The 84,721-nt window shown below is 56.8% G+C and carries 83 protein-coding genes (1 of these 83 only partly in view); 46 read left to right on the top strand and 37 right to left on the bottom strand.

Annotated elements, in window-relative coordinates; all coding sequences use genetic code 11:
* Positions 1-57 carry the 3' end of a DUF3482 domain-containing protein gene (locus ACU6HM_RS15060; protein ID WP_250756461.1) on the top strand. The gene continues 1,392 nt to the left of window position 1, outside the view, so 57 of the gene's 1,449 nt are visible here — the last part of the coding sequence; the start codon falls outside the window, past its left edge; it ends in the stop codon at positions 55-57.
* Positions 58-68: 11 nt separating this feature from the next.
* Here ACU6HM_RS15060 and ACU6HM_RS15065 read toward each other — a convergent pair whose 3' ends face one another.
* The 3 genes from ACU6HM_RS15065 to ACU6HM_RS15075 all read right to left on the bottom strand — a co-directional run bounded on the left by ACU6HM_RS15065 (position 69) and on the right by ACU6HM_RS15075 (position 2,706).
* A complete protein-coding gene (locus ACU6HM_RS15065) occupies positions 69-512 on the bottom strand; it encodes a DUF488 domain-containing protein (RefSeq protein WP_250756462.1) in 444 nt (147 codons plus the stop codon).
* A 226-nt stretch (positions 513-738) separates the two neighbouring features.
* A complete protein-coding gene (locus ACU6HM_RS15070) occupies positions 739-987 on the bottom strand; it encodes a GlsB/YeaQ/YmgE family stress response membrane protein (RefSeq protein WP_009460226.1) in 249 nt (82 codons plus the stop codon).
* A gap of 150 nt (positions 988-1,137) precedes the next feature.
* The gene (locus ACU6HM_RS15075; RefSeq protein WP_369326083.1) at positions 1,138-2,706 is read right to left on the bottom strand and encodes an amidase; all 1,569 of its coding nucleotides are present in this window, start codon (positions 2,704-2,706) and stop codon (positions 1,138-1,140) included.
* A gap of 142 nt (positions 2,707-2,848) precedes the next feature.
* Between ACU6HM_RS15075 and ACU6HM_RS15080 the strand changes: the two genes are divergently transcribed.
* The 13 genes from ACU6HM_RS15080 to ACU6HM_RS15140 all read left to right on the top strand — a co-directional run bounded on the left by ACU6HM_RS15080 (position 2,849) and on the right by ACU6HM_RS15140 (position 13,722).
* Positions 2,849-3,745, top strand: a complete 897-nt coding sequence (locus tag ACU6HM_RS15080; protein ID WP_446764006.1) for a LysR family transcriptional regulator — start codon at positions 2,849-2,851, stop codon at positions 3,743-3,745.
* Positions 3,746-3,790: 45 nt separating this feature from the next.
* Positions 3,791-4,390, top strand: a complete 600-nt coding sequence (gene thpR, locus ACU6HM_RS15085; protein ID WP_250756465.1) for an RNA 2',3'-cyclic phosphodiesterase — start codon at positions 3,791-3,793, stop codon at positions 4,388-4,390.
* Complete coding sequence (locus ACU6HM_RS15090; protein ID WP_009460222.1) at positions 4,387-5,325, top strand: LysR family transcriptional regulator; 939 nt, start codon at positions 4,387-4,389, stop codon at positions 5,323-5,325. Before thpR ends, ACU6HM_RS15090 begins: the two co-directional genes overlap by 4 nt.
* Positions 5,326-5,522: 197 nt before the next feature.
* Complete coding sequence (locus ACU6HM_RS15095; protein ID WP_446764007.1) at positions 5,523-6,197, top strand: hypothetical protein; 675 nt, start codon at positions 5,523-5,525, stop codon at positions 6,195-6,197.
* 37 nt (positions 6,198-6,234) lie between these two features.
* Positions 6,235-7,203: a TRAP transporter substrate-binding protein gene (locus ACU6HM_RS15100; protein ID WP_446764008.1), complete on the top strand. Its 969-nt coding sequence runs from the start codon at positions 6,235-6,237 to the stop codon at positions 7,201-7,203.
* 15 nt (positions 7,204-7,218) lie between these two features.
* Entirely contained in the window at positions 7,219-7,710 is a 492-nt protein-coding gene (locus ACU6HM_RS15105; RefSeq protein ID WP_035268627.1) for a TRAP transporter small permease, read from the top strand.
* Entirely contained in the window at positions 7,703-8,998 is a 1,296-nt protein-coding gene (locus ACU6HM_RS15110) for a TRAP transporter large permease (RefSeq protein WP_250756467.1), read from the top strand. The genes ACU6HM_RS15105 and ACU6HM_RS15110 overlap by 8 nt, the downstream gene beginning before the upstream one ends.
* Before the next feature lie 18 nt (positions 8,999-9,016).
* Positions 9,017-9,835, top strand: coding sequence for a peptidylglycine monooxygenase (locus tag ACU6HM_RS15115; RefSeq protein ID WP_446764009.1), 819 nt, complete (start codon positions 9,017-9,019; stop codon positions 9,833-9,835).
* 64 nt (positions 9,836-9,899) lie between these two features.
* Complete coding sequence (locus tag ACU6HM_RS15120) at positions 9,900-11,036, top strand: ABC transporter permease (protein ID WP_009460199.1); 1,137 nt, start codon at positions 9,900-9,902, stop codon at positions 11,034-11,036.
* Entirely contained in the window at positions 11,030-11,827 is a 798-nt protein-coding gene (locus tag ACU6HM_RS15125) for an ABC transporter ATP-binding protein (protein WP_009460197.1), read from the top strand. Before ACU6HM_RS15120 ends, ACU6HM_RS15125 begins: the two co-directional genes overlap by 7 nt.
* Entirely contained in the window at positions 11,827-12,744 is a 918-nt protein-coding gene (locus tag ACU6HM_RS15130; protein ID WP_035268619.1) for an MlaD family protein, read from the top strand. Before ACU6HM_RS15125 ends, ACU6HM_RS15130 begins: the two co-directional genes overlap by 1 nt.
* A complete protein-coding gene (locus tag ACU6HM_RS15135) occupies positions 12,741-13,376 on the top strand; it encodes an ABC-type transport auxiliary lipoprotein family protein (RefSeq protein ID WP_321216823.1) in 636 nt (211 codons plus the stop codon). Before ACU6HM_RS15130 ends, ACU6HM_RS15135 begins: the two co-directional genes overlap by 4 nt.
* A gap of 4 nt (positions 13,377-13,380) precedes the next feature.
* On the top strand, positions 13,381-13,722 hold the full coding sequence (locus ACU6HM_RS15140) for a hypothetical protein (RefSeq protein ID WP_042484679.1): 342 nt from the start codon (positions 13,381-13,383) through the stop codon (positions 13,720-13,722).
* A gap of 196 nt (positions 13,723-13,918) precedes the next feature.
* On the opposite strand, the gene ACU6HM_RS15145 is transcribed toward ACU6HM_RS15140, so the two are convergent.
* Positions 13,919-14,599 (bottom strand): HAD family hydrolase, encoded by a 681-nt coding sequence (locus ACU6HM_RS15145; RefSeq protein ID WP_446764010.1) that lies wholly within the window; start codon positions 14,597-14,599, stop codon positions 13,919-13,921.
* Positions 14,600-14,805: 206 nt separating this feature from the next.
* Here ACU6HM_RS15145 and dctP point away from each other — a divergent pair, with 206 nt between their 5' ends.
* The 3 genes from dctP to ACU6HM_RS15160 all read left to right on the top strand — a co-directional run bounded on the left by dctP (position 14,806) and on the right by ACU6HM_RS15160 (position 17,762).
* Complete coding sequence (gene dctP, locus ACU6HM_RS15150; RefSeq protein WP_009460179.1) at positions 14,806-15,780, top strand: TRAP transporter substrate-binding protein DctP; 975 nt, start codon at positions 14,806-14,808, stop codon at positions 15,778-15,780.
* Positions 15,781-15,912: 132 nt separating this feature from the next.
* On the top strand, positions 15,913-16,437 hold the full coding sequence (locus ACU6HM_RS15155; RefSeq protein WP_009460178.1) for a TRAP transporter small permease: 525 nt from the start codon (positions 15,913-15,915) through the stop codon (positions 16,435-16,437).
* Positions 16,438-16,439: 2 nt separating this feature from the next.
* Positions 16,440-17,762: a TRAP transporter large permease gene (locus tag ACU6HM_RS15160; protein ID WP_369326087.1), complete on the top strand. Its 1,323-nt coding sequence runs from the start codon at positions 16,440-16,442 to the stop codon at positions 17,760-17,762.
* Positions 17,763-18,655: 893 nt separating this feature from the next.
* Here the strand turns inward: ACU6HM_RS15160 and ACU6HM_RS15165 are convergent.
* From ACU6HM_RS15165 to ACU6HM_RS15175, 3 genes are all read right to left on the bottom strand, one after another.
* Positions 18,656-18,790, bottom strand: a complete 135-nt coding sequence (locus tag ACU6HM_RS15165; RefSeq protein WP_274984788.1) for a hypothetical protein — start codon at positions 18,788-18,790, stop codon at positions 18,656-18,658.
* A 167-nt stretch (positions 18,791-18,957) separates the two neighbouring features.
* On the bottom strand, positions 18,958-20,118 hold the full coding sequence (locus ACU6HM_RS15170; RefSeq protein ID WP_446764011.1) for a thiolase family protein: 1,161 nt from the start codon (positions 20,116-20,118) through the stop codon (positions 18,958-18,960).
* Between the two features lie 21 nt (positions 20,119-20,139).
* Entirely contained in the window at positions 20,140-21,756 is a 1,617-nt protein-coding gene (locus tag ACU6HM_RS15175; protein ID WP_250756469.1) for an ATP-dependent acyl-CoA ligase, read from the bottom strand.
* Between the two features lie 356 nt (positions 21,757-22,112).
* Here ACU6HM_RS15175 and ACU6HM_RS15180 point away from each other — a divergent pair, with 356 nt between their 5' ends.
* A complete protein-coding gene (locus ACU6HM_RS15180) occupies positions 22,113-23,069 on the top strand; it encodes a Bug family tripartite tricarboxylate transporter substrate binding protein (RefSeq protein ID WP_031232798.1) in 957 nt (318 codons plus the stop codon).
* A 234-nt stretch (positions 23,070-23,303) separates the two neighbouring features.
* Here the strand turns inward: ACU6HM_RS15180 and ACU6HM_RS15185 are convergent, their stop codons facing one another.
* The gene (locus ACU6HM_RS15185) at positions 23,304-23,972 is read right to left on the bottom strand and encodes a GntR family transcriptional regulator (protein WP_009460173.1); all 669 of its coding nucleotides are present in this window, start codon (positions 23,970-23,972) and stop codon (positions 23,304-23,306) included.
* Between the two features lie 147 nt (positions 23,973-24,119).
* Here ACU6HM_RS15185 and ACU6HM_RS15190 point away from each other — a divergent pair, with 147 nt between their 5' ends.
* On the top strand, positions 24,120-25,004 hold the full coding sequence (locus ACU6HM_RS15190; protein WP_026483813.1) for a LysR family transcriptional regulator: 885 nt from the start codon (positions 24,120-24,122) through the stop codon (positions 25,002-25,004).
* A gap of 106 nt (positions 25,005-25,110) precedes the next feature.
* Entirely contained in the window at positions 25,111-26,358 is a 1,248-nt protein-coding gene (locus ACU6HM_RS15195) for a D-amino acid dehydrogenase (RefSeq protein ID WP_009460169.1), read from the top strand.
* 197 nt (positions 26,359-26,555) lie between these two features.
* Here ACU6HM_RS15195 and ACU6HM_RS15200 read toward each other — a convergent pair whose 3' ends face one another.
* Entirely contained in the window at positions 26,556-27,566 is a 1,011-nt protein-coding gene (locus ACU6HM_RS15200; RefSeq protein WP_446764012.1) for an acyltransferase, read from the bottom strand.
* 278 nt (positions 27,567-27,844) lie between these two features.
* Here ACU6HM_RS15200 and rmuC point away from each other — a divergent pair, with 278 nt between their 5' ends.
* The gene (gene rmuC / locus ACU6HM_RS15205) at positions 27,845-29,212 is read left to right on the top strand and encodes a DNA recombination protein RmuC (protein WP_446764013.1); all 1,368 of its coding nucleotides are present in this window, start codon (positions 27,845-27,847) and stop codon (positions 29,210-29,212) included.
* A gap of 110 nt (positions 29,213-29,322) precedes the next feature.
* On the opposite strand, the gene ACU6HM_RS15210 is transcribed toward rmuC, so the two are convergent.
* The 3 genes from ACU6HM_RS15210 to ACU6HM_RS15220 all read right to left on the bottom strand — a co-directional run bounded on the left by ACU6HM_RS15210 (position 29,323) and on the right by ACU6HM_RS15220 (position 32,597).
* A complete protein-coding gene (locus ACU6HM_RS15210) occupies positions 29,323-29,607 on the bottom strand; it encodes a HigA family addiction module antitoxin (protein ID WP_026483809.1) in 285 nt (94 codons plus the stop codon).
* Positions 29,608-29,616: 9 nt separating this feature from the next.
* Complete coding sequence (locus ACU6HM_RS15215) at positions 29,617-29,913, bottom strand: type II toxin-antitoxin system RelE/ParE family toxin (RefSeq protein WP_446764014.1); 297 nt, start codon at positions 29,911-29,913, stop codon at positions 29,617-29,619.
* A gap of 134 nt (positions 29,914-30,047) precedes the next feature.
* A complete protein-coding gene (locus ACU6HM_RS15220; RefSeq protein WP_250756475.1) occupies positions 30,048-32,597 on the bottom strand; it encodes an EAL domain-containing protein in 2,550 nt (849 codons plus the stop codon).
* A gap of 192 nt (positions 32,598-32,789) precedes the next feature.
* Between ACU6HM_RS15220 and ACU6HM_RS15225 the strand changes: the two genes are divergently transcribed.
* The 5 genes from ACU6HM_RS15225 to ACU6HM_RS15245 all read left to right on the top strand — a co-directional run bounded on the left by ACU6HM_RS15225 (position 32,790) and on the right by ACU6HM_RS15245 (position 39,054).
* Positions 32,790-33,068, top strand: coding sequence for an acylphosphatase (locus tag ACU6HM_RS15225; RefSeq protein WP_009460160.1), 279 nt, complete (start codon positions 32,790-32,792; stop codon positions 33,066-33,068).
* A 164-nt stretch (positions 33,069-33,232) separates the two neighbouring features.
* On the top strand, positions 33,233-34,126 hold the full coding sequence (locus ACU6HM_RS15230; protein WP_009460159.1) for a MurR/RpiR family transcriptional regulator: 894 nt from the start codon (positions 33,233-33,235) through the stop codon (positions 34,124-34,126).
* 69 nt (positions 34,127-34,195) lie between these two features.
* The gene (locus ACU6HM_RS15235; RefSeq protein ID WP_009460158.1) at positions 34,196-35,194 is read left to right on the top strand and encodes a TAXI family TRAP transporter solute-binding subunit; all 999 of its coding nucleotides are present in this window, start codon (positions 34,196-34,198) and stop codon (positions 35,192-35,194) included.
* A 202-nt stretch (positions 35,195-35,396) separates the two neighbouring features.
* Positions 35,397-38,027: a TRAP transporter permease gene (locus ACU6HM_RS15240; RefSeq protein WP_442893035.1), complete on the top strand. Its 2,631-nt coding sequence runs from the start codon at positions 35,397-35,399 to the stop codon at positions 38,025-38,027.
* A 100-nt stretch (positions 38,028-38,127) separates the two neighbouring features.
* On the top strand, positions 38,128-39,054 hold the full coding sequence (locus ACU6HM_RS15245; protein WP_254500077.1) for a pseudouridine synthase: 927 nt from the start codon (positions 38,128-38,130) through the stop codon (positions 39,052-39,054).
* 143 nt (positions 39,055-39,197) lie between these two features.
* Here ACU6HM_RS15245 and ACU6HM_RS15250 read toward each other — a convergent pair whose 3' ends face one another.
* The 6 genes from ACU6HM_RS15250 to ACU6HM_RS15275 all read right to left on the bottom strand — a co-directional run bounded on the left by ACU6HM_RS15250 (position 39,198) and on the right by ACU6HM_RS15275 (position 44,790).
* Positions 39,198-40,187 (bottom strand): asparaginase, encoded by a 990-nt coding sequence (locus tag ACU6HM_RS15250; protein WP_009460155.1) that lies wholly within the window; start codon positions 40,185-40,187, stop codon positions 39,198-39,200.
* 63 nt (positions 40,188-40,250) lie between these two features.
* Positions 40,251-40,934, bottom strand: a complete 684-nt coding sequence (locus ACU6HM_RS15255; RefSeq protein WP_021447100.1) for an ABC transporter permease — start codon at positions 40,932-40,934, stop codon at positions 40,251-40,253.
* Positions 40,931-41,644 (bottom strand): ABC transporter permease, encoded by a 714-nt coding sequence (locus tag ACU6HM_RS15260; RefSeq protein WP_009460152.1) that lies wholly within the window; start codon positions 41,642-41,644, stop codon positions 40,931-40,933. The genes ACU6HM_RS15255 and ACU6HM_RS15260 overlap by 4 nt, the downstream gene beginning before the upstream one ends.
* 18 nt (positions 41,645-41,662) lie before the next feature.
* Positions 41,663-42,472 (bottom strand): transporter substrate-binding domain-containing protein, encoded by an 810-nt coding sequence (locus tag ACU6HM_RS15265; protein WP_009460151.1) that lies wholly within the window; start codon positions 42,470-42,472, stop codon positions 41,663-41,665.
* A gap of 89 nt (positions 42,473-42,561) precedes the next feature.
* Positions 42,562-43,341 (bottom strand): ABC transporter ATP-binding protein, encoded by a 780-nt coding sequence (locus tag ACU6HM_RS15270; protein WP_009460150.1) that lies wholly within the window; start codon positions 43,339-43,341, stop codon positions 42,562-42,564.
* Between the two features lie 159 nt (positions 43,342-43,500).
* Positions 43,501-44,790: a Glu/Leu/Phe/Val family dehydrogenase gene (locus ACU6HM_RS15275; RefSeq protein ID WP_035268560.1), complete on the bottom strand. Its 1,290-nt coding sequence runs from the start codon at positions 44,788-44,790 to the stop codon at positions 43,501-43,503.
* Positions 44,791-44,983: 193 nt separating this feature from the next.
* Between ACU6HM_RS15275 and ACU6HM_RS15280 the strand changes: the two genes are divergently transcribed.
* Positions 44,984-45,688, top strand: coding sequence for a YggS family pyridoxal phosphate-dependent enzyme (locus ACU6HM_RS15280; RefSeq protein ID WP_031232795.1), 705 nt, complete (start codon positions 44,984-44,986; stop codon positions 45,686-45,688).
* A 133-nt stretch (positions 45,689-45,821) separates the two neighbouring features.
* Positions 45,822-46,790: a Bug family tripartite tricarboxylate transporter substrate binding protein gene (locus ACU6HM_RS15285; protein WP_250756478.1), complete on the top strand. Its 969-nt coding sequence runs from the start codon at positions 45,822-45,824 to the stop codon at positions 46,788-46,790.
* A gap of 29 nt (positions 46,791-46,819) precedes the next feature.
* Here ACU6HM_RS15285 and ACU6HM_RS15290 read toward each other — a convergent pair whose 3' ends face one another.
* Positions 46,820-47,506 (bottom strand): Crp/Fnr family transcriptional regulator, encoded by a 687-nt coding sequence (locus ACU6HM_RS15290; RefSeq protein ID WP_009460136.1) that lies wholly within the window; start codon positions 47,504-47,506, stop codon positions 46,820-46,822.
* 175 nt (positions 47,507-47,681) lie between these two features.
* Between ACU6HM_RS15290 and ACU6HM_RS15295 the strand changes: the two genes are divergently transcribed.
* From ACU6HM_RS15295 to ACU6HM_RS15330, 8 genes are all read left to right on the top strand, one after another.
* On the top strand, positions 47,682-49,649 hold the full coding sequence (locus ACU6HM_RS15295) for an AMP-dependent synthetase/ligase (RefSeq protein ID WP_052159208.1): 1,968 nt from the start codon (positions 47,682-47,684) through the stop codon (positions 49,647-49,649).
* A 14-nt stretch (positions 49,650-49,663) separates the two neighbouring features.
* The gene (locus ACU6HM_RS15300) at positions 49,664-50,449 is read left to right on the top strand and encodes an ABC transporter ATP-binding protein (RefSeq protein ID WP_009460135.1); all 786 of its coding nucleotides are present in this window, start codon (positions 49,664-49,666) and stop codon (positions 50,447-50,449) included.
* Positions 50,450-50,460: 11 nt separating this feature from the next.
* The gene (locus ACU6HM_RS15305) at positions 50,461-51,390 is read left to right on the top strand and encodes a branched-chain amino acid ABC transporter permease (protein WP_009460134.1); all 930 of its coding nucleotides are present in this window, start codon (positions 50,461-50,463) and stop codon (positions 51,388-51,390) included.
* 12 nt (positions 51,391-51,402) lie between these two features.
* Positions 51,403-52,467 (top strand): branched-chain amino acid ABC transporter permease, encoded by a 1,065-nt coding sequence (locus ACU6HM_RS15310; RefSeq protein ID WP_009460133.1) that lies wholly within the window; start codon positions 51,403-51,405, stop codon positions 52,465-52,467.
* 137 nt (positions 52,468-52,604) lie between these two features.
* The gene (locus tag ACU6HM_RS15315; protein ID WP_009460132.1) at positions 52,605-53,873 is read left to right on the top strand and encodes an ABC transporter substrate-binding protein; all 1,269 of its coding nucleotides are present in this window, start codon (positions 52,605-52,607) and stop codon (positions 53,871-53,873) included.
* Positions 53,874-53,923: 50 nt separating this feature from the next.
* Positions 53,924-54,757 carry an ABC transporter ATP-binding protein gene (locus tag ACU6HM_RS15320; RefSeq protein WP_021447096.1) on the top strand — a complete coding sequence of 278 codons (834 nt, stop codon included), beginning with the start codon at positions 53,924-53,926 and terminating at the stop codon, positions 54,755-54,757.
* Positions 54,758-55,010: 253 nt separating this feature from the next.
* Positions 55,011-56,291, top strand: a complete 1,281-nt coding sequence (locus tag ACU6HM_RS15325; RefSeq protein ID WP_035268552.1) for a phenylacetate--CoA ligase family protein — start codon at positions 55,011-55,013, stop codon at positions 56,289-56,291.
* An 89-nt stretch (positions 56,292-56,380) separates the two neighbouring features.
* Positions 56,381-57,397, top strand: coding sequence for an amino acid ABC transporter substrate-binding protein (locus ACU6HM_RS15330; protein ID WP_021447094.1), 1,017 nt, complete (start codon positions 56,381-56,383; stop codon positions 57,395-57,397).
* 245 nt (positions 57,398-57,642) lie between these two features.
* Here the strand turns inward: ACU6HM_RS15330 and ACU6HM_RS15335 are convergent, their stop codons facing one another.
* The 3 genes from ACU6HM_RS15335 to dprA all read right to left on the bottom strand — a co-directional run bounded on the left by ACU6HM_RS15335 (position 57,643) and on the right by dprA (position 60,291).
* A complete protein-coding gene (locus ACU6HM_RS15335; protein WP_446764015.1) occupies positions 57,643-58,110 on the bottom strand; it encodes a hypothetical protein in 468 nt (155 codons plus the stop codon).
* A complete protein-coding gene (locus ACU6HM_RS15340) occupies positions 58,110-59,030 on the bottom strand; it encodes a hydroxymethylglutaryl-CoA lyase (RefSeq protein ID WP_009460129.1) in 921 nt (306 codons plus the stop codon). The genes ACU6HM_RS15335 and ACU6HM_RS15340 overlap by 1 nt, the downstream gene beginning before the upstream one ends.
* A 106-nt stretch (positions 59,031-59,136) precedes the next feature.
* A complete protein-coding gene (gene dprA / locus ACU6HM_RS15345) occupies positions 59,137-60,291 on the bottom strand; it encodes a DNA-processing protein DprA (protein WP_446764016.1) in 1,155 nt (384 codons plus the stop codon).
* A gap of 168 nt (positions 60,292-60,459) precedes the next feature.
* Between dprA and def the strand changes: the two genes are divergently transcribed.
* Both def and fmt read left to right on the top strand, forming a co-directional pair.
* Positions 60,460-60,978 (top strand): peptide deformylase, encoded by a 519-nt coding sequence (def, locus tag ACU6HM_RS15350; protein WP_009460127.1) that lies wholly within the window; start codon positions 60,460-60,462, stop codon positions 60,976-60,978.
* 5 nt (positions 60,979-60,983) lie between these two features.
* Complete coding sequence (gene fmt, locus ACU6HM_RS15355) at positions 60,984-61,925, top strand: methionyl-tRNA formyltransferase (RefSeq protein ID WP_035268544.1); 942 nt, start codon at positions 60,984-60,986, stop codon at positions 61,923-61,925.
* Positions 61,926-61,941: 16 nt separating this feature from the next.
* Here the strand turns inward: fmt and ACU6HM_RS15360 are convergent, their stop codons facing one another.
* The 8 genes from ACU6HM_RS15360 to ACU6HM_RS15395 all read right to left on the bottom strand — a co-directional run bounded on the left by ACU6HM_RS15360 (position 61,942) and on the right by ACU6HM_RS15395 (position 70,016).
* Positions 61,942-62,877: a DMT family transporter gene (locus ACU6HM_RS15360; protein ID WP_446764017.1), complete on the bottom strand. Its 936-nt coding sequence runs from the start codon at positions 62,875-62,877 to the stop codon at positions 61,942-61,944.
* 70 nt (positions 62,878-62,947) lie between these two features.
* Positions 62,948-64,303: an amidase gene (locus tag ACU6HM_RS15365; protein WP_254500074.1), complete on the bottom strand. Its 1,356-nt coding sequence runs from the start codon at positions 64,301-64,303 to the stop codon at positions 62,948-62,950.
* A gap of 42 nt (positions 64,304-64,345) precedes the next feature.
* Positions 64,346-65,029 carry a DUF2848 domain-containing protein gene (locus ACU6HM_RS15370; RefSeq protein ID WP_446764018.1) on the bottom strand — a complete coding sequence of 228 codons (684 nt, stop codon included), beginning with the start codon at positions 65,027-65,029 and terminating at the stop codon, positions 64,346-64,348.
* A 33-nt stretch (positions 65,030-65,062) separates the two neighbouring features.
* Complete coding sequence (locus ACU6HM_RS15375; protein WP_009460122.1) at positions 65,063-66,346, bottom strand: TRAP transporter large permease; 1,284 nt, start codon at positions 66,344-66,346, stop codon at positions 65,063-65,065.
* A complete protein-coding gene (locus tag ACU6HM_RS15380; protein WP_009460121.1) occupies positions 66,343-66,963 on the bottom strand; it encodes a TRAP transporter small permease subunit in 621 nt (206 codons plus the stop codon). Before ACU6HM_RS15380 ends, ACU6HM_RS15375 begins: the two co-directional genes overlap by 4 nt.
* 91 nt (positions 66,964-67,054) lie before the next feature.
* Entirely contained in the window at positions 67,055-68,101 is a 1,047-nt protein-coding gene (locus tag ACU6HM_RS15385; protein ID WP_009460120.1) for a TRAP transporter substrate-binding protein, read from the bottom strand.
* 113 nt (positions 68,102-68,214) lie between these two features.
* Entirely contained in the window at positions 68,215-69,018 is an 804-nt protein-coding gene (locus tag ACU6HM_RS15390; RefSeq protein ID WP_250756480.1) for a putative hydro-lyase, read from the bottom strand.
* Positions 69,019-69,116: 98 nt separating this feature from the next.
* Positions 69,117-70,016: a LysR family transcriptional regulator gene (locus ACU6HM_RS15395; protein ID WP_009460118.1), complete on the bottom strand. Its 900-nt coding sequence runs from the start codon at positions 70,014-70,016 to the stop codon at positions 69,117-69,119.
* A gap of 124 nt (positions 70,017-70,140) precedes the next feature.
* Between ACU6HM_RS15395 and waaC the strand changes: the two genes are divergently transcribed.
* On the top strand, positions 70,141-71,142 hold the full coding sequence (gene waaC, locus ACU6HM_RS15400) for a lipopolysaccharide heptosyltransferase I (protein ID WP_336974022.1): 1,002 nt from the start codon (positions 70,141-70,143) through the stop codon (positions 71,140-71,142).
* Between the two features lie 185 nt (positions 71,143-71,327).
* A complete protein-coding gene (locus ACU6HM_RS15405) occupies positions 71,328-72,653 on the top strand; it encodes a 3-deoxy-D-manno-octulosonic acid transferase (RefSeq protein WP_446764019.1) in 1,326 nt (441 codons plus the stop codon).
* Between the two features lie 155 nt (positions 72,654-72,808).
* On the opposite strand, the gene ACU6HM_RS15410 is transcribed toward ACU6HM_RS15405, so the two are convergent.
* From ACU6HM_RS15410 to ACU6HM_RS15425, 4 genes are all read right to left on the bottom strand, one after another.
* Positions 72,809-73,018 carry a cold-shock protein gene (locus tag ACU6HM_RS15410; RefSeq protein WP_026483779.1) on the bottom strand — a complete coding sequence of 70 codons (210 nt, stop codon included), beginning with the start codon at positions 73,016-73,018 and terminating at the stop codon, positions 72,809-72,811.
* 254 nt (positions 73,019-73,272) lie between these two features.
* Complete coding sequence (gene galU / locus ACU6HM_RS15415) at positions 73,273-74,103, bottom strand: UTP--glucose-1-phosphate uridylyltransferase GalU (RefSeq protein WP_026483778.1); 831 nt, start codon at positions 74,101-74,103, stop codon at positions 73,273-73,275.
* 343 nt (positions 74,104-74,446) lie between these two features.
* Positions 74,447-75,283 carry a type III pantothenate kinase gene (locus ACU6HM_RS15420; RefSeq protein ID WP_446764020.1) on the bottom strand — a complete coding sequence of 279 codons (837 nt, stop codon included), beginning with the start codon at positions 75,281-75,283 and terminating at the stop codon, positions 74,447-74,449.
* A 38-nt stretch (positions 75,284-75,321) separates the two neighbouring features.
* Positions 75,322-76,191: a biotin--[acetyl-CoA-carboxylase] ligase gene (locus tag ACU6HM_RS15425; RefSeq protein WP_446764021.1), complete on the bottom strand. Its 870-nt coding sequence runs from the start codon at positions 76,189-76,191 to the stop codon at positions 75,322-75,324.
* Between the two features lie 57 nt (positions 76,192-76,248).
* Between ACU6HM_RS15425 and ACU6HM_RS15430 the strand changes: the two genes are divergently transcribed.
* From ACU6HM_RS15430 to lipB, 5 genes are all read left to right on the top strand, one after another.
* Complete coding sequence (locus ACU6HM_RS15430; protein ID WP_021447090.1) at positions 76,249-76,899, top strand: alpha/beta hydrolase; 651 nt, start codon at positions 76,249-76,251, stop codon at positions 76,897-76,899.
* Positions 76,900-77,024: 125 nt separating this feature from the next.
* Positions 77,025-78,254, top strand: a complete 1,230-nt coding sequence (locus ACU6HM_RS15435; RefSeq protein ID WP_035268521.1) for a D-alanyl-D-alanine carboxypeptidase family protein — start codon at positions 77,025-77,027, stop codon at positions 78,252-78,254.
* 24 nt (positions 78,255-78,278) lie between these two features.
* The gene (locus ACU6HM_RS15440) at positions 78,279-79,151 is read left to right on the top strand and encodes a D-amino acid aminotransferase (protein ID WP_009460109.1); all 873 of its coding nucleotides are present in this window, start codon (positions 78,279-78,281) and stop codon (positions 79,149-79,151) included.
* Positions 79,148-79,420 (top strand): DUF493 family protein, encoded by a 273-nt coding sequence (locus ACU6HM_RS15445; protein ID WP_009460108.1) that lies wholly within the window; start codon positions 79,148-79,150, stop codon positions 79,418-79,420. The genes ACU6HM_RS15440 and ACU6HM_RS15445 overlap by 4 nt, the downstream gene beginning before the upstream one ends.
* A gap of 18 nt (positions 79,421-79,438) precedes the next feature.
* Complete coding sequence (lipB, locus tag ACU6HM_RS15450; RefSeq protein ID WP_446764022.1) at positions 79,439-80,101, top strand: lipoyl(octanoyl) transferase LipB; 663 nt, start codon at positions 79,439-79,441, stop codon at positions 80,099-80,101.
* A 72-nt stretch (positions 80,102-80,173) separates the two neighbouring features.
* Here lipB and ACU6HM_RS15455 read toward each other — a convergent pair whose 3' ends face one another.
* The gene (locus ACU6HM_RS15455; protein ID WP_446764023.1) at positions 80,174-80,965 is read right to left on the bottom strand and encodes an enoyl-CoA hydratase; all 792 of its coding nucleotides are present in this window, start codon (positions 80,963-80,965) and stop codon (positions 80,174-80,176) included.
* Positions 80,966-81,164: 199 nt separating this feature from the next.
* On the opposite strand from ACU6HM_RS15455, the gene lipA reads away from it, so the two are divergent.
* On the top strand, positions 81,165-82,169 hold the full coding sequence (gene lipA / locus ACU6HM_RS15460; protein WP_021447088.1) for a lipoyl synthase: 1,005 nt from the start codon (positions 81,165-81,167) through the stop codon (positions 82,167-82,169).
* Between the two features lie 215 nt (positions 82,170-82,384).
* Here the strand turns inward: lipA and ACU6HM_RS15465 are convergent, their stop codons facing one another.
* Together ACU6HM_RS15465 and ACU6HM_RS15470 are read right to left on the bottom strand one after the other, a co-directional pair.
* Positions 82,385-82,744: a hypothetical protein gene (locus ACU6HM_RS15465; RefSeq protein WP_336974039.1), complete on the bottom strand. Its 360-nt coding sequence runs from the start codon at positions 82,742-82,744 to the stop codon at positions 82,385-82,387.
* A 30-nt stretch (positions 82,745-82,774) separates the two neighbouring features.
* The gene (locus tag ACU6HM_RS15470; protein WP_250756487.1) at positions 82,775-83,569 is read right to left on the bottom strand and encodes a uracil-DNA glycosylase; all 795 of its coding nucleotides are present in this window, start codon (positions 83,567-83,569) and stop codon (positions 82,775-82,777) included.
* Positions 83,570-84,721: the final 1,152 nt, after the last annotated feature.

Consider the following 84,721-nt stretch of genomic DNA (forward strand, 5'->3'; position numbering starts at 1 on the left):
TTGCTGGGGGCGCGTAATGGGCCGAATGCTAACGCTGTCAGGCAGGCGCAGGAATAATAAACCCCGGCTTATTTCTTTTCATCTTTCATTAAGTGCGCATAGCAAACCGGCGAGCTGGGTTCATTGCCGTCGTGTATGCGATCTTCTTCAAGCAAAGCCTGAATCACAGCCTGTTTGAGCACCGTCAGGTACGAGGTTTGCGGGTCGTGGGTGGCGGTTAGCAATTGCAGTTCGCCTTTGCGGGCCAGCTTCATCAAGGAGAGCAAGGAATCAGGATCATGCTCTAGCTGTTCCTGATAGCGACGCTGGAATTGCTCGGGCGAAAGATCGCCGCTATGAAAGCTTTTGCGTAATTCACTTGTGGGGCTGGCCTCGTGCAGCCACTGGATGTCGCCCAATTCGCCTTTGCTCAGGCCGCGTGGCCAGAGGCGGTCTGTGAGTACCCGGGCCGATTTGCCGGCAGGCTCATGGACGGCGTCGTAAATGCGACTCAAGGTGATGGTGTAGGGCATGACTGGCTCCGGGAGCGTCAGGCTTTTTGTGTTTACGCGCTGGCGGTCAATGACTTATTGTCTATTTTTTCTGTGAGTCAGAGTCGCGTATCGACAGGTATCGGCGAATCGAGCCTCATGCAGACTAGCAAATGGTTGTGTAGCAGCCTTGCAGCCGTGTGTGGTGATGTTTCGGATCGCCAATCACATTAGCTGCAAGGCTGCCGTTTTGTATTTATACGGCGTTTTACGCTTTCTTGCTGACCAGTCCGTAGATAAACAGGACGATGATGGCACCCACAATGGAACCGATCCAGCCTGCGCCTTCACCAGGCACGTACCAGCCCATGGTTTGTCCCAGGTAGCCTGCGACAAAGGAGCCGACAATACCCAGGATGGTGGTCATTATCCATCCCATTTTTTGATCGCCAGGCATGATGGCTCGTGCCAGCAAGCCTACGATAAAGCCCACAATAATCATGGAGATAATACCCATCGTGCTACTCCTGTTCTGTGTTTGCCGGTCTGGGATTCGGACCGCTCTGCTTATCTTAGGTATGGAGTTTTTAGGCGTCTATCGTTTTGCGTTTTTGAAACAGTTAAAAACGTCAGGTTTTGTAAATGGAGGGTGTGTAATCAGATTTGCTTAAGTCAGCAAGGCAGGTTTACGTTTTTGCACCCACTGTGTGGCCTGCTCATAGGCGTAGGACAGTTGCAGCACCGCCATGTCGGCCTGTGCAGGGCCCATGATCTGTAAGCCCATGGGCAATCCGGCTTCGTTAAAGCCCGCAGGCACGTTCATGACGGGCAGCCCTGCCAGAGAGCCGCCGATCACGATTTCCATCCAGCGGTGGTAGGTGTCCATTCTGCGCCCGGCGATTTCGCCAGGCCAGTGGGTGGTGCCAGCAAAGGGGAAGACCTGGGCGGTAGGCAGCACCAGATAGTCGTAGGTCTGGAACAGCTTGCGCAGGCTTTCGTACCATTTGCTGCGGTTGATGGAGGCTTGATAGACCTGCGCCCCGCTCAGGTTCAGGCCCCCCGCTACTTCCCAGATCGCCTCAGGCTTCATTTGGGCGCGCAGTTCCGGTTTGGCGTACAGGCCCTGTGCGCTTCCGGCTACGGTGAAGTGGCGCAGCGTCAGCCAGGTTTGCCATAGCTGCTCCATGGAGTAGTCGGGCTGGGCCGCTTCAACGGTGCAGCCTATGGCTTCAAAGCTCTTCAATGCGTTTTGGCACAGGTCCAGGATGCCGGCTTCCATAGGCAGGTAACCGTTGTAGTCGCCCAGCCAGCCAATGCGGGTGCCTTTGAAGTCGCGTTGCAGTTTCCCGGCGAATTGTTGTGGGTCTTGACCGATGCTAAGCGGGGCGCGAGCATCGAAACCGGCCTGGGTGGACAGCAGCATGGCCAGGTCGGACACGGTACGGCCCATGGGGCCTTCGTAGCCCATTTGCTGGAAGAACACTTCGGAGGACGGGCCATAGGGCACGCGGCCTTGGGAGGGGCGAAAGCCGTAGACGTTGTTGAAAGCACCGGGGTTGCGCAGGGAGCCCATCATGTCGCTGCCATCAGCGACGGGCAACATGCGGGTGGCCAGGGCCACGGCGGCCCCGCCACTGCTGCCGCCAGCACACAGATCGGGCTGGTAGGCATTGCCGGTGGTACCGAACACGGAGTTGTAGGTATGCGACCCCAGGCCAAATTCCGGGGTATTGGTTTTACCGATCAGAATGGCACCGGATTGCCGCACGCGCTCCACGACAATGGCATCTTGTTTGGGCAGATAGTCCTTGAAAATCGGTGAACCGCTGGTGGTGACAATATCGACCGTGGCCGCCAGATCTTTGGGTGCCTGGGGCATGCCGTGCATCCAGCCCATGTACTGACCAGCTTTCAGTTGCTGATCGCGCTTGTCGGCCTGGGCCAGCAGGCCGCTGCGTTCTTGCAGGGACACAATGGCATTGACCTTGGGGTTCACACGGGCGATGTGGTCCAGATAGGCCACCATCACTTCGTGGCAGGAGACTTGGCGTTGTGCGATCCAGCCCGACAGAGTCAACGCGTCGGCCATGATGATGTCTTGAGCCGTGCCCGGACCGGGAGCGGTTTTTGCGAAGGCCTGACGTCCCAGGGAAGGGGCCATACCCGCCAGCGACAGCAGTCCGGTGGTTTTCAAAAAGCGGCGGCGTGTACCCAGCGGCGTTGGGGAATCAGTCATGTTTGTCTCCGGTGTTTTTGTAGGGCCATCCAAGTGGCCAAGCCATTCTATGCAGGTACAATGCGCGGCTCAAACGCCAAAAAATCATCAAGTTGATGCGGTCTGTGCATAAGCCGACTCAAGCGTCAGCAAGGGGACAAGCATGGACTTTCGCAAGCTGCGGCACTTTGTGGCCGTTTGCGAACACGGTACGTTTCACCGGGCCGCGCAAGCTGTCCACTTAAGCCAGTCTGCCTTGAGCCGTAGCATTCAGGCTCTGGAGCAGGAGCTGGGTGTGCCGCTGTTTGATCGCAGCAGTCAGCGCATTTTCTTGACGCCTTATGGTCGGGTACTGCTGGAGCGAGCCCCCCGGGTTTTGCAGGAAGGCCGTGCCTTGCAGCGCGAGCTGGCCTTGCTGCAGGGCGAGGACGCGGGCAGTCTGCGTTTGGGCTTAAGTTCGACCCCCGCCGCGGTCTTGCTGCATCCGTGCATGGTGGCGCTGCTCGACGAGTACCCGCGTTTGCGTGTGGACGCGGTGATTGGCCGCACGCTGGAACTGATCGAAGGTTTGCGCCGGGAACACTACGATATGGTGGTGCTGGACGTCAGCGCGGTGACTGATGTGCGTGGCCTGGATATTGAGTATTTGCCTGCCATGGAAGGCGATATGCTGGTACGCGAAGGCCACCCGCTGTTGCAGCTGGAGTCGCTGGACTTTGCTGCGATCAGCCAGTATCCCGTGGCCTGCTCCGTGATCAGTGATGATTTGACCGACCGTCTGATTGCCGAGTTTGGCGCCCAAGGCCATCCCGACAGCTTTGTACGCTTTTGTTGTGATAGCTTCAGCATTCAGCGCGATGTGGTACTGGATAGCGATATGGTCTTGATGAGTGTGCTGGCGGCGGTACGGCGCGATATTGATGCCGGTGATCTGGTGCCGCTGGGCCTGTTTTCTTCTTCCTTGTCCGGGCACTATGCCTTGGTGCGTTTGTCGGGTCGCACGCAACTGCCGGCTCTGGATATTGTGTACGATCTGGCGCGTCGCCTGTGCAGGGCCTAGGCTAGACGCCCCGCTTTCTGATCTGCCTTGTTTGAGGGTTTGCTGATGACGATTCCCTTGCCCATTCTGGACCTGAAGCAGTCAGGTGCCGAACACGTTTTTCGCGCTTTCATTGGCTGGTGGCCAGACGCGCAAACCCGCGCCTGGCTGGCGGAGCAGGCGCTGCACGCACATGCGATTTATGGCGGGCGGATGATGCAGCCTGATCACTTTCACTTGACCCTGGCGTTTCTGGACGGCAGCCGTGTGTCGGATCTGCAGACTTTGGCGACACAGATGGCGCAATGGACGGTGCCGCAGATCAAGTTGGATCTGACCATACGGGATGTATTCGAGAAACCAAGGGTAGTGTGGGCCGGGCCGGACGAGTCGCAAACTCAGGCACTGGCGGCCTTGCAGCAGTGGCATGATGAGATCTGGGCCAAGCTGAGTGCTTTAGGCTGGACGCAGCCGCCGCGTCGTTTTCGCCCGCATGTGTCCTTGCTGCGCCATGCGCGGATTGCCGCCGGTCAGTCCCATTGCCATGCTTTGCCCACGCAGGCCTTTGTGGGTGATGGTGCCGGTCTGATCGTGTCCGTTCCCGGTGAGCTGCGTAGCCAATATCATCTGGCCGCCCTGATGAAGCCTGAAAGGACAGGTGCATGAATATCCGCTTTTTAGAAACCTTTATCTGGATTGCCCGTTTGGGTAGTTTCCGTGCGGCAGCGAACAAGCAGCATCTGACACAAGCCGCCGTGTCGGGGCGGATTGCAGCCCTGGAAGCCGAGTTCCAGAAAACCCTGTTCGAGCGGGGCCACCGCGATCTACGCCTGACTCCCGCAGGTCGAAAATTGATGCAGTACGCCGAGCAGATGCTGGGCATGGAACATGATTTGCGTGAAGCTCTGGCAGGCTCCAGCCGCTTGAGTGGACGGGTGCGCCTGGGCGTGGTCGAGTCCATTGTGCATACCTGGTTCAAGGATTTGATTCGTCAGCTGCATGCGCTCTACCCCGAACTGGAAATTGAGCTGACCGCCGAGTCCACCTTGCGCCTTCACGACTTGCTCAAGCGCGGCACCATTGATGTGGCCTTGCAGACCGACCCCATCATGGGGGACGGCATACGCAACTTGCCCATGGGCTCCATGCGCATGGGCTGGGTATGCATGGCCGATGAGTCCATGCCGGTACGCAGCGGTTTGCAGGAGCTGGTGCAACGCTGGCCTTTGGTGACCTTCCCTCGTGGTTCCCAGCCGCATCTGGCCTTGGTGCAGCTGCTTGAGCCCTTGCCTGTGGATCAGGCCCGGATTCACTACGTTTCTTCAATTGCCGCCAGCACGCAATTGATCGAAGCCCAGCCTTGCATTGCCACCTTGCCCCTGGCGGCAGTCAGCCGTCAGCTGGATAGCGGTCTGTACCAGGAAATTGTTTGCGAACATGCCTTGCCTGATTTGCGCCTGGTTGCCAGTTGGCGGCCCGACCCTTTAACGCAGACCGCTCAAGCGGTGATTGGCGTGGCGCTGGAGCGCATGCACCATTTTGCTGCCCAGCATCCTGGCCTGGCTTTACCCCCGCCAGACACGCGTGTCTTCGCGATTTAGCCTTTGAGGGTTTTCCCCTTGCCTGCGCATGTGTACTGAGCGTGGGCTTGCTTGATAATCTATATACCGCGCCATTCGCTTGATCTGATCGCTTTTTCTTATTGCCCCAGGCTGAAATAAACCGTTTGGAATCTGCTTGGCAGCCGTTGGACACTCCCACAAAGAGTGTGCAATGACCTTGATTCGGGAGGGCTGTCGTGTCTGCTACTTTTCGCACTGATCGTGATGCGCCGGGGGAACTGTTCATCTGGACAGACATCGCCCCAGAGCATGAGCAGGATTTCAATCAATGGTATGAGCGCGAGCACATGGCTGAACGCGCTGCCATACCGGGTTTTCAATGGTCGCGCCGTTATGTGCGTCAAGGCGCCGGGCGCAAGTATCTGGCCTTGTATCGCACCGAGTCCCTGCGGGTTTTTGGGACGGCGGAATACAAGAAGGCCTTTGAGCAGCAAACGGATTGGTCCAATACCAACTTTGCCCGCATGAGCAATACCCAGCGGCGCGTGATGGTGGTGTCCTTGCTGGGAGGGGTTGGCACCGGGGCCGTGGTCTTGCTGGTGCGTGTGCCGGAGGTGGCTCAACGGGAAGCCCTGGCACGTCAATGTGCCGCCTATCTGGAACAGACCGATGGCCTGCTGGCCTTGCGTGTGCTGACGCCAGACCCAGAGCTTTCGACCCCTTTGCCGTCCGAGGATACGCAGCAGCGCAGCCTGGACCCCTACCTGGTGGCGGATCTGACCACCTTGAATGCCGCTCGTACCCTGGCTGCCCGTTTGCAGCAGGATCTGGGGGTGGCGACCAACGATGTATCCGAGTTTTCTTTGTTGTGGGATCTGCAGTCACGGGATCTGAATGCAAGCCGCTCATAAGGCGGCCATCACCTCAATTCTTGGGAGAAGCGACATCATGATCAAAAAACTACTTTCCATGGCTTGCGTTCTGGCGCTGGCTGGCACCGCGCAGGCGGCGACCAACTGGAACATGAGTACCGAGCAGCCTGATAACAACTTCCTGACGCAAAACGCGCGTGAGTTTGCGGCAGACATCAAGGCGGCCACCAACGGGGAACTGAATATCAACGTGCAGTCGAACTCGGTGCTGCTCAAGCGCCCCGAGGTCAAGCGCGGTGTACAGCAAGGTGTGGTCCAGGCTGGTGAAATGCTGGTGGCGGCCATTGGCAACGAAGATCCTTTGTTCGAGGTCGATAGTGTGCCGTTCCTGGCCTCGTCCTTCGATCAGTCGGAAAAACTGTGGAAAGCCACTCGTCCCTTCCTGGCCGAGCGTCTGGACAAGCAAGGCATTGTGCTGGTCTATGGCTCGCCCTGGCCACCACAAGGCATCTACACCAAAAAGCCGGTGGAGCAGCTCTCTGATCTGGCTGGTGTCCGTTTCCGTGCCTACAGCCCCGCTACCAGCCGCCTGGTTTCCTTGATGGGAGCAGTGCCCACCACGGTGCAAACACCCGAAGTGCCTCAGGCGTTTTCTACCGGCATTATTGATGCCATGCTGACTTCGCCCGCAACCGGGGTGGATTCGCAGGCTTGGGACTACGTGAAGTATTACTACGACGCCCAGGTCTTCATTCCACAAAGCTTTGTGATCATCAATAAGCGCGCCTTCCAGCGCCTGCCTGAAACTGTGCAAAAAGCCGTGCTGGATGCGGGTGCACGTGCCGAGGAGCGAGGTTGGGCCATATCGCGCGAGCAAACGTCCAAGTTGACGCAAACCATGGCGGATAAAGGCATGGTAGTGGGTAATCTCAGCGAAAAACTGTCCAGCGAAATGCACGCGATTGGTCAAACCATGACCGAAGAGTGGCTGAAGAAAGCCGGTGCAGATGGTCAGAAGTTGCTTGACGCTTACCGTCAACCATAAGCAAGGGGTGCGTCCATGATCGTTCTGGAGCGTATGGCCAGAGTCTGCGGCGCACTGGCCGCATTCTTCCTGTGTTTGATCGGGGTTGTGGTGACTGCGCAGATTGTGGCGCGCCTGTTTTCCATGCAAATACCCGCCTCGGATGACTTTGCGGGCTGGTTTATGGCGGCGTCTATTTTCCTGGCGCTGCCTTATGCCATGTTGCGCGGGGATCATATCCGCGTCACGCTTTTGCTGCAGGTGATTCCTGAGCGTTTGCATCGCCCGTACGAGCTGCTGGCCACCACGATTGGTCTGGTGCTGGCCGCCTGGTGCACTTGGGAGACGGCTCATTTTGTTTATGAGTCCTTTATCTACAAGGAAGTGGCCCAGGGCATGGTGGCGGTACCTCTGTGGATTCCGCAACTGGGTATGCCGATTGGTCTGGGATTGTTGACCCTGATGTTGTTGCGGCGCTTGCTGCACGCGGCGCAAGGTCAAACACTGGAGGCAACTGAACATGGCTGATTTATCTCAGGCAATAGTGCTGTTTGTTGTTCTGCTTGCCTTGCTGGCCAGTGGCGTGTGGGTGGCGCTGGTTCTGATCGCTTGCGGTATTTTGTCTATCTTTCTGTATGCCGACGCGCCTGCGGGCATTATCTTTGCCACCAAGGCCTGGGACTCTTCGGCCAGTTGGGCCTTGACGGCCTTGCCCCTGTTTATCTGGATGGGGGAAATTCTGTATCGAACGCGGTTGGCTGAAGATATGTTCAGCGGCCTGGGGCCGTGGGTACAGCGTTTGCCTGGGCGACTGGTGCACGTGAACACGTTTGGTTGCGGTATCTTTGCCGCGGTCAGTGGTTCCTCGGCGGCAACGGCGGCGACCATCGGGCGCATCTCCTTGCCCGAGTTGAAAGCGCGCGGCTACGACGACAGCATCAGCATTGGCTCCCTGGCCGGAGCAGGGACCTTGGGCCTGTTGATTCCACCGTCCATTGTGATGATTGTGTATGCCGTTGCTGCTCAGGTTTCCATCATCCGCCTGTTTGTGGCGGGTGTGCTGCCCGGCATCATGCTGATGTGCCTGTTCTCGCTGTACATCGCGATCTGGTCCTTGCGCCACCCGGACCGTGTGCCTGCTGATGTCGAAACCTTGACCTGGGGCGAGAAAGTTCGCCGTCTGCGCTTGCTCTTGCCCGTGGTGCTGCTGATCATGGCGGTGATCGGCTCGATCTACGGCGGTATCGCCACCGCCACCGAAGCCGCGGTGCTGGGTGTGATCGGCTCTTTGGTCATCGCTGCGTTTGGACGATCGCTTAACTGGAAGAATTTTGTGGAGAGTTTGCTGGGGGCGGCACGGACCTCCTGCATGATTTCCTTCATCCTGATCGGTGCTGCTTACCTGACCAGTGCCATGAGCTTTACCGGACTGCCTGCGAATCTGGCCGCCTGGATCGGCTCCCTGGGTCTGAGCCAATACGCCTTGATTGCCGTATTGACTGTGTTTTTTGTGATTCTGGGTGCGTTCCTGGATGGCATCTCGATTGTGGTCCTGACCACATCGGTCTTGCTGCCTGCCGTGATTGCGGCGGGTATTGATCCAATCTGGTTCGGTGTCTACCTGATCCTGACAGTGGAAATGGCGCAGATCACCCCGCCTATTGGCTTTAACCTGTTTGTGATTCAGGGCATTACCGGACGCAATCTGTTTGAGCTGGTGCGCATGGCGTTTCCGTTTTTCCTGTTGCTGGTTCTGGCGACAGCCCTGGTGACGATATTCCCGCAAATCGTCATGGTCTTGCCCAACGCCATGTAAGGGGGAAGGGAGATGGCAATGGCTTACGTAACTCTGGGTTCTCAGCGCTACAAGGTAGAGCGCGCCTGGACTCAGGCGGACATCAGCAGTATCACCAGTGTGGCGGTGCTGGCTGATGGGCGCATCGCCGCCTTGCTGCGTCGCCCGGCCTGCGTGCTGGTGCTGGCACCGGATGGGCAGGTGTCGGCGCGCTGGCCTCTGGAGGAAATCCTGTGTCCGCACCATATCAGCGCCCGGCCGCAAGGTGGGGTGCTGGTCACGGATCTGGACGGGCATCAGGTTCTGGCGCTGGACGCCCAAGGCAATGAGCAATGGCGTTTGGGCAAACCCGAGCAGCCTCGCTGGCAAGAGCCCTTCAACCATCCCACGCATGCTGTCGAGTGCGCCGATGGGGGCTTATGGGTCACCGATGGCTACGGCAATACGGTGGTCCATCGCTTTGACCCGCAACGCCAATGGCTGGCGGCATTAGGCGCGCCGGGCTCTGGTCCCTTGCAGTTCAGCACCCCCCATATGCTGGCCTGTGCCGCCGACGGCTCGGTCTGGGTGGCTGACCGGGAGAACAACCGTGTCCAGCATCTGGATGGGCAAGGCCGTTATCTGGGCGAGCTGCGTCCCATGCACAAGCCCATGGCGGTAGCTGTGCAAACAGACGGTGCGGTGTTAGTTAGTGACCAAACGGCCAGTCTGTCCTTGTTCGACTCGGATTCGGGCACCTTGGTGGGACGTTGCCGGGTACAAGGCGTGTACGGGCACGGCCTGTCCGCCGGTTTGGATGGGCGTATTTATATAGCGGAAATGTTGCCGGATTGTTTGACCTGCTTACAGCCTGCTTAATTGTCCACAAAGCATGAAAAAGTAGCCGGCGCTATGGAAGCTCTCAGAGCAAATCCATTAGACTATGCGCATGAATACGTCCGTGCCTCTGTATGTTCGTACAGATTCCTCCGGCCAGCTGCAATTGCTAGGCGATTGGTCCTTGCGTCACTACGAAGCGCTGCAAAGCAGTTTGCGCTCGCTCAGTGACAAGCAGGGCCGTTGGTCTTTGGATTTCAGCGAACTGAAGTCCTTGGACACCACGGGAGCTCAAGTTCTGTGCGAATGGCTGGGTGCCGAGCGCGTGCAGGCGGCCTTGGACAGTGCTCAAGGCTTGTCCAAGGAGCGCCATCAATTATTGCAAACCGTTGCCAAGGCGATGAGCCGCATGGACCATGAGCAGTTGGTTCCGGCGCGTTGGGGCATTACAGATTTGTTCGAGCGCGTGGGCTTGTCCATGGTCCATATTTCGCGCAATGTGCGCGAGCTGTTGGGTTTTATCGGCCTGACGCTGGAAACCCTGATTCTGAACATGCTGCGGCCCAGCCAGTGGCGCGTTACGTCGATCGTGGCGCAGCTGGAAGAGACGGCCTTTAACGCCGTCCCTATTGTGGCCTTGCTGACTTTTCTGGTGGGCGCGGTGATTGCGTTTCTGGGGGCGACGGTGTTGGCGGACTTTGGTGCCACCATTTACACCGTAAACCTGGTCGGCTTTTCCTTTTTGCGTGAATTTGCAGTGCTCTTGACCGCAATCCTGATGGCAGGCCGCACCGCCAGTGCCTTTACCGCGCAGATCGGCTCCATGAAAGCGAACGAGGAAATCGACGCTTTGCGCGCCCAGGGCTTGAATCCCATGCTGATTCTGGTCATTCCGCGTGTACTGGCCATGTTGCTGGCCATGCCTATTTTGACCTTTGTGGGTATGGTGGCCGGGATCTTTGGCGGTGGGCTGGTCTGCGCCCTGATTCTGGATATTTCACCCACCATGTTCATCAATATCTTCAATCAGGATATTGATTTGCGGCACTTTGTGCTGGGTATGGCCAAGGCCCCGATCTTTGCCTTTTTGATTGCCGTCATCGGTTGCCAGGAAGGGTTTAAAGTCACCGGTAGCGCCCAGTCCGTGGGTGAACACACGACCTCGGCGGTGGTGCAGTCCATCTTTATCGTGATCCTGATTGATGCGCTGGCAGCGCTGTTCTTCATGGAGATGGGATGGTAGAGGCCACCGCTCGTCCCATTATTCAAGTACGTGACCTGGACAATCGCTTTGGCGATCACGTTGTGCACGAGCATCTGGATATGGATGTGTATCCTGGTGAAATCGTGGGCGTGGTGGGCGGCTCCGGCACGGGCAAGTCCGTGCTGCTGCGCTCCATTCTGGGATTGCGCCCGCCTACTGGCGGCACAGTACGCATTTTTGATCAGGAAATAGGCACGTTGTCGCCCGAAGCCCGTTCGAGGCTGGAGCGTCGTTTAGGCGTGCTGTTCCAGCAAGGGGCTTTATTCTCCTCGCTGACGGTGGTGGAAAACATTGCCATGCCCCTGATCGAGCATATTGGCTTGTCCCGGTCTTCTGCAGAACATATCGCCGCCATGAAAATGTCTCTGGCGGGTTTGCCGGCCAACGCGGCCACCAAATATCCGGCAGAGCTGTCCGGTGGCATGATCAAGCGTGCCGCTCTGGCACGTGCTCTGGCACTGGACCCGGAAATTCTGTTTCTGGACGAACCCACTGCCGGGCTGGACCCGGTCGGTGCGGGGGATTTTGACCAGCTTATTTTGACCTTGCGCGATGCGCTGGGATTGACCGTGTTTCTGGTTACACACGATCTGGATACGCTCTACACCATTTGTGATCGAGTGGCCGTGCTGGCGCAAAAGCGTGTGCTGGTTAACGACACATTGGCGCGCGTAGAGCAAGTTGATAACGACTGGATCCGGGAATATTTCCACGGTCCACGGGGACGGGCCGCCGAACAGGCCCAAAACCGTCGTCAGGAGCATAGTTAATGGAACCGCGTGCCCATCATGTATTGATCGGGGTCTTTACCTTGGTAGTGGCTGTGGCTGCTGTCCTGTTCTCGCTTTGGCTGGCCAAGGCGGGGCAAGATGCCGAGACCCGCGATTACGATATTGTCTTTCTGGAAGGTGTGCGTGGTCTGTCTCGTGGCAGCGCCGTGCAGTACAACGGCCTGCGGGTTGGTGAGGTGCGCTCGCTGCGCCTGGACCCGAACGACTTGCAGCGTGTGCGTGCGCAAGTGTCAATTCAGGCCGCCATCCCTATTCACGAAGATACCCAGGCTCGCCTGGCACTGGCTGGCATTACCGGCCAATCCGTGATTGAACTTAGCGGGGGGACACCGAACAGCCCCTTGCTGGAAGCCACCGGCGATAACCTGCCCATGATCGTGGCTTCGCCTTCCCCTCTGGCTCAGTTGATGGCCGGTGGTGAAGAGTTGATGACGCAAATTTCCAAGCTGCTGGAGAACGCCAATACCTTCTTGTCGTCCGAGAACTCCAAGTCCCTGTCCGCCAGTTTGCAAAAGCTGGAAGCCTTGATGGGCCAGCTCTCGACCGCTAGCGAAGGCGTGCCATCCTTGGTCAAGGAGTTGTCCCAGGCCAGCCAGCAAGCCACCACCTTGCTGTCGTCTACACAAGGTCTGGTAGACCGTCAGGGTACGCAAGCCATGAATGCCATCCAGAAATCCATGGAGGATTTCAGCCGTGCCACACAAAGCTTGAACAAGCTGTTGGAGCAGAATTCGGCCGCTATTGGCCGGGGTGCTCAGGGTCTGACCGAGATCGAACCCGCCTTGCGTGAATTGCGTCAGGTGCTGGCCGGTTTCCGTGCCGTCACCTCCCGTCTGGAAGATAATCCAGCCGGGTACCTCTTGGGTCGCGACAAATTACAGGAGTTCACACCATGATGCCCACTGTTGTGCGTCGTTTCTTGCAGGTATCGCTAGTCGGTCTGGCCGTTTTGTCCACCGCCTGCTCGGTCCTGCCTCAGGCCGAATCCCTGACGTATTATCAGCTTCCCGCTACCAGTTTGAAGGCCCAGCAAGCGCCCGCTTCGCATAAGAGTCTGATTATTCAGGTGAACCGGCCCCACGCCGAGCGCCTGCTGGCCAGCTCGCGCATTACGGTTCTGCCTCAAGGTAACGAGCTAAGTGCCTACAAAGGCGTACGCTGGGGTGACGATGTGCCCGCCTTGTTGCGTAATCGACTGGCCGATGCCTTGCGTGACTCGGCTCAGTTCCGGGCGGTTGTGCTGGATACCGAATCTGTCATCGCTGATGTGGAAGTGGGCGGGACGCTGGGAGCATTCCAGGTCGAGTATATTCAGGGCGCCCCACGGGTACGGATTCAGTTTGATGCGCTAGTACGCGATCAGCGCTCGGGCCAGTTGATTCAGACCCGTCGCTTTGTCGCTCAACAGGATGTTGTCGGCACGGCCGTGCCACAGGTGGTTGAAGCATTTGGGCAGGCCACAGATGCCTTGTCCTTGCAGGTCAGCCAATGGTTAGCTTCTTTAACGGTCCAGGCTAATACTTTTTAATGATATGTACGAGTCGCGCGATCAGCCCTTGATTTCGGGGTGGCAATTTACCAAGCGCCTGTTGGCGCATGCCCTTATCGGTATTGTTTTTGTGGCCTTTTCTCTGATGCTGGGTGCATTGGGCCATATGTGGTTTGAAGAGAATGTGCACTGGCACGATGCGGCCTTGAATGCCGCCATGATGGTCGGTGGGCTGGGGCCGATGGCCTTGCCTGAAACGTGGGCTGGCAAGGTATTCTTTGCCATTTATGGCGCGTATATCAGTCTGGTACTGGCCGCGACTTTCGGTCTGATTATTGCCCCTGTGCTGCATAGAATTTTGCACACCTTCCATCTGGAAGACTAGGCAACAGAAAAAAGGCCCCACACTACGCTTTTCGGTTTGCTGCCGCCCGAGGGGGCTTTTTATTGGCGGCACCGAGTCTTAAGACGGTCTGGCGGCAAAAAAGGCACTGTGTTTTGAGCAGTTCCAACAGGTGGGATCTCCCTCTTTTGAAGAAACTGCCTAAAACACAGCGCCTTTTCTATTGCTTCGCTGTGAATCAGCTTTGTACCCGTTCCTGCTCCAACTTGGCGATCAAAGCGGGTAGCTCGTCCATGCGGCGGAAGGTGTCACGCACACCCAGGCGGCGCAAATCCTCCTCCTTATCAGGAACCGGGCAGTAGCCCAGCACCGTGGCGCCTGCGGCCAGGCCTGCACTTGCGCCAGTCACGCTGTCTTCCACGACCAGGCATTGTTGCGGGTCAACGCCCAGCCCTTGAGCGGCGGCCAGATAGACATCCGGGTATGGCTTGTTGCGTGGCGTTTCAGCGCCGCTATAGATATGGGTGCCGAAGTAATCCAGCAGACCAGTCTGGCCCAGTTGCAACACCAGCTTGGCGCGGTCAGCGCCGGACGCGCAGGCAATCATGCCGGGCTTGTCGCGCAGGATCGCATCCAGCGTGTCCTGAATACCGGGAATGGCCATGACTTCATTGGTCAGTGCGTGGTTGCGGCGCATGCGAAAGGCCATCACCCATTCCATATCCAGATCTTTACCTGTCATCTTGCGCACGGTGGGCAGCTCGTCGGGTAGCGCCTTGCCAATGAACCAGTCATAGCACTGCTCATAAGTCATCACCCAGCCTTCTTCTTGCAACATATCCCGCAGTACACGAACCGTGATTGGCTCGCTGTCTACCAGCACACCGTCACAATCAAACAGCACAGCGGAAAATGTCATGGGTAATACCTTTTAAGCCAATAAAACTAGAAGTCTGTGATGATACAGCAGGCCGTCCGCATACAGAATTCAGGTGCAATATCGGCGCCAGACCTTATGGGTCCGTAGCGTGCTTAGTGAAAACCCCGACTTATAAATAATTGATTATTGATATATTTATATCTAAACTAAAATTTCATAACAAACCTTTCTGCGGAAGTTCCGTCATGGTGAATAAAACAACTCGGGTGGTGGCAGCGGCCTTGCTGGCTTTGGGAATGGCTGGCGCGCAGGCAGCGGAAGTAACGCTGAAAGCGGTATCTGTCTTTACGATGGACACCTTCTTTACCAAGCGCTTCAAACAGTTTGTGGACAAGGTCAACGCAGAAGGCAAGGGCCTGGTGCAGATCAACGTGATTGGTGGTCCAGAGGCCATTCCTCCTTTCGAGGTAGGTAACGCGCTACGTTCCGGCGTGATTGATTTTGCCAATACCACAGCCGTATTCCACGCCAATCTGGTGCCTGAAGCATTGGCTTTGACGCTGACGGAAAAACCCATGAGCGAGCTGCGTCAGAACGGCGGCTACGAGCTGATGGACAAGATTCACCGCGAGAAAGCCAACATCACCTGGCTGGCTCGTACGACAGATGGTTTGCAATACCACATCTATACCAACAAGCCTGTGACCTCGGCAGACCTGTCGGGCTTCAAGCTGCGTGGCGTGCCTGTGTACCTGTCCTTCTTCCGCGAAATTGGCGCAACGCCGCTGCAGATTCCACCGGGCGAGGTCTACACCGCGCTGGAGCGCGGCGTGGTGGACGGCTATGGCTGGCCTTCCGTAGGCGTGATGGAAATGGGCTGGCATGAAAAGACCAAATACCGTGTCGAGCCAGGCTTCTACAACGTGGAAGTGGGTTTCTTCATGAACCAGAAGAGTTGGGAAAAACTGGACGAAGACCAGAAAGCCTTCATGCGCAAGCAAATCGAGTGGATGGAGTCGCAGAACGTGACAGAACACCAGATGGCAATTGATGAAAAAGCGGCTACCGAACAAGCCGGTGTGCAAGCCTTGGTTCTGGAACCTGACGTAGCTCGTGCCTTGCGTACCAAGGCTTACGAAGCAGGCTGGGCCGGTATCGATAAATCCAGCCCCAAATACGCCGCGCAACTGCGCGAACTGTTTGGTGGTTATCAGCCTTAAACAAGATTGCTGATTACGTAGTTTTTGACAGTGGACATTGCGCCCTTGGGGACAGTGTCCACTTTTTGATGGTGCCATACGGGCGGCAAGATGCCCGCTCTTTCAGTGACTTTGATCTGCGGAGAAGACGCGATGTCTGCTGCAACTGCCCCGGAAGGCCAGCCTTCCAACACGACCTGGGGGCGTCCTTACGCTCTGTTAATGAACGCTTGCGGAGCCGTTGCGGCGCTGACTTTCGGGCTGATGAGCCTGCTGGTTTGTGCCGACGTGGTGCTGCGCAACCTGGGTTACGACGCGCTGTCCACCAGCGTGGAAGTAACCGAATACATGCTGATCATTGCCACCTTCGTGGCAGCGCCGTGGGTGCTGTACCTGGGCGGCCATATCCGTATCGACGTGCTGTTCAACAATCTGCCCACGTTTGTCCAGCGCTTGCTGGACCTGATCTCCAACCTGCTAGGTCTGGTGGTTTGTGGTGTGTTGGCCTGGCAATGTGCCGTCGTCGCTCTGGATGCTCACGAGCAAGGAGCCATGGTATTTAAAGCCCTGGTGTTCCCGGAGTGGTGGCTGAATCTGCCTTTGCTGTTTGGTGCATCCATGCTGGCGCTGGAATTCCTGCGCCGCCTGATTTCCCGTCCTGTTGAGCAAGGAGTCTGAGCATGGAATGGCACATGGCCTTGATCCTGCTGCTGGGATCACTTTTTCTCTTGATGGCCATCGGCACACCGGTGGTCTTTGCCTTCCTGTCCGTGAACTTGCTGGGCGCGTGGCTGTTTCTGGGTGAAGCGGCTGGTTTGGCCCAATGGGCGCGTAACACCACCGCCTCTATTGGCAGCTTTTCCTTAACGCCCATCCCATTATTCGTCCTGATGGGCGAGGTGTTGTTCCACACCGGATTGGCCTTCAAAGCCATCGACTCCATCGAACGCATGATCTCGCGCGTGCCGGGCAAACTGTCCATCGTCAGTATTTTGGGCGGTACGACCTTCGCTACATTGTCGGGTTCGTCCATTGCCAACACCGCCATGATGGGCGGCGTGATGCTGCCAGAAATGCTGCGTCGCGGTTATCACCCCACCATGGCCATGGGACCCATCATGGCGGTAGGCGGTATCGCCATGCTGATCCCACCTTCGGCTCTGGCCGTCATGCTAGGTAGCCTGGCGGGCATCTCCATTGAACGACTACTGATTGGCGGCATCCTGCCCGGCATGTTGATGGCAGCAGGCTTCCTGGCCTACGTGGTCGTGCGCAGCCGCCTGCGTCCGCAAGACGCGCCCATGAGCGACGAAGATCCAGCCACTCGCCTGAAAGGCTGGGCCTTGTGGAAACCCTTCGTGTTCAACGTCGTGCCATTGCTGGGTATCTTTATTGCGGTGGTTGGCTCGATGCTGGCCGGTTGGGCATCGCCCACTGAGTCGGCCGCGATCGGCGTCGTGGCTTCGGTGATCGCCACCATCGCCTACCGTGCCCTGACCCTGAAAGCACTGTGGAAGAGCCTGATCGAAACTGCCAAAGTGTCGGTTGTGATCCTGTTCATCCTAGCCGCCTCCACCACCTTCGCCCAGCTGCTGAGCTTTTCTGGAGCTAGCGCAGGCTTCCTGGGCATGATCAAAGACTACGACCTGTCGCCCTTCGTGCTGGTTATCTGCATGCTCCTGGTGCTGCTGGTCATGGGCATGGTGCTGGACCAAATCTCCATGATGATGATCGCTTTGCCCTTCTTCATGCCTTTGGCTCTGGCCGCAGGTGTGGATACCGTCTGGCTGGGTGTAATGATCCTGATCGCACTGGAGATCGGCTTGCTGACGCCACCGTTTGGCCTGTTGCTGATCGTGATGCAAAGCGTGGCACCCCCGTCCATCCGTTTGCCCCACATCTACCGAGCCGCTGTGCCCTTCCTGGTCATAGAAGTCGGCATCCTGGCCCTGGTCTTGTTCGTTCCCTGGATTGCCGTGGGCTTGCCAGGACTGATCGGCTAAGACAGAGCAGGCAGTCTGAAAGCGGGACAATAAGGATGTTGTCCCGCGAAGAAAGCTGGAGTCTGGAAAAGCTTTCCAAACTAAAAAACCTCAGTTCGGCAGATGCCAAACTGAGGTTTTTTTATGCTCGATAGTGCTGACCATTTTTTGCCGCCTATTTATGTGCAGCAAAGTGATTGATGTGGAAGCGGCGCATAAAAACTTAAATGATTTTTCTGCCTGTTGCTGAGGTCGATTCTGGAGCCGAGCAGGACGCAGGCAGTGTGTGTATCGACAGCGTTCAAGTCAGTTTTTAAGGCTTAAGCGCATAAGCCGCTACGTTTTTAACCTGTGTAGTAAAGCGCACTCAGACATTGGCAAGTACGGGCTTAGGACAGTGACTGTTTACTCCCATCTTTCCAAGCAATTCCTTTCATCCAGCAGCTCCACGATCAACCTTTACTACGATCAGCGATCCCGTTAAGAACACTAAGTCGGAGCATTCAAACCCCGATCAGCAATCGTCCGATAAAAGATGCTGTGAGCTGATTGAGGGGCTGTCCCGGTGTTGGGGCGGATCAGGTGACTTGCCGCCGGCAGATAATTGCGCAGGGGTGCAAGCACCTTGCTGTTTGAGTCCGACGTTTGTGGTTTGTCCGGGGGACAAACCACCGGACGAGTTCAAGGTGCGCCCGTAGCGATTATCTGACCAGGGCACCGGCGCATAGCGCCGGCAAGTTGCCAGCCCCAACACCGGGACAGCCCCTTAATCAGCGTCTTATAGCCACCTTCTTCATCGCGTCGAACAGTGGTTGACTCCAAACCTTGAGTCACCCTGATCTCTACACTCTGGGCATCTAAACCCAACCCCATCCAATCGAGCCATTCCAAAGAAAGCAGTTGAGAAACTGCCTTTACTCTCGCACAGGATCAGCATAGATCCCGCCATCCCGCAAAGCCAAAGCGACCTTATCCCCTCGCTGGACAGCCTCATCCAGCACACGAGCAATCAACACCGGCCCCGCATCGCTGGCAACCGTAGCCAGCATATACACCCCAGTCTCCTCGCCAGAGATGGCACTACGCGTCAATTCTGTGACCACACCAGACGCACACCCCTCAGCCAGAAACTCATCCCCATGACACCTCGGACACAAGAACCGCGCCGGAAACATCCGATGATCACACTGCACACAACGAAATACAGAAGGGCTCATCACAAGGCCTCCAAAACAAGCGCGGTCGAACACATGCCATAGCGATACTCCACCATGCCGTATCCCGTGACCAAACCGTAACGAGCCTGCGCCACCTGACGCTCCCCCGCCTGACCGCTCAACTGACGCATCACCTCCACCAGTCCATGCAGACTGCAAGCAGCCCCGGCCTGCCCAGCCGACAATTGCCCGCCAGAGGTATTCAAAGGCACACGTCCCGTCGCAATCGACTCGTGAATAAACTGCTTGGCGTTATCAGCCCGAAAGAAGCCCAAATCCTGCAATTGAGCCAGAACCATGACGGGGTAGTCATCATAAATACTGAGGACATCCATATCAGCCGGACTCAGCCCCGAGTCCGCCCACAAAGCCGGAGCCAAAGCCGCCAAACCCGTGCTCAAACCATCGCCTTGCTGATCATCAATATTATGAAAGCTGCGTAAAGCCTTTACCGTAGTCGCAGGCTGATTCTGCGCCGCCGGATGATCCGCGCGCATCACAATCAAGGCATTGGCTCCATCCACCACCGGCACACAATCCAGTCGCGTCAAAGGATCTGCCACTTGAGGCGCATTCAAGTACTTATCCAGACTCATGGGACTGCGATACGCAGCACCCGGATTCATGCTGGCCCATAGCCGCTGGCGCATGACCAGAGCTGCGTAGTCCTCTCGCTCCAAACCCAGCTTGCGCATTTGATTCGCCGTCAGCATGGCAAAGCGATGATTCGGGCTGCCCGCGCCCAAAGGCCGCAAATGATCGTAAGTTGTTTGGTTATAGTTTTCGACCAGTTGCTGGAAGTCCTTGGCCTGAAAATGATCCCCGGCCACAATCGCAATACAGCGGGCATCACCCGCCTGAACCGCACGAATAGCGTGCTGCAGAATATTCAGGCCACTGGCGCCGCCATTGCTATCATCCATGATCCAGCCTACCTTCAAGCCCAGCTTCCAGGCCAGATCAATAGCCCGATCCGGTGCATGGGTAAAGGAGGCTACCCCCAGACCATCAATGTCGCTGGCCTTCAGACCTGCTGCGGCAAGAGACTGCTTGAAAGCCTGGGCCAGCAGCTCGGAGGTGCCAAGTTGACCACGCCGGGTGTAGGTGACCTCGGTTGCGCCCAGCAGGCGCACCGTGTCCAGATTGAAATTAGGCGTCATATTGAATTCCTGTGGCAGCCATCAGCGGCGAACCTGATAGCCTGCTTTTTCTCTATCCCAGGTGTTGGGACCAATGCCGCGATCACGTAGGGCAAACTTCTGAATCTTGCCATTTTCCGTGGTGGGCAAGACTTGGGCAAACTCAATAAAGCGCGGTACGGCAAAGTAAGGCAGACGGCGCTCGCAATGCTGTAGCAGCTCCTCGCAGCTGACCGTGCAATCCGGACGCAACACAATCATGGCCATGACCTCGTCTTCGGCCAGCTCGGACTTGGCGGCATAGACAGCAACCGTATGGACCGCAGGATGGCTGGCCAAAGCCTGCTCGACTTCGTAGGAGGAAATGTTCTCACCACGACGACGAATCATGTCCTTCAGGCGGTCCACAAAGCGGTAGTAACCATCCGCATCGCGCACGACGCGGTCACCCGTGTGGAACCACAGGTTTTTCCAGGTTTCGACTGTCTTGTCCGGTTGACCGTAGTATCCCAGCGCGAAGGCGTAGGGTTCATCGGCGCGCAGTAACAGTTCGCCCACTTCACCGTCTGGCAAGGGATTGTCGTGCTCATCCACGACCAGAGCCTCAAAACCTTCCGACACACGGCCCATATAGCCATTGCGCTGTTCCTGAATGCCACGGCCCATGACATAGTTAGTCTCGGTAGAACCAAAGCCATCCAGCAGATGCATGCGGCAGCGCTCCAGAAACTGGCTATGAAACTGCTCGGGAACACCCGGGCCTAATGCTATGCGCGTCTTGTGCAGCTTCTCTGCCGCCGTCTCAGGTTTGGACAGCAAGATAGGCACCATTGCGCCTAGCAGATAGGTAATCGTGGCGCCGGTTTCATACAGATTGTCGAAGAAACGGCTGGCCGAGAAACGCTTGTCCACCACCATGCAGGCGTCGCTGACCAGAGCCTGGAAAAACGTGTTCAAGGCATTGGTGTGGAACATGGGCAGGCAGGTGTACAGCACATCATCGGGCTTCATGCCCAGCTTGCTGGCAGTGTAAATGCCCCACCAGTAGAACTGGGCGTGCGGGCACTGAACGCCTTTGGAAGGGCCCGAGGTGCCGGAGGTGTACAGAATGGCCAGCGTATCGCCGGGGCCTATATCGGCAGGCTCGCAGTAATCGCCCAAAGCAGGCAGATCGCAGGTGCTCACCGCCAGTGTTTGTGCCGCTTCCTGGCCTTGAATCAACCAGGCTTGCTGGACGGCGGTAGCGCCAAGGTCCACATCGGCCAGCAGCGGCGTCAGATCCGTTTCCACTACCAGCAAACTGGCTTGGCTATTGCACAAGATGTGCTGCAACTGCGCCCCGCGCGAGGCCGTATTGATAGGCACCACAATCGCGCCCAGCCAGCCGCAACCCAGAACCATATCCAGGAATTCGTGGCGGTTGGTGCACAGCAAGGCAACACGGTCGCCACGTTTGATACCGGCACGGCTCAATCGGCTGGCACTGGCAGCGGCCCTGTGCAAGGTTTGCTGGCCGGTGTAGTGAGTGTTGCGGTCTGAAAACAGCGGAGCATCACCCATGCGCTCTGCGCGCAGGCGCAACAGGGCGGGTACCGTGCGTTGCGTGGCAGGTATTGAAAACAGCGGCAATTCAGAAGCAGGAATGGAATGGGCGTGCATGATCTATCTGTCTCCCGGCCAACGCGCGATCAAGGCGGCAAGCCGATATGCATGGGTGAAATTACTAATATCCTGCAAACAGTATACTGCAATATATTATTTTGAAATTCCTGTCCTTCACCGGAAAAACCCGAAGTAGCAGAGCTCACCAGGCAGTGGTATTTCGCGCAAACCAGGGGCGGAGCAAGGACAGAAAAGGGGGCGTTTTGCAGGCCGGAGCAGGATAGCCAGCAAGACGGTTGATCAGGTTTATGGACGACAGTTGATCAGCAACAAACAGGCCAGGCTCACGTGTTTGAGCCAATGTGCTTCACAATGACTTTGAATAAGCCCACAGGGGCAACGGGGATAGAACAATGAAGGTATGGCTTAAATTAGCAACGTGTTGTGCGCTGATGTTGGGTGCACAGGTCCATGCTCAAAACAAGAATGTGACGCTGGTTGTGCCTTACCCACCGGGCGGTGCGGCTGACCAGTTGGCGCGGGTGATTTCTCAGGAAATGGGCACACGCTTTGATCAGAAAGTCATTGTGGAAAACCGCCCGGGTGCGGGTGCCCAGGTTGCCATGAACGTGGTGAAAAACGCCAACCCCAGCTCCTTGGGTACAGTGTTGTTCCTGGCCGATAGCGGTGCTTACTCCTTGAACCGCCACCTGTACCAACGTCTGAATTACGACGTGGCTACCGACCTGATCCCCATGACGCTGGCTGCCAAGGCGCCGGTGTTCCTGCTGGTCAATAAAGACAGCCCCTTCAAGACGGTTCAGGATCTGGTGGCTGCAGGGCAGAAGCAGGAGCTGACATACGGTTCGCCTGGTATGGGTACGGGCACTCATCTTTTGGGCGAGATGCTGCGCAAAGAAACCGGCGCTCGTCTGGTGCACGTGCCTTACAAGGGCGCAGGCCCCGCTTTGATTGATGCCGTCAGCGGCCAGATCGACTTTATCTTTGACGTGCTGACGGGCAGCCGTGGCTTCCTGGAAGATGGCCGCCTGCGCGCCATTGCCGCTGCGACAACCGAGCGCAGCCCTTTGCGTCCAGACGTGCCTACGATTGCCGAAGCCGGTATCCCCAATGTGGCATTTACCATCTGGTGGGGTATTTCGGCCAAAGCCGGTACGCCTGACGAGGACGTAGCCCGCCTGACCGAGCAACTGACGGCTGTCCTGAAAGAGGATGCAGTGGTCAAGAAATTCGTGGACTTCGGCATTCAGATCGAGCCTTCCACTCCCAAAGAGTTTGCTGATCTGATCGAGCACGATGCTCAGGCCATGGGACCAACCATCAAGGCCCTGGAAATCACGCTGGACTAAAAGACGTGATGGCTTGAAGAAAAAAGGCGCTACGGCGCCTTTTTTTGTTGTGCGTGGGCTGTTCCGGAACCAAGAGGGGACGCTGTCTTCAGCACACAAGGCAATTGCTTGGGCTGATGGGCTAAACCTTGTATATGGGTTACAGCCGGGGCTTTATATTGCCGGTGATTGAGCAGGAAGCATCGATGGCGGCAATCACCGCCTGCCTTGCAGCTTCCTGCTTATGCTGAATCATTAAGCCAGCAGCTCCGCCTGCTTGAGGCAGTAAGCCGAGCAGCAGATGACCAGATTTTCCATGATCAGATGGGCCGCCTGCTCTTCCTGACGCTCGCTGAAAGCCTGACAAATCCCCTTGGCCCGCTGCATGGTTTCCAGACGGAATTGAGGGTCTTGCAAGCAGGCAATCCGGGCCTGATCGGCCTGGTCATGCAGACGCGCCATCGTATCGACCAGCTGCTTGTTGGGCACCATGCTGATCCAGGCGCTGCGGAACGCCCAGTTGGCCTGAATATTGTCGATGGGATCGCCTTGCTGATGGGTAGCTTCAATACGGCTCAAGGCCTGTTCCATGGCCTGCATGCCCACTCTGCTTTGATTGACGCAAGCCAGCTTGGCGGCAGGCGGTTCCAGCAACAGGCGTACCGAGAAAATATCTTCAATATCCTGGGCGGTGTAGACCCGCAATACAAAACCGCGCGATGTTCCTTCCAGCACCCCTTCGTTTTTCAGTTGCAGCAAGGCTTCGCGCACCGGCATGCGTGAGACATTCAGGCTGGCGGCAATTTCGTTATCCACCAGCCGCACATCAAAACCGATTTTGCCCAAGGCAATGTCCTGGCGCAGCATGCCGTAGACTTGTTCACGGATATTGGGTTCGCGTTTTTTATAAGGATTGGCAGCCATAAGCTCGCCCGGCGCTTGGCGCACGGCAAAAGACTCAAAGGGCTATAGGATACCAAGTAAGCCATGGGGGCTGACGCGTTTTATGTCAGGCCAAGTTGCAGGATAATAAGTTGTTTTCAGACCAGCACGCAGCAGGAGGGCCAGTCGATGCGGTGGCGGCATGTGGAAATTTTTGATGCGATTTGCCGTGGCGGCTCGTTGACGCAGGCCGCGCAGCTGCTGCATATCTCTCAGCCAGCGGCCAGCAAAATGTTGGCGACTGCAGAAATGCAGCTGGGCTTTCGATTGTTCGACCGTGTGCGCGGTCGCCTGATCCCTACGCGTGAGGCCAGCATTCTGGCTCCCTACGTTGCGCGTCTGCATCAGAATCTGGATGACGTCAGCCGCTTGGCGCGTAATCTGCGCTCCCACCATGAAGGCTTGTGGCGTATTGGCAGCAGCCCGGCTTTTGGTTTGGAGCTATTGCCGGTGGCCTTGAGCCGTTGTCGTCGGGCTCACCCGGCCATGAGTTTCGAGCTGCGCACACACCACAGCGGGGAGCTCTTGCAAGCTCTGGAGACGCGCGACCTGGATATGGTGATGAGCTTTGATCAGGGCGAGTCTTCCGGTGTGCAACAGCAGGTGCTGGCCCATACCGAACTGGTGCACGTTACCTTGCCGGGCGTTGCACCCTTACGCCATTGGGAGGAGATGGCCGAGCGTGCTTTCATCGCTTTGGACGCTGACGATCCCGTTGGCGCGATGGTGGAAGATCTGCTGCAAAGCTATGTCCCCGATGTTGCCCCCTTCATGCGTGTGCAGACCCATTACGTGGCTTGTGGCCTGGTTTTACAACAGGTGGGCGAGGCCCTGGTGGATCTGGTTACGGCCCGAGCCATGCAAGGCCGAGGCCTTGCCATACACCGCCTGCCCGAGCCTTTGCCAATTCCAGTCAGCATTTTGACGGCTCACGACGATGCCGGTTCTGGCTCGCGTGAACGTGTGTTGGACCACATCCGGCAGGCTCTGCTGGAATGCCGTTTTCCGGATTGAGTAGAACGCTGATTCCATAACCCAGGGTTATGGAGTGCGCCAACTATTCATTGGCGCTCTGCAGCGACCCCCAAGACAATAGAGGCCAGTTATTGGGGGTATTTCCATGCATGTATGTATTATTGGCGCCGGTGTCATTGGGATGAGCACCGCGTTCATGTTGCGCCAGAAAGGGGTGAAGGTCACGGTACTGGAAGCCGGTTCGCAAGTAGCCGGACAGACCAGCTTTGCCAACGGCGGACAACTGAGCTACAGCTATGTGGCCCCCCTGGCCGATCCCGGTGTGTTCAAGGATTTGCCACGCTGGTTATTGAATAAAGACTCGCCCCTGCGCTTCAAGCCTGCGTTGAGCCCGCAGCAGTGGCGCTGGCTGCTGCATTTTCTGAAAGCTTGCCGAGGCGATGTGGTGCGCCGTACCACCGCGCAGATGTTGACCTTGTCCTATCTGAGCCGCGATATCCTGCACGACTGGCAAGAGCGCTTCAATCTGGAGTTTGCCCATCAAAACAATGGCAAATTGATTGTGTTCCGCAGCCCTGGCCCGTTCCAGCATGCGCGTGAACAGGCGCAATTGCAGGCGGATATGGGATCGTCACAACAAGTGCTGGAAGCGGCCCAAGTGCTGGAGCTGGAACCTTCTTTGCAGGCGTTGGGCTTGCGCTTGCAGGGTGCGATTTACACGCCTAGCGAAGAAGCGGGCGACGCTTATCTGTTTTCCGTGGCCTTGCACGAGCGCATGCAAAACGACAGCGACTACCAGTTGAAGCTGAACACGCCGGTGCAGCGCTTTGTAATGGAAGGGCGCGATATCCGTGCGGTGCAAACCGCTGAAGGCGAGATTCAGGCGGATCAGTTTGTTGTTGCCAGCGGGATGGGTACGGTGCCTTTACTGCGTCAGCTGGGTGGCCGTCCCCTGATCTACCCGCTGAAGGGCTATAGTTTGAGCCTCCCCTTGGAAGGCTTGAATCAGGCCGTGCCGGCTATCAGCGTGACCGACTACGAACAGCGCATTGTGTATGCCCGTTTGGGTGAAGTGCTGCGTATGGCCGCGATGGTAGATATTGGTTTTGATGGCCTGGATATTCCCGCTGCCCGTATGGCAACTTTGAAGCAACAGGTGAAGGATCTGTTCCCTGGCCTGCCGCTGGAGCAGGCGCAGACCTGGGCCGGTTTGCGTCCTGCTACGCCTTCGGGCAAGCCCGTTGTGGGGGCCAGCAAGCTGGCCGGTCGCTTGTGGGTGAATGCAGGCCACGGCGCATTGGGCTTCACCTTGGCTTGCGGTAGCGCGGCGATTCTGGCGGCTCACTTGACGGGCGAGGCTTCGCCTATTGATGATGCTCCATTTCGTCCTTAGACCTTGAAGCGGATGATGGGTACGTGGCAATCAATTGTCCGTGGCCGGTCGTGGGTTTACGGTAGCAGGGCGTGGTATTGAACGTTTGGCGCTGGGTAATTGGCCGTTAGTAATCAGTAGCGATGATTGCGCACCAGTAGATGGAGATGGGCAAGTTTTCCCTTGGAAGCTTGCCCATTTTTTTGACGTATTTGTTTTTAGACGGTTGCCCGCAAAACCGGCGTCGCTTTGAAGCCCGCCGTCAGCAACAGGGATAGCCCATAAATAGCTACCGCCAGCACCGGAATCGACCACAGCGCATTGAAATCCAGTGCCGTGAACAGGTAGCGGTACATCAGGTCGATCAGCCAGGGGTGGATCAAATACACCCCCAAGGTCAGCTCCGCCAGATGGGCACTGATACGCGAGTTGATCAAGGGCTGATCCCAGTCACGCAGCAGCAGAATCAGTGCGATGGACATGGGGATGACGGTGATGCTCAGGTAATCATAAAAGTACGCACCCGTTTGTCTATCGTGCGTGATAGCCAGTGCATAAAAGCCCCAGGCCGTTGCCATGATACTGCCCAGCAGCACCGTGATAGTCAGCCAGCGGGGCACATTCGCCGGCACTTTGCGCAGCAGGTAACCGAGCAGGAAATAGGGCAGATAGGACAGGAACCAGGTAAAGAAGGGCGCAGAGTGGGTGTTCAAGTCCGGATTGCTGAGGGTGCTAAGGGCGGACAGCACAAAGGCCGCTCCGGTCAGCGCAGCCAGCTGCTTCAAGTTGGTGTTCTGAACCATGCGACGCAAAAAGGGCGTGAACAGGTACAGGCACACAATCATGTACAGAAACCAGAGATGGAAATAAGGCCGACCCTGTAGCAGCCGCTCCAGATAGGGATAGGGGTCCGCGTCCGGCGTCCACCAATGCTGCTTGAAGGCCGTCCAGCCCAAGTAGAAAGCGGTCCAGAACAGCAGCGGAAGCAAGACGCGCGATGCTCGCTTCCGATAGAACAGCTTCATGCCTTCCTGGGGACGAGGCTCGAGCAAGAGTGCGCCGCTGACCATGACGAATACCGGCACACACCAGCGGGTGGCGGCATCGTAAAGGTTGCCACTCCACCAGTTGGCGGTGCCCAACTCGGCGTTCAGGACGGCATAGGCGGCGATATGCAGGCAGACGACAGAGAAAATCGCCACGATCCGTGCATTGCTGATCCAGTTCATGACAAGACAGAAAAATCAGAGACCTCCCCATCCTAACGAGCAGACGTTTCTGATTTGTCCCCCAAATACGGGATTTAGCGTCCAGTTTTATCTGGATGTGACTGTATGGCTGAAGGTGGTATGTGAATGCGGATTGGATGAAATCATCCCGCTCCCTTTCGAGAGAGACTGTAAAAGGGTGTATAAATTACCAGCGTTATACGGTTAAATAGCAGGCTTAGCCAGACAGACCCGCCAGGGCATTCCTGAGCGGGCGGTGCTGGGCAGGAGTACGGTGGATGGAGCTGGATTTGAGGGGCTTGGATGTGCTGATTGCCCTGGTCACCTTGGCGCTGGGTTTGCTGATCGGGCTGTGGCTGAGGGCGCGCATGAGTGCGCCTGTCGAGCAGGCCTTGGCGGATCGCTGCGCACGTCTGGAACAAGATCTGGCCCATGCACAGGAGCAGACTCAGGATGCGCAGGACCGGGCAGTGGAGCTGGACAAGGAACTGATACGCCGCGATGCCCAGTTGCAGGCTCAGGAGATGCGCAATCAGGCCATACAAGAGGACCTGGAGCATAGCCGCGAGCAGATGCGTTTGCAGTTCGAGTCTTTGGCCCAGCAGATTCTGGAGGCTAAAGGACAGACCCTGCGTCAGGATAGTCAGCGCACTTTGGATGAAATGCTGCGACCATTCCGGGAGCAATTGGCAGGATTCCAGCTGCGTGTGAATCAAGTGCACGATGAATCCGTCAAAGGCCAGACTGCCTTGAGTCTGGAGCTGCAGCGCATGCAGGAAATGGGTCTGCGCATGAGTGCCGAGGCTCACTCCCTGGCGGTGGCGCTGAAGGGCGACAAAAAGACTACTGGCAACTGGGGTGAAACTCAGCTGGAAAAAACGCTGGAAGTGGCCGGTTTGGTACGAGGTGTCCACTTTGACACACAATGGCAGGCCCGCGACGAGCAAGGCCGCTTGCGATACCCTGACTTCGTGGTGCACCTGCCTCAGGACAAGCATCTGGTGCTCGATTGCAAAGTATCCCTGGTGGATTACGACCGCGCTATTCGCGCTGAGACTGACGAGGAACGTCAACAAAGCCTGCAAGCGCATGTGCAAGCGCTACGCAATCATATTGATGATCTGGCCTCCAAGGATTACAGCGCCTTGGCAGGCTTGAACAGCCCCGGCTTCGTGTTCATGTACGTGCCCATTGAAGCGGCCTATATGCAGGCTTTGCAGCAGCATCATGGCCTGTTTGACTACGGCCTGGGCAAGAACGTCCTGATGGTCTCGCACACAACCTTGCTGCCTATTTTGCGTACCGTAGCCAATATCTGGATGATGGTGCGCAGCAACGAGCAAGCCCATGAATTAAGTCAGCGCGCAGGTGATATCTACAACCAGGTATCCATCCTGGCCGAGCGCCTGAAAAAGCTGGGCGAAACCTTGGGGCAGGCGGGCAAACACTACAACAGCACGGTGACTGCACTGGCCGGCCAGCAAGGCTTGTACGGCAAAGTCAGCCGCTTTGCCGAGCTCTCGGCCAGGGCTAAACGCACTCAACCTGGCATTGAGCCCTTGCATACGGATATAGAGCACGAACGTCTGGATTGGGTCTTGCCGGAAGAGGCAGAGCCAGTTCAGGACAAAGAGCCAGATACCTAATCTGGAGCAGGCTTGAGGATATAGGGTAGATTGCAGGCCGAAAAAGCACATGGCGTCCGAGTACGCCGTGTAGCTCACATCGATTTATTGTTTATTCCGCGCGTCGTCGCTCAGGCATGAGCAGGTCCATGAAAGGACACGACTTTGGGCCTTGGCTTTTGCTCTGCCTGCCAAAGATCGTAGTGGGACTGCATGTTGATCCACATTTCGGCACTGGTTCCAAGGGCGTCGCGCAGGCGTAAGGCCATGTCTGCCGAAATACCGGCAGAACCATTGAGAATGCGCGATAAGGCTGCACGCGTTACGCCAAGGCGGGATGCCGCCTCAGTGACACTGAGTTCGCCCAAGTATTCCCGCAAGACTGGGCCGGGGTGGGATGGGTTGTGCATACGCATAATGTTTTCCTAGTGATAGTCCTGGTAGTCCACCAAAACAGCGTCTTCGCCTTCAAAGTAAAAGGTTAGACGCCAGTTTCCGCTAACCGATATTGTGTAGTGATCTTGTACAGATTGGCCTTTGGGGTTTTTGCCAGATAACTTGTGGAGCTTCCATCCGGGGGCGTTCATATCTTCCGCTTGAGTAGCAGAGTGCAGGGCCGTTAACTGAATCTGAAGGCGAACAGCATGCTTGGCTTGAATGCCGGGTTTGGAGCCGGTTTCAAAGTAAGCCTGAAGACCCTTGTGTCGGAAGCTCTTAATCATTTGTATAGTGTATATGATCGCTATACGATATGCAAATATTGACGTTATTCTTGGCCTATTTGCTGTTTCGCCTGGGGTTGAGTTTTTGAACTGGCTGAGGGGCGTTGAGGCTGGTTTAGTGCGGTCGATGGCTTTTATGGTTGAGCGCCATCATCCTGCTCAATAAGCTCCAGCCACTGCTCCACCAATTGCGGTGCACTGAACAGATAGCCTTGCAGCGCATGGCAGCCGCGACGCAGCAGGAATTCTTTTTGCTGCTCGTTCTCCACGCCCTCGGCCACGACATGCAGGCCTAGCTGTCTTGCCATTGCCAGCACCGTGCGCACAATGGCGTTGGCTTCCTGTTCCATGGGTACGCCCAGGATCAGGCTGCGGTCCATTTTCAGCTCATACAGAGGCAGGCGGCGGATGGCGGCCAGGTTGGAATAGCCAGTGCCAAAGTCGTCCATGGAAAAGCGGATACCCAGGTCTTTCAGCTCGCGCATCATGGAGTTGGCGGAGGAAAAGTCTTCCATCAGCACGCCCTCGGTGATTTCAAAGATCAGGCGATGGGCCGGTGCGCCGCTGGTTTCCAGGATCTGGCGTGTACGGCGGGCAAAGTCAGGGCGGCGGAATTGAATCGGGCTGACGTTGATGGAAATGGGGAAGCTGCATTCCTGGGTCTGCAGCAGCAGATCACAGACGGATGCCATGATCCAGTCGCCCAAGGGGGTGATCAAGTCCGTGCTTTCGGCCAGCGGAATGAACAGGTTGGGTGTCAGCATGCCGCGTGTCGGGTGCAGCCAGCGCAGCAGCACTTCGGCCCCGCTGATGCGGTTTTGCTTGTCGTACTGGGATTGGACAAACAGGCGCAACTGATCCGAACCAATAGCAAATCGCAGGTCGTGCTGCAGGCTCAGGTGTTCTTCAAGCGCCTCTTGCATGCCAGGTTCGTACAAGGTGATCTGGTTGCGGCCATTCTCCTTGGAGCGATACATGGCGGTGTCGGCCTGACGCATCAAGTCTTCAGAGGTCAGCGTACTGTCGGTAATCAGCGCCAGGCCGATACTGCTGCTACTCAGGTAGGAGTGGCCTTCGATGCTGTAGGGCTCTTCCAGACGGGTGCGTACCAGTTCAGCAAATTCCAGTGCTTCTTTGTAGCAGTCGCGCACAGTGCCGGGATGCAGGATTTTCAGGATGACGAATTCGTCTCCGCCCAGGCGGGCCACGATGTCCTGGGGATCAATCATCAAGGACAAGCGGCGCGCGACTTTGCGCAGCAAGGCATCGCCAATCGCGTGCCCTCGTGCATCGTTAATGTGCTTGAAGCGGTCCAGATCCAGGAAGTACAGCGCACCGGGTCGTTTGTACGGCTCTATGGTCTGCAGGTGACGTTCCAGACGCTGCAGCAGCAGGCGGCGGTTGGGCAGCTCGGTGAGCGGGTCATAGAAAGCCAGCCGGTAGTTCTCTGACTGCGTGGCTTTCAGGGCCGAGATATTCGTGGAGATACAGTACAGACTGGTCTGCCGGGTCTCGGGGTCTTTGACCGGCATTTTGATGGAAAAGAACGTGGCGCGTATATCGCCTTTCCGGTCGCGTACCACTTCTTCCACGGCCAGGCGTTCACCGCTGTACAGCACCTGCTCGTCGTTATGGCGGAACTCGTTAATAGTTTGTTTGTTGGCGTACAAATCCTGGTCGGTTTTGCCCACAATGCTGACGGTCGTGTAGTTCAGGTCTTCGCACAGCTTGCGGTTGGCGTACTGATAACGAAACTGATCGTCCTTGATGTAGACGTACGCATCAATCGCATCCAGTACCGTATGCAGATGGTGCTCGGTACGGACCAGTTTCTTGCGTTGACGACGCAGGCCAATGCGCATCAGGGTGACGGTCAGCAGGGCAATGGTCAGCAAGACACCCAGTGTCAGCAAGGCGGGGATAATCCAGGGCTTGGTCGGTTTCTCGATCAGGCGCAGGCCCCATTGGTTCAGTGTTTCTGTGTAAAACGGGTCGTTATTGTCTTGCCATTGCTTGATGTGAGTATCAATGGCGGCCAGCAGGTCCAGGTGGCGGTCCTTGGCCGTGACAAAGTAGGTATTGGTTGGCTCCAGCCGGATGGGGGCGGTTTTCAGGCCATGCTCGCCCGCATGGCGCACTCCAAATAAATGGCCGACTACGGCGGCGTCGGCCTGTTTGCTTTGGACCAGTTTCAGGGCATTGTATTGGGAGTCAGTAATGACCAGCCTGGAACCCAACTCCAGTTTCTGCAAAATATTGTAGAGCTGGGTTAGTTGCAGGGTGCCGCTCATGACAGCAATGCGCTTGCCATTCAAGTCGTTCAGAGCACCGATATGGGTGGTTTTACCTGTGAAGATCTGAGACCAGTCCTCCAGCACGGCGCGACTGTGAAAGCTGTACAGGGCGGCGCGCTCAGGGGAATAAGCCAGGCCGGGCACAATGTCCAGCAAGTCATTTTGCAGGGCATTCAAGCATTGCTGCCAGTCGCATTGCACGGCTTCCAGAGTCCAGCCTTCACGCTTGGCAATCTCCAGCAGGAGTTCGCCCATGATGCCGCCGGGCCTGGCTTGGCTGTCCAGCAGCAGTTTGGGTGGGTTTTCGTAAATACCCACGCGCACAATATGCTGCTGGGAATGCGGTGCAGCATGGGCGGCGGGGGCGACGAAACCCAGAGTGGCCAGCATGCCTAGCACGTACATTGCCCTGCGCAGCGATAGAGTAAAAAGGCGGGGCAAATTCATAGGGTAGAGGCTGCACAAAGCAGGTAATCGGGGGCGGGTGCGGTCATGCAACAATGATGCGACTAATTTAACTGAATATTGAGATGCGGGGCGGATGCTGCCACATTTCGGGCACAAATAGCAGGGAGCAGGCTAATGGCGGATTGTGAAACGGTAGAAGTGTGTGTTAAAGGCCGGGTGCAGGGGGTGGGGTTTCGGGCAAGTGCGCTGCGCCATGCTCATCTATACGGCGTCAAAGGTTGGGTCAGTAACGCGGCCAATGGGTCGGTTGAATTGGTGTTGCAGGGCAGTACGGATGCGATTGACCAGATGGTTAGCTGGCTGCATATTGGCCCTGAACAGGCCCAGGTCGAGCAGGTAGATATCCAGCGTTCTTACACAGACAAACGCTACGATTTTTTTGATATACGTTAGCGCGGCAGCGTTGACGGCAGAAGCTGGTGGGGCGCATTTCACCGACAAACAAGTGATTACGTGTCGGATAGTTTGCGGGCAAACCCTAGGAAAACACTTGTTTTTTTTTAGTCGGTTCAGATTACCATTCGTTTTATTTCCAGCAGAACGTCGATGGAAGCCGAATGGAACCTTTGCTGCGACTGCAACGCATTTTGCCAGAACTGACGCCTGAGTTGCTTCGGGCTGCCCAGTGGGTTGAACGCCATCCTGTTGAGGTCAGCCTTTGGTCCATGCGCAGGCAAGCTCAGGCCTTGTCAGTGGCTCCCGCCACGATGCTGCGTTTGGCACGGGCTGCCGGTTATGACAGCTATGACCGTTTCCGGGCGCCGTTTCAACAAGCCTTGCATCGCAATGACGACACCATGGCTTCGCGGGCTCAATCCTTGCAAGGTAGTCGCGCTGCAGAACAGCAGACCCAGGCCTTGGGCCAGCAGCAGGAGGCAGCCGTGGAGTCTGTCCTTCGGCTTAACCCGGCGGGCAGTCTGGATGCGTGTGCCAAATCCATTCTGGCGGCACCCAAGGTTGGCTTTCTAGGGGCGGGCGCCAGCTTTGCCTGCGCCTTCCAGATGCATTACGCCTATCAACTGATGTGTGGCAACGGGGTGCTGCTTAACCGAGCCGCAGATGTATTGGTGGAGCTGGAAACTGGCCTGGAAAGTGGTGGTGTGCTGCTTGTGATCAGCCAGGCCCCGTATGTGAAGGCCGTCGTGAACAGCGTTCGCTCTGCGGTGGAGCGTGGCACGACCGTGGTGGCCCTGACCGATAGCGTCTTGTCACCCATTGCACAAGGTGCCAAGCATGTATTGCTGTTTGATCCTCATACGGGCAAGCAGCCCATGGCCAGCTTTTTTCATTCCTTGGTAGGGCCTGTGACCGTAGCCGAACATCTGCTGGCTCGTATCGCTGCACAGGGCGGCAAGACAGTAGTAGAGCGTCTTGCGCAGCTGGAGTCCTCATTTCGCCGTCAGGAGATTTATTGGCAGGAGGGTGATGTTGCTGTCACTAATCCGCCTTGAGCACCACGATAGAAAGTAAACCGGGCATTCCGGCAATTCAAATGGGGTCCACCCCAAGGGAGACAAAAGATGAAGCACACTGCAAAGAAAACAGGTAAGAAACTGGTGTTGGCATCAAGCACAGCCGCCGCTTTATGTGCCATGTTATTGAGTCCTTTGCCGGCCAGTGCCCAGCAAAAATTTGTCAGCATCGGAACGGGTGGGGTGACAGGGGTGTATTACGCGGCCGGTGGAGCTATTTGCCGGTTGGTGAATAAAGACCGTGGGACCGATGGCGTGCGATGCTCTGTCGAGTCTACCGGCGGTTCGGTGTTTAACGTCAATACCATCAAGGCGGGCGAACTGGATCTGGGGGTGGTGCAATCCGACGTGGGATACAACGCCTATAACGGCGAAGGGCAGTTCAAGGACGGCGGTGCCTACACCAAGCTGCGCTCGGTGTTTTCCATCCATCCCGAACCCTTTACGGTGTTGTCGCGCAAAGAAGCCAATATCAGTACCTTTGACGACTTCAAGGGCAAACGGTTTAACGTAGGCAATCCGGGTTCGGGCACACGAGCATCGATGGATCAGTTGCTGCAGGCAATGGGCCTGGATAACAGCTTTTTCTCGCTGGCCTCCGAGCTGCGCCCGGACGAACATGGTCCAGCCCTGTGTGATGGCAAGATTGATGGGTTCATCTATGGAGTCGGGCACCCTTCGGCCAATATTCAGGACCCGACCACATCTTGTGGCGCCAAGCTGGTTCCTCTGACGGGGCCTGCTGTAGAAAAACTGGTCGAAACCTATCCTTACTATGCCAAGGCCGTCATTCCGGGTGGTCTGTATCCTAACAACCCAGACGATGTCCAAACTTACGGTGTTTTAGCGACCTTTGTGACGTCAGAGGATGTCCCTGAAGAGTCCGTTTATAACGTCGTCAAAGCCGTGTTCGACAACTTTGATGATTTCAAGCGTTTGCATCCTGCATTGGCAAACCTGAAAAAAGAAGACATGGTCAAGAACGGCCTGTCTGCTCCTTTGCACAAAGGGGCTGAAAAGTACTTCAAGGAAAAAGGGCTGTTGTAAGGCGGCCTGATATTGACCAGGCTGGCTACGCTGGCCTGGTCGCAAGTGCCACCGCACCGGCAGTGGTCTTGCTTCTGGTTTGGAGTTCCTGGGCTGCCTGGCCCAGGTGATCGGTGCCTGGTCGTTTGACCCGGCTGCATCGGCGCTTCAAACCAGACTTTCCTGGAGATATATGCAAATGACACAACAAGAACAGAAGAAAATGGGGCCGGACGTCGCCCTGACACAGGATGAAACGGCAGAACTGGAAAAGCTGGTTGCAGACGTAGACAGGGGCGGGCGCACTGTTGCGGGCGCAGCGGGCATGGTTTTGTTTCTGGCGGCCATAGGCTGGTCCTTGTTCCAGCTTTGGTACGCTTCCCCGCTGCCCTTTGCCCTGAATATGGGCATTTTCAATGACACTGAGGCGCGTGCCCTGCATTTGGGCATTGCCATGTTTCTGGCCTATCTGGCTTTCCCTGCCCGCAAAAAGTCGGCTCGGGACCGTATTCCAATTCATGACTGGGTCCTGGCTCTGATCGCTGCTTTTTGCGGCTCATATTTGTTCTTTTTCTATAAAGAACTGGCCATGCGCCCAGGCATCCCGACCACAATGGATGTGGTCGTGGCCAGTGTTGGCCTGGTGTTGTTGCTGGAGGCTACACGTCGCTCTTTGGGTGCGCCGATGGCCGTGTTGGCACTGATCTTTATCGCTTATATTTTTCTCGGCCCCTGGTTGCCGGATGCCCTGTCTCATCGTGGTGCTTCATTGCAGCGCCTGGTCTCGCATATGTGGCTGACTACCGAAGGGGTTTATGGGGTCGCACTGGGCGTTTCGGTTTCTTATATCTTTATTTTTGTATTGCTGGGCTCCTTGCTGGATCGTTGCGGGGCGGGCAATTACATGATGCAGGTCTCGTTTGCCTTGCTGGGGCATTTGCGTGGTGGGCCTGCCAAGGTTGCCGTGGTGTCCTCGGCGGTGAATGGCATTGTGTCTGCGTCCTCCGTTGCCAATGTGGTGACGGGCGGTATTTTCACGATTCCCCTGATGAAGAAAGCCGGTTACGGCGGTATTCGGGCCGGGGCCATTGAAACGGCGTCTTCCGTCAATGGCCAGATCATGCCGCCTGTCATGGGAGCGGCGGCCTTCCTGATGATTGAGTATGTTGGCATTCCCTATACCGACATCATTCGACATGCGCTGCTGCCCGCGGTCATTTCGTATATCGCGTTGTTTTATATCGTGCATCTGGAAGCGCTCAAGCTGGGAATACAGCCGATGATGTCATCGGGCAAACCCAGAACGTTCATGCAGAAGCTGGCCGGCTGGGGCATGGGCACGGCGGGTACTTTAATTGTGATGGGACTGGTGTACTGGATAGGCGTAGGGGTTCAGGCGGTAGCTGGTGCCGCCGCTATCTGGATTTTGTTGTTCCTGCTGCTGGTTCTGTATGTGTTTTTGCTGAAAGTGGCTGCAGACCACGAGGACCTGCCCACCGATATCAATGTCAACACACCGGTGCGCCCCGAACCGTGGCCAACGGTGCGAGCCGGTTTGTATTTTCTGATCCCTATCGGCATTCTGGTCTGGTGTCTGACGGTAGAAGTGATGTCTGCGGGCCTGTCGGCCTTCTGGGCCGTTGTGGCCATGTTGTTCCAGATGGCAACCCAGCGTCCCATCATTGCCTGGTTCCGCAAGCAGGCGACAGCTCAGCCATTGCGCCAAGGCGTCGGTGAAGTCTGGGTGGGGCTACAGGAAGGTGCCCGCAATATGGTGGGCATCGGCATTGCTTGCGGGACGGCCGGCTTGATTGTGGGTGCTATCACCTTGACGGGTCTGGGCCTGCGCATGACAGCTTTTGTGGAGCTGGTCTCCATGGGCAATGTGCTGGTCATGCTGTTTTTTACCGCCGCTGTGTGTCTGGTTTTGGGCCTGGGTATGCCTACCACTGCCAACTACATTCTGATGGCGACCTTGATGGCGCCGGTGGTGGTGGAGCTGGGGGCGCAAAGCGGCATGATCATTCCGCTGATTGCCGTCCATATGTTCGTGTTTTATTACGGGATCATGGCGGACATCACCCCGCCTGTGGGCTTGGCCACTTTTGCAGCCGCTGCCATTTCAGGGGAGGACCCGATCAAGACAGGGGTGCAGGGCGTGACCTATGCCATGCGTACGGCCGTGCTGCCCTTCATGTTCATCTTCAATCCTATGCTCTTGTTGATCGGCATACATGGTGTCTGGGAGTTGATTATGGTCGTGGTGGGAGCGACCGTGGCTTCCCTGACATTTGCGGCGGCAACCATGGGATGGCTGCGCATCAAAACAAGCTGGCTGGAGACCGTCTTGCTCCTGTTGGTGACGTTCATGCTGTTCCGACCGGACTGGTTCATGGACCATATCAGCGAGAAGTACCAGAGTCGCCCCGCGTCAGAGTTGATGCAGATTGTTCAGAACACGCCAGACGGAGGCAATCTGGTGGTGCAACTAGCGGGGATGAATCTGGAGGGTAAAGACTTGCAGAAAACAGTGGCTGTATCATTGCCCGGCTTGCCGCAAGGAGATGGGGCGGCCGGCTTGGCAGCGGCGAGCAAGCGTTTGTCTCAGGCTGGGCTGACGGTGATGGCTTTCGGCGATACGGCGCAAATTGCCTCGGTGGCTTTTGGCAGTTCAGCGCGGCGGGCCGGATGGGAGCAGGGCTGGGATATTCAACAGGTGAAAGTGCCACATCCAGATCGTCCTTCCGAGTTTTGGGTTTATATTCCTGCTTTTCTGATTCTGCTCTGGTTGTGGTTAAGGCAAGGCCGCCGGATCCGTCATGATGCCGCCCCACAAGGTGCTGTCCAGAGTTGATCGAGCCAGCAGCCTCGGCGGCGGCTGATAGTACACTGATGCCACTGGATGGCTGGCCCGCTGCAATAGCGGGCCATTTTCTATCTATTTTGTTTTTGTAATGACACCAATAACAAGTGTGCCGCCCCTGCCTTCGCGCAATGGGGTCAGCCCCAGCAAGGTATGGTGCCCACGCGGGCCCTGGCTTTTGCTGGAGGAGTTCTTGCTGGAACGCTTCCCTCATGTCAGCCCCGAGGTCCTGCTGGACAGACTGGCACGAGGCGATATTCTGGATCAGGACGGGGTGCCGCAACATTTTGGTTCGCCTTATCAGCCCGATCGTTGGTTATGGTACTTCCGCATGGTGGAAAACGAAGCGGTCGTCCCTTTCGATATGCCCGTTCTATACGCGGATGAGCGTCTGATTGCTGTGGACAAGCCGCACTTTCTGGCTACAACGCCGGGCGGTCGCTACTTGTACGAAACTGCGCTGACTCGTCTGCGGCGGGACTTCGGAGAGGATGGCATCAGCCCCATTCACAGGCTGGACAGGGAAACGGCGGGTATCTTGCTGTTTTGTCGTGATCCTGCGGCTCGCGGGGCCTACCAGTCCCTGTTTCAGCAGGGCGGGATCGAGAAAGAATATGAAGCGGTCGCGCCGTTTCAGGAAAAGCTGGCAAATGGGCTGCTGTACAGCAGCTGCATGAAAGAAGTGCCCGGCAAGTTTGTCATGTGTGAGGTTGAGGGCGAGGCCAATAGCAGCACCGAAATTATTTGCGAACGCCACTGGCAGGCTGAGCAGGGTCAGGAGCTGGCCTTGTACCGCCTGCGTCCCAAAAGTGGCCGCAAGCACCAGTTACGCGTGCATTTGAGCAGCCTGGGGGCACCTATCATCAATGATGTGTTCTACCCTGAGCTTTTGCCGGAGCGTGACGCGGACGACTTCAGCCAGCCCTTGCAGTTGCTGGCTCGGCACATTGCCTTTGTGGACCCCATAACGGGTGAGCAAAGACGCCTCAGCAGTCAGCGGCAGCTGGAATTGGCTTGAGCCTATTGGCATTGCGCTTGAGTACGCTATTGTCGAACAGCCACAGCCACAGCCACAGCCACAGCCACAGCCACAGCCAGTCTTGCTGCTGGTGCCCTTTATCTAGCCAGCTAGTCCAAGGGACGATGGCGAAAGCCCGAACCTTAATAGTCGCGGAAAGCCGCCTCTATCTCATCGTGCTCCAGTTGAGCAGCCAGACACAGCATTAATAAAATTCGGGCCTTTTGAGCAGGCAAGTAATGCGCGGCAATGGTGTTGTGATCCTGGTCATACGCACTGTCTGTCACAGGTCCTGCATGGATGCGAGAAGCCCGCACACACACCACGCCTAGTCGGTGTGCCCGGCTGACACCTTCCAAGGCTCCGGGGGTCAGGCTGCCGTTGCCAGTCGCCGCCACCACAATGCCTTGCACACCGCTTTGTGCGGCGTGGCGGTACAGTTCGGCCAAAGTATCGGGGTGATCGTAAAAAATCTGCACTTTAGGAAGGCTGTGCAAAGAGCGCACATCGAACAGGCTGCTGTGCGTATGGGGCAGCAGCGTACGCATCATGAAGCGCGGCTGCCCGCCTGCAACCAGACCCAAGGGGCCGGCATCGGGTGAACCGAAGGCGCTGGTCTGAGTGGTGTGTTGTTTGCTCAGGAAACGGGCGCTGTGTATCTGGTCGTTCAGCAGTACCAGTACACCTTGATCCTGTGCCAGCGAAGAGCAGGCTACTTGCACGGCCTGATACAGATTCAGCGGACCGTCGGCACTCAAGGCCGAAGCCGGGCGCATCGCCGCCACCATAACCACGGGTTTGTCGGTTTTCAGGGTCAGGTGCAGGAAAAAAGCGCTTTCTTCCAGCGTATCGGTGCCGTGGGTAATGACCGCGCCGTTGATGTCCGGTCGTGCGAGCAGAGCATTGAGCTTGTGGGATAGCTCCAGCAGCATCAGCGAGCCCATGGCCCGGCTGTCCACGTTGAAAATCTGATGGCACTCCAGATCGGCCAGCTCGGTGATACCGGGCACGGCTTGCAATAGCGTTTCTACGCCCTGGGTGATGTCGTAGTCCGTCAGACCAAGATTGGATTGGGTTGTGGCGGCAATGGTGCCGCCGGTGCCTACCAGGGCCAGTTTGGGGCGAGTCGGCATGTGAGGGTGCTCCGCGTCCAGTTGTTGCGCTAGGGGGTGCGGAGAGCCTGGGGTGGCGCCGGTTTAACGGCGCACTTTCAACCAGCGCTCGACCAGGTGCACCACCGATAGCAGGGTAAAGTTGATCAGCAGGTACAGCAGACCCGCAATAACAAAGGTCTCGATGATGGCGTAGTTCTGGTTCATCAAGCGTTTGGCATGACCGGTCAGGTCCATGACGGCAATGGTCGAGGCCAGACTGGTGCCTTTGATGGCCAGCACAATTTCATTGCTGTATGCGGGCAAGGCCTGGCGAATCGCCAAAGGAAACGCCACGCGACGAAAGCGCATCCAGGCGGACATGCCGATGGACTTGGCTGCCTCGATCTGGCCCACTGGCACAGCCTGAAAACCGCCCCGGAAGACTTCACTGACGTAGGCGCCACTGTTCAGACCAATGGCCAGAATCGCGCAGCGCATGCCGTCGCTGAACAGCCACCACAACGTGGGTGAGTCCTTTACAAAACTCAGGGTGCCCACACCGTAGTACAGCAGGAACAACTGCACCAGCAATGGGGTGCCACGAAATACCGTGCTGTAGCTAAAGGCAAAGCTGCGCAAAATGCGGCTATGGGACTGGCGCATCAGGGCCAGTGACAGGCCGATGAACAGCGACAGCACAATGCCCCACAGACCGATATAGACGCTCATGCCGAACCCCTTGAACAGGGTTTCAACGGTGGTATTGAATAATTCCAGATCAATCATGCCTGGGCTCTCATGCCTTTGCCGGTATAGCGTTCGGCCAGCAAAAACAGGGCCTGACTACAGGCACCAATCAGAAAATAAAGCACGCCTGCAATCAGGTACATGGCCATGGGTTCGCGTGTATTGGCGGCACCCAGAGTAGCCGCCCGCATGATCTCGACCAGACCCACCAGGGAGATCAGAGCCGTGTCTTTCAGTGCGGTTTGCCAGACGTTATTGGCGCCGGGCAGGGCGTACCAGAACATTTGCGGCAGGATAATGCGGCGCAGGCGCTGCCAGGGGGACATGCCAATGGCTTTGGCGGCCTCGATCTGGCCTTCGGGAATGGCTTGCAAGGCACCGCGAAACACCTCCACGCTGTACGAGCCTGCAATCAGGCCAATGGCCAAAATGCCGACCAGTGCGGGGAACCAGCGCGTCATCACATCTTCCATGCGCATGAAATCGGCCAGATCGGAGACGACTTGGACCGAGCCAAAAAACAGCAGGTAGATGATGAGCAGCTCGGGGATACTGCGAACAACCGTGGTGTACAGGCTAACGGGGCCACGCAGCCAGCGTGGCCCGTTGGTCTTGATGCTGGCTCCTGTAATCCCAATGACTACGCCCAGGGCCATGCCCAAAACGGAGATCAGCAAGGTCATTGCTGCTCCGCGAAGGAACATCCAGCCCCAGCCTTCGCGCAGCACATTAAAAATGGTCTCTAGCATCAAGTGGTACTTCTCGACTTATTTCTTGCAGATCTCGTAGTTGGCGATGTCGATGTCAAACCACTTTTCGCTGGCGGTCTTGACGGTGCCATCGTCGATCAGCTTGCACAGGGCAGCGTCAACCTTGGCTTTCAGTTCTGCATTGTCTTTGTGAATACCGACGGCAATGCCATAACCCAGAGTTTCAGGGTCGGAAGAGCCTTTGATGACCAGCTTGGACAGTGCAAAGTTGTCCTCGCCGACTTTATGCAGGAACTTGGACTGGGAGGTCAGGTCGGCAAAGGTGCCGTTCAGACGACCGGCGTCCAGATCGATTTGCATCTGGTCCAGGGTCTCGTAGTTCTTGACGGTGGTCTTGGGGGCTTTCTTGGACAGGAAAGCGCCGTGAGTGGTGCCACCTTGAACGCCAATGGTTTTGCCAGCCAGGCCATCAAAAATAGCTTGTTCGTTGTCGGCACCGACCAGTTCACTGTTCTTGGGCAGAACGAAAATGGCGTCTTCAACGGCGTAAGGAATACTGAAATTCACGCGCTTGGCACGCTCGGGGGTGTAGGACATACCCGAGATGATCAGGTCAAAGCGTTTGGCATCCAGCGAAGGAATCAGGCTGTCAAAGGCTTGCACGATGAATTTGCAATCGCTGTTCAGCTCCTTGCACAGGGCAGCGCCCACGTCGGCGTCAAAGCCGGTGACTTTACCGGCTGCGTCCACCATGCTCCATGGTGGGTAACCGCCTTCGGTACCGATTTTCAGGGTGTCTGCCATTGCAGCCTGGGAGCCCAACAGGGCCAGGCTGGCACAGATCAGGGTCTTGCTGAGGAAACTCATGGTCTGGCTCTCCTTTGTGGATAGGCTGGTCAGAGCCGTATTGGCCCTGCTGGTTTTCCAGCCGGTGTCGTATTCACGAAGCGATGATCTTACTGCATTGGTTGTAGAAACTGCTGTAGACGCTCGGATTGTGGCCTATCGAACAGATCTTTGGGATGGCCACGTTCTTCAATCAGGCCGTTGTGCATGAAAATGGTCTCGGAAGAGACGTCACGCGCAAAATTCATTTCGTGGGTGACCAGGATCATGGTGCGGCCTTCCTGGGCCAGTTGGCGAATCACGCGCAGTACTTCGCCCACCATTTCCGGGTCCAGCGCCGAAGTCGGTTCGTCAAACAGCAAGACATCCGGGTCCATGGCCAGGGCACGGGCAATGGCCACGCGTTGCTGCTGACCGCCGGACAATTCGGCCGGGTAGGCATCGCATTTGTTGCTCAGGCCCACCTTGCCCAGTAGTTCGCGGGCGTATTCAGCCGCTTCACGGGCCGGGCGGCCTTTGACGTGGATGGGGCCTTCAGTGACGTTTTGCAGCACCGTGCGGTGCGACCACAGATTGAAGTTCTGAAACACCATCCCCAAGCGGGCGCGGACTTGTTCCAGCAGGCGCGGATTGTCTGTCTGGCAAATGCCCTTGCGATTGCGATGGCTGCGCAAAATGTCATTGCCGATCTGGATTTCGCCCTGATCGGGGACGACCAGATGGTTAATGCAGCGCAGCAGGGTACTCTTGCCCGAGCCGGAGGCTCCAATAATGGAGAGTACGTCGCCCTTGTGAGCTTGCAGGGAAATGCCCTTGAGCACCTCGTTGGTGCCAAAGCGTTTGTGGATGTCGCGTACCTGGACCGCCGCGTTCAGGTCATTGTTATTCACAGCAACGTCCTTGCGGTCAAAGAGAAAGGGGGTAAGGGTTTCATACGGGTGTCATATCCTGGATGCCCCGATTCTACCGCTTTCCCCCTGTTTTTTTTGCACAAGCGCTGTATTTTGCTCATAAAAAGCGGCATAAACCGGGTACGCCGCCTTATGAGTTTATGGATACAGGCCGCGTACCTGACGAGATTCCAGAATGCGGGCGCAACCCACGATAAAGGCAGCCGTACGCAAGGTGACGTTGTGCTCTTTGGCAACCGCCGCCACCGTGGTGTAGGCCGAGCGCATCATCATTTCCAGACGGTTGTTGATCTCGTCCTCGGTCCAGAAGAAGCTGGAGAAGTCCTGGACCCATTCGAAGTAGGACACGGTTACGCCACCGGCGTTGGCTACCACGTCCGGAACAATGATCACGCCCTTGTCGTTCAGGATGTCGTCGGCTTCCGGGGTGGTGGGGCCGTTGGCGCCTTCGATCACAATGCGGGCGCGGATGCGGTCGGCATTGTTCTTGTTGATCTGGCCCTCCAGCGCGGCCGGGATCAGCAGATCGGTTTCGATATGCCAGAAGTCTTCGTTGGAAATGGCCTCGGCATTGGGCGCTCCGGCCAGACCTTTGTGCTGTTCCATGTGGTTCAGCAAGGCCAGTACGTCCAGACCGTTGGGGTTGTATACCGTGCCGGTGTGATCCTGTACGGCCAGCACTTTGGCACCGGCTTCCTGGAACAGGCGGGCAGCGGTGCCACCCACGTTACCGAAGCCTTGCACAATGACGCGGGCGCCATTCAGGTCGATACCGGCGTCGCGGGCCGCTTCACAACCCACGGTATACACGCCGCGGCCAGTGGCTTCCACACGGCCCAGGCTACCGCCCAGGGAGACAGGCTTGCCGGTGACCACGCCGGTGCTGGTGCCACCGACATTCATGGAGTAGGTGTCCATCATCCAGGCCATGGTCTGGGCGTTGGTGTTCACGTCCGGGGCTGGAATGTCCTTGTTGGGGCCAATAATCACACCGATTTCGCTGGTGTAGCGGCGGGTGATGCGCTCCAGTTCGGCCTGGGAGTGGTTGCGCGGGTCAATACGAATACCGCCCTTGGCACCGCCAAATGGCAGGTTCACGGCAGCCGATTTGATCGACATCCAGGCAGCCAGAGCCATCACTTCGGACAGGGTGACATCCTGGTGGTAGCGCACGCCGCCCTTGCCTGGGCCACGGGAAGTATTGTGCTGAACGCGGTAGCCCTCGAAGTGGGCCACGGTACCGTTATCCAGTTCAATGGGTACGTCGACAATCAGCGTGCGCTTGGGGCGCTTGAGTGTTTCAACCCATCGGGACAGTTTGCCCAGATACGGAGTGACTCGCTCCACTTGTTCGAGATAAATACCCCACGGGCCGACGTCGTCGGCGTTCAGGTATGACGGCAAAGCATGGGTGGGACGATCTGTCATGAGCTCCTCGATAAGGTTGGGAAACGGGATACGAGTACACAGTGAAGACGTGTGATTGCGCACAGACGCAGAACCTGGCAAACACGCTGTGGATGGGCTTAGCGGTGGCCGTGTGCAACAGTTATGCTATCGGAAATGGCCGCTGTTGTGTTTGCAGCGTTTGCGATGGTTTTATCTGGGTGCGTGTGCATTGATGGCTTCTTCTGACTCTTCCCTTTCTGGTCGCTTGGCGCAATTGCGCCAACGTATCGAACAGGCTTGCTTGCAGGCCGGCCGCCCTGCTGATGCGGTGGCTCTTTTACCGGTAAGCAAAACCTTTCCTGTGCCCGTGCTGGCTCAAGCCCTGGATTTGGGCCTGTCGCGAATGGGCGAGAACAAGGTTCAGGAGATTCGAGACAAGCAGGCAGAGCTGGCCGATCGCGCGGTGCAGTGGGTGATGATAGGCCATCTGCAGAGCAATAAGGCCAAAGATATTGCACGCTTGGCCAGCGAAGTACAGTCTTTGGACCGTTTGTCCCTGGCTCAGGCCCTGGATCGACACCTGCAAAACGAGCAGCGTAGCCTGGACGTGCTGATCCAGGTCAAGACCTCGCCCGAGCCCAGCAAATTTGGTTTGGCCCCTGAAGAACTGCCCGCCTTCATGCAGTCCCTGCGTTCGCTCGATACCTTGAAGGTCCGTGGTCTGATGACCATGGCCGTCAATAGCGATGACCCCCAGGCAGTCCGCGCCTGCTTTGCCAGCCTGCGCCAGTGGCGCGATCGTCTGGTGGAGTTGGGCCATGAACAGGTGCAAGGCCTGTCCATGGGCATGAGCGGTGATTTCGAGCTGGCGATTCAGGAAGGTTCCACTGAAGTGCGAGTGGGTTCGGCCCTGTTTGGCGCACGCGATTACAGCTAATCGATATCCGCATCGTTACTAATGCCCTGTGCAGGGCTGTCCGCGCATAATGTCTCTGCGCATCCCGGACGGGAAGCTTAAAACTTAAAAAAATAGCGCCAAAAGCGCTGTCTACACGCATGGAGGAGACATCATGCATTGGAAGAACTTTGGAGCCGGTGTGCTGTTGCTAAGCGCCAGCCTGACAGGAACGGCCTTGGCAGCAGACTGGCCCCAGTCTGCCGTCACCTGGGTAGTACCTTATCCCGCAGGCGGCGGTTCAGATGTGATTGCCCGGCTGGTCGCCAAGCAGCTGGAAAGCAGCCTGGGCCAGACCTTGATTGTGGAAAACAAACCGGGGGCCGCCACCATTATCGGCGCGACCTATGTCAGCAACGCCAAGCCGGATGGTTATACCGTAGGCACGGCTGATTCGGGCACACTGGCCTTTAACTCCTCTTTGTACAGCAAGCTGCAATATGACCCGGCTGCCTTCACCTATGTGGGCGGTCTGGCCCGCTTCCCCCTGATGCTGGCAGTGCCACAGGAGTCGCCCTATAAAACCGTGGCCGATCTGTTGGAAGCAGCGCGTAAACAACCTGAAAAGCTGACGTCCTCGTCCGCTGGCAGTGGCTCTCCACACCATTTGGCTTTGGAGATGTTCAAGCAGCGCACGGACACCAAGATCGTGCACGTGCCTTACAAGGGAGCCGCACCCGCCATTCAGGATTTGCTGGGCGGTCAGGTGGATATGTCCTTTGTGGATTCCGCCGCAGCGCTATCCAACATCAAGGCCGGCAAATTGCGGGTGCTGGCGGTTGCCACGCCCGAGCGTAGCAGTCTGTTGCCTGATGTGCCAACCATGGCCGAAGCGGGTATTGCCGACTTCTACGCCTATGCCTGGCAAGGTTTGGTGGGCCCATCCAAGATGGACGAAGGCGCCCGTCAACGCTTGAGCCAGGACTTGATGCAGGCCCTGAAAACGCCCGAGCTGGATCAGCGTATTCGCGAGATGGGGGTGGAACCCATGCCCATGACGCCCGATGAATTCCAGGCTTACGCCCAGCGTGAACGCGCTGAATGGGCCACGGTTATCGAGCGTGCGGGCATCCGTATGGATTGACCTTGATGCGGTCGAAAGTGGCCGCATAATCAGGCGGCATATTCATCGCCGTAACGTTTCAGACCGTCCAGGTCCAGCACCTGGACGCCACCATACTTGATCAACAACAGCCCTTCGTTTTCCAGTTGGCGCAGGGCCTGGTTGGCTCGTTGGCGCGACACACGCGCCAGGTAGCCGATCTCCTCCTGGGTAATGTCCAGGCGCAGACCTTTTCCGGGGTAGAGCAGCGGGTTGAACAGCTCTGCCAGACAGCGTGCCACGCGGGCATCGGGGGTAGACAGGCTGTTGTATTCCGCCTTGCCGATAAATTGCGCCACGCGTTCATTGAGCTGATGCAGGAGGTAGCGGTTGAAAGCAATGCTCTGGTCCAGCAAATCGTTAAAACTGTGTACGGGCAAGCGGGCCACCTGGCTGTCGCGCAAGGCGACCACATCGTATTTGCGCTCTTCGTTTTTCAGCAAGGAGCCTTCGCCTATCCAGCCACCGGCGGGTACCCCGGTCATGGAAGCGATCTTGCCTTCGGAATTTCCCACCGACACTTTGAGCAAACCCGAGAGCACGCCAATCCACGCGGTGGCGCGTTCTCCCTTGCGTTCGACGATGGCCCCGGCCTCGTATGCGGTGATCAGTGTGTCGCGGCGGACACGCTCTTGCAGCTCGGGTGTCAACAAGCGAAACCAGGCGGCTCGCTCCGATAAAGCATCTACAACATGCATGAGGATTAACCCTCGATAAAGGTCGAATGTCATGTCCGTGACAATCTTCGGGACGGGCAACCGATAACTTGATTATTAACAGGCTGCAAATAGCTTGAGGGCATAACATCTGCCTTCTGCCGCAATCATAAGCAGCCTCCTGGACCATAACAAGCCGGGAAAATTCGGAGGAGACATGGTTGTGCGGATGGATAAAGAGCAGGTAGCGGGTTTACCCGGCACCTTCCCAGCCTGGATAGAACACCATGCCCAGGTGCGCGGCAACAAAGTTGCCATGCGCGAAAAAGACCTGGGAATCTGGCAGACCTGGACGTGGCAAGAGCTGGCTGAACAGGCCGAGCAACTGGCTGCGGGCCTGGCCGGGCTGGGTGTCAAAGACGGTCAGCACGTCGCGGTGATCGGTGAAAACCGCCCGCGCCTGTACCTGGCCATGATGGCGGCGCAAATGCTGGGCGCTGTGCCCGTGCCTTTGTATCAGGATGCGGTAGCCCAGGAAATGCTGCACGTATTGCTGGATGCCAGCATACGCGTGGCCGTGGTCGAGGACCAGGAGCAGGTCGACAAGCTGCTGGAAGTCTGGGACCAGTGCCCCGATCTGGATGCGCTGATCTATGACGACCCACGCGGTCTGCGCAATTATCAGCAAGAACAGCTGCAATACATCGAGCAGGTCATGGAGCAGGGCCGCCTGCAATTGGCGCGGGATCCGGACTGTGTGCGACGCATCTGGAAGGCCATTACGCCTGACCATGCCGCCGCCATGTTCTACACCTCCGGCACCACCGGCAAGCCCAAGGGTGTGGTACTGACTCACGGCGCGCTGGTGGATCGTGGCCTGGCCATTCAGGAACTGGAATCGCTGACCGATGCCGAGGAAGTGCTGGCTTATCTGCCTCCCGCCTGGATCGGGCAGAACATGTTTTCCTACACGCAGTTCCTGGTCACGGGCTTTACGGTGAATCACCCTGAGTCACCCGAAACCGTGTCGATCGACCTGCATGATATTGGCCCGACCTATTACTTTGCGCCTCCCCGCGTGCTGGAAGGCTTGCTCACGCAAGTGACTATCCGCATGGAAGATGCCGGTGCCCTGAAGCGCGCCTTGTACAAGCGTTTCATGTCTCTGGCGCACCGTGTGGGTGTGAAGATTCTGGACAAGCGCCCCGGCGTGGGGATGTGGGATCGCCTGTGCTATGGCCTGGGCAATATCCTGATCTACGGCCCCTTGCGTAATGCCTTGGGCATGAGCCGCGTGCGTGTGGCCTATACCGCTGGTGAAGCCATCGGACCCGATCTGTTCGACTTTTACCGTTCCATTGGCATCAACCTGAAGCAGCTCTATGGCGCTACCGAGACCTCGGTATTCGTCTGCGTCCAGGAAGACGGCCATGTGCGTGCCGACACCGTAGGCCCACCTGTGAAAGGCGTGGAAATCCGCGTGGCCGATAACGGTGAAATTCAGGTGCGCAGCCCCGGCCTGTTCAAGGAGTACTACCGCAACCCCGAGTCCACCGCCGAGTCCTTTACCGAGGACGGCTGGTACCACACGGGTGATGCCGGTTATCTGGATACCGATGGTCAGTTAAAGATCATCGACCGTGCCAAGGACGTGGGCAAGCTGGCTGATGGCTCCTTGTTTGCACCCAAGTACATCGAGAACAAGCTCAAGTTCTTCCCCTTCATCAAGGAAGCCGTGGCTTTTGGCGATGGTCAGGAGGAAGTGTGTGCCTTTATCAATATTGATCTGGAGGCCGTGGGTAACTGGGCCGAACGTCGCAACCTGCCCTATGCCGGTTACACCGATCTGGCCGGTAAACCCGAGGTCTATGCCCTGATTCGGGATTGTGTGGCTCAGGTCAATGCTGATCTGGCTAACGACCCCAAGCTGGCCGGATCGCGCATCAGCGCCTTCCTGATTCTGCACAAAGAGCTGGACCCCGATGACGATGAACTGACCCGTACCCGCAAAGTACGTCGCGGCTTTATCGCGCAAAAGTACAAGGTTCTGGTCGATGCCCTGTTCAATGGCCTGGACAGGCAGTTTGTGGAGACAGAAGTGAAGTTTGAGGATGGGCGCAGCGGTCGCATTTCGGCAGACCTGCACATTGAGCGCATGACAGACGCAGCAGCAAGGAGCGCATGATGAGTGAGGCGCAAATGCCGGGCCGTCGCATTGGCCCAGTGGTACTGGATTTGAAGAATATTTCGCTGTCCTTTGGTGGTGTGAAAGCGCTGACCGACATCTCGTTCAACATCCGTGAGCACGAGATCCGCTCCATCATCGGCCCGAACGGCGCAGGCAAAAGCTCCATGCTGAACGTCATCAATGGCGTGTATGCACCACAACAAGGCGAGATTGTCTTGCGTGACCAGAGTTATGCCCGCATGAACTCGCGTCACACCGCCGAGCAGGGCATTGCCCGCACCTTTCAGAACCTGGCTCTGTTCAAGGGCATGAGTGTGCTGGACAACATCATGACCGGCCGCAATCTGCACATGAAAAGCGGGGTGTTTGCCCAGGCTTTCCGACTGGGCGGTGCCGAGCGTGAAGAGATTCGCAACCGTGAATACGTGGAAGGCATCATCGACTTTCTGGAGATCCAGGCCTACCGCAAAACGCCGGTAGGACGCTTGCCTTACGGCCTGCAAAAGCGGGTTGACCTGGGGCGGGCACTGGCGATGCAACCGAGCATTCTGCTACTGGATGAGCCCATGGCGGGCATGAACATCGAAGAAAAGCAGGATATGTGCCGTTTCATTCTGGATGTGAACGAAGAATACGGCACCACGATTGTTTTGATTGAACACGATATGGGTGTGGTCATGGATATTTCGGACCGTGTGGTGGTCCTGGACTATGGCAAGAAAATTGGTGACGGAGTACCGGACGAAGTACGACAAAACCCGGACGTCATCCGCGCCTATCTTGGCGCTGGCCATTGAGGGGAACGGACATGGCATTTTTTCTTGAAACTTTGCTGGGCGGCCTGATGAGCGGGATGTTGTACGCCCTGGTCGCGCTGGGCTTTGTGCTGATCTTCAAAGCATCGGGTGTCTTTAACTTTGCACAGGGCGCCATGGTGCTGGTGGCCGCGCTGGCCATGGCCCGTCTGTCCCAGTGGATTCCGCAGTTGCTGGGCATGGAGCCGGGCATCCTGGGCAATGTGCTGGCTTTCATTGTCTCGGCCATCTTGATGTTTGTGCTGGCCGTCGTCATTGAGCGCTGGGTGCTGCGCTATCTGGTGAATCAGGAAGGCACAACCTTGCTGATGGCCACGATCGGTATCAGCTATCTGCTCGACGGTCTGGGTCAGATCGTGTTTGGCAGCTCCGTGTATTCCATTGATGTGGGCATGCCCAAAGACCCGGCTTTCATTCTGGAGTCCATGTTTGAAGGCGGCGTGCTGGTCAGCCTGGAAGACCTGAGCTCGGCCGTGGTTGCAGCCTTGCTGGTTGTGGCCCTGGCCATCTTCTTCCAATACACCAGCGTGGGCCGTGCCCTGCGTGCGGTGGCGGACGATCATCAGGCAGCGCAATCCATTGGTATTCCCTTGAACCGTATCTGGGTGGTGGTCTGGACCGTAGCCGGTTTGGTGGCTCTGGTTGCCGGCATTATCTGGGGCTCCAAATACGGGGTGCAGTTCACCTTGTCGACCGCAGCGCTGCGCGCCTTGCCGGTGGTGATTCTGGGTGGTCTGACCTCGGTGCCCGGCGCTATTGTGGGTGGCCTGATTATTGGTGTGGGCGAGAAGGTGTCCGAGGTGTACCTGGGCCCTTATGTAGGTGGCGGCATCGAGATCTGGTTTGCTTATGTGCTGGCCCTGGTGTTCTTGCTGTTCCGACCACAAGGTCTGTTCGGCGAGAAGATTATTGATCGCGTCTGAGGTGGAGTCGATATGATTTACCGCGAAAATGGTCAGTTCAAAAGCAGCTATCGGGCTGACCAGCAGATTTTTCCCATCCGCCAGGATCGCTATGTGGTGTTGGGCTTGTTGCTGGTGGCATTCCTGCTGGTGCCAGCCATGGCATCCAACTACTTCCTGCAAGCTATTCTGATCCCCTTTCTGATCCTGTCTTTGGCAGCGATTGGCCTGAACATTCTGGTGGGCTATTGCGGCCAGATTTCCATCGGTTCGGGTGCTTTCATGGCTGTGGGTGCGTATGCCGCCTGGAACTTTGGTGTCCGTATTCCGGAGCTGCCACTGGTCCTGCAGATCCTGCTGGGCGGCGTGTTTGCCACCTTGGTAGGCGTGGCCTTTGGTATCCCCAGCTTGCGTATCCGTGGCTTGTACCTGGCCGTCACGACCCTGGCTGCACAGTTCTTTGTGGATTGGGCTTTCCTGCGTATTGCCTTCTTCACGAACTACTCGCCTTCGGGCAACGTGTCGGTGCCTGCCTTGAGCGCCTTTGGCTTGCCGGTTCAAACCCCCATGCAGAAGTACCTGTTCGTGCTGATCTTCGTGGTGGTGTTTGCTCTGCTGGCCAAGAACCTGGTGCGTGGTGCGATTGGCCGCCAATGGATGGCCATTCGTGACATGGACGTGGCCGCAGAAGTGATTGGTATTCGTCCGGTCTACGCCAAGCTCACCGCCTTTGCCGTCAGCTCTTTCATCATCGGTGTGGCCGGTGCCTTGTGGGCTTTTGTGCACCTGGGTTCCTGGGAGCCGCTGGCCTTTGACCTGAACCGCTCCTTGCAGTTGCTGTTCATCGTCATCATCGGTGGTCTGGGCTCGATCGTAGGCAGCTTTTTCGGTGCCGCGTTCATGGTCTTGCTGCCCGTGTTCCTGACCAACGTGCCGCACTGGTTTGGTGTGTCTATTGGCGTGGATACAGCCTCGCATATTGAACACATGGTATTCGGTGCCCTGATCGTATTTTTCTTGATTGTGGAGCCGCACGGTTTGGCTCGACTCTGGAGTATTGGTAAGGAAAAGCTGCGCTTGTGGCCCTTCCCCCATTAACAGCAGGTAGGCAGTTCATTACAACAACAGCCCCGCCAATCGGGACGGGGTACTTAGACAAATGGTACTTATCGGAGGACCAGGAGATGACAACACGACTGAAACGCGCTGTGCTCGGTTTGAGTGCTTGCGCTGCAATGCTGACCATGAGTACAGCCGCTGTAGCAGCCGAGGAACAGTACATTCCCTTGCTGACCTACCGCACCGGCTCCTTTGCCCCACTGGGTATTCCATGGGCGGATGGCAAGCTGGACTATCTGGCTCTGGTCAATGAACGTGACGGCGGTGTGAATGGCGTCAAGCTGGTATACGAAGAGTGTGAAACGGCGTACGCCACGGACCGCGGCGTAGAGTGCTACGAGCGCATGAAAGGCAAGAACGGCGGGGCGTCTGGTTTTGACACCCAGTCCACGGGCATTACGTTCGCCCTGACCGACAAGGCCTTTGTGGATGGCGTGACCATTGAGACCATGGGCTACGGCCTGTCGCACTCGGCTAACGGTGCGGTATTCGAGTGGAACTTCCCGCTGCTGGGTACCTACTGGACTGCTGCCGACGTCATGATCCAGGACATCGCCAAGCAAGTGGGCGAGGACAAGCTGAAGGACCAGCGCATTGCTCTGGTTTATCACGACTCGCCGTACGGCAAGGAGCCTATCGCCCTGTTGCAAGCACGCGCCAAGGAACAAGGCTTCAAGCTGGATCTGTACCCTGTGACCGCCCCTGGCGTGGAACAGAAATCCACCTGGCTGCAAGTGCGTAAAAACCGTCCTGACTTCGTCCTGCTGTGGAGCGCCGGGATCATGACGCCTACCGCCATCCGTGAAGCTCAGGCTGTGGGTTACCCACGCGACAAGATCTACGGCATCTGGTGGGCAGCTTCCGAGAGCGATGTGGTCGATCTGGGCCAGACCGCCAAGGGCTACAAGGGCATCACCATTCACAACAGTGCTGGGGACGGTCCGGTGCATGACGCTGTGCGCGAGATGCACGCCAAAGGCAAAGGCGCTGAAAACGGTGACAAGTACGTCGGCACGCTGGCTCACACCCGCGGCATGATGATCTCCATGATGCAGGTTGAGGCTATCCGCACCGCACAAGAGAAGTTCGGCAAAGGTCAGCACATGACTCCCGAGCAAGTGCGCTGGGGCTTCGAGAACCTGAATCTGGACGAAGCACGCCTGAAAGAGCTGGGCTTTGAAGGCATCATGCGTCCCGTCAAAACCTCGTGCAACAACCACATGGGTGATGACTGGGCCCGTATCGTGCAGTGGGACGGCAGCAAGTTCGACGTCGTGTCCGACTGGTATCAGTCCGACAAGAAGTTTGTCGATCCTTTAGTCAAGGAAATGTCGGCTAAATACGCCGCCGAGAAGAAAATTACGCCTCGCACCTGCGAAGGCTAAACCCAGGCGCCCAGGGTTCGCCCTGGGCACTGCATTGCGTGGGGAAGATTATGAGTGAGACCGTAGGCCAAGTGGATGAGACGCCCATCTTGTTGGACGTCAATGGCATCGAAGTGATTTACAACCACGTCATTCTGGTGCTCAAGGGCGTGTCCTTGCGTGTGCCAGAAGGGCGGATTGTTGCCTTGCTGGGCGCCAACGGTGCCGGTAAAACCACGACCTTGCGGGCCGTATCGAACTTGCTGCGCGCCGAGCGTGGCGATGTGACCAAAGGCCAGATCCATCTGCGTGGCGAACGTATTGATCAGCTGACTCCGGCGGATCTGGTCAAGCGCGGCGTGGTGCAGGTGATGGAGGGGCGTCATTGTTTTGCGCACCTGAGCATTGAAGAGAACTTGCTGACCGGGGCCTATACCCGTTCCTTGTCGCGCGGTGACCTGAGCGCCGAGCTGGACAAGGTGTATCAGTACTTTCCGCGTCTGAAGCAGCGCCGTACCAGCCAGGCAGGCTACACCTCGGGCGGGGAGCAGCAAATGTGTGCCATTGGCCGTGCCTTGATGGCCGACCCGGGCATGATCTTGCTGGATGAACCCTCCATGGGCCTGGCACCACAGGTGGTGGAAGAAATTTTCGAGATCGTGCGTGACCTGAATCAGCGCGAGCGCGTCAGCTTCTTGCTGGCCGAGCAAAACACCAACGTGGCTCTGAAGTATGCCGACTACGGCTACATCCTGGAAAACGGCCGCGTCATGATGGATGGACCCTCCCAGGCCTTGGCCGAGAACGAAGACGTCAAGGAGTTCTATCTGGGCGTGTCCGGGGGCGAGCGCAAGAGCTTTCGCGACAATAAATTTTATCGACGACGCAAGCGCTGGTTGGCGTAACTCCCAAGGATTTCCAATGTATCAGCAGGGCCTGGCCTGTATTGAAAGCAGCAGGATCAGCACAGGAGCAGGCCACCGATCGGGATGCACACAAGGTGCCGCCCTGACCCCTTTTGACGTTTTTAGTTTTGGGCAGCTTCTGGCTACACGGGGTGTGGTAGCAGAGCTTGGTATCGACACCTGTCTGTCTGCGGACAGAACGTCGGCTGGGCGCGGGAGTGTTTGAATGCCAATTCATCCCACTGGAGGAGAGATGAGCGAATATTACGACGAGCGCGAAACCCTGGAGCCGGACGAGCGCGAAGCCGATTTACTGTCCCGTTTGCCGCAGGTCTTGCAAGCGGCCGCAAAAGGGGCCCCTGCGATTGCCAAGCAACTGGGTTCGGTTGATCTGGCCGCCGTGCGCAGCCGCGAGGATCTGCTGGCCATTCCGGTGTTTCGTAAAAGCGAGCTGCTGAAAGCCCAGCTGGAAGCGCGCGAGCAGGCTCGCTCCGGGGCGCCGTCTGCGGATTACGCGCAGTCCGTATTCGGGGGCTTTTCCTCCATTGCCTGGGGTGCGGCCCGCAAAGTGTTTGCCTCGCCCGGGCCCATGTACGAGCCAGAAAGCCGTCGCCCGGATTATTGGGGCTTTGCGCGCGCACTGTACGCGGCTGGCTTTCGCCGCGAGGAACTGATTTTCAACTGCTTCTCCTACCATTTCACTCCGGCTGGCTCCATGATGGAGACCGCCGCACATGCCCTGGATTGCACGGTGTTTCCAGGCGGCGTGGGTCAAACCGAACAGCAAGTGCAGGCCATGGCCGATTTGCGTCCACATGGTTATACCGGCACACCCAGTTTTCTGAAGATCATCATGGAAAAAGCCCAGTCCATGCAGATTGCTCTGCCAGGGCTGAGCAAGGCCTTGTTCTCCGGCGAAGCCTATCCGCCTTCCTTGCAAAAGTGGTTCAGCGAGCACGGCGTGGCAGGCTATCAGGCCTACGGCAGCGCTGATCTGGGCATGATTGCCTATGAGACACAGGCCCGCGAAGGCTTGGTGCTCAATGAAAACCTGATTCTGGAAATTGTGCGTCCTGGTACAGGCCAGCCGGTTGCGCCGGGCGAAGTGGGCGAGGTGGTCGTGACCTCCTTTAACCCCGACTATCCGCTGGTGCGTTTCGGGACAGGGGACTTGTCTGCTGTCATGCCCGGCCAGTCTCCTTGCGGTCGTACCAACCAGCGTATTCGCGGCTGGATGGGGCGGGCTGACCAGACCACCAAGGTGCGCGGCATGTTTGTGCATCCAGGGCAGGTGGAGCAGATTCGTCTGCGTCACAAGGAACTGGGCCAGGCGCGCTTGGTGGTGCGTGGTGCCAGCGGCCAGGATCAGATGGTGTTCCAAGTTGAAGTCTCCGCCAAGCCTGAGGGCTTGGAAAGCGCTTTGGCCGACTCGATTCGTGAAATTACCAAATTGCGTGCTCAGGTGGAGTTCATGGAGCCAGGAGCCTTGCCTCGGGATGGTAAAGTCATCGAGGACCAACGCAGCTACGATTAATTAGCCATGTAGATATGCACACAAGTAGCAGTCGGGCTGCGGTACTATGCTGGAAAATAGTCAATACCTATATCTTTGAGGAGAGCCCGATGCGCTTTGTGCCAGTTTCTGCTGTAGTCCTGGCCTTGATGGCCAGCATGCCTGCTGCCCAGGCCGACACCCTGGACAACGTCAAACAGCGCGGTCACGTGCTGTGTGGCGTGACCACCGGATTTGCCGGTTTTTCTGCCCCTGATGACAAGGGCACGTGGACGGGGCTGGATATCGACGTGTGTCGCTCGGTAGCCGCCGCCACCCTGGGCGACGCCAGCAAATTCAAGGCGGTGCCCTTGAACTCGCAGCAGCGCTTTACGGCTCTGCAGTCCGGTGAGATTGATCTGTTGGCTCGTAACACCACCGTGACTCAGCAGCGTGACACCGCTGTCGGTGCGATCCACGCCGGTATCAACTTCTACGACGGTCAGGGCTTTTTGGTGTCCAAGAAACTGGGCGTATCCAGCGCCAAGGAATTGAACGGTGCCACGGTTTGTATGCAGACTGGCACGTCTAACGAAAACACCATGGCTGACTGGGCGCGTGCTAACAAGGTTGAATACAAGCCTGTAGTGATCGAGCAGTTCAACGAAGTGGTTAACGCTTTCGTGGCTGGCCGCTGTGATGTGTTCTCTACCGACGCTTCCGGTCTGGCGTCGATCCGTATCTCCAAAATGGAGAACCCGGACGACTACCTGGTGCTGCCTGAAATCATTTCCAAAGAGCCGCTGGGCCCATTCGTCCGTCAGGGTGATGACGCCTGGCTGAACATTGTGAAATGGTCCATTCAGGCCAGCTTCAACGCCGAAGAGCTGGGTGTGACCGCTGCCAACGTGGACGAGAAGCTCAAGAGCAACAACCCCAATATCCAGCGTTTGCTGGGCGTGACTCCCGGTGCCGGTAAAAACCTGGGCCTGGACGAAAAATGGGCTTACAACATCATCAAGCAAGTTGGTAACTACGGTGAGTCCTTCGAGCGCAACGTGGGTAAAGGTAGCCCGTTGCAAATCGAACGTGGCCTGAACGCCTTGTGGATCGACGGTGGCCTGATCTACGGTCTGCCTATTCGTTAATCCTTTCGGGATTTGCGATATGCAAAAAGCAGCTCTCAAAGAGAGCTGCTTTTTTATTGACTGTTCGATCTGGGGGCGATGACGTTGATATGCTTTTTGCCTCGCCCGGCGATATGGGCTGCCCTGAACTCTCGGTGTAGGTATCACCGTGTATTGGAACACGGCGATAGATAGGCTGCTTAACTGCAACGCACGGTTCTCGGTTTATCCCCATATGGTTAGCCGTATGGGGCAAACAGAGAGACTTAGCTCTTGCGCCGCAATACCAGCGAAATCTTGGCAAAGGCCACTTGCAGATCCTGTGTGGCACCCTGGAAAATCACAGGGCGGCCACGCCGGGTAAAGCAGATCAGGCGCTTTGAGTTGAATAGAGGTACAAATTTGGCAAAGTGAATATCCTGCCATTGCACCTCCCGTTTCATGATCCAGTTCTGGCGTATGCCATTCTGGTCAATCGTGGTGACGCCGTGCCACATGTGCCAGGCAATCAGAATCAGGCCGGTAAACAGCAGGACCAGGCAGCCCGCCAGGACGGGGCTGATGGTGGCCCCTTGTGGGGAGCTGGCCACCAGCGCGAAACGCACGCCGATCAGGGCCAGCACAATCCAGGCGCTGGCTGCTACCCATTTGGGCCAGGAACGGCCTTGAATGGGAAGCGTGCCCAGATCCTTCAACATGGCATCAATTTCCTCTTTCGAGGGAGCTTGGCTCATCAGCACGCGGCGGCCCCTTGCTTGCGGGCGGCCAGAGCGTTACCGGCGTTGCTGGCCGATTTGCGCTTCAAATGAGCCGAAATCCATTGCCCCGTGTCTACCACGGCGTTCAGATCAATGCCGGTTTCAATATCCAGGCCTTGCATCAGGAACAGAACGTCTTCAGTGGCGACGTTGCCGGTTGCCCCCTTGGCGTAGGGGCAGCCGCCCAGACCGGCTACGGAGCTATGAAAAATATGGATGCCAGCTTGCATGGAAGCAACGATATTGGCGATGGCCTGGCCGTAGGTATCGTGGAAGTGGCCGGACACATGAGCCGGGTCAATGTGCTCGGTTACCATGCGCATGACGTCATACACCTGGCGGGCCGTGCCTACGCCGATGGTGTCGGCCACGTCGATCTCGTCACAGCCCAGTTCGATCAGGCGTTTGCCCACTTTCAGCACATTGGAGGGAGCCACAGCGCCTTCATAGGGACAGCCGAAAGAACAGCTGATGGAGCCGCGCAGACGCAAACCGGCTTCTTTGGCAGCCTGGGCAACCGGGGCAAAGCGCTCCAGCGATTCTTCGATGCTGCAATTGATATTGCGCTGGGAAAATGCCTCACTGGCGGCGGCAAAGATCACCACTTCGTCAGCCTTGGCGGCCAGGGCACCTTCAAAACCACGCATATTGGGTGTCAGAACCGAATAAATTGTACCGGGACGTCGGTCGATAGCAGCCATTACATCTGCGCCGTCCGCCATTTGCGGCACCCATTTGGGCGAGACAAAGGACGCGGCTTCCACGTTCACAAAACCGGCGTGGGACAAGCGGTTGACCAGTTCGACCTTGATGTCGGTGGGGATGAATTCTTTTTCGTTCTGCAGGCCGTCCCGAGGGCCGACCTCCACAATCTTGACGCGCGATGGGTATGACATGAAGTTTCCTGAAGGGGTAGATGGCTGGGGCTGGAAGGCCCTTACGTAATCGTCATGATACCTCTTGAAGGCCAGGGCTGGCGTCCTAGGAACTGCCCTATGGTCTTTAAGGTTTCAAGCGTTGAAAGCGTCCGTCTGCCAGGGGCTCGATGCAGCCTGCCAGCTCCAGTTCAGCCAGAACGGCGGGCAGTTCGGTCGCCAGCAGGCCTGTGCGCCGCATCAGCTGTTCGGGGCTGAGGGGCGCAAAATCAATGCGCTCAAGAATAGGGCGTAATTCCTCGGGCAAGGCTTCATAAGGATTGGGTTTTGAACCAGTTTGTGGAGCCGTATCCAGATTGAAGTCGCCTTGCACATTGCCCAGTTCGTCCAGAATATCCTGGGCGCTTTCCACCAGTTTGGCACCTTGGCGTATCAAGGCATGGCAGCCGCGAGCCAAAGGGGAGTGAATGGAGCCGGGAATGGCAAAAACTTCTCGACCTAATTCTCCGGCCAGACGGGCCGTGATCAGGGAGCCACTTTGTTTGGCCGCTTCAACCACCAGTACGCCTTTGGCCAAGGCAGCCACAATGCGATTACGGCGTGGGAAGTGATGGGGCATGGCCCGGGTGCCCAAAGGAAACTCGCTCAGCAATAGACCGTCATCGCTGATCTGATGAGCCAGATCGCGGTGTGCTGCCGGGTAGACCAGGTCCAGCCCCGTCCCCATCACGGCAATAGTGCCTGCGGAAGAAGGGCCGGCTTTTAACGCTCCTTTGTGTGCCGCTTGGTCGATGCCGCTAGCCAGGCCGCTGATGATGCACCAGCCTCTGGAGGCCAGAGTAGCTGCAAAATCTGTCGCGATTTCCTGGCCGGATTGGGTGGCATGGCGGGCTCCCACAATAGCCAGTCCTTTGCGTTGCAAGGCTCCCAGATCGCCGTTGGCATATAGCAGCAAAGGTGCGTCGTGCAGGTCCAGCAAGGAGGCGGGATAGGTGGGGTCAGCGAGCGTCACGATATGGTGATTGGCTTGCTTGAGCCATGCCGCCGCTTGTTCAATCTGCGCCTGCAGCTCGTCCAGTGGTTCCTGGCTTAGTTGCACAGCCAGTTCGGCCGGAATATGACGTGACAGGGTTTGAACCGAGCTTTGATAGATTTGCTGTGGCAGTCCACAGGCAGCCAGCAATTGCCGGGCCTGGGCGGGCGCAAGCTCTGGCTCCAGCGACAGGCGCAACCAGGCACGCAATTCTTCCGAGATTTCATCCGAGCTAAAATGATCAGGCATAAGGTAGTGTGGCACGAAACCGATCTTTGTTCTGTGTGGCCCGGACGTTTGTATCCAGTGTGACTGCCGCTTCGGGGGCTAGGGCTTCATATGCTGCCGGGGCAATCGGGTGCCGCCCTGAAACTTGTTTTATTATATCGACTTATCGCTTTTTCTTCGGACATGACAATGGCTTTGCTTCCTATCCTTAAATTTCCTGACCCACGTCTGCACACGGTTGCCAAACCCGTGCAGGAGGTCGACGACCGTATTCGCAAACTGGTCAAGGATATGGCCGAGACCATGTATGACGCGCCCGGCGTAGGGCTGGCCGCGACGCAGGTTGACGTGCACGAGCGCGTGGTGGTCATTGACGTATCGGAAAGCGGCAATGAATTGCTGGTGCTGATCAACCCGGAAATCACCTGGAAAAGCGAAGAGCTGAAGGTCTACGAAGAAGGCTGCCTGTCTGTACCTGATACCTACGACAAGGTTGAGCGCGCCGCCAATATTCGCTTCAAGGCCCAGAATGAAAAAGGCGAGTGGTACGAGAAAGAAGCCGATGGCCTGCTGGCCGTGTGTGTTCAGCATGAACTGGACCACCTGGATGGCAAGGTGTTTGTGGAGTACCTGTCCGTGCTCAAGCGTGAGCGTATCCGCAGCCGCCTGCGAAAGCAGCAACGTGAAGCACTGAAGGCAGGGCAATAGTCGCCATGCGTATTGTTTTTGCCGGCACCCCGGATTTTGCCCGTATCGCCCTGGAAGCCCTGTTAGCGCAGGGCTTTGATGTTCCTTTGGTCATGACGCAGCCAGACCGTCCAGCTGGCCGTGGCATGAAGCTCAGTCCCAGCCCGGTCAAGCAAGCCGCTGTGAACGCTAATATCCCGGTGCTGCAGCCGCACAGCTTGCGTCTGGATGGCAAATATCCCGAGGAAGCAGCCCAGGCCCGCCAGACCTTGCTGGATTTACAGCCGGACCTGATGGTGGTGGCAGCCTACGGCCTGATTTTGCCCAAGTGGACTTTGGAGCTGCCGCGCTATGGTTGCTTCAATATTCATGCCAGCCTCTTGCCTCGTTGGCGCGGTGCGGCACCGATTCAGCGTGCAATTCAGGCGGGTGATGCGGCCACGGGCATTACCATCATGCAGATGGATGAAGGCCTGGATACCGGCGATATGCTGGTGCGCAGCGAGCTGGCGATTCGTGATGATCACAGTGCCGCAACCCTGCATGACGATTTGGCGCAGCTAGGTGCACAGGCCTTGCTGGAAGCCTTGCAGCAAGTGCGTGATGGCACCTTGCAGGCGACTCCCCAGCCAGAAGAAGGTGTGACCTACGCCGAGAAACTGTCCAAGGCCGAATCGGTGCTGGATTTAGGCCAACCGGCCAAGGAGCTGGAGCGCCGTATTCGCGCGTTTGACCCAGTGCCTGGCTCCACCCTGTCCCTGCCCGGTTTGGAGCAGCCCGTGAAGGTTTGGCGCGCTCAGGCGCTAGAGCAAAAGCATTCAGCAGAACCTGGTGAGGTTCTGAACGTCAGTGCCCAAGGCATTGACGTGGCTTGCGGTGAAGGTGTGTTGCGTTTGCTGGAGCTGCAAAAAGCCGGTTCCAAGCGTCAGCCCGTCGCCGTCTTTGTGCAGGGCTGGCAGTCTCGCTAAGCCTTGCCACCTGGACTCAGGCGCCAGACCTGTTCTGGCGCCGCCACTCCAGAGTCCCAATCACAATGCCGCTGGTACACACCACGGCAATCCCGATCCAGGTAAAGACATCCGGGAACTGACCCCAGATCAGCCATCCCAGCGCGGCTGCGGCCACAATTTGCAGATACACAAACGGGGCCAGCAAAGACGCCGAGGCGCGTTGATAGGCCTGTATTTGTAGCAGATGGCCCAGACAACCCCACAGTCCGGTCGAAATCAGAATCAACCATTGGAAAAAGCTCAGCTCTTTTAAGGCAGGCAGGGCGGCGGGCAGTAAAAAGGGTAAGGCAATGGTCAGGCAGATGCTGCCGACTGCACCGCTCCAGATCAGGGTGGTCAGCGAATTGTCCACGGCCACGCGACGTGTTGCGATAAATTGCGTGGCGAACAGACAGGCGGTCATCAAGCCAAACATCACCCCTATTGGGTGCAGGCCAGCGGTAGGTCGGATGATGATCAGCACGCCCAGAAAGCCGACTCCGGCAGCTACCCAGCGACTGATGCGCGGTGGCTCTTTCAGAATCCAGGGGGCAACAGACAGCACCAGCAAAGGGGCCAGAAAGTTGATGGAGGTGGCTTCGGCTTGAGGCAGATAGCTCAAGGCGTTGAAAAACGAGAAGGTGGACAGCATCATCACTGTGCCACGCAAAATTTGTGCTTTGGGGCGGGAGCTGCGCAGGATCTTTCGGCCCTTGACCGGCAAGACCAGCGCCAGCACTAATCCCAGATGGATGACGTAGCGAAACCAGCACATCACCAGCAGGGGCACGCCAAAGCCCATGATCCATTTGCCGCTGGCATCCAGACCCGACAGGGCCCAGGAAGACAGAATCAGAATGAGCACCCCCGCCAAGGGAAAGACCGTGGGCGTCATGGTCTGGGGCAAGGAGGAGGACTGGGGTGTGCTCATGACAGGCTCCTGACGAAAAGCACAAGGACGGCCGGATGGCCGTCCTGGAAGGAACGTAAATCTTACTGGATTAGCGTTTGCGCAGGGGTAATACCCGTTCGATTGCTGAACCTACTGCCAGCAGATGTTCGTCGTGGTAGGCAGGAGCTGCCACCATCAGGCCCACAGGGGCTTCATCAGCGGCATGGCAAGGCAGCGACAGGGCGCAGCCGTCCAGGAAGTTGATCAGGGTGGGGTTGCGCAGGACCAGGCCGTTAGTGGCGAAGTAGACTTCGTCCGACTCTTTCAGATCGGCAATGCGGGGAGCGACAACGGGCACGGTAGGCATCAGGACGGCGTCGTAGCGCTCCAGACGGCTTTCCACCGCGCTGATCCAGGCCTGGCGGGTGTCTTGCAGTTCGATGTAGTCGGCGCAATCGATGTCCTTGCCGCGCAGAATGCGGGAAGCCACGCGTGGGTCGTATTGCTCGCCCTTGCTTTGCAGGGTGTCGCGGTGCACGGACCAGGCTTCGGCGCAGACAAAACCGCCTTTGCGGTTGATCTGCGGCAGTTGGTCAAACTCGGGCAAGTTGATTTCCTCAACCACAGCGCCTTGCTCACGCAGCAGGGCGATGGCACGGTCAAAGGCGGCGCGCACGGTTTCATCAATGCCGTCAAACACAAAGGTCTTGGGCACAGCCAGACGCAAGGTGTCCAGGGCAGGTGTTGCCACGGGCACATAAGGCTGATCGGTCAGGATGGAGTCCACAATGGCGCAACACTCTACCGAGGCAGCCAGAGGGCCATTGGAGTCCAGGCTGCGCGACAAAGGCATGGTGCCTTCGCTGGGAACGCGCTCGGCGGTGGGTTTGAAACCGGTCAGGCCGTTAAAGGCCGAAGGAATACGGATGGAGCCGCCCGTGTCGGTACCAATGGAGAAAACCGACATGCCTTGAGCGACGGCCACGCCGGCGCCGGAGGACGAACCCCCCGGGATGCGGGCATTGTCACGGTCCCAAACGGAACGAGGCGTACCGTAGTGGGGGTTGATGCCCAGACCGGAGAAGGCAAACTCGGTCATATTGGTGGAGCCGATCAGAATGGCACCGGCGCGCAGCAGGCGCTCCACAATGGTAGCGTTCTGTTCGGCCGGTTCGGCGTCTTTCAGCACAGCCGACCCACCCAGAGTGATGTAGCCCGCGATGTCATGCAGGTTCTTGACCGACATGGGCAGACCTTCAACCAGCGAGCGGCTCAAACCGGCAGCGCGCAAAATGTCGGAGGCTTTGGCGGCGGCCAGAGCCTGTTCAGCAAACACTTCGATGAACGTGGCAGCGCCGTCACGGCTTTCGTCCTGGATACGGTCCAGGGCTTGCTGGGTCAGTTCGACCGAGGTGGTTTCGCCACGATCAAGAGCACGTTGCAGTTCGGTAATAGTCGCTAGCATGGGTCACTCGCAAAATAAATGGGTGGGGCGGGCTGGGCCAGTTTAGGCTACTTCAGGCAGGATTTCGGTTACGTAGGTATGACGGATGCTGCGTTCGCGGCGGGGGTCATACAGTTCCATGGTGAACTGGGTAGCAGGGCGAATGCCACCAATGGCAGCCACGGTACCGCAGGTCATGCCAAAGCCTTCAGGCATGGTGGTGGACTGGAAGTAGCCTTCGATCAGCTCCAGCGGGTTCTTCAGGGTGGACAAGGGACCATCCTGGTACAGGACTTCCTTGCCGTCTTCCTGAATGTAGGCGCGGATGATCAGCTCGTCCCAGTAGTCGGCCACATCGCTGAACAACCAGGCTTCGCGGGCAACGGGCTTGGCGCAGATCTGCTTGGACAGGGCCACGCTGTGGGCTTCCAGCACGCGGTCCGTGTGGTCCGAGGCCAGGCTGACCAGCAGGCGGCCCTGGTGGTTGAACACAAACACTTCGGTCTCGCCGGACGAACCGGAGCCCACGACCTGGATGTCGGCATCCTGGATCATCTGGTTGGCGGCGATGCGGTAGTACAAAGGCACCGAGCTAGGGCGTGGTACGCCCAGTTCGGCCAGCTCTTCAATGTGGTGCTCGATGGCAGCCAGATCGCGGCCAGCCCAGCCGGCCACGATGCAGTGCTGCAAATCAGCTTCGATGATTTCAGTGTGGGTGGCCTGGGCCAGTTCAAAGGTCAAACGCATAGCAGTACTCGTTTACTCAAAGACAGATTGGGATTAACCGAACAGGCGTGGCAGCCACAAAGCCAGATCCGGGAAGATAGCCAGCAGGCCCACCATGGCCAGCAGCATGATCACAAAGGGCAGGCTGCCCATCATGACGTCATTCATGCTGCCGCTCTTGCGCAGGCTCTGGACCACAAACAGGTTCAGACCAACCGGCGGAGTGATCAGCGCCACTTCCACCAGAATGATGATGGCAATACCCAGCCACACCGGATCAAAGCCCAGGGCGATCATGATGGGAGCCACGATAGGGATGGTGGTGATCATCATGGACAGGGTTTCCATGAAGCAGCCCAGCACCAGGTAGAACACCACGATGATCATCAACATGACCATGGGCGAGACACCCAGGCCCGTGATGGCGTCGGTCAGCGCATTGGTCAGGCCAGTGGCGGACATGACAAAGTTCAGGAAGGCCGAACCGATCACGATCAGCATGATCATGGCGGTGGCTTTCATGGTGCCTTCCAGCACTTCCTTGATCATGTTCCAGCTCATACGGCCCGAGAAGGCAGCCAGAATCAGAGCACCGACCACACCCAGGGCAGCAGCCTCGGTTGGGGTGGCAACACCGGCGTAAATCGAGCCCACGACCAGCAGGAAAATGCCCAGTGGTGGAACCAGGTGCACCAGGCTGGCAAAACGCTGGCCCCAGGAGGCCTTGATCTTCGCACCGCCCCATTTGGGTTTGACCATACATGCAGCAGCAATTGCCAACATGAACAGCAAGGCCATGCCCAAACCGGGGATGATGCCGGCCAGGTACAGCTTGGGCACCGAAGTATTGGTCAGTACGCCGTAGATCACCAGGTTGATCGAAGGCGGAATCAGAATGCCCAAGGTACCGCCAGCGGCCAGACTACCCAGGAACAGAGGCTCGTTATAGCCTTGTTTCTTGATTTGCGGCAGGGCCACGGTGCCCACGGTGGCAGCAGTGGCCACGCTGGAACCGGAGGTGGCGGCAAACAGGGCGCTGGCACCAATGTTGGCGTGCATCAGGCCGCCGGGCAGCCAGGACAGCCACAGGCTCATGGCGTTGTACATGCGTTCAGCCATGCCCGAGCGCAGCAGGATCTCGCCCAGCATGATGAACAGGGGAATGGCCACCAGCAGGAACTCGTTGCTGGTGCCCCAGGAAATTTCACCCAATGCGCCGGTCAGGGGCAGCATGGAGTACAGCGGGTCCAGAATCAGGCCCAAAACACCCAGGGCAGCGCCCACGGGAATGCTCAGTCCGATCAGAACGAGCAAGAGAGTCAGTGCGGTTGTAATCATTTGGCGTCTCCTTGCACCATGCGTTTGCCAGCCTCGGCTTCTTCAGAGGCTTCTTCCTGGGTGCTGCGGATACCGCACAGGGATTGGATACCGGCCAGGTCACCTGTAATCAGGGCCAGGCTGGAGCGCAGCAGCATCAAGGCCAGAACGACGCACAACCAGATCAGGCCGCCCACCCACAGGAACTGGGGAATCCACAAGGGAGTGCCCATGGCGGTGTTGGCGGTGGACTGGTTGGTCCAGGACAGGCCGGCCACGTCGGTGGCGTACAAGGTCAGGTAGACAATGAAAACAGACAGGGCCACCAGAGCAATCCAGTCCAGCAGGGCAGCCAGACGAACAGGCAGGTGCTGATAGATGGCGTCGATACGGATATTGGCCCGTTGCAGGGTGGCAAAGGACAGTGCCCAGGAAATGCTGATGGCAAAGGCATAGCCGGACAGTTCATCCGAGCCGCCCAGAGAGCTGCCACTGAATTTGCGGAACAGGACGTCCGCGGTGATGTAGAGGGCGCTGATCAATGTCAGGCTGCCTGCGAACCAGATGGCGACGCGCGACAGGGATGTGGCGGCGGACAGCAAACGGTTCAGCATGGCGAATTTTTCGGTATTTTCCATGATGTCTACCCCGTACAGGGTCTAGGAGGGAGGGGCCTGGGGTACAGGCAGCCTGCCACCGTGAGTCTGGTGGCAGGCAGGACGTACAGATTTACTTCTTGGCTTCGAAGCCCAGGATCGGGCTCAGGCTGGTGTTGAATGCAGCCACGGTGTCGGCGGCGCTACGCTCGGCCCACTTGGGAACCACGGTCTCGCTCATGACTTTCTTGAGCAGTTCACGGTCAGCGTCGGTAGGCTTGACCAGAGTCATCTTGCCTTTGACGGGCTGCGTGCAAGCGTCGGCGCCCGTGTTGCAGTCATAGCCTTCCTGTGTTTCCTTGGCAGCGGCAACCCAGATTTCTTCGGTCATGGCCTTGATGTTGCTGGCCAGGAACTCTTGAACTTTGGGGTCCAGCTTGTTCCAGGTGCCCAGGTTGGCAGCGTGAATCTGCTGGTTCCAGTTGATTGGCATTTCGTACAGCTTGGAGCTGACTTCGTACCATTTGGCCGAGTAACCGGACATGGAGCCGGTAATGGCGCAATCGACCACGCCGTTTTGCAGTGCGGGAACCACTTCACCGAATGGGATGGTCACGCTGTTGCCGCCCAGAGCCTGAACGAATTCAGCCTGAGTACGGCTGCTGGTACGCACCTTCTTGCCTTTCAGGTCGCTCAGGCCATTGAAGTTGCCATTGCAAAACAGAACTTGGGCAGGGTAGGTGGAAAAGCCCAGAACCTTGACGTTGCTCTTGGCGTAGAACTGTTCGTAGGCGGGAGTGAACGCGTCGGTCAGCTTCTTGGCCACTTCAATATCGGGAGCCAGACCAGCCAGGTCGATCGCTTCGTTAATGGAGTTGTCGCTGGCAAAGTAAGCCAGGGTGGCGGTACCGAAAGGAATCACACCTTGGCTGATCAAGCGCATGATTTCAGGACCTTTCAGGCCCATGTCGTTAAAGCCCTTGATATCGGCCGTGATCTGGCCGCCGGACAGCTCAGGTACTTTCTTGGTCCAGAAGGGCTGCTCGGTGTTCTGGTAGGCGGTCAGGTTGCTCAAGCCACCGACAACTTTCAAAGAAGTCTTGGGCAGTTCCTGGGCCATGGCAGCAGAGCCCAGGGCCAGCGAGCCCAAAGCCAGGGAGGTCAGTACGATTTTTTTCATAAGGTGCTCCTAATAGCGGTCCAGCTGTATGGTTGATAGAGTGCGCTCCCTGTTTGAAGGGGCTGCATATTGAAACCAAAGGGGTGACCGGTTTTGTGTCGGTCAAAACTTGCTTAAAGCGCGGCCAGCCGTGTGTTGGGCAGATCGGTAATCAACATATGGCCAGGGGCATGCGTGATACAAAACTGCGGCTTGGCCTGGGCGGCGACGGCTTGAGGGGTAACGCCGCAAGCCCAGAAAACGGGTAATTCGTCGGAGCCGACTGGCACAGCATCGCCATAGTCGGGTTGTTGCAGGTCGCTTATTCCAATCAGGGACGGATTGCCAATATGAACCGGGGCACCGTGCACGGACGGAAAGCGCGAGGTGATCTGAATGGCGCGAATGGCATCGGCCGCACGCATGGGGCGCATCGATACCACCAGCGGGCCAGACAGGCGCTGTGTGCCCTGGGTCTGGATAGAGCTGCGATACATGGGCACATTCACGCCCGCACTGATATGGCGTACATCAATGCCGTCGGCCAGCAGCGCTTCTTCAAAGGAGAAGGAGCAGCCAATCAGAAAGGACACCAGATCATCGCGCCAGACATCTTCGATGTTCAGTGGCTCGGCGCTGAGCTCGCCGTTCTGCCAGACACGGTAACGAGGGAAATCCGTGCGCAGATCAATCGAGCCACCCAAGGTTGGCACCTGAAACTGACCGGGTTCCGTCACGGCTAATAAAGGGCAGGGTTTGGGGTTGCGCTGACAAAACAGCAGGAACTCATCGGCCCAGTCTTTGGGCAGAATCATCAGGTTGGCCTGCACATAGCCTGCGGCCAGTCCTGCGGTAGGACCAGTATGAGTTTCTTGACGGATCAGCTCGCGGCATTTTTCAGCCTCGGGCGCCAGCACAGGCAGGGTTTGCAGGTTCATGATGACCACTCGCACAAAGGGGGTTGATCACAGCCTCGGATTGCAACCGATCAGATAATTTGTGTCCAATCGTATGTTTGAATCCTAGGCCATAACGATTACTTATCGGACTGCACGTATTGTTGGGCGATTTCTTGGGCGTGATTGGCCACGACGCGGGCAATATGACTGTCCGGAGAATCCATCCAGCAGGCAAAAAATTCGATGGCCGGCAGGGGTTGATCCACCTTCAAAAGGCGCAGTTTTCCCTCGGAAAGCTCGTCTTTTATGACCTCGGGAGCCAGCACGCTGGGGCCCATGGCATGACGCGTCATTTGCACGATTGTGCTTAGCGATGCACTGCCAAAAATACGTGGGGATTTGACGCCGGCACGCAGCAAAGCTTCGCGTGTGGCGAGGTAGGGAACGCTACCGGATGGATAGGTGATTACAGGGTAAACCCCTAGCTCGGAAACGCTGACTTTGCGGCCATGCAACTTCAATTCGGGACTGGCGACCCAGCCTAACTGATAAGCGCACAGTCGAATGCATTGTTCTTTGGGATCCTGGCCTACGCCCACAATCATGGCCATATCAATCTGGAAGCTGGCCAGTTGCTGGCGCAGCACGCTGGTGGTGTCGACATGAATCTCGATGACCAAAGCCGGGTATTCCTGATGCAGCTTGTCGATCAGCTCATGCAGCCAGGTCTGCACAATGGTTTCAGCCACCCCCAGACGCAGCAGGCCGCGGATGGCGTTCTGCTCTTTGGCGGCGCGCAGCATCTCGGTACGCAGATCCAGCATGCGCTGTGCGTGCGACAACAACTCCTGGCCTTTATCGGTCAGCTTGATGCCCCGGGCACCCCGATCAAACAAGCGCAGCTCCAGACTGGATTCCAGTCCGGCGATACGCTGAGAAATAGACGGTTGGGTCGTGTTGAGTTTTTCGGCAGCTGCCCGGAAACCGCCAAGCTCGGCAACCCATACAAAGGCTTCGATCTGTTTGAGATCAATCATGTTTCCGGTCCAGAAAATAGGCAGTCTTATTATGCCTGATGGCAATTGGCGGGCATAAGTAGAGCAGGCGGATATTTTTCTGCATCTTTGTTTGATTGGACGCGGCCACCACTATAATTCGCCCATGACTTGCAAGATACTGATTGTGCGTACGTCCTCTTTGGGAGATCTGGTGCATATGCTGCCAGCAATCTCGGACATTGCACGCCATGTGCCCGGTGCACAAATTGATTGGCTCGTAGAAGAGAGCTTTGCTCAGATTCCGGGCTGGCATCCGGCAGTAAATGAAGTGATCCCGGTGGCGCATCGGCGCTGGCGCAAACAGTGGTGGTCTGCCCAGACACGCCAGGAACGCGCCGCCTTGCGCGAACAACTGCAATCACGCCAATACGATGTTGTGCTGGATATGCAGGCGCTGATGAAATCCATCTGGCTGGTACGGCAGACTAAAGGCCGTCGTCATGGGCTGGATTGGAAGTCGGCGCGTGAACCGCTGGCCTCGCTGTTCTACGATGTGCGTCATCGCGTCGGTTTCTGGCAGCCTGCTGTGTTCCGTCAGCGCAGCTTGGCCGCGTCTGCCTTTGGCTATCAGTTTGAAGGCGCACCTGATTTTGGTTTGCAGGGTTTGGCCGCGCAAGCCCCCAAGGACGAGGATCCTTACGCCATCATCATGCCGTCGGCCAGCCGCGACGATAAGCTCTGGGAGCCGGAGAACTGGCAACAGGTCTTTGATCGCCTGCAAGGGGAAGGGATGGCATTGCGCTTGTTGGCGGGCAGCCCTGCCGAGTCCGCTCGTGCCGAGGCGCTGATTATTGGTCGCAGCCAGGCTCAGGTGATGCCACGAATGGATTTGACGCCTATCGCTTTGCAATTGGCTGGAGCGCAAGTCATGGTGGGTCTGGACAGTGGTCTGACGCATTTGTCAGCCGGTTTGGGCCGTCCTACTATTGGTATCTATAAGGCCTCGACCCCAGTGCGTACCCCCCTGGAAGGTTCCGCCTACACCGCCAGCCTGGGCGAGCGTGGGCATCCTCCTTCAGCGGAAACGGTGCTCTGTGCCATCGATCAGGCGCTGGGGCGGACAGGCGTGCCGGAGGCGGCCTTGTTGGACGCGCCAAAAGGCTAGTTCGGGTCTGATCGCCAATTCGTTTTTTTGTCAGCTGGCTTTGTGCTTACAATACGCGATGCTAAGGGGCCTGCAGCCCCGCCTGGGCGCAGGCCCTTTGTCTGCCTGACATTATTTTCTATTCGTCTTCCTGGTAGCGCCGAGCGTGGCTTGGCTGCTGCTGATTTCGTACTGAGGCTAAGCGGGTGAACCGATTCTTCTATACCGCCTCTATTCGCATATTGGCTCCAGCTTTGATGGCCTGGATGGGCTTGCGTGCCCGTCGAGCTGGTGGCGAATGGCAGGTGTTATCGGGTCCCCGCTTTGGTTTTTATGGTTCGCTGCCTGCGCCCAAGAAAGCCCCGGTGTGGGTGCATGCGGTCAGCTTGGGTGAAACGCGTGCGGCGCAGCCTTTGATTCGTGCTTTGCTGGATCAGGGTGAGACGGTCCTGTTAACCCATATGACAGTTACGGGCCGTACAGAAGGTGCGACTGCGTTTGCGGCTGAGATTGCCAGCGGGCAATTGCTGCAACAATGGCTACCTTACGACTTTCCGGGCTCGGTACGACGTTTTTTCGCCCATTACCGGCCATGTGCCGGGGTGCTGATTGAACGCGAGGTGTGGCCCAATCTATTGGCTGCGGCACGCCGGCAAGGTGTTCCCATGATGTTGGCCAGTGCCCGGTTCTCGGAAAGTGCATTGCGTACCAGCCTGAAAGCAGGTTCGGTCATGCGAGAGGCCTACCGCTCCTTCAAGTTGATCTATGCACAAAGCCTGGCTGATGCACAGCGGCTGGAGTTGGCGGGCGCACAAGGCGTGCGCGTGTCAGGGAATCTGAAGTTTGATGTGGTTTTGCCACAGGACAAGATTGCACGTGGCCGTGGCTTTGCCAGTGACCTGGGACGGCGTGTGGTGGTGATCGCCAGTACGCGCGAGACTGAGCATGTCGATTTCATTGATGCCATTGCCCATTACCTGCGCCGTGAACGAGAGCATGGTAGCGAGCTGCATAGCCCAGTCCTGTTTGTTGTGATTCCACGTCACCCGGAGCGGTTTGAAGAAGCGGCAGATTATCTGAATCAGCTAGGTTTGCGTTCCGTGCGGCGTAGCGAGTTGCTGGAGCAGGGCGATACCAGCACCAGTGCTCTCAAGGCTTGTCGTGAAGTGGATGTGCTGCTGGGCGACACCCTAGGTGAAATGCACTGGTATTACGGCCTGGCACGAGTCGCCATTGTGGCGGGCAGCTTCCAGCCCTTGGGCGGGCAGAACTTTATCGAGGCCTGCGCAGTGGGTGTCCCTGTGATTGTGGGCCCGCATACTCATAATTTTGCCCAAGCCATGCAAGATGCCATGCAGGCCGGCGCTGCGATACGTGCGGGTACGCCAGCCTTGGCGTTGCAGCAGGCACTGGAGCTAGTAGATGATCCAGCACGCCATCACAAAATGGCTGATGCGGGTTTGCATTGGGTTCAAATGCACGAAGGCGCAGTGCAGCGTGTACTTTCTGGATTGGCACAAATCCGCGATTAAATACGTGGCTGTTTATTAGCTAATAAGTATTTAGTTTTACGTGTTTTGGAATTTGTGGCGATTTGAGGACAGCTCGTCTTGATTTGAATCAAGTTAAATAAAAAAGCCCGCATTTAGCGGGCTTTTTTGAGATCTAAAAACTAATCGAGATCGATTTACAGTTTTTGGATGCTCTTAGCTTGTGGACCCTTTTGGCCTTCAGCCGACACGTACGAAACGCGCTGGTTTTCTTCCAAGGATTTAAAGCCCGTGCCCAAGATGTCGGAATGGTGAACGAAAAGATCTTTGCCACCGTTGTCGGGGGAGATAAAGCCGTAGCCTTTTTCGTTATTGAACCATTTCACGATACCGGTTTCTGTTTGCATTTCCTGCATTCCCTAAAAATGACGAGCAATCTGCTCAAAAAAGATTGTCAAGATGTAAAAATCAGGGCAATGAGTATTAGAAACAATACCGTATTGAACAAACTTCGACGAACTTGAAATCCTGCACCGCCAATCGTAGGGGGTATTTAACCTGTAAGTCAAGCTAAATCGACCCTCTGCGTGGTTTTAAGGCAGTGTTTGATCAACAATTGCAACCAAGCTTGTTATCGTAACGGACCCCTCTGCGCCCCTCGTTAAAGTCCGTGGTATTTACGACCAAATTCAAGCGTAGCATGAAAGAAACCGGACTTGCTACCACAGTCGTAACGTGTGCCTTCATATTCATATGCATATACCGCACGACTTTCCAAAAGACTGGCAATTCCATCCGTTAATTGAATCTCTCCACCTACCCCTGCTTGAGTGCGTCGCAGGTGGTCAAATATTTCCGGTTCCAATACATAACGGCCTACAACGGCTTGTGTAGAAGGGGCTACTTCGGGTGCGGGCTTTTCAACAATTCCATTAAGTCGAGTTGCTTTTGAGTCGACTAAATTACCCGAAACAATTCCATATTTATTTGTTTCATTTCTATTTACATTTTGAGTTGCCACAATACTTCCGTTGTATTGATGCGCAGCCTCAACCAGTTGCCGCGATACAGGTGTGGTGGCGTCGATCAGGTCGTCCGCCAGCAGGACCAGGAAGGGCTCGTTGCCCACGATGGGGGCAGCGCACAGCACGGCATGGCCCAGACCCAGCGCGCGTGGCTGGCGGGTGTAAATACAGCTGACATGGCTGGGAATGATGTTTTGAACGGCATCCAGCAATTCCAGCTTGTTCTTGCCTTCCAGTTCGTGTTCCAGTTCCGGGATGCTGTCAAAGTGATCTTCAATGGCTCGCTTGTTGCGGCCGGTGATAAAGATCAGTTCTGTGACTCCAGCGGCGACAGCCTCTTCGACAGCGTACTGAATCAGTGGTTTGTCGACAATTGGCAACATTTCCTTGGGCATGGCCTTGGTGGCGGGCAGAAAACGTGTGCCTAGACCGGCGACGGGGAAAACTGCTTTGCGTATGGGTTTCATAGTGTCGTCAATCGAGGATCAAGGGGAAGCGGGCGTTGGATGGGCCGGGGTTCCAAGTTGAATGGCATCTTGGTTACGCTGCGAAAACTGTCTAGGCTCACGGCCTTGTTCGCTGGGGGGCGTGCCAAAAAAGCCTTGTCCAAAAGCCAGCAAGGCCAGGTTTGCCACCAGGATCAGTATGAAAAGCAGTCGCATCGCAAATGCCCTGAAAAATACAGTTCAACCCAAGATTGTACGGGTAGGGGAGTTTAAGTTCATCCGTTTTAATGCCAATCGTATCTATGGGTCACCGGCAGTTCACAGGCAAGAGGGGGCAGAGGGACGGTTATAAGCTCGAATCGACTTACGGGTGCGCCGCAAACAGCGACAGACCTCGCAAGGCAGGAGTTTCCAGCTCGTGTAGATGGGGGGGCTCTATATTGAGCAAACGGCAATGATGACTTAATTGTTCTAACAGTTCTTGCTGGGCCAGTGCGCGGCCACCGCCCGCCAGAAAGACCAATGGGCTGTGTCCCAGATGCTGACGGCCTTTCTCCCATTGTCGCAACACGGCTCCGGCCTGTGCGGCAGCCACCCCGGTACTGATAGCTTCTTGAGTATTGCGTGGGAACGCCGCAGTTTGCCCATGCGCCTCAGGAAGCTGCGCCGTATTTTGCTTGAGTGAAGCCAGCATCAAGCTGGGACCGGGCAGAATGGAGCCACCTAAAAAGTGACGCACTCCATTTTGTGCAGGTCCCAGCAAGTCAATCGTGGTAGCAGTACCAAAGCTGATCAGCAAGGCGCCTTGGTCGACCGGGTATTCCTGGGTTAGCAAATCGCTTAAGCCTAATAAGGAGGCCCAGCGGTCGGCACCCAATTGGCCAGCCTGTTCATAATCGTTGTGCAGCCCAAAAGCCTGCTCTTGGGCCTGCAACCAGCGTACCGGTCCCAAGCCCAGACGGCTGACGGCCGCATCAATTTGCGCTTGAACCTGTGGCCCGGCCACATTCACCCCTAGTGCTTGCACACCTTTTTGATGGGCGAATTCTTGCAGCGGGGCCTGGCCTGCCTCCAGCCAAACCGCCAATTGATCCAATTGGTCGGCATGCACGCTAACCGGCTGGCTTTCACGCGCGCCGCTTAAAGGATGACACCACCCTAATTTGATACGGGTATTGCCAGAGTCGATGAGCAGGGTCATGCCGGATCGTCAGAGCTAAAAAGAGTGCAGTATAGCGATCAGCGGTGAGCGCGAACGGAAACTTCGCCCACTGTGACCGCACGTTCGGAACCATCGGGGTGGCGCAATAATAATTGCCCCGAGGTATTGATGCCCGTCACGATGCCTGTATGCAGGACTTGGCCATTGTCAATGATATGGACTTGCTGGCCAATTAGCGCGTCAACTTGCGCGTAGCGTGTAGGCAGATCAGCAAAACCGTGGGCTGTGACATGATTCAGGCTCAGGTACAGGCTTTGCGCGACTTTGGCCACAAGGTCCGAACAGCGTGCCAGAGACGCTTGCTGGGAGTGTTCAGCAATGCTGGTCCAGTCTGCAATGGCGCGTTGCGTGTTCTGGCTGATGGTCTCTGCTTCACGCAGGTTCAGGCCTATGCCGATAATCACCACATGATGGTCACTGGAGCTGGGCGCTGCACTGGCGCGGGTCGCCTCAACCAGAATGCCGGACAGCTTGGCCTGATCCCATAGCACGTCATTCGGCCATTTCATGGCCAGACGATTACGCACTGCCGGTTCCAGAAACTGGCGCAGCGCTTCCGTTGTTGCCAGACCGGACAGCGGCGAAAGAGTAGGCAGCTGCCGCGCAGGCAGAAAAATATCAAAGGCACAGGAAAACATCAGGTTTGCACCGACGCTGTTCTCCCATGTGCGTCCGGCACGCCCACGACCACGACTTTGCAGATGTGCGCCCAGCAACCAGGGACGCACACGCGGCCCGGATTCCTGACGAGCCAGGGCAAGCAAATCGGCGTTGGTCGATTCGGTCGAGTCTACCCAGCGTATCTGGGGAAAATGTGGCAAGCGCGTACGCAGCTCTGCCACTATATCGCGCGGGCTGGGTAGGGTGAATGCAGAAGAGGTATTCATGACAATCCGGTACACTGGATGAGTTAAACGTAATCTTATGTGATATTTGATCTGAGCATGTCTGAACGCGTAGATACAATCCAATTTTCCGGCCAGGCCGGTGTTATTGACTGTGCTCTGGACTGGCCAGCGGGCGAGCCCAAGGGTTGGGCCTTGTTGCTGCATCCTCACCCTTTGCATGGTGGGGCACGTAACAACAAAGTGGTGACAACCTTGTCGCGCAGTGCCACTCAACATGGTTTGCTGGCAGTACGCCCGGATTTCCGTGGTGTCGGAAAGTCTGCCGGGGAGTTCGATAGCAGCCGCGGCGAAACTGCCGATATGCTGGCTTTGATTGAGCAATTCCCATCACATTTCCCGCAGTGGAGTTCCGGCCCATCCATGTTGGCCGGGTTTTCATTTGGCACTGCAGTCGCTGCTCAAGTGTATGCCAGCCTGCAGGAAGCCCAGGCACCTTTGCCCGGCGCCTTCATCCTGACTGGTACTGCGGTCAATCGTTTCCGCTTCCGGGATGTCAGCCCTCCTGCCGATACCTTGCTAGTGCACGGTGAAACCGACGATGTCGTTCCCTTGTCGGAAGGCATGGACTTTGCGCGTGAGCATCAGTTGCCCATGGTTGTGCTGCCCGAGGCCGGCCACTTTTTTCATGGCAAGCTGATTCAGCTGCGTGAGTTGGTCAGCCGTCATTTGGCCGGGCTTGGAACCTAAGCCGGGTTTTGCTTTCAAATCGTTGCGTTTTCCTGTTCAGACTCAGGGGCCTTGCCCCTCACAGGCCCAGATGGCTCTGCCATAATGGGTTCTTTCCGCCACTGTCAAAGCAATCGATTTTTTCCATGACTTCTATTCAAAAATTTGCATCTCCAGTCCTCTCTCGTTGTGTGGTGGCACTTGCCCTGGCGCTGCCTATGGTGGCTCAGGCACAGACTCAAACCCCTACCCCGACAGAATCGGCTCAAGTGCTTGGCGCTCAGACGCCTGCCTTGCCAGGTGATTTGTCCGTTGTACCCGCACCTAGCCTGACGGCACGTGCCTGGTTGTCCATGGACGTTAATAGTGGCCAGATCATCGCGGCAGAAGGGCTGAACGAACAGGTCGAGCCTGCCTCCCTGACCAAGCTGATGACGGCCTATCTGGTCTTTGATGCTTTGGAATCCGGTCGCCTTAAGCTGGATCAGACCGTTGTGATTTCGGACAAGGCATGGCGCACCGAAGGTTCGCGCATGTTCGTGAAAGTTAATTCGCAAGTGGCGGTGAATGATCTGCTGCAAGGTGTGATCGTGCAATCGGGCAATGATGCCTCTGTTGCCTTGGCCGAAGCCGTTGCGGGTAGCGAAGGTGCTTTTGCCGCCTTGATGAACGAAGAAGCCGCCAAGCTGGGTTTGACGGCTACGCATTTCAAGAACTCCACCGGCTTGCCTGATCCCGAGCATCTGACCTCGGTACGTGATCTGGGCGTGTTGTCCGCGGCACTGGTTGCCCGCTTCCCCCAGTATCTGCACTACTACAGCCAAAAAGAGTACACCTACAACAATATCAAGCAGCCCAACCGTAACCGCCTGCTGTGGCTGGACAATACAGTTGATGGTTTGAAAACCGGCCATACCCAATCGGCAGGTTACTGCCTGGTATCGACGGCCTTGCGCGATGGTCGTCGTGTGGTGTCGGTTGTCGTGGGTACGGCGAACGATGCCGCCCGTACAGAAAACAGCCTGAAGCTTCTGAACTGGAGCTTCCAGAACTTTGAAACGGTCAAACTGTACGACGCCAGCAATCCTGCTGTCACCGCCCGTGTTTGGGAAGGTGAGGTCGAAAATGTAGGCCTGGGTACAGAAGGAGCCTTGTGGTTGACTGTTCCTCGTGGCAAGTCCTCGGAAATCAAGCCTGTTGCCAACTATACCCAGCCTTTGCTGGCTCCGTTGAGCAAGGGTGACAAGGTCGGTACACTGACTTTGTCCCTGGATGGCAAAGTATTGGCAGAACAGCCTTTGCTGGTGCTGCAAGATGTGCCCGAGGCAGGCTTTTTCGGTCGTATGGCCGACAAAGTGCGCTTGATGTTTGAGTAATTCCTTGGTGCGAGGCTAAATCCTATGATTGCAGGCATTGACCCCGACAGCATTGTTTATTTGAACGGCGATTTCGTGCGCCTGGGCGAAGCGAAGATCTCGGTACTGGATCGTGGCTTCATCTTTGGCGACGGCATTTATGATGTCGTGCCTGCTTATCACGGGAAACCTTTCCGTATAGATGGACACCTGGGGCGCTTGGAGCGCAGTCTGGCAAAAGTGGGCATTACCAATCCTTTCACTCGACGTGAGTGGGAAAAGCTGGTGCTGGATATGCTGGCACGTTCAGGCCGAGGTGCCGACTGCATGGTCTACATTCAGGTGACGCGCGGTGTTGCCAAGCGCGACCATGCCTTCCCCAGCAATGTGCCGCCCAGCATCTTCATCATGGTCTCGCCCTTCAAGCGTGTGCAGCAAGAACGCGAAACGGGTTTGAAGGCAGTGGCTATTGAAGATGAACGCTGGCTGCGTTGCGATATAAAATCCGTTTCTCTGCTGGGCAATGTTTTGGCCAAGCAGCAGGCGGTTGAAGCCGGCGTGGACGAGGTCATTCAGTTCAGAGACGGTTTTCTGACCGAAGGGGCCTCCTGCAATATCTGGATTGTGCGCGACGGCACTTTGCTGGCACCCATGCGCAACAATTTGATCCTGGAAGGGATTCGCTACAGTTTGATGGAAGAGCTGGCCGCCCAGGCGGGTATAGCTTTTCAGGCGCGTCAGATCTCTCGTGAAGAGGTCGACACTGCCGATGAAATTATGATGACGTCAGCCACCAAAGAGGTGCTGCCCATCGTTGTATTTAACGGTCAGCCCGTCGGTGACGGACGACCCGGCCCTGTCTTTGCCAAATTACGTGAGGGCTATGACAAGGCCATCAAGGCTGCGGAGCAAGCATGACCATTTCCCCCGAAGAATCGTTGATCGAATACCCCAGTGACTTTCCTATCAAAGTCATGGGACAGACTCACGAAACCCTGCAAGACGAATTGCTGGCTATCGTGCTGGAACACGATCCAGGTTTTGACGCTGCCACCATTGAGGTGCGTCCCAGCAAGGCAGGCAACTACACGGGCCTGACTTTCACGGTGCGCGCTGTCTCGCGTGAGCAGTTGGATAACCTTTACCGTGCCCTGCATGCGCATCATCTGGTGCGTGTGGTGATGTAAAGCAGGGATCAGGCGTTCATGTCCGACTCAGTTCGTATCAAGTGGTTTGAGCGGCCTAGCGCCTATGAACCCATCTGGCAGGCAATGCGCGACTTTACCGAGCAGCGCGGGCCAGAGACTGCTGATGAAATCTGGCTTGTCGAGCACACGCCTGTCTACACTCAAGGGCAAGCCGGCAAGCCGGAACATCTGCTGAACCCCGGTGGCATCCCCGTGGTGCAAACCGACCGGGGCGGGCAGATTACCTATCACGGCCCTGGGCAGTTAATGGTGTACTGCCTGTTTGATCTGCGCAGGGTAGGCTTATACGTCAAAGAATACGTACGCCTTTTGGAAGAGGCTGTTATTGCCTGTCTGACGCATTTTGGTGTCGAAGGTGCTTGCTGCAAGCCAGGGGCACCGGGTGTCTATGTACCGCAAGGGGTGGCAAGCCAGGAGTTGGCCAAGATTTCCGCATTGGGGATCAAGATTCGCAATGGCCGCTCTTACCATGGACTGGCCTTGAATTTAGGCATGGATCTAAGCCCATTTAGCGGCATCAATCCCTGTGGCTATGAAGGGCTGCAAACAACAGATATGCGTTCGCAAGGCGTCGTGGTTCCCATGGACGAGGTTGCACAGTATTTGTCTAATTATCTATCGCAAGCGATGGCTCTGCGCCTACAGGCAGCGGCAGCTTAAATAGTGCAGCGATAAAGCGCCGCATGTGGCGGCGCTCATCTTTATATTGTTATTTATTCGTCAAGTGCCGCCTCAGGTTCCGCTCCAGTGCGGCGCGCGTTTCTCGATAAAAGCATCAATACCTTCGCAGGCATCATTGCTCATCATATTGTCAGCCATGACCTGACCGGCGTAGTCGTAGGCTTGTTCAATAGCCAGGCTGCGCTGGCGGTAGAACATGGCCTTGCCTGCGCGGACGGCGACCGGACTCTTGGCCATGATGCTGTCGGCCAGTTTCTGTACGGTTTGATCCAGCTGGTCTTCGGCTACCGCGTAATTGATCAGCCCCAGCTCTTGAGCTCGTTGGGCGCTGATGAATTCGCCAGTCATCAACATTTCCATGGCGGCCTTGGGTGGCACGCAGCGTGACAGGGCAACAGCAGGGGTGGAGCAGAAAAGACCAACATTAATGCCTGATACTGCAAAGCGAGTGGACTCGGTGGCAACAGCCATATCGCAGGTAGCAACCAGCTGACAGCCCGCTGCGGTGGCCAGCCCTTGCACACGAGCAATCACCGGCACGGGCAAGGCCAGCACACCTTGCATGACGCGGCTGCAGCGGCTGAACAGATCACGGTAATAGTTGTGTTCGGGTTTGGAGCGCATCTGTTTCAGATCGTGCCCGGCACAAAAGGCCTTGCCTTCCGCCTGAATGATGACGCACTGCAAGCTGGGGTCCTGGGCCAGCTTGTCCAGAATGTGTTGTAAAGAGTCCAACACTTCTTCAGACAGCGCGTTGTACTTGGCGGGCCGGTTCAAGGTGATGCGGGCCAGTCCCTGATGCTGTTCCAGCAGGACGGGATCGGCGAGGTGCTCTTGTGACATGCAAGTCTCCGTACTTATAGTATGTGCAGGTTTTATTTTCGGGTGTTGCTGCATCGTTAAGTCGACCTCTATATTAGAGGGGTCTGGTACAAACTATCGCCCTTGTTCTAGGCGCTTGTAAAGCGAAGGGGCTACAATTGACCACTGCGCCCATCGTTTAGTGATGTTGCCCGCACGCTGTTTTTCTATTTAGACGCCTATGACCACCCCTACAGATACGTCCGTCGATTCCAAACCTACTGTGCGCCCTCGCGTTGTCGAATACGACGCAACGCAGAAGCAGAAGGCCGAGGCCAAGACCTCGCGCATTCCCATTAAGGTCGTGCAGGCAGAGCGTTTGAAAAAGCCTGATTGGATTCGGGTGAAGGCGGCTGCACCGAATTCCCGTTTCTACGAGATCAAGGAAACTCTGCGCGAGCACAAGCTGTTCTCGGTGTGCGAAGAAGCTTCCTGTCCCAATATCGGGGAGTGTTTTGGCAAGGGCACGGCCACCTTCATGATCATGGGCGACAAGTGCACACGTCGTTGCCCATTCTGTGATGTGGGCCATGGCCGTCCTGACCCGCTGGACGAGAATGAACCTGCCAACCTGGCCAAGGCCATTGGTGCCATGAAGTTGTCCTACGTGGTTATTACCTCCGTAGACCGTGACGATTTGCGTGATGGTGGCGCTGCCCACTTTGTGGAATGTATCCGTCAGGTGCGCGAGCATTCGCCAACTACGACTATTGAAGTGCTGGTGCCGGACTTCCGTGCTCGTCTGGATCGTGCGTTGGGGATCCTGAATGCCTGCCCTCCAGATGTGATGAACCACAACCTGGAAACGGTACCTCGCTTGTACAAGCAGGCGCGTCCTGGTTCGGATTACCACCACTCCTTGAAACTGCTGCAAGAGTTCAAGAAGTTGCATCCAAACATTCCAACCAAATCCGGTTTGATGGTTGGCTTGGGTGAGACCAACGAAGAGATTCTGGAAGTGATGCGCGATATGCGAGCTCACGATATTGATATGCTGACCATTGGCCAGTATTTGCAGCCATCCGGCCACCACTTGCCCGTGATGCGCTACGTGACGCCTGATGAATTCTTGATGTTTGAGCGCGAGGCCTATGCAATGGGCTTTACCCATGCGGCGGTTGGTGCCATGGTGCGTTCGTCCTATCACGCAGACCAGCAGGCGCATGCAGCAGGTGTGCAACCTTAAAGATAAGAGAACAGGTCTTTGTAAGACTTGGCTTTTATTTGAAGAACCCGGCCTTGGTGCCGGGTTTTTTTATGACTTCCGGGTTTTCCGGTGTTGTTGATCCGCGTCTGCCTGTTTTTTTACAGGTTCCAGGGCAGCCAGCGAGCCGGAGAGTCGTTAGCGGTTTTGGGGCATGTATCCCTGGCTGCCTGTATCAATTGCTTGCCGGTGTCTTTTTATTCGGACGGTGGGCTTTCTACTGTATCACTCTGGGCCTGGGCCTGGGCCTTGGTAGACAAGCTCTCTATATAAGGCTCCAGCACTTCGTCGTAATCTTCGACGCCCAGATACCAGGCCGTCAGACCTTTGCTGTCTTGTTTGAGATCAGTCCAGCAGAATAAAGAGCGATCAAAAGAGTCCTTGATGGTCTCGTTCACAAACTTGAACAATTCATCCAGCAAGGGCAGGCTGCTTAAGGGGACGGCAAATGGCGTTTCTCCCTGAAATTGCCAGCCATATTGTTCGAGCAGTTCGTTCGACCAAAGAGCATGTTGTTCTTGAGAGCTTAATTCTGGATTGGCAGGGCTTAAAGGCATGGTTCTGGATCAGGTAAGGGGAACGGATGGTCAAGCGCCGGTGGCAAACCATTGTATGGGAGCGACGCCTTGCTCCTTGAGCCACTCATTGGCTTGCTGGAAATGACCGCAACCAATAAAAGGAACAGGGGGGCGGCGAGCAGCCAAGGGGGAAGGGTGATTGGCTTTCAAAATCAGGTAAGGATGCTGGGAGTGCTGCTGAATCAGTGCTTCTTTGGCTTGGGCGTGGGCACCCCACAACATATAAACAATAGGGCGTGTAGTCTGCTGGGCCAGGTTCATCAGCAGGGAGTCAGTAATCTGCTCCCAGCCTTTCTTGGCGTGAGAGGCAGGCAAACCATCTTCTACAGTCAGCGATGTATTCAATAGCAAGACACCTTGTCGACCCCAGTTGCTCAGATCATGACTGCTTGGCAAGGCGGTGTCGGGATACTCCAGCTCCAACTCTTTAAAGATATTGCGCAGACTGGGTGGAGCCGGGCAGGTGTCAGGCACAGAAAATGACAGGCCCTGTGCCTGATTGGGCCCGTGATAAGGATCCTGGCCCAGAATCACTACGCTGACTTTTTGCAATGGCAGCAGCTCCAGTGCGCGGAAAGGGGCGGCCGGATAAATAGAGGCGCCATCCTGGCACTCCTTGTCCAACCACTTGGCCAGAGTTGCCAATATGTCTTGCAGCTCCGGGCGATCCAATGTGGCACGCCAGTCGCTGGGAAGGCGGGCAATTTGATTCAGGATGTTCTCGGTCAGGAGATTGCCGGAGAGTAGTTCCTCACCAATCAGGCTGAGCTGTGCCGCAGGGGCTTGAGAAGATGAGCGGGCCATAGTCTGCATACAGAGTTATTTGTCCGCCTATTGTAATAGGGGAGAGGTGGCCTACCTATCTGCTTGGATGGGGTGCCTCTATATAGAGAGGGGTTTGGCGGTCAAAAGTAGGTGCTTGGTATGCCTCTATATATAGAGGGATGACCGGCGCTCTATATATAGAGTGTTGTAGACCAGGTTCCAGATTAGCGGTCCATGGTGGTAGCCTGGGATTTGTGTAGCCTTCCCCAGGATTGCAACTGCATTCTTATCTTGTCTGTCTGTCTGTCTGTCTGTCTGTCTGTCTGTCTGTCTGTCTGTCTGCGAAAATACGTTTGGGGCGGGAATTCAGCGCGAAACAGGAGAATCGATGCTGAGCTGGAGAGGATACGCCTGGAATCGACCTGTTCTGCGATGGGGCATCCGGGCGTTTCACCTGCCAGTTCTGGTGTCTCTCCAGCTATGAACGAAATATAGTCATTTTAGTGTCATTTGGTTACATTTAAATTTTATCATATATAACAATGATCTAAGTGGAAAAGCACTGTAAACCGCCTCTTTTACATGAAATTTTGAGGTAAAAAACTTGCAAAGCGGAAAATCCTCGTGCTATAGTTCTTTTCTCGCTGCAGCACACACGGGGTTTACCCGAAGCGCCGCAGAGAGCAGTTAGACAAGTTTCACCGCCTTGGCCAAGAGGCCCGCACCAAAACTTGAATGACTGGTCAGGAAACTGACAGGGTGTAAAACCCGGAGCTTGACAAATCAGAAAATTCTGTGTTAAAGTTCTAGGTTCTGCTCCAGAGAACGCAACGTTAAGTTTTTAAGCGGTTTTGCAGGTTGAAACGGTTTTGAGAATTTACCCTTGTTTGTGAAGTTAGATAGTTAACCTCACGGTTGATTGTTCAGTAGGTAAGAAAGAACGAAAGTTCTGGTTTAAGCGGGACGAGTTGGACGGTTTTAAAACTTTCTAGCTTCTTCAAAAAACGCTTGACACACTGCCTGATCTGCTTCATAATCTCGTTTCTCTGCTGCTAACACAGCAAGGCACGAAGCGCTAAACGCGACGAGCCAGCCGGGTTAGTCAGTAGAACGACAGGCAACTGTCACTGCTCTTTAACAATTAACAGCCGATAAGTGTGGGCGCTTGGAATGAGCGAGTCGAACCCTTCG

The sequence above is a fragment of the Alcaligenes sp. RM2 genome, from assembly GCF_052931795.1.

Bases quoted from the DNA above. Each gene is read 5' to 3' on its own strand.
- ACU6HM_RS15340 (WP_009460129.1), bottom strand. From the start codon at position 59,030: ATGTCATACCCATCGCGCGTCAAGATTGTGGAGGTCGGCCCTCGGGAC.
- ACU6HM_RS15435 (WP_035268521.1), top strand. From the start codon at position 77,025: ATGACTTCTATTCAAAAATTTGCATCTCCAGTCCTCTCTCGTTGTGTG.
- ACU6HM_RS15385 (WP_009460120.1), bottom strand. From the start codon at position 68,101: ATGAAAAAAATCGTACTGACCTCCCTGGCTTTGGGCTCGCTGGCCCTG.
- ACU6HM_RS15325 (WP_035268552.1), top strand. From the start codon at position 55,011: ATGAGCGAATATTACGACGAGCGCGAAACCCTGGAGCCGGACGAGCGC.
- ACU6HM_RS15145 (WP_446764010.1), bottom strand. From the start codon at position 14,599: ATGACATTTTCCGCTGTGCTGTTTGATTGTGACGGTGTGCTGGTAGAC.
- ACU6HM_RS15310 (WP_009460133.1), top strand. From the start codon at position 51,403: ATGATTTACCGCGAAAATGGTCAGTTCAAAAGCAGCTATCGGGCTGAC.
- lipB (WP_446764022.1), top strand. From the start codon at position 79,439: ATGTCCGACTCAGTTCGTATCAAGTGGTTTGAGCGGCCTAGCGCCTAT.
- ACU6HM_RS15250 (WP_009460155.1), bottom strand. From the start codon at position 40,187: ATGCCGACTCGCCCCAAACTGGCCCTGGTAGGCACCGGCGGCACCATT.
- ACU6HM_RS15125 (WP_009460197.1), top strand. From the start codon at position 11,030: ATGGTAGAGGCCACCGCTCGTCCCATTATTCAAGTACGTGACCTGGAC.
- ACU6HM_RS15135 (WP_321216823.1), top strand. From the start codon at position 12,741: ATGATGCCCACTGTTGTGCGTCGTTTCTTGCAGGTATCGCTAGTCGGT.
- ACU6HM_RS15420 (WP_446764020.1), bottom strand. From the start codon at position 75,283: ATGACCCTGCTCATCGACTCTGGCAATACCCGTATCAAATTAGGGTGG.
- ACU6HM_RS15395 (WP_009460118.1), bottom strand. From the start codon at position 70,016: ATGATTGATCTCAAACAGATCGAAGCCTTTGTATGGGTTGCCGAGCTT.
- ACU6HM_RS15430 (WP_021447090.1), top strand. From the start codon at position 76,249: ATGTCTGAACGCGTAGATACAATCCAATTTTCCGGCCAGGCCGGTGTT.
- ACU6HM_RS15335 (WP_446764015.1), bottom strand. From the start codon at position 58,110: ATGAGCCAAGCTCCCTCGAAAGAGGAAATTGATGCCATGTTGAAGGAT.
- ACU6HM_RS15375 (WP_009460122.1), bottom strand. From the start codon at position 66,346: ATGATTACAACCGCACTGACTCTCTTGCTCGTTCTGATCGGACTGAGC.
- ACU6HM_RS15370 (WP_446764018.1), bottom strand. From the start codon at position 65,029: ATGCGTTTGACCTTTGAACTGGCCCAGGCCACCCACACTGAAATCATC.
- ACU6HM_RS15175 (WP_250756469.1), bottom strand. From the start codon at position 21,756: ATGCACGCCCATTCCATTCCTGCTTCTGAATTGCCGCTGTTTTCAATA.
- ACU6HM_RS15180 (WP_031232798.1), top strand. From the start codon at position 22,113: ATGAAGGTATGGCTTAAATTAGCAACGTGTTGTGCGCTGATGTTGGGT.
- ACU6HM_RS15100 (WP_446764008.1), top strand. From the start codon at position 6,235: ATGATCAAAAAACTACTTTCCATGGCTTGCGTTCTGGCGCTGGCTGGC.
- ACU6HM_RS15260 (WP_009460152.1), bottom strand. From the start codon at position 41,644: ATGCTAGAGACCATTTTTAATGTGCTGCGCGAAGGCTGGGGCTGGATG.
- ACU6HM_RS15380 (WP_009460121.1), bottom strand. From the start codon at position 66,963: ATGGAAAATACCGAAAAATTCGCCATGCTGAACCGTTTGCTGTCCGCC.
- ACU6HM_RS15190 (WP_026483813.1), top strand. From the start codon at position 24,120: ATGCGGTGGCGGCATGTGGAAATTTTTGATGCGATTTGCCGTGGCGGC.
- ACU6HM_RS15220 (WP_250756475.1), bottom strand. From the start codon at position 32,597: ATGCTGGCCACTCTGGGTTTCGTCGCCCCCGCCGCCCATGCTGCACCG.
- ACU6HM_RS15225 (WP_009460160.1), top strand. From the start codon at position 32,790: ATGGCGGATTGTGAAACGGTAGAAGTGTGTGTTAAAGGCCGGGTGCAG.
- ACU6HM_RS15465 (WP_336974039.1), bottom strand. From the start codon at position 82,744: ATGCCTTTAAGCCCTGCCAATCCAGAATTAAGCTCTCAAGAACAACAT.
- ACU6HM_RS15305 (WP_009460134.1), top strand. From the start codon at position 50,461: ATGGCATTTTTTCTTGAAACTTTGCTGGGCGGCCTGATGAGCGGGATG.
- ACU6HM_RS15130 (WP_035268619.1), top strand. From the start codon at position 11,827: ATGGAACCGCGTGCCCATCATGTATTGATCGGGGTCTTTACCTTGGTA.
- ACU6HM_RS15265 (WP_009460151.1), bottom strand. From the start codon at position 42,472: ATGAGTTTCCTCAGCAAGACCCTGATCTGTGCCAGCCTGGCCCTGTTG.
- ACU6HM_RS15185 (WP_009460173.1), bottom strand. From the start codon at position 23,972: ATGGCTGCCAATCCTTATAAAAAACGCGAACCCAATATCCGTGAACAA.
- ACU6HM_RS15410 (WP_026483779.1), bottom strand. From the start codon at position 73,018: ATGCAAACAGAAACCGGTATCGTGAAATGGTTCAATAACGAAAAAGGC.
- lipA (WP_021447088.1), top strand. From the start codon at position 81,165: ATGACCACCCCTACAGATACGTCCGTCGATTCCAAACCTACTGTGCGC.
- ACU6HM_RS15245 (WP_254500077.1), top strand. From the start codon at position 38,128: ATGACACCAATAACAAGTGTGCCGCCCCTGCCTTCGCGCAATGGGGTC.
- ACU6HM_RS15195 (WP_009460169.1), top strand. From the start codon at position 25,111: ATGCATGTATGTATTATTGGCGCCGGTGTCATTGGGATGAGCACCGCG.
- ACU6HM_RS15230 (WP_009460159.1), top strand. From the start codon at position 33,233: ATGGAACCTTTGCTGCGACTGCAACGCATTTTGCCAGAACTGACGCCT.
- ACU6HM_RS15275 (WP_035268560.1), bottom strand. From the start codon at position 44,790: ATGACAGATCGTCCCACCCATGCTTTGCCGTCATACCTGAACGCCGAC.
- dctP (WP_009460179.1), top strand. From the start codon at position 14,806: ATGGTGAATAAAACAACTCGGGTGGTGGCAGCGGCCTTGCTGGCTTTG.
- ACU6HM_RS15090 (WP_009460222.1), top strand. From the start codon at position 4,387: ATGAATATCCGCTTTTTAGAAACCTTTATCTGGATTGCCCGTTTGGGT.
- ACU6HM_RS15455 (WP_446764023.1), bottom strand. From the start codon at position 80,965: ATGTCACAAGAGCACCTCGCCGATCCCGTCCTGCTGGAACAGCATCAG.
- ACU6HM_RS15155 (WP_009460178.1), top strand. From the start codon at position 15,913: ATGTCTGCTGCAACTGCCCCGGAAGGCCAGCCTTCCAACACGACCTGG.
- ACU6HM_RS15470 (WP_250756487.1), bottom strand. From the start codon at position 83,569: ATGGCCCGCTCATCTTCTCAAGCCCCTGCGGCACAGCTCAGCCTGATT.
- ACU6HM_RS15365 (WP_254500074.1), bottom strand. From the start codon at position 64,303: ATGCTAGCGACTATTACCGAACTGCAACGTGCTCTTGATCGTGGCGAA.
- ACU6HM_RS15215 (WP_446764014.1), bottom strand. From the start codon at position 29,913: ATGATTAAGAGCTTCCGACACAAGGGTCTTCAGGCTTACTTTGAAACC.
- rmuC (WP_446764013.1), top strand. From the start codon at position 27,845: ATGGAGCTGGATTTGAGGGGCTTGGATGTGCTGATTGCCCTGGTCACC.
- ACU6HM_RS15120 (WP_009460199.1), top strand. From the start codon at position 9,900: ATGCGCATGAATACGTCCGTGCCTCTGTATGTTCGTACAGATTCCTCC.
- ACU6HM_RS15320 (WP_021447096.1), top strand. From the start codon at position 53,924: ATGAGTGAGACCGTAGGCCAAGTGGATGAGACGCCCATCTTGTTGGAC.
- ACU6HM_RS15170 (WP_446764011.1), bottom strand. From the start codon at position 20,118: ATGACGCCTAATTTCAATCTGGACACGGTGCGCCTGCTGGGCGCAACC.
- ACU6HM_RS15160 (WP_369326087.1), top strand. From the start codon at position 16,440: ATGGAATGGCACATGGCCTTGATCCTGCTGCTGGGATCACTTTTTCTC.
- ACU6HM_RS15140 (WP_042484679.1), top strand. From the start codon at position 13,381: ATGTACGAGTCGCGCGATCAGCCCTTGATTTCGGGGTGGCAATTTACC.
- fmt (WP_035268544.1), top strand. From the start codon at position 60,984: ATGCGTATTGTTTTTGCCGGCACCCCGGATTTTGCCCGTATCGCCCTG.
- waaC (WP_336974022.1), top strand. From the start codon at position 70,141: ATGACTTGCAAGATACTGATTGTGCGTACGTCCTCTTTGGGAGATCTG.
- ACU6HM_RS15065 (WP_250756462.1), bottom strand. From the start codon at position 512: ATGCCCTACACCATCACCTTGAGTCGCATTTACGACGCCGTCCATGAG.
- ACU6HM_RS15210 (WP_026483809.1), bottom strand. From the start codon at position 29,607: ATGCGTATGCACAACCCATCCCACCCCGGCCCAGTCTTGCGGGAATAC.
- ACU6HM_RS15290 (WP_009460136.1), bottom strand. From the start codon at position 47,506: ATGCATGTTGTAGATGCTTTATCGGAGCGAGCCGCCTGGTTTCGCTTG.
- ACU6HM_RS15280 (WP_031232795.1), top strand. From the start codon at position 44,984: ATGGCTTCTTCTGACTCTTCCCTTTCTGGTCGCTTGGCGCAATTGCGC.
- ACU6HM_RS15300 (WP_009460135.1), top strand. From the start codon at position 49,664: ATGCCGGGCCGTCGCATTGGCCCAGTGGTACTGGATTTGAAGAATATT.
- ACU6HM_RS15315 (WP_009460132.1), top strand. From the start codon at position 52,605: ATGCTGACCATGAGTACAGCCGCTGTAGCAGCCGAGGAACAGTACATT.
- dprA (WP_446764016.1), bottom strand. From the start codon at position 60,291: ATGCCTGATCATTTTAGCTCGGATGAAATCTCGGAAGAATTGCGTGCC.
- ACU6HM_RS15105 (WP_035268627.1), top strand. From the start codon at position 7,219: ATGATCGTTCTGGAGCGTATGGCCAGAGTCTGCGGCGCACTGGCCGCA.
- ACU6HM_RS15110 (WP_250756467.1), top strand. From the start codon at position 7,703: ATGGCTGATTTATCTCAGGCAATAGTGCTGTTTGTTGTTCTGCTTGCC.
- thpR (WP_250756465.1), top strand. From the start codon at position 3,791: ATGACGATTCCCTTGCCCATTCTGGACCTGAAGCAGTCAGGTGCCGAA.
- ACU6HM_RS15440 (WP_009460109.1), top strand. From the start codon at position 78,279: ATGATTGCAGGCATTGACCCCGACAGCATTGTTTATTTGAACGGCGAT.
- ACU6HM_RS15390 (WP_250756480.1), bottom strand. From the start codon at position 69,018: ATGAACCTGCAAACCCTGCCTGTGCTGGCGCCCGAGGCTGAAAAATGC.
- galU (WP_026483778.1), bottom strand. From the start codon at position 74,103: ATGAAACCCATACGCAAAGCAGTTTTCCCCGTCGCCGGTCTAGGCACA.
- ACU6HM_RS15255 (WP_021447100.1), bottom strand. From the start codon at position 40,934: ATGATTGATCTGGAATTATTCAATACCACCGTTGAAACCCTGTTCAAG.
- ACU6HM_RS15080 (WP_446764006.1), top strand. From the start codon at position 2,849: ATGGACTTTCGCAAGCTGCGGCACTTTGTGGCCGTTTGCGAACACGGT.
- ACU6HM_RS15445 (WP_009460108.1), top strand. From the start codon at position 79,148: ATGACCATTTCCCCCGAAGAATCGTTGATCGAATACCCCAGTGACTTT.
- ACU6HM_RS15285 (WP_250756478.1), top strand. From the start codon at position 45,822: ATGCATTGGAAGAACTTTGGAGCCGGTGTGCTGTTGCTAAGCGCCAGC.
- ACU6HM_RS15115 (WP_446764009.1), top strand. From the start codon at position 9,017: ATGGCTTACGTAACTCTGGGTTCTCAGCGCTACAAGGTAGAGCGCGCC.
- def (WP_009460127.1), top strand. From the start codon at position 60,460: ATGGCTTTGCTTCCTATCCTTAAATTTCCTGACCCACGTCTGCACACG.
- ACU6HM_RS15165 (WP_274984788.1), bottom strand. From the start codon at position 18,790: ATGCTGGCTACGGTTGCCAGCGATGCGGGGCCGGTGTTGATTGCTCGT.
- ACU6HM_RS15235 (WP_009460158.1), top strand. From the start codon at position 34,196: ATGAAGCACACTGCAAAGAAAACAGGTAAGAAACTGGTGTTGGCATCA.
- ACU6HM_RS15075 (WP_369326083.1), bottom strand. From the start codon at position 2,706: ATGACTGATTCCCCAACGCCGCTGGGTACACGCCGCCGCTTTTTGAAA.
- ACU6HM_RS15360 (WP_446764017.1), bottom strand. From the start codon at position 62,877: ATGAGCACACCCCAGTCCTCCTCCTTGCCCCAGACCATGACGCCCACG.
- ACU6HM_RS15240 (WP_442893035.1), top strand. From the start codon at position 35,397: ATGGGGCCGGACGTCGCCCTGACACAGGATGAAACGGCAGAACTGGAA.
- ACU6HM_RS15425 (WP_446764021.1), bottom strand. From the start codon at position 76,191: ATGAATACCTCTTCTGCATTCACCCTACCCAGCCCGCGCGATATAGTG.
- ACU6HM_RS15200 (WP_446764012.1), bottom strand. From the start codon at position 27,566: ATGAACTGGATCAGCAATGCACGGATCGTGGCGATTTTCTCTGTCGTC.
- ACU6HM_RS15330 (WP_021447094.1), top strand. From the start codon at position 56,381: ATGCGCTTTGTGCCAGTTTCTGCTGTAGTCCTGGCCTTGATGGCCAGC.
- ACU6HM_RS15070 (WP_009460226.1), bottom strand. From the start codon at position 987: ATGGGTATTATCTCCATGATTATTGTGGGCTTTATCGTAGGCTTGCTG.
- ACU6HM_RS15295 (WP_052159208.1), top strand. From the start codon at position 47,682: ATGGTTGTGCGGATGGATAAAGAGCAGGTAGCGGGTTTACCCGGCACC.